Annotated in this window: 107 protein-coding genes, 12 tRNA genes, 1 pseudogene, 1 riboswitch and 2 other annotated features; of the genes and pseudogenes, 106 read left to right on the plus strand and 14 right to left on the minus strand. The window is 30.3% G+C overall.

Translation table 11 applies throughout. The features are described from left to right. Positions 1-137: 137 nt before the first annotated feature. The 3 genes from DW911_RS02605 to DW911_RS02615 form a co-directional block, all read right to left on the minus strand. Positions 138-214, minus strand: a tRNA-Arg gene (locus DW911_RS02605). A gap of 60 nt (positions 215-274) precedes the next feature. Next, positions 275-739: a metallophosphoesterase family protein gene (locus tag DW911_RS02610; protein ID WP_118432036.1), complete on the minus strand. Its 465-nt coding sequence runs from the start codon at positions 737-739 to the stop codon at positions 275-277. A 45-nt stretch (positions 740-784) separates the two neighbouring features. Continuing rightward, entirely contained in the window at positions 785-1,702 is a 918-nt protein-coding gene (locus DW911_RS02615; protein WP_118607430.1) for a GerMN domain-containing protein, read from the minus strand. A gap of 89 nt (positions 1,703-1,791) precedes the next feature. Here DW911_RS02615 and DW911_RS02620 point away from each other — a divergent pair, with 89 nt between their 5' ends. The 36 genes from DW911_RS02620 (at position 1,792) to DW911_RS02785 (ending at position 34,979) form a co-directional block, all read left to right on the plus strand. After that, on the plus strand, positions 1,792-2,793 hold the full coding sequence (locus DW911_RS02620; protein ID WP_118432033.1) for an asparaginase: 1,002 nt from the start codon (positions 1,792-1,794) through the stop codon (positions 2,791-2,793). Positions 2,794-2,806: 13 nt separating this feature from the next. Further along, positions 2,807-2,947: a hypothetical protein gene (locus DW911_RS10955; protein ID WP_199589050.1), complete on the plus strand. Its 141-nt coding sequence runs from the start codon at positions 2,807-2,809 to the stop codon at positions 2,945-2,947. Continuing rightward, positions 2,944-3,867: a hypothetical protein gene (locus DW911_RS02625; RefSeq protein ID WP_118432031.1), complete on the plus strand. Its 924-nt coding sequence runs from the start codon at positions 2,944-2,946 to the stop codon at positions 3,865-3,867. The genes DW911_RS10955 and DW911_RS02625 overlap by 4 nt, the downstream gene beginning before the upstream one ends. Before the next feature lie 73 nt (positions 3,868-3,940). After that, positions 3,941-5,221: a trigger factor gene (gene tig, locus DW911_RS02630; RefSeq protein WP_118607431.1), complete on the plus strand. Its 1,281-nt coding sequence runs from the start codon at positions 3,941-3,943 to the stop codon at positions 5,219-5,221. A 46-nt stretch (positions 5,222-5,267) separates the two neighbouring features. Beyond that, complete coding sequence (gene lon, locus DW911_RS02635) at positions 5,268-7,589, plus strand: endopeptidase La (protein ID WP_118432040.1); 2,322 nt, start codon at positions 5,268-5,270, stop codon at positions 7,587-7,589. A gap of 52 nt (positions 7,590-7,641) precedes the next feature. Further along, positions 7,642-8,250 (plus strand): ribosome biogenesis GTP-binding protein YihA/YsxC, encoded by a 609-nt coding sequence (yihA, locus tag DW911_RS02640; protein ID WP_118432027.1) that lies wholly within the window; start codon positions 7,642-7,644, stop codon positions 8,248-8,250. Positions 8,251-8,305: 55 nt separating this feature from the next. Beyond that, positions 8,306-8,998, plus strand: a complete 693-nt coding sequence (locus tag DW911_RS02645; RefSeq protein WP_118432025.1) for a LysM peptidoglycan-binding domain-containing protein — start codon at positions 8,306-8,308, stop codon at positions 8,996-8,998. Further along, positions 8,973-9,899, plus strand: coding sequence for a hypothetical protein (locus DW911_RS02650; RefSeq protein WP_118432023.1), 927 nt, complete (start codon positions 8,973-8,975; stop codon positions 9,897-9,899). Before DW911_RS02645 ends, DW911_RS02650 begins: the two co-directional genes overlap by 26 nt. Before the next feature lie 16 nt (positions 9,900-9,915). Next, positions 9,916-10,117, plus strand: a binding site (T-box leader). Between the two features lie 28 nt (positions 10,118-10,145). Next, a complete protein-coding gene (locus DW911_RS02655; protein WP_118432021.1) occupies positions 10,146-10,826 on the plus strand; it encodes a hypothetical protein in 681 nt (226 codons plus the stop codon). Beyond that, complete coding sequence (locus tag DW911_RS02660) at positions 10,804-13,425, plus strand: valine--tRNA ligase (RefSeq protein WP_118607432.1); 2,622 nt, start codon at positions 10,804-10,806, stop codon at positions 13,423-13,425. The genes DW911_RS02655 and DW911_RS02660 overlap by 23 nt, the downstream gene beginning before the upstream one ends. 144 nt (positions 13,426-13,569) lie before the next feature. Further along, entirely contained in the window at positions 13,570-13,728 is a 159-nt protein-coding gene (locus DW911_RS10960) for a hypothetical protein (RefSeq protein WP_199589048.1), read from the plus strand. A 198-nt stretch (positions 13,729-13,926) separates the two neighbouring features. Continuing rightward, complete coding sequence (locus tag DW911_RS02665; RefSeq protein WP_158568173.1) at positions 13,927-14,310, plus strand: SPOR domain-containing protein; 384 nt, start codon at positions 13,927-13,929, stop codon at positions 14,308-14,310. Then, positions 14,304-14,978 carry a RadC family protein gene (gene radC / locus DW911_RS02670; protein ID WP_118432016.1) on the plus strand — a complete coding sequence of 225 codons (675 nt, stop codon included), beginning with the start codon at positions 14,304-14,306 and terminating at the stop codon, positions 14,976-14,978. Before DW911_RS02665 ends, radC begins: the two co-directional genes overlap by 7 nt. 52 nt (positions 14,979-15,030) lie before the next feature. Further along, positions 15,031-15,885, plus strand: a complete 855-nt coding sequence (gene mreC / locus DW911_RS02675; protein WP_118432014.1) for a rod shape-determining protein MreC — start codon at positions 15,031-15,033, stop codon at positions 15,883-15,885. Next, positions 15,878-16,411 carry a hypothetical protein gene (locus tag DW911_RS02680; RefSeq protein WP_118432012.1) on the plus strand — a complete coding sequence of 178 codons (534 nt, stop codon included), beginning with the start codon at positions 15,878-15,880 and terminating at the stop codon, positions 16,409-16,411. Before mreC ends, DW911_RS02680 begins: the two co-directional genes overlap by 8 nt. Continuing rightward, entirely contained in the window at positions 16,386-16,967 is a 582-nt protein-coding gene (locus DW911_RS02685) for a hypothetical protein (protein ID WP_118432011.1), read from the plus strand. The genes DW911_RS02680 and DW911_RS02685 overlap by 26 nt, the downstream gene beginning before the upstream one ends. Beyond that, positions 16,955-17,740, plus strand: coding sequence for a septum site-determining protein MinD (gene minD, locus DW911_RS02690; RefSeq protein ID WP_118432009.1), 786 nt, complete (start codon positions 16,955-16,957; stop codon positions 17,738-17,740). Before DW911_RS02685 ends, minD begins: the two co-directional genes overlap by 13 nt. Before the next feature lie 40 nt (positions 17,741-17,780). Beyond that, positions 17,781-18,338, plus strand: a complete 558-nt coding sequence (locus DW911_RS02695; RefSeq protein WP_118432007.1) for a peptidoglycan DD-metalloendopeptidase family protein — start codon at positions 17,781-17,783, stop codon at positions 18,336-18,338. After that, a complete protein-coding gene (locus DW911_RS02700; RefSeq protein WP_118432005.1) occupies positions 18,313-19,047 on the plus strand; it encodes a site-2 protease family protein in 735 nt (244 codons plus the stop codon). The genes DW911_RS02695 and DW911_RS02700 overlap by 26 nt, the downstream gene beginning before the upstream one ends. Before the next feature lie 41 nt (positions 19,048-19,088). Further along, positions 19,089-19,160, plus strand: a sequence feature (ribosomal protein L21 leader region). A 15-nt stretch (positions 19,161-19,175) separates the two neighbouring features. Beyond that, positions 19,176-19,484, plus strand: coding sequence for a 50S ribosomal protein L21 (rplU, locus tag DW911_RS02705; RefSeq protein ID WP_118432003.1), 309 nt, complete (start codon positions 19,176-19,178; stop codon positions 19,482-19,484). Positions 19,485-19,486: 2 nt separating this feature from the next. Next, positions 19,487-19,810: a ribosomal-processing cysteine protease Prp gene (locus tag DW911_RS02710; RefSeq protein WP_118432001.1), complete on the plus strand. Its 324-nt coding sequence runs from the start codon at positions 19,487-19,489 to the stop codon at positions 19,808-19,810. A 4-nt stretch (positions 19,811-19,814) separates the two neighbouring features. Beyond that, positions 19,815-20,099, plus strand: a complete 285-nt coding sequence (gene rpmA / locus DW911_RS02715) for a 50S ribosomal protein L27 (protein ID WP_118431999.1) — start codon at positions 19,815-19,817, stop codon at positions 20,097-20,099. Between the two features lie 46 nt (positions 20,100-20,145). Continuing rightward, entirely contained in the window at positions 20,146-21,426 is a 1,281-nt protein-coding gene (gene obgE, locus DW911_RS02720; RefSeq protein WP_118607433.1) for a GTPase ObgE, read from the plus strand. A gap of 129 nt (positions 21,427-21,555) precedes the next feature. Beyond that, positions 21,556-22,110: a Holliday junction branch migration protein RuvA gene (ruvA, locus tag DW911_RS02725; protein WP_118431995.1), complete on the plus strand. Its 555-nt coding sequence runs from the start codon at positions 21,556-21,558 to the stop codon at positions 22,108-22,110. 11 nt (positions 22,111-22,121) lie between these two features. Further along, entirely contained in the window at positions 22,122-23,114 is a 993-nt protein-coding gene (gene ruvB / locus DW911_RS02730) for a Holliday junction branch migration DNA helicase RuvB (RefSeq protein WP_118607434.1), read from the plus strand. A gap of 14 nt (positions 23,115-23,128) precedes the next feature. Beyond that, the gene (locus DW911_RS02735; RefSeq protein ID WP_118431991.1) at positions 23,129-23,587 is read left to right on the plus strand and encodes a ComEA family DNA-binding protein; all 459 of its coding nucleotides are present in this window, start codon (positions 23,129-23,131) and stop codon (positions 23,585-23,587) included. 149 nt (positions 23,588-23,736) lie between these two features. Then, positions 23,737-25,572, plus strand: a complete 1,836-nt coding sequence (locus DW911_RS02740) for a DNA internalization-related competence protein ComEC/Rec2 (RefSeq protein WP_158568171.1) — start codon at positions 23,737-23,739, stop codon at positions 25,570-25,572. Between the two features lie 41 nt (positions 25,573-25,613). Further along, positions 25,614-26,564, plus strand: a complete 951-nt coding sequence (holA, locus tag DW911_RS02745) for a DNA polymerase III subunit delta (RefSeq protein WP_118431987.1) — start codon at positions 25,614-25,616, stop codon at positions 26,562-26,564. A gap of 9 nt (positions 26,565-26,573) precedes the next feature. Further along, positions 26,574-27,785, plus strand: a complete 1,212-nt coding sequence (locus tag DW911_RS02750; protein ID WP_118431985.1) for an L-serine ammonia-lyase, iron-sulfur-dependent, subunit alpha — start codon at positions 26,574-26,576, stop codon at positions 27,783-27,785. Next, the gene (hemW, locus tag DW911_RS02755) at positions 27,763-28,863 is read left to right on the plus strand and encodes a radical SAM family heme chaperone HemW (RefSeq protein ID WP_233541823.1); all 1,101 of its coding nucleotides are present in this window, start codon (positions 27,763-27,765) and stop codon (positions 28,861-28,863) included. Before DW911_RS02750 ends, hemW begins: the two co-directional genes overlap by 23 nt. 143 nt (positions 28,864-29,006) lie before the next feature. Beyond that, entirely contained in the window at positions 29,007-30,074 is a 1,068-nt protein-coding gene (gene hrcA, locus DW911_RS02760) for a heat-inducible transcriptional repressor HrcA (protein WP_118607435.1), read from the plus strand. Continuing rightward, a complete protein-coding gene (grpE, locus tag DW911_RS02765; protein WP_233541822.1) occupies positions 30,055-30,603 on the plus strand; it encodes a nucleotide exchange factor GrpE in 549 nt (182 codons plus the stop codon). Before hrcA ends, grpE begins: the two co-directional genes overlap by 20 nt. Positions 30,604-30,619: 16 nt before the next feature. Further along, positions 30,620-32,431 (plus strand): molecular chaperone DnaK, encoded by a 1,812-nt coding sequence (gene dnaK, locus DW911_RS02770; RefSeq protein ID WP_118431978.1) that lies wholly within the window; start codon positions 30,620-30,622, stop codon positions 32,429-32,431. A gap of 56 nt (positions 32,432-32,487) precedes the next feature. After that, entirely contained in the window at positions 32,488-33,606 is a 1,119-nt protein-coding gene (dnaJ, locus tag DW911_RS02775; protein ID WP_118431976.1) for a molecular chaperone DnaJ, read from the plus strand. A gap of 69 nt (positions 33,607-33,675) precedes the next feature. After that, positions 33,676-33,791, plus strand: a riboswitch (FMN riboswitch). A gap of 77 nt (positions 33,792-33,868) precedes the next feature. Beyond that, positions 33,869-34,510 (plus strand): ECF transporter S component, encoded by a 642-nt coding sequence (locus DW911_RS02780; RefSeq protein WP_118431974.1) that lies wholly within the window; start codon positions 33,869-33,871, stop codon positions 34,508-34,510. A 13-nt stretch (positions 34,511-34,523) separates the two neighbouring features. Continuing rightward, the gene (locus DW911_RS02785; protein ID WP_118431972.1) at positions 34,524-34,979 is read left to right on the plus strand and encodes a pyridoxamine 5'-phosphate oxidase family protein; all 456 of its coding nucleotides are present in this window, start codon (positions 34,524-34,526) and stop codon (positions 34,977-34,979) included. A gap of 72 nt (positions 34,980-35,051) precedes the next feature. Here DW911_RS02785 and rpmB read toward each other — a convergent pair whose 3' ends face one another. Continuing rightward, a complete protein-coding gene (gene rpmB, locus DW911_RS02790; protein ID WP_118431970.1) occupies positions 35,052-35,237 on the minus strand; it encodes a 50S ribosomal protein L28 in 186 nt (61 codons plus the stop codon). Between the two features lie 219 nt (positions 35,238-35,456). Between rpmB and DW911_RS02795 the strand changes: the two genes are divergently transcribed. Both DW911_RS02795 and DW911_RS02800 read left to right on the plus strand, forming a co-directional pair. Further along, a complete protein-coding gene (locus DW911_RS02795) occupies positions 35,457-35,813 on the plus strand; it encodes an Asp23/Gls24 family envelope stress response protein (RefSeq protein ID WP_118431968.1) in 357 nt (118 codons plus the stop codon). An 11-nt stretch (positions 35,814-35,824) separates the two neighbouring features. Further along, a complete protein-coding gene (locus tag DW911_RS02800; protein ID WP_118607436.1) occupies positions 35,825-37,477 on the plus strand; it encodes a DAK2 domain-containing protein in 1,653 nt (550 codons plus the stop codon). 152 nt (positions 37,478-37,629) lie between these two features. Here DW911_RS02800 and DW911_RS11320 read toward each other — a convergent pair. Next, positions 37,630-37,833 (minus strand): annotated as a pseudogene (locus DW911_RS11320) (D-alanyl-D-alanine carboxypeptidase family protein); the annotation flags it as partial. A gap of 389 nt (positions 37,834-38,222) precedes the next feature. On the opposite strand from DW911_RS11320, the gene DW911_RS02810 reads away from it, so the two are divergent. From DW911_RS02810 to DW911_RS02820, 3 genes are read left to right on the plus strand one after another with little or no spacing between them, the layout of a single operon-like run. Continuing rightward, positions 38,223-39,287 (plus strand): GGDEF domain-containing protein, encoded by a 1,065-nt coding sequence (locus tag DW911_RS02810; RefSeq protein ID WP_118607437.1) that lies wholly within the window; start codon positions 38,223-38,225, stop codon positions 39,285-39,287. A gap of 1 nt (position 39,288) precedes the next feature. Then, positions 39,289-40,680: an ROK family protein gene (locus DW911_RS02815; RefSeq protein WP_118607438.1), complete on the plus strand. Its 1,392-nt coding sequence runs from the start codon at positions 39,289-39,291 to the stop codon at positions 40,678-40,680. A gap of 1 nt (position 40,681) precedes the next feature. Continuing rightward, positions 40,682-41,446: a Cof-type HAD-IIB family hydrolase gene (locus DW911_RS02820; RefSeq protein ID WP_158575433.1), complete on the plus strand. Its 765-nt coding sequence runs from the start codon at positions 40,682-40,684 to the stop codon at positions 41,444-41,446. A gap of 38 nt (positions 41,447-41,484) precedes the next feature. Here DW911_RS02820 and DW911_RS02825 read toward each other — a convergent pair whose 3' ends face one another. After that, positions 41,485-42,240 carry a tRNA threonylcarbamoyladenosine dehydratase gene (locus DW911_RS02825; protein WP_118607440.1) on the minus strand — a complete coding sequence of 252 codons (756 nt, stop codon included), beginning with the start codon at positions 42,238-42,240 and terminating at the stop codon, positions 41,485-41,487. Between the two features lie 181 nt (positions 42,241-42,421). Between DW911_RS02825 and DW911_RS02830 the strand changes: the two genes are divergently transcribed. The 10 genes from DW911_RS02830 to DW911_RS02875 all read left to right on the plus strand — a co-directional run bounded on the left by DW911_RS02830 (position 42,422) and on the right by DW911_RS02875 (position 50,787). After that, on the plus strand, positions 42,422-43,252 hold the full coding sequence (locus DW911_RS02830; protein ID WP_118607441.1) for an SDR family oxidoreductase: 831 nt from the start codon (positions 42,422-42,424) through the stop codon (positions 43,250-43,252). 18 nt (positions 43,253-43,270) lie between these two features. Next, positions 43,271-44,020: a carboxymuconolactone decarboxylase family protein gene (locus tag DW911_RS02835; RefSeq protein ID WP_118607442.1), complete on the plus strand. Its 750-nt coding sequence runs from the start codon at positions 43,271-43,273 to the stop codon at positions 44,018-44,020. A gap of 9 nt (positions 44,021-44,029) precedes the next feature. Further along, a complete protein-coding gene (locus tag DW911_RS02840) occupies positions 44,030-45,121 on the plus strand; it encodes an aldo/keto reductase (RefSeq protein ID WP_118607443.1) in 1,092 nt (363 codons plus the stop codon). A 61-nt stretch (positions 45,122-45,182) separates the two neighbouring features. After that, on the plus strand, positions 45,183-46,079 hold the full coding sequence (locus DW911_RS02845; RefSeq protein ID WP_118431952.1) for a LysR family transcriptional regulator: 897 nt from the start codon (positions 45,183-45,185) through the stop codon (positions 46,077-46,079). 89 nt (positions 46,080-46,168) lie between these two features. Next, the gene (locus tag DW911_RS02850; protein ID WP_118607444.1) at positions 46,169-46,687 is read left to right on the plus strand and encodes a flavodoxin; all 519 of its coding nucleotides are present in this window, start codon (positions 46,169-46,171) and stop codon (positions 46,685-46,687) included. Positions 46,688-46,836: 149 nt separating this feature from the next. Beyond that, positions 46,837-47,289: a heme-binding protein gene (locus DW911_RS02855; protein WP_158568167.1), complete on the plus strand. Its 453-nt coding sequence runs from the start codon at positions 46,837-46,839 to the stop codon at positions 47,287-47,289. Next, positions 47,270-48,001, plus strand: coding sequence for an HAD-IIB family hydrolase (locus DW911_RS02860; protein ID WP_118431946.1), 732 nt, complete (start codon positions 47,270-47,272; stop codon positions 47,999-48,001). The genes DW911_RS02855 and DW911_RS02860 overlap by 20 nt, the downstream gene beginning before the upstream one ends. Next, positions 48,001-48,792: a Cof-type HAD-IIB family hydrolase gene (locus DW911_RS02865; RefSeq protein ID WP_118607445.1), complete on the plus strand. Its 792-nt coding sequence runs from the start codon at positions 48,001-48,003 to the stop codon at positions 48,790-48,792. The genes DW911_RS02860 and DW911_RS02865 overlap by 1 nt, the downstream gene beginning before the upstream one ends. Then, positions 48,789-49,766, plus strand: a complete 978-nt coding sequence (locus DW911_RS02870; RefSeq protein ID WP_118431942.1) for a Gfo/Idh/MocA family protein — start codon at positions 48,789-48,791, stop codon at positions 49,764-49,766. Before DW911_RS02865 ends, DW911_RS02870 begins: the two co-directional genes overlap by 4 nt. Beyond that, positions 49,756-50,787 (plus strand): Gfo/Idh/MocA family oxidoreductase, encoded by a 1,032-nt coding sequence (locus DW911_RS02875; RefSeq protein WP_118431940.1) that lies wholly within the window; start codon positions 49,756-49,758, stop codon positions 50,785-50,787. Before DW911_RS02870 ends, DW911_RS02875 begins: the two co-directional genes overlap by 11 nt. Here the strand turns inward: DW911_RS02875 and DW911_RS02880 are convergent, their stop codons facing one another. Both DW911_RS02880 and DW911_RS02885 read right to left on the minus strand, forming a co-directional pair. After that, positions 50,788-51,579, minus strand: coding sequence for a MurR/RpiR family transcriptional regulator (locus DW911_RS02880; protein ID WP_118607446.1), 792 nt, complete (start codon positions 51,577-51,579; stop codon positions 50,788-50,790). It abuts the gene before it with no gap. Positions 51,580-51,593: 14 nt separating this feature from the next. Beyond that, positions 51,594-52,451 (minus strand): EamA family transporter, encoded by an 858-nt coding sequence (locus tag DW911_RS02885; RefSeq protein ID WP_118431936.1) that lies wholly within the window; start codon positions 52,449-52,451, stop codon positions 51,594-51,596. 99 nt (positions 52,452-52,550) lie between these two features. Between DW911_RS02885 and DW911_RS02890 the strand changes: the two genes are divergently transcribed. From DW911_RS02890 to DW911_RS02900, 3 genes are all read left to right on the plus strand, one after another. After that, positions 52,551-53,513 (plus strand): P1 family peptidase, encoded by a 963-nt coding sequence (locus DW911_RS02890; RefSeq protein ID WP_118431934.1) that lies wholly within the window; start codon positions 52,551-52,553, stop codon positions 53,511-53,513. 29 nt (positions 53,514-53,542) lie between these two features. Further along, positions 53,543-53,824: a Dabb family protein gene (locus DW911_RS02895; protein WP_118431932.1), complete on the plus strand. Its 282-nt coding sequence runs from the start codon at positions 53,543-53,545 to the stop codon at positions 53,822-53,824. A 145-nt stretch (positions 53,825-53,969) separates the two neighbouring features. Next, positions 53,970-54,584 carry an ECF transporter S component gene (locus DW911_RS02900; protein ID WP_118431930.1) on the plus strand — a complete coding sequence of 205 codons (615 nt, stop codon included), beginning with the start codon at positions 53,970-53,972 and terminating at the stop codon, positions 54,582-54,584. Between the two features lie 370 nt (positions 54,585-54,954). Here the strand turns inward: DW911_RS02900 and DW911_RS02905 are convergent, their stop codons facing one another. Continuing rightward, positions 54,955-55,209: a hypothetical protein gene (locus DW911_RS02905; RefSeq protein ID WP_118431928.1), complete on the minus strand. Its 255-nt coding sequence runs from the start codon at positions 55,207-55,209 to the stop codon at positions 54,955-54,957. A gap of 258 nt (positions 55,210-55,467) precedes the next feature. Here DW911_RS02905 and DW911_RS02910 point away from each other — a divergent pair, with 258 nt between their 5' ends. The 27 genes from DW911_RS02910 to DW911_RS03040 all read left to right on the plus strand — a co-directional run bounded on the left by DW911_RS02910 (position 55,468) and on the right by DW911_RS03040 (position 71,496). Continuing rightward, the gene (locus DW911_RS02910; protein ID WP_118431926.1) at positions 55,468-55,776 is read left to right on the plus strand and encodes a PTS sugar transporter subunit IIB; all 309 of its coding nucleotides are present in this window, start codon (positions 55,468-55,470) and stop codon (positions 55,774-55,776) included. Between the two features lie 39 nt (positions 55,777-55,815). Then, positions 55,816-56,721 carry an AEC family transporter gene (locus DW911_RS02915; RefSeq protein ID WP_118431924.1) on the plus strand — a complete coding sequence of 302 codons (906 nt, stop codon included), beginning with the start codon at positions 55,816-55,818 and terminating at the stop codon, positions 56,719-56,721. A gap of 34 nt (positions 56,722-56,755) precedes the next feature. Then, a complete protein-coding gene (gene recG, locus DW911_RS02920; protein ID WP_233542988.1) occupies positions 56,756-58,768 on the plus strand; it encodes an ATP-dependent DNA helicase RecG in 2,013 nt (670 codons plus the stop codon). Between the two features lie 28 nt (positions 58,769-58,796). Further along, positions 58,797-59,783 carry a phosphate acyltransferase PlsX gene (gene plsX, locus DW911_RS02925; RefSeq protein WP_118431920.1) on the plus strand — a complete coding sequence of 329 codons (987 nt, stop codon included), beginning with the start codon at positions 58,797-58,799 and terminating at the stop codon, positions 59,781-59,783. Next, positions 59,773-60,450: a ribonuclease III gene (gene rnc, locus DW911_RS02930; RefSeq protein ID WP_118431918.1), complete on the plus strand. Its 678-nt coding sequence runs from the start codon at positions 59,773-59,775 to the stop codon at positions 60,448-60,450. Before plsX ends, rnc begins: the two co-directional genes overlap by 11 nt. A gap of 98 nt (positions 60,451-60,548) precedes the next feature. After that, the gene (locus DW911_RS02935) at positions 60,549-61,109 is read left to right on the plus strand and encodes a chromate transporter (protein ID WP_118607448.1); all 561 of its coding nucleotides are present in this window, start codon (positions 60,549-60,551) and stop codon (positions 61,107-61,109) included. Then, the gene (locus DW911_RS02940; RefSeq protein WP_118431914.1) at positions 61,106-61,660 is read left to right on the plus strand and encodes a chromate transporter; all 555 of its coding nucleotides are present in this window, start codon (positions 61,106-61,108) and stop codon (positions 61,658-61,660) included. Before DW911_RS02935 ends, DW911_RS02940 begins: the two co-directional genes overlap by 4 nt. A 73-nt stretch (positions 61,661-61,733) precedes the next feature. After that, a complete protein-coding gene (locus tag DW911_RS02945; protein ID WP_118431912.1) occupies positions 61,734-62,012 on the plus strand; it encodes a LysM peptidoglycan-binding domain-containing protein in 279 nt (92 codons plus the stop codon). A 64-nt stretch (positions 62,013-62,076) separates the two neighbouring features. Continuing rightward, positions 62,077-63,537, plus strand: a complete 1,461-nt coding sequence (locus DW911_RS02950) for a nicotinate phosphoribosyltransferase (RefSeq protein ID WP_118607449.1) — start codon at positions 62,077-62,079, stop codon at positions 63,535-63,537. A 1-nt stretch (position 63,538) separates the two neighbouring features. Then, positions 63,539-63,922 carry a hypothetical protein gene (locus DW911_RS02955; RefSeq protein ID WP_118431908.1) on the plus strand — a complete coding sequence of 128 codons (384 nt, stop codon included), beginning with the start codon at positions 63,539-63,541 and terminating at the stop codon, positions 63,920-63,922. Positions 63,923-63,933: 11 nt separating this feature from the next. Continuing rightward, positions 63,934-64,761, plus strand: coding sequence for a prephenate dehydrogenase (locus DW911_RS02960; RefSeq protein ID WP_118431906.1), 828 nt, complete (start codon positions 63,934-63,936; stop codon positions 64,759-64,761). 154 nt (positions 64,762-64,915) lie between these two features. Next, positions 64,916-65,449 carry a helix-turn-helix domain-containing protein gene (locus DW911_RS02965; protein WP_118431904.1) on the plus strand — a complete coding sequence of 178 codons (534 nt, stop codon included), beginning with the start codon at positions 64,916-64,918 and terminating at the stop codon, positions 65,447-65,449. A gap of 14 nt (positions 65,450-65,463) precedes the next feature. Beyond that, on the plus strand, positions 65,464-67,041 hold the full coding sequence (locus tag DW911_RS02970; protein ID WP_118431903.1) for an ABC transporter ATP-binding protein: 1,578 nt from the start codon (positions 65,464-65,466) through the stop codon (positions 67,039-67,041). Next, positions 67,041-67,880 carry an ABC transporter permease gene (locus DW911_RS02975; protein ID WP_118431901.1) on the plus strand — a complete coding sequence of 280 codons (840 nt, stop codon included), beginning with the start codon at positions 67,041-67,043 and terminating at the stop codon, positions 67,878-67,880. The genes DW911_RS02970 and DW911_RS02975 overlap by 1 nt, the downstream gene beginning before the upstream one ends. Continuing rightward, positions 67,877-69,766, plus strand: a complete 1,890-nt coding sequence (locus DW911_RS02980) for an extracellular solute-binding protein (protein ID WP_118431899.1) — start codon at positions 67,877-67,879, stop codon at positions 69,764-69,766. Before DW911_RS02975 ends, DW911_RS02980 begins: the two co-directional genes overlap by 4 nt. Positions 69,767-69,996: 230 nt before the next feature. Beyond that, positions 69,997-70,071 (plus strand) — tRNA-Cys (locus DW911_RS02985). Between the two features lie 6 nt (positions 70,072-70,077). Then, positions 70,078-70,167, plus strand: a tRNA-Leu gene (locus tag DW911_RS02990). A gap of 59 nt (positions 70,168-70,226) precedes the next feature. Then, positions 70,227-70,303 (plus strand) — tRNA-Arg (locus DW911_RS02995). Between the two features lie 5 nt (positions 70,304-70,308). Then, positions 70,309-70,385: transfer RNA gene (locus tag DW911_RS03000), tRNA-Pro, on the plus strand. 12 nt (positions 70,386-70,397) lie between these two features. After that, positions 70,398-70,473: transfer RNA gene (locus DW911_RS03005), tRNA-Ala, on the plus strand. 20 nt (positions 70,474-70,493) lie between these two features. Beyond that, positions 70,494-70,570, plus strand: a tRNA-Met gene (locus DW911_RS03010). Between the two features lie 32 nt (positions 70,571-70,602). Next, positions 70,603-70,679 (plus strand) — tRNA-Ile (locus tag DW911_RS03015). 13 nt (positions 70,680-70,692) lie between these two features. After that, positions 70,693-70,785: transfer RNA gene (locus tag DW911_RS03020), tRNA-Ser, on the plus strand. Positions 70,786-70,801: 16 nt separating this feature from the next. Continuing rightward, a tRNA-Met gene (locus DW911_RS03025) sits at positions 70,802-70,878 on the plus strand. 3 nt (positions 70,879-70,881) lie between these two features. Then, a tRNA-Asp gene (locus DW911_RS03030) sits at positions 70,882-70,958 on the plus strand. A gap of 3 nt (positions 70,959-70,961) precedes the next feature. Continuing rightward, positions 70,962-71,037 (plus strand) — tRNA-Phe (locus DW911_RS03035). A gap of 54 nt (positions 71,038-71,091) precedes the next feature. Then, positions 71,092-71,496: a hypothetical protein gene (locus DW911_RS03040; RefSeq protein WP_118607450.1), complete on the plus strand. Its 405-nt coding sequence runs from the start codon at positions 71,092-71,094 to the stop codon at positions 71,494-71,496. Between the two features lie 33 nt (positions 71,497-71,529). Here the strand turns inward: DW911_RS03040 and gdhA are convergent, their stop codons facing one another. After that, the gene (gene gdhA / locus DW911_RS03045) at positions 71,530-72,873 is read right to left on the minus strand and encodes an NADP-specific glutamate dehydrogenase (RefSeq protein WP_118431895.1); all 1,344 of its coding nucleotides are present in this window, start codon (positions 72,871-72,873) and stop codon (positions 71,530-71,532) included. A 344-nt stretch (positions 72,874-73,217) separates the two neighbouring features. On the opposite strand from gdhA, the gene DW911_RS03050 reads away from it, so the two are divergent. From DW911_RS03050 to DW911_RS03115, 14 genes are all read left to right on the plus strand, one after another. Then, positions 73,218-74,192 (plus strand): ATP phosphoribosyltransferase regulatory subunit, encoded by a 975-nt coding sequence (locus tag DW911_RS03050; protein ID WP_233541820.1) that lies wholly within the window; start codon positions 73,218-73,220, stop codon positions 74,190-74,192. Further along, positions 74,185-74,811, plus strand: a complete 627-nt coding sequence (hisG, locus tag DW911_RS03055) for an ATP phosphoribosyltransferase (RefSeq protein WP_118431891.1) — start codon at positions 74,185-74,187, stop codon at positions 74,809-74,811. Before DW911_RS03050 ends, hisG begins: the two co-directional genes overlap by 8 nt. A gap of 3 nt (positions 74,812-74,814) precedes the next feature. Next, positions 74,815-76,113 (plus strand): histidinol dehydrogenase, encoded by a 1,299-nt coding sequence (gene hisD / locus DW911_RS03060; protein WP_118431890.1) that lies wholly within the window; start codon positions 74,815-74,817, stop codon positions 76,111-76,113. Position 76,114: 1 nt separating this feature from the next. Continuing rightward, positions 76,115-76,705, plus strand: coding sequence for an imidazoleglycerol-phosphate dehydratase HisB (gene hisB / locus DW911_RS03065; protein WP_118431888.1), 591 nt, complete (start codon positions 76,115-76,117; stop codon positions 76,703-76,705). A gap of 19 nt (positions 76,706-76,724) precedes the next feature. Next, positions 76,725-77,333 (plus strand): imidazole glycerol phosphate synthase subunit HisH, encoded by a 609-nt coding sequence (gene hisH / locus DW911_RS03070; RefSeq protein ID WP_118431887.1) that lies wholly within the window; start codon positions 76,725-76,727, stop codon positions 77,331-77,333. Continuing rightward, positions 77,327-78,052, plus strand: a complete 726-nt coding sequence (gene hisA, locus DW911_RS03075; RefSeq protein ID WP_118431885.1) for a 1-(5-phosphoribosyl)-5-[(5-phosphoribosylamino)methylideneamino]imidazole-4-carboxamide isomerase — start codon at positions 77,327-77,329, stop codon at positions 78,050-78,052. Before hisH ends, hisA begins: the two co-directional genes overlap by 7 nt. Continuing rightward, a complete protein-coding gene (gene hisF, locus DW911_RS03080) occupies positions 78,034-78,801 on the plus strand; it encodes an imidazole glycerol phosphate synthase subunit HisF (protein ID WP_118431883.1) in 768 nt (255 codons plus the stop codon). Before hisA ends, hisF begins: the two co-directional genes overlap by 19 nt. Next, on the plus strand, positions 78,798-79,436 hold the full coding sequence (hisIE, locus tag DW911_RS03085; protein WP_118607451.1) for a bifunctional phosphoribosyl-AMP cyclohydrolase/phosphoribosyl-ATP diphosphatase HisIE: 639 nt from the start codon (positions 78,798-78,800) through the stop codon (positions 79,434-79,436). Before hisF ends, hisIE begins: the two co-directional genes overlap by 4 nt. Positions 79,437-79,465: 29 nt before the next feature. Next, entirely contained in the window at positions 79,466-80,266 is an 801-nt protein-coding gene (locus DW911_RS03090) for a histidinol-phosphatase HisJ family protein (RefSeq protein ID WP_118607452.1), read from the plus strand. Between the two features lie 22 nt (positions 80,267-80,288). Continuing rightward, positions 80,289-81,182, plus strand: a complete 894-nt coding sequence (locus DW911_RS03095) for an alpha/beta hydrolase (RefSeq protein ID WP_118431877.1) — start codon at positions 80,289-80,291, stop codon at positions 81,180-81,182. Positions 81,183-81,280: 98 nt separating this feature from the next. Continuing rightward, on the plus strand, positions 81,281-81,628 hold the full coding sequence (locus DW911_RS03100) for a hypothetical protein (protein ID WP_118431875.1): 348 nt from the start codon (positions 81,281-81,283) through the stop codon (positions 81,626-81,628). Then, on the plus strand, positions 81,628-82,794 hold the full coding sequence (locus DW911_RS03105; protein WP_118431873.1) for a cation diffusion facilitator family transporter: 1,167 nt from the start codon (positions 81,628-81,630) through the stop codon (positions 82,792-82,794). The genes DW911_RS03100 and DW911_RS03105 overlap by 1 nt, the downstream gene beginning before the upstream one ends. A gap of 94 nt (positions 82,795-82,888) precedes the next feature. After that, complete coding sequence (locus DW911_RS03110) at positions 82,889-83,665, plus strand: HAD-IIB family hydrolase (protein WP_118431871.1); 777 nt, start codon at positions 82,889-82,891, stop codon at positions 83,663-83,665. 58 nt (positions 83,666-83,723) lie between these two features. Further along, a complete protein-coding gene (locus DW911_RS03115) occupies positions 83,724-84,827 on the plus strand; it encodes a metallophosphoesterase (protein WP_118431869.1) in 1,104 nt (367 codons plus the stop codon). 17 nt (positions 84,828-84,844) lie between these two features. On the opposite strand, the gene DW911_RS03120 is transcribed toward DW911_RS03115, so the two are convergent. Then, complete coding sequence (locus tag DW911_RS03120; RefSeq protein ID WP_118431867.1) at positions 84,845-85,096, minus strand: hypothetical protein; 252 nt, start codon at positions 85,094-85,096, stop codon at positions 84,845-84,847. 145 nt (positions 85,097-85,241) lie between these two features. Here DW911_RS03120 and DW911_RS03125 point away from each other — a divergent pair, with 145 nt between their 5' ends. Beyond that, positions 85,242-86,672, plus strand: a complete 1,431-nt coding sequence (locus tag DW911_RS03125; protein ID WP_118431865.1) for a 6-phospho-beta-glucosidase — start codon at positions 85,242-85,244, stop codon at positions 86,670-86,672. Between the two features lie 421 nt (positions 86,673-87,093). Here DW911_RS03125 and DW911_RS03130 read toward each other — a convergent pair whose 3' ends face one another. After that, entirely contained in the window at positions 87,094-87,297 is a 204-nt protein-coding gene (locus DW911_RS03130) for a hypothetical protein (protein WP_118431863.1), read from the minus strand. Positions 87,298-88,007: 710 nt separating this feature from the next. Then, positions 88,008-89,696 (minus strand): Na/Pi cotransporter family protein, encoded by a 1,689-nt coding sequence (locus tag DW911_RS03135; RefSeq protein WP_118607453.1) that lies wholly within the window; start codon positions 89,694-89,696, stop codon positions 88,008-88,010. A gap of 410 nt (positions 89,697-90,106) precedes the next feature. Between DW911_RS03135 and DW911_RS03140 the strand changes: the two genes are divergently transcribed. From DW911_RS03140 to DW911_RS03175, 8 genes are all read left to right on the plus strand, one after another. Beyond that, complete coding sequence (locus tag DW911_RS03140; RefSeq protein ID WP_118434148.1) at positions 90,107-90,535, plus strand: MarR family winged helix-turn-helix transcriptional regulator; 429 nt, start codon at positions 90,107-90,109, stop codon at positions 90,533-90,535. 10 nt (positions 90,536-90,545) lie between these two features. Further along, a complete protein-coding gene (locus DW911_RS03145) occupies positions 90,546-92,270 on the plus strand; it encodes an ABC transporter ATP-binding protein (protein WP_118434147.1) in 1,725 nt (574 codons plus the stop codon). After that, positions 92,270-94,129 (plus strand): ABC transporter ATP-binding protein, encoded by a 1,860-nt coding sequence (locus DW911_RS03150; protein ID WP_118434146.1) that lies wholly within the window; start codon positions 92,270-92,272, stop codon positions 94,127-94,129. The genes DW911_RS03145 and DW911_RS03150 overlap by 1 nt, the downstream gene beginning before the upstream one ends. Positions 94,130-94,256: 127 nt before the next feature. Then, entirely contained in the window at positions 94,257-95,744 is a 1,488-nt protein-coding gene (gene galT, locus DW911_RS03155; RefSeq protein ID WP_118434145.1) for a UDP-glucose--hexose-1-phosphate uridylyltransferase, read from the plus strand. 12 nt (positions 95,745-95,756) lie between these two features. Next, complete coding sequence (locus DW911_RS03160) at positions 95,757-96,770, plus strand: aldose epimerase family protein (RefSeq protein WP_118434144.1); 1,014 nt, start codon at positions 95,757-95,759, stop codon at positions 96,768-96,770. Then, the gene (locus tag DW911_RS03165) at positions 96,770-98,050 is read left to right on the plus strand and encodes a galactokinase (RefSeq protein ID WP_118434143.1); all 1,281 of its coding nucleotides are present in this window, start codon (positions 96,770-96,772) and stop codon (positions 98,048-98,050) included. The genes DW911_RS03160 and DW911_RS03165 overlap by 1 nt, the downstream gene beginning before the upstream one ends. A gap of 30 nt (positions 98,051-98,080) precedes the next feature. After that, positions 98,081-98,965: a PHP domain-containing protein gene (locus DW911_RS03170; RefSeq protein WP_118434142.1), complete on the plus strand. Its 885-nt coding sequence runs from the start codon at positions 98,081-98,083 to the stop codon at positions 98,963-98,965. A gap of 70 nt (positions 98,966-99,035) precedes the next feature. Continuing rightward, the gene (locus tag DW911_RS03175) at positions 99,036-100,790 is read left to right on the plus strand and encodes a 1-deoxy-D-xylulose-5-phosphate synthase (RefSeq protein WP_118607454.1); all 1,755 of its coding nucleotides are present in this window, start codon (positions 99,036-99,038) and stop codon (positions 100,788-100,790) included. A 37-nt stretch (positions 100,791-100,827) separates the two neighbouring features. On the opposite strand, the gene DW911_RS03180 is transcribed toward DW911_RS03175, so the two are convergent. Further along, complete coding sequence (locus DW911_RS03180) at positions 100,828-101,811, minus strand: LacI family DNA-binding transcriptional regulator (RefSeq protein ID WP_118434140.1); 984 nt, start codon at positions 101,809-101,811, stop codon at positions 100,828-100,830. A gap of 161 nt (positions 101,812-101,972) precedes the next feature. On the opposite strand from DW911_RS03180, the gene DW911_RS03185 reads away from it, so the two are divergent. Further along, positions 101,973-103,094 (plus strand): aldo/keto reductase, encoded by a 1,122-nt coding sequence (locus DW911_RS03185; protein WP_118607455.1) that lies wholly within the window; start codon positions 101,973-101,975, stop codon positions 103,092-103,094. A gap of 90 nt (positions 103,095-103,184) precedes the next feature. Beyond that, positions 103,185-103,931 (plus strand): DeoR/GlpR family DNA-binding transcription regulator, encoded by a 747-nt coding sequence (locus tag DW911_RS03190; protein ID WP_118434138.1) that lies wholly within the window; start codon positions 103,185-103,187, stop codon positions 103,929-103,931. Positions 103,932-103,983: the final 52 nt, after the last annotated feature.

A 103,983-nucleotide genomic window follows, 5' to 3' on the forward strand; every position in this document is an offset into this window, starting at 1 on the left:
TCAAGCCTTATAATCGATTTAAAATTTAAGTCCAACTTTTGGGGTTCACAATATTTGTTATCAGTTTTTATTTATATAAATTTGTATGATCTTTATAAAATAAAAAAGTCTTGAATAATCAAGACTTAACTTACAAATGGCGTCCACGAAGGGATTCGAACCCCTGACCGCACGCTTAGAAGGCGTGTGCTCTATCCAGCTGAGCTACGTAGACACTTGCTTATCAACTGCTTTAATAGAATAGCATATTATTAAAGAAGTATCAAGCATTTTTTTAATTTAATGTTTTAAACGTGACATCAATTTGATCTCCATCAACCATAATAACACAATAACTACGTTCGCTGCCACCTCTAGGTAGCGTTGTAGAACCAGGATTAATGAAATAGAAATGATTGACTTCATCACATTGAGGAACATGTGTGTGTCCTGATAGTAAAACATCACAATTATTTTCTTTCAATGTTTGTAACATAGCGTTACCACGATTAAAGTAGCCAAAACGATGACCATGACATACATAAAATCTTAATTTTTCTGCCTGAAAGATGATATGTTCAGGGAAATGACTATACCAATCATTATTTCCTCTTACACATAGCCATCCTTTCATTCGTTCATCTTCAGCTTCGCTATCACCACAATGAACGTAAAAATCAGCATCTTTTTCTCGTTTTTTAACTTCATCTATCATTTGATGAAATCCATGGCTGTCTGACATAACAACGATTTTCTTCATTTTTATCACCAGCCATATTATAACAAATATTTTTTTGCTTGTAAGTTATAATTTAATACGATTATCAATTAAATGATCGACTTTTTTATTTTCTTCAATGAGTTGATCATGAATATAGAGGTCAACTTGTTTAACACCTGGAAGACTTTGAAGTGATTTAGTGAGTTGTAAATAGAGATGTTGGTCAATAGTTTCACTATCTTGTAAGACACTATCATCTAAATGAACAGAAAGAATGCCTTGATCAAATGAACATGGTTCATTAGTTTTTATTTTGGTTGAATAGTTAATTTGATCTAGCAATAAAGAGACTTCTTGTGATATATCGTTATGACTGTTTTGAATACGAGTAGATGTAGGAACGTAATAGGTATGACCGGCAATGGTTTTTGGATTGTAGACTAAAACAGAAGATGTTTGATAAAGATGATTTGATGATGATTGAAAATTATTAATACCTAAATTTTGTGTGATACAGTTCGTATTGATAGTACTGTTTTTTAAATAAGAAATAGGTTTGCCATCTATTTTAAGGTTAATTTTATTAATCGTATTATGACAAAAAGTATAACTTAAGGCTTCAAAGATATCTAAAGCTTCTTGATTGTTAGATACTTTTAAATGATTAGAAAAGTCAAATGTAAGTGCTGTTTTTTCGATGATGAGATTGCGTAATTCTAGTTGTGATGAAAGAATAGGGTATAAGCCTAAATGTTGATAATCTGATGATTTCATGGTTTCAATCATTTCTCGATAGTTGTTTTCGGGTTCGTTGGCACATTTTAAATTAACAGTGACAGGAATTAAAGTATCACTTTGGTCTTTAAAAACAATAGTATGATAATTTGAGGTAACTGATTTTTGTTTTGATTGTGTCTTTTGAAAATCAACTTGATAGTAAGCAAAAACAAAAAGTAAACATAAAGCAAGGGTTGCAATGTTTTTCATGTATTTATGATTCATAAGCTTCACCTATTAAATCATATGTACAGGCTTTACTTTTATGATTCATTTACTCTATAATAAAGTGAACTTATAAAGGATGGAAAGATATGAAAACATTTTTAGTAATGACAACAGGGGGAACAATCGCTTCAGTAGAAAATAAAGCTGGTTTAATTCCTCAAATGACAGGTGAAGAACTTTTATCGTATATTCCTGATATTGCAGGATTATGTCATGTAGATATTTTAAGTATATGTCAAATTGATAGTACAAATATGAATGTGGAGATTTATAAAAAACTTGTTTCAACAATACAGGAAAATTATGATAAGTACGATGGATTTTTAATTCTTCATGGTACGGATACTATGGCTTATACTTCGGCTGCATTAAGCTATATGATTCAAAATGCTAATAAACCTATTGTTTTAACAGGGGCACAAAAGCCAATATCATATGATTCAACAGATGCTTTAATTAATTTAAGAGATAGTTTTTATTATATGATGCATGAAGGGACAAGAGGGATTAAGGTTGTTTTTGGTGGTAAAGTTATCACTGGGACAAGAGCTAAAAAAGTGAATTCACTTTCATACCAAGCATTTACAAGTGTGAATTATCCTTATGTTGCTACTGTACGAAACAATCAAGTTATTGAATACATACAACATGCTCCTTATCAAGAATCTTTAAAGATGACAACAAAGATGTCTGATCGTGTTTTTTTATTAAAATTAACACCATGCAGTCATCCTGATATTTTTGATTTTATTTATGATCATTATGATGTTATTGTTATTGAAGGTTTTGGTGTAGGAGGAATTCCTAAACATTTATTTGATGCTTTAGTAACAAAACAAAACAGTTACCCTGAAGGAGAAAAATTACTTATTCTTTCAACTCAAGTTATGTCTGAAGGATCCCATGTTTCAATTTATGAAGTAGGTAAGTCATTAATGGGTCAATGCGATTATTTAGAAGCAAGAGATATGAATTTAGAAGCAGTGGTCGCAAAAGGAATGTGGATTAAAGGTCAAAACTTAAAATCATTCAAACAAATTAAAAAACTATTTTATCAAGATATAGCGCATGATATATTAGGTAAATAAAAGAGGTGATAATATGCCATTAAAAGATGATGATTTTGCTAAGGTAGGTAAACCTGAAGCTTATACAAAAATTATTGAAGAATTACAAAGTCAAGAAGAAAAACAACCTGAAATGAATTATGATTTTACATTAGAAGAAGAGGATGAAAAATGATTGAAGAATTAATACAAGCTGGTCAATATCAAGAAGCACTCACTTATCTTAATAATCTAGATGATGAACAAGTACGTTATCTTCGTCTTGTTTGTTTATATGGTATGCAAGAATTAAAACAAGCTCAAAGGGAAGCCATGAAGGCAAAGGCGTTAGCTAGTGAGACTTATTATGATGTTGTAGCTATCTATGTTTCTATATTAAAAGATTTAGAAGAATATGAAGAAGCCATTAATATGATTGTTGAAGAATTATCTATGCCTTATATTCCTTATCAATATGAAACGGTATTTAATACAGCTTATGATGAATTGTTGTTAGCTAAACAAGAAGCTAATCAAGGAATGGGTATTAAAAATACAAGTTTTTCTGAAGAAGAGATAGAAAACATCTTAATTAAAGAAGATATAAGTGAAGATTTATTATATATGGCTATTGAACAACTTGAAGCCATGAATGTAAGAAGAATGCTTCCTGCCATTCGTCAGTTTATAAAAAATAATGATAAGCCTGATTTTGCTAAAAGTTTATTAGTAGAAATCATGATTGATCAAGAAATCGATGAAGATATGGAACTGGTTAAAAATCATGTTAGTTATGATGTCAATCCAAGTTTTGCTCCTCATGTTTTAGGACAAGAAGCAAGTTATACAATAAGTGAGTTGTTATCACAAGTATTAGAAGATGAAAATCCATCACTTTTTCAATTATGTTTACAATTTTTAGACTTCTATTTATATCAAGTTTATCCTCAATATATAGATGAACAAGATTATCGACCTATTGCTGGAGCAATCCATTATCATTTAGCTTTATTACAATATATAGATGTTGAAATAGAAGATATTGAATTCGCCTATAATTGCGATAAAGAGGACGTTTATCGTATTTTAAAAGTAATTCAAGGAATTGAATATTAAAATTTATGAATATAGTTGAATTTAAAAAAATGTTAGTATATAATGCTAGTTGACACGAAATAAGGAGAATATTATGAGAACAAGTACTAAAAGATTAGAAAATGCTGTTACAGAAATTAAAGTAACATTTAATAAAAAAGAATGGGATGAAGCAAAAGAAGCTGCAACAAATAAATTAGCTAAAAGCGTTAAAGTTGATGGTTTCAGACCAGGTAAAGCACCTGCTGCTTTAGTAAAAGCAAGAATTTCTAAAGCAAGTATTTTACAAGAAGCAACTGATCAAATTTTACAAAAAAATTATGTTGCTATTCTTACAAAAGCAGAAGTTGTACCTGTAGCTCAACCTCAATTATCAATTGAAGAAGTAAATGAAGAAACATTAAAAGTAAAAATTAGTTGTCCAGTTAAACCTGAAGTAGAATTAGGAGAATACAAAGGTTTAGAAGTTAAAAAAGGACGTGCAACAGTAGCTAAAAAAGATATTGAAGCACAAGTAGAAAACTATCGTCAACAATTTGCTGAATTATCTGTAAAAGAAGGTAATGTAGCAAAAGGTGATACTGCTGTTATTGATTTTGAAGGTTTTGTAGATGGAAAACCATTTGAAGGTGGAAAAGGTGAAAACTATCCATTAGAAATCGGTTCAGGAGCATTCATTCCTGGATTTGAAGATCAATTAATCGGTATGGGTGTTGATAAAGAAAAAGAAATTCAAGTTACTTTCCCAGAAGATTATCAAGCTAAAGATTTATCTGGTAAAGAAGCAACATTCAAAGTTGTTGTTCATGAAATTAAAGAAAAAACATTACCTGAAGCTGATGATGAATTAGCTAAAGACGTTAATATTGATGGTGTTGAAACATTAGAACAATTAAAAGAACATATCAAAAAACAATTAAAAGAACAAAAACAACAAGATGTTGAAAATAAATTCAATGAAGATTTATTCAAAGCAATTATTGATTCATCTAAAGTAGAAGAAAGCGATGCTTTAGTTGAACAAGAATGTGAAGCAATGCTTCGTGAAATTGAACAAAACTTACAAAGACAAGGAATGACATTTGATTTATATCAACAATTTACTGGAAAAAGTAAAGAAGATGTTAAAGAAGATGTTAAAGATCAAGCTAGAGATCGTGTTAAATTAAATGCAATTCTTGGTGCAATTATTGAAGCTGAAAAAATTGAAGTTTCAAATGAAGAATTAGAAAAAGAATTAGAAGAAATTGCTAAATATTATCAAAGAGAATTAGATGACGTTAAAAAAATCTTCGAAAATAATATGACAAGCATTGAAAATGATTTACTTACAAGAAAAGCATTAAACGTAGTAAAAGATAACTTAAAAAAATAATTAAAGACGCTTAAGCGTCTTTTTGTAAAAAAGGAGGTTTTTTATGATGAATGAAAATACAATATTAAATCTTCCTGTCGTATGTACAAGAGGGATGATTGTCTTTCCTGGAAATCGTTTGACTTTAGATGTTGGACGTCCTTTAAGTTTAAAAGCTTTAGAGCTAGCAGGAAGTGAATATGATAATAATATTGTTTTTGTTTCACAAATCAATCCAGTTGAAGACCACCCAGGTTTTAATGATGTTTACCATATTGGAACATTATGTAAAATTGATAAAAAAGTACGACGCGATAGTGCAGGTACAATTAAATTAACTGTTATTGGTGAAAAAAGAGTAAAACTATTAAGTTTTGAAAATACTAATAATACTATTATGTCTCAAGTGGAAGTTATGGAAGACGTAGTAGGAGATGCTAATGAGGAAGTCGCTCTAGTAAGAAGTACAATGTCTTACTTTGAACAAGCTAAACGTAACATGCCTCATATTCCAGCTGAAAGTCTAGCTCTTGTATCTAATGGTACATCAGCAAGTTTATTAGCTGATACAATTGGTCAATATTTACCAATTGACTTAGATAAAAAACAAAAGATTTTAGAAGAAAATCGTATTAATGAAAGATTGTTATTAGTTTTAAATTCGATTGAATCTGAAAAAGTCATTAACCAAATTGAAGAATCAATTAATCGTAAAGTAAGAGAAAGTATTGATGAAAATCAACGTGAATATTACTTAAGAGAAAAATTAAGAGCAATCAAAGAAGAATTAGGTGATACAGTACCTAAAGAAGATGATGCTGATGGTATTCGTGAAAAATTAGAAAATAATCCTTATCCTCAATACATCAAAGATAAAATTGAAGAAGAATTAAGAAGATTTGAAACAATGCCTGCTGCTTCATCAGAAGCAAATGTTGTGAGAACTTATATTGATTGGGTAATGAAAACACCTTGGTATCAAACAACAAAAGATCGTGAAGATATCAAAGAAATAGAAGCTATTTTAGAAGCTGATCATTATGGATTAAAGAAAGTTAAAGAAAGAATTGTTGAACATTTAGCTGTAAAACAAATGACACAGTCACTTAAGGCACCGATTATTTGTTTAGCCGGTCCTCCAGGGGTTGGTAAAACAAGTATCGCTAAAAGTATTGCGCGTGCTTTAGACCGTAAATTTGTTAAGGCATCACTTGGTGGTGTCAAAGATGAATCAGAAGTTCGTGGTCATCGTCGTACTTATTTAGGTAGTATGCCAGGACGTATTATTCAAGGAATGAAAAAAGCTGGGGTTATTAATCCTGTATTCTTACTTGATGAAATTGATAAAATGTCTAGTGATTATAAAGGGGATCCTACAAGTGCAATGCTTGAAGTTTTAGACCCAGAACAAAATAGTCAATTCTCAGATAATTATTTAGAAGAACCATATGATTTATCACATGTCTTATTTATCGCGACAGCAAATGATTTAGGTTCTATTCCTGCACCTCTTAGAGATCGTATGGAAATTATTGAAGTGTCAAGTTATACTGAACAAGAAAAACTTATCATTGCTAAAGAACATTTACTTAAAAAACAACTTGAACAACACGCTTTAAAACTAGAACAACTTACAATCAGTGATGATGTTATCATGGAAGTGATTCAACATTATACACGTGAAGCGGGTGTTCGTGAATTAGAAAGATATATAGCTAAAATTTGTCGTAAAACTGTTCTTGCTATTTTAAGAGATAAACAAGAATCAGTAACGGTAGATCGTGATAAATTAGTTGAATTTTTAGGTAAAGCACCTTTTGATCATACTAAGAAACTACAATCACCACAAGTTGGTGTTGTTACTGGTATGGCTTATACTCAATTTGGTGGAGATATTTTACCAATTGAAGTTAATCATTTTGCAGGTAGTGGTAAATTTATTATTACTGGACAATTAGGTGATGTTATGAAAGAATCAGCATCTATTGCTCTTGACTATATGAAAGCCAATAAGGAAAAATATGGATTATGTGATGTTCCATTTGATAAGGAAGATATTCATATCCATGTACCTGAAGGAGCAATCAAGAAAGATGGTCCATCTGCTGGGGTTACTTTAACAACAGCCATCTATTCAGCGTTTACGAATAAACCAGTAAGAGATGATGTAGCCATGACTGGTGAAATTACTTTACGTGGTCAAGTGCTTCCAATCGGTGGTTTAAAGGAAAAATCTATTTCAGCTCATCGTTCGGGAATTAAGAAAATTATTATTCCAAAAGATAATGAAAAAGATATTGATGAAATTCCTGAATCAGTTCAAAAAGATTTAGAAATTGTTTTAGCTGATAATATTGATACAGTATTAGAACATGCAATGGTAAAATAACGAGAATATTGGATTCTCGTTTTTTACTGTTATAATAAGGTTGGTGAGAAAAATGGCAAAAATAAAAAAAGCAGAATACGTTTTATCAGCAGCTTGGAAAAGTCAATGGCCAAGTGAAGATTTTCCTGAAATGTGCTTAGCAGGTAGATCAAATGTTGGTAAGAGTAGTTTTATTAATACAATGTTAAATCGTAAAGCACTAGCAAAAGTATCTGGAACACCAGGGAAAACAAAGACATTAAATTTCTTTAATGTCAATGATGCCCTTTATTTTGTAGACGTTCCTGGTTATGGCTATGCTAAAGTTAATAACAATGTAACTAAACAATTTGGTAAAACGATGGATGAATATATTACGCATCGTTCTACTCTTAAAGGATTTATTTTATTGGTAGATTATCGTCATAAACCAACAAAGGATGATGTGATGATGTATGAATTTGTTAAACATTACGATGTGCCGGTTATTGTTGTTGCTACCAAAGAAGATAAGTTAAAACGTAATGATTTAAAGAAAAATGAAAAGATAATCAAGGATACATTAAATTTTGATCCTCAAGATCAATTTATTCGTTTTTCAAGTTTAAAGAAAAAAGGTATTAATGAAGCTTGGCAAGCTATATATAAATTATGTGATATTAATTTTGACGAGGTGATTTAATCACCTTTTTTCATATCTTTCTATTTTATTCATACAATAAAATAGGAGGGTAAATATGCAAAAAATTATTTATGAAAAGTGGATTGATTTATCACATCGATTAAAAGAATTAAAGAGTTTAACAGTAGATGAATCTATTAATTATAAAATAGAAAATGCTGGAGTACGTGCTTTAGGACAACTCATGATTAAAGGTGATTATTTAAGTGATCAGGAAAAAACTTTTGTTGAAAGTGTAGAATTAGATATTATGGCTCCTTATGATAAGATCATTGATCAACAAGACTTTCAACTAAAAGTAGAAGATTTTCAGTATACCATTGATAAGGGAAATATATTGGTCAAAATTGAAGTAGGTGTCCATGGTGTTAAACAAGGGGAAGATCGTTACATTGTTGATCAAAATCAAGAAACATTAGATGAAATCGAAGCATTATCAAGATCGATTAAAGAACAAGAAACAAAAGAGGTGTTACCTCAAGAGGCGGAATCTGTAGAAGATATCAAAAAAGAAGATGAACCCGTTCAAACAACTTATGAAACTAAAAAAAGAGATGAAAAAAAAGAAAATCATGAAGATATGGGGATTTATTATTTATATGTAGCAAGAGATAATGATAGCTATAGTCAAATTGCAACAAAATATCAAGTAGATGAAGAAATGATTAGAACTTACAATCAAGGAGTGTTACCTGAACCTGGGCAGGTTATCATCGTACCTTATGTTATTACAAAAGACCATTCATGATTATTATTCTATTCATGTTATTGGTTTTATCAAAATTAATGATGGCGTATTAAAATTAAAAACGGACCAGGGAAAGTATTATTTAAAATTTGTTGATAATCAAAATTTGGAAAAACATTATCATTCATTGTGTGCGTTACGTTTGCCACAGTTTGTAAGTGTTATCATCAATCATCAACATCATTATTTAACAGTTTACAAAGAACGCTATTTTTATGTAATGAAAGCTTTGGAAGAAGATAGTGGGATTGTTGATGATATGAAATTAAAGTTTTATTTTGAATGTCTTGCCCACCTACATCAACATTCTTTTTTTTATCATCAAGTATCTGATTGTTTTTTTAAAGAGCAATATCAACATTTAAAGCAGACCATCCAAGAAAGAATGATTTATTATCAAGACTTAATGAAGCGGTTTGAAACATTAAAGTTTCGTTCTCCTTCAGGATGGATGCTTGTATTGAATTATTATCGGATTGATGAAACATTAAAAAATGCTTGTTTTTATCTCGATCAATACTGTAAACTAATCGAAAATAAAAAAGAAATAAGACTTGCTTTGACTTATAATCATTTTGATTTTGATCATGTTTATTTTAAAGAAAGAAAGCTTATCTCAATAGATCATTTAAAAATTGATTTTTGTGTTTATGATTTGTATCACTTATATCAAAATCATCCTCAATTATTATATTATCAAGATTGCCTTTGTGATCATTATTTAAAACATGTTGAGTTATGTGACAGTGAAATAAGACTGCTTCAATGTTTATTATCTATTGTTCCAATAGTGGTATTAAGTCAAGATGAGGTTTATAATGTTATTCAAATGTCTTACTTCTTAGATTATTTAAATGCTGTTAAAGAAATAAATAAAAAGATTAGAATTGACGATAAGTAAGCAATTTGGTAAAATGATACATGCAATGACGAGGAGGAGTAATTTCTTATAAGTCTAATAGAGACCCTTGATGGTGGAAATAGGGAGATGGCAGAAATGAAGGTAGCCTTTGAGCATGTTAGATGAACGATAGTAGTTTAACACGTATAACTGCGTTAAAGTTTTGAGGGCATACGTATGTATGAACTAAGGTGGTATCGCGATAAGTCGTCCTTAGATGGACGGCTTTTTTATTAGGAGGAAATTATGGAATTCGCAAAAAGTTTAATTTGGTTTTTATTTGTTGGGGCATGTGTGGTTTTAGCTTATTTTTTCTTAAAAAGATTTAGAGAATTAAAGAAAAAACAAATTGCTCAACAAGCACTTTATGATGAAAAGAAAGAAAAATATAGTCATATTACAAGCGAAATGTTTGATGATATCCCATTGGATGAATTAACTCATGCTGTTATTTTTCAAATTATGGCTAAAGAAGATGAATATTATGATCAAGAAGAATTAGTAGGTCAATTTGTTGATAATTTAACACACGGAGAAAAATTGATTTATACGATTTATCAAGTAGAAAATTCACTTCAAGGAGGTAAAGGTTCTATTCACTCATTCTTTATTACAGAACCTTATTGCCAATGTCGTCCTTACTATAAAGAAGCTTATGAAACAATTCATTGTCATGAAATATCTACTTTATTACAAGCAGCAGAACATTTAGCTATTTTAATTGAAAATGATCAAGAAGATCAAATTGATGAAGATAGTGATTATGCAACTTATAATTTTTCTGACTTTACTAATGAACTTATCGCTATGATTCGTTCTGGGGGAGTTATGGAAAAATGTAACCAATACATCAAAGAACATAAAGATGATTTTATTAATTTGAATCAAGAGGGAGAAGAAAAAGATGAAGAAAGAATTAGCGAGTAAATATGATCATCAAAGTGTAGAAAAAGGAAAATATGCACATTGGATCGAAAAAAAATATTTTGAAGCAGGAGATATGTCTAAAAAACCATATGCTATTGTTATTCCACCACCTAATGTTACTGGGAAACTTCATTTAGGCCATGCTTGGGATACAACTTTACAAGATATGATTATTAGATATAAAAGAATGCAAGGCTACGATGCTTTATGGTTACCGGGAATGGACCATGCAGGAATTGCAACTCAAGCAAAAGTAGAAGCAAGAATGCGTGAAGAAGGTATTTCTCGTTATGATATTGGACGTGAAAAATTTTTAGAGAAAGCATGGTCTTGGAAAGAAGAATATGCTTCAATTATTCGTGCGCAATGGGAAAAACTAGGTTTATCGTTAGATTATTCTAAAGAAAGATTTACTTTGGATGAAGGATTAAGTGAAGCTGTTAAAGAAGTCTTTGTACGTCTTTATGAAAAGGGATATATTTATCAAGGGAAACGTATTATTAACTGGGATCCAGTTCAACGTACGGCTTTAAGTAATATTGAAGTTATTCATAAAGAAATTGAAGGTGCGATGTATTACTTTAAATATAAATTAGAAGATAGTGATCGTGAGTTAGTCATTGCAACAACAAGACCAGAAACAATGTTTGCCGATCAAGCTATTTTCGTTCATCCTGATGATGAACGTTATCAAGATATTATTGGTAAAAAAGCAATTAACCCAGCTAATGGAGAAGCTTTACCAATTATGGCTGATAGTTATATTGATCGTGAATTTGGTACAGCAGTCATGAAATGTACACCTGCACATGATCCTAATGACTTTGCGTTAGCAAAAAAGCATCATTTAGATATGCCTATTTGTATGAATGATGATGGAACAATGAATGAAATGTGTGGTAAATACCAAGGAATGGATCGTTTTGAATGTCGTAAAGCGTTAGTAGCAGACTTTGAAAAACAAGGTGTTGTTGATCATATTGAAAAAATTACTCACCAAGTTGGACACTCAGAACGTTCTGGGGCTATTGTTGAACCTTATTTATCAAAACAATGGTTTGTTAAGATGGAACCACTAGCAAAAGCTGCTTTAGAAAATCAAAAGAAAGATTCTAAAGTTAACTTCGTACCACCTCGTTATGAAAAAACTTTTAATCAATGGATGGAAAATATTGAAGATTGGTGTATTTCCCGTCAATTATGGTGGGGACATCAAGTACCGGCTTGGTATCATAATGAAACAGGTGAAGTTTATGTAGGAAAAGTTCCTCCTCAAGATGCTGAAAACTGGCATCAAGATGAAGATGTACTAGATACTTGGTTTTCAAGTGCTTTATGGCCATTTAGTACAATGGGATGGCCTAACACAGAAGATCCATTATTTAAAAGATATTTCCCTACAAATACATTAGTAACAGGTTATGATATTATCTTCTTCTGGGTAAGTCGTATGATTTTCCAATCATTAGAGTTTACAGGACAAAGACCATTTGAACATGTTTTAATCCATGGTTTAATTCGTGATGAACAAGGACGTAAAATGTCAAAATCACTAGGTAACGGTGTTGATCCAATGGATGTTATTGATCAATATGGGGCTGATACATTAAGATTCTTCTTAACTACGAATTCAGCACCTGGTATGGATTTACGTTATATTCCAGAAAAATTAGAAGCATCATGGAATTTCATTAATAAGATTTGGAATTCAGCAAGATTTGTTTTAATGAATACTGATGAAAATCTTGAATATAAAGATTTAAAATTTGATCATTTAAACTTATGCGATAAATGGATTTTAAATCGTTTAAATGAAGTGATTCGTGAAGTTGATGCAAACATGGATAAATTTGAGTTTGTTAATGTAGGTAGTGAACTTTATAAATTTATTTGGGATGATTTCTGTTCATGGTATATTGAACTTACAAAAGTTCATTTAAATAGTGATGATGAAACTGTAAAACAAGCAAGTGTTCATACTCTTGTTTATGTACTTAATGCAATTGTCAGAATGTTACATCCATTTATGCCTTTTGTCACTGAAGAAATTTATCAGGCTATTCCTCATTTAGAAGAATCTATCTGTATTTCAAAATATCCTCAAGCTAATCCTGAATTTGATGATGATCAAATTAATGATCAATTTACTTATTTAATGGATATTGTTAAAGGAATTCGTGAAATTAGAGCACATTATACAATTAAAAACGCTATTGAAGTAGCTTACTCAATTGAAACAAAAGACAATAATTTAGAATCATTATTAGATCAATGTGTTCCTTATATTCAAAAATTATGTCATGCATCTTGTGCGGGTTATAATATTGAAACAAGTGATGATGTCGCAACAGCAACAATTCAAGGAGGAAGTAACCTTGTTGTAGAATTAGGTGCATATGTTGATAAAGAAGCTGAAAAAGAAAAATTAATGAGTGAATTGAAACATTTAGAAGGCGAAATAAAACGTTGTACTAATATGTTAAATAATGAAAAATTTGTTTCTAAAGCGCCTCAAGAAAAGGTAGATTTAGAAAGAAAGAAATTAGCTGATTATACTTCTAAATATGAAGCAGTTAAAGAAAAAATTTCAAAGAATTAAAGATAAGAAGTATTCCTATCCTTGCTGATAGGAATATTTTTTTATTTATTTTTAATTTTTAGAAGAAATTTAACTCATAATTTTATATATAAATAGTGAGAATGATAGTGGTTGGTCTGGTTCTTAAAAGAAAGGAGCTTAATGATGAATGAACTAACAGTGAATGAACAAATGGAATTAACTGGTGGAGCAGTAGGGACATGGATTGTATGTGTTGTTATGGGTGCTGCGGTCTATAAGATACTCTTTTCTAAAGGGGGAAGAGTTTCTATTCCAAGATTGATTTCTATTGAGTGGCGCTAAAATGAAAGAATTATCAACAAATGAACTTTATGAAATACAAGGTGGAAGTCTTTTTATCATCCCAATTTGTTGTATTTCATGGAATGTAATTTATCAAGTTTTCAAGTTATATCCCTCTGTTTTAAGAAAATATCGATGAAAGGCTTTATGCCTTTCATATTTTTATCTTAAGTGCATATGTTTTATGGGGTGAAAAAGATGAATCGCAAAGCAATTGTATTATTTACGATAATGATGATGGTGATGAACAGCATCGTATTTATTTATGGAGATCGTTTATTAAAGGTAGAAATGTCAGTGTATGTACTACAACTTGGAAGATATCAAAAAAAGCAAAATAGTGATCAAATGATAAAACAATTAAAAGAAAAAGGGTATACAGGTTATACATACAAGGACAAGCAGTATGTTGTTATAGAAGGTGTTTATTTAAGTAATAAAGAAGCTAATCAAAAGGCAAAACAAATTAGCCAAAAAGGTATAACTTGTGTTGTAAAGGAACATTTGGTTAATGAGAGATGGAAAAATGAGATTGAAAATAAAAAATATGAACATGTATATAAGGAGTTAAAGAAATGTTAAATTATCCTATAAATGAAAGACCAAGAGAAAAGGCTATTAAAAATGGAATTAATTCATTATCTAATCAAGAATTATTAGCTTTGGTTTTAAGAACAGGGAATAAACAGATGTCAGTGTTAGAGTTATCACAACATTTATTAAATGAAATAGGTGGTTTCAATCAACTAAAAACGATTGATTATTATCAGCTCATTAAGATAAATGGAATTAAAAGTGCTAAAGCCATAGAAATACTAGCAAGTGTTGAGATTGCTAAAAGACTCTCATCATTTAAAGAAACAAGACAATATATTAAAGAACCGATGGATGGCTATTGTGTAGTTAAAGATCAATTGTTATTTGAAAAACAAGAAAAAGTGATTTTATTATGTATGAATCATCGTTTGGAATTGATTAAAGAAAAATTACTGTTTATAGGAAGTGATCAAGCATCTTTGCTTACGGGCAAAGAAGTTTTTAAAGAAGCTTTACTTTGTGGAGCAAGTCAAATCATGCTTATTCATAATCATCCAAGTGGTCATCCGGAGCCATCTATTCAAGATCAACAAATGACCAAACATTTGATGAATATGGCTAAAAAACTAGAAATAGAAATGGTGGATCATTTAATTATTGGTGATCATTGTTTTTACAGTTTTGCAAGTGATAGAATATACCATTTAAACTAGATTGATTTTTTTACTTCTAGGCTTTATAATGATTAAGACTAGGGGTGATATTTTGAATAATCGTAGAAAAAAAAGAAATAAAAGAATTCTTATATCATGTATTGTCGCAGTCTTTGTGTTTTCATTTTTTTCTTTGTTTATTAGTCGTAATCAAACTAAGATAGAAAAAATGTTTAGTAATTCGATTGCTGTTGTTGAATATTATTTAATAAAGAAACCAATATCCTTTGTTGGTGATTTATTTTCAGAATATAATGCTTTAAAAGATGTTTACCAAGAAAACAAAATTTTAAAAGAAAAATTAAATTCTTATGCAAGTGTGGAAGCAAACACCGATGTGCTTTCTAGCGAAATAAAAAAATTAAAAGATTTAACAAAAATCAATTATTTACCAAGTGAGTATAAGACGAAAACAGCAGGCGTTGTGACTCGTGATGCGAGTAATTGGAATAATGAAATATTGCTTGATGTGGGTAGTATGGGTAATGTGGAAGAAGGAATGGTTGTTTGTGATTCTCAAGGAATGATTGGTACAATTAGTTCTGTAACTGAAATTTCGGCTACAGTTTCCTTGCTTACAACTCAAAATCCAACAAAACAAGTTCCAGTTATGATTTTAAATGGCAATGATACATTATATGGTTTAATGGATGGCTATGATGTTAATCGTGGTTATTTATCGATTACTTTATTAAGCGATGTGGAAAAATTGGAAAAGAATGCTAAAGTTTACACCTCAGGGTTAGGTGGCGATGGCATGAGTCCTAAGGGTATTTATATTGGTACAAGTAAAAAACTAAGTGTTAAATCTGATGGAACAACGACAAAATTGTATGTAAAACCAGCGGCTAATTTTAATGATTTATCATATGTGGCAGTGGTAAAGAAGGTAAATAGTCATGAATAAACGCCTGGTGAGATATTTATTAATTATCTTGGTTTGTTTTATTTGTGATGACCTTTTGAAATACTATTTACCACAATCGTTTTTAAATAAAGGAATTACTATTATTCCTTATTTAGGATTAATTATGTTCACTTTGTTAAATAATACAATAGATGAAGATATGCGCTATCCTTTTGCTTTGATATGTGGTGGATTTTATAGTTTGATTTATGGTAACTCATTATTAATGTATATGTTATTATTTGTTGTTTTTGCCTTTGTTGGGCGACTTTATACAAAGAAATCAAAATTTACATATTTTGAAGCTTTATTATTTGTTGTTTTGACAATTTTCACCCAAGAAGTAGTGATATATTGGTTAATGTGGATGACAAAAGTAACAAAATTATTTATTGTTACTTATATGCTTAACCGATTATTACCAACGGTAATCTTTAATATTGTCGGTTATAATTTAGTTTATTACATCCATGACAAATTAAAGATAGAGGGTGATAATAATGTATATTTTGGTAAAAGGTCTTAATGGTCGTTTGGTTTTTATGATGGATGACGAAGTTGATTTTCATATTTTGATGAAGGAATTAAAAAGTCTTTTGAAAGAATCTTTATTTGTTAGTAAAGATTATTTTCCAAAGGCTTTTTTTGATTTTAAAAGTCGAATTTTGAATGAAAGTCAAATGAAAACTTTTTTACATATCATTTTAGAAAGTCAGGCTGTTATTTTTGATGGTATAGCTATAGAAAAAGCAAAACCAGTTCAACATATGAAGTTGATTGATCGAACAATTCACGCTGGTGAAATCATTACAGTGTATGAAGATACTTTAATTACAGGACAAATTAATCCAGGGGCAATCGTTTATTTTAAATCTAGACTTTATGTTTTAAAAGGAATTATGGGAACGGTTGAAGGGATAAATGAAAATGCAATTGTATCAAGTAGCTGTTATAAAAATGCAAATATAAGATATTTTGGGAATGTACGACAAGATTTTACAAGTTTAGAAATGACGCTGTTTTATTATAAGGATAAGCAAATATACTTGAACAAGGGGGATGAATTGATATGTCAAGAATAATTGTTGTCACTTCTGGAAAAGGAGGCGTAGGGAAAAGCAGTGTTTCTGTTAATCTTGCTATGGCACTTGCTGATCATCAACTTAAGGTTTGTTTGATTGATGGTGATTTTGGTTTAAAAAATTTAGATGTCATGATGGGATTAGAAAATAGAGTTGTTTATGATTTAAATGATGTAGTGGAGGGACGTTGTGATATTAGACAGGTTTTAGTGAAGGATAAAAGAATGCACACGCTCCATTTGCTTCCAGCATGTAAATCATTATCATTTGATCAATTAGATACAAAGATTATGGAATCATTAATTCATCATTTGGAAAAAGAATACGACTTTATTATTATTGATAGTCCTGCAGGTGTAGAACAAGGATTTAATTATGCAACGAGTATCGCTCATGAGGCAATTGTCGTTGTTAACTTAGACTTAGCCTCGTTGCGTGATAGCGACAGGGTTGTTGGATTGTTGATGAAAAAAGGAATTCATCAAATATCAATGGTTATTAATAAAATGAATCAAGATGATATTGAAAGTGGTAAATCATTAATGGTGAGTGATGCCATTGATATTTTATCTTTACCTGTTTTAGGAATTGTATATGACCATCATGATATGATTGAAGCCAATAATAAAGGAATGCCTGTTTATTTAAAAAAAGATCATTTATTACATAAATGTTTTCATCATATTGCATTAAGAGTCTTGGGTCATAAGGTAGACTATGTTCAGTGTAAAAAAAGAGGATGGTTTAGTCGTATTATTTTAGGGATTGAATAATATTTGTCCATTTTTTTCATATGATATATTAGGTGATGTTATGTCAGAACTTGATGAAGTGAGAAAAAGAATGAATAGACGGAAAGGGAATCAACCACTCACGGATTATCATTTTAAGAAGTTATATAATGGAATGATACGGTTTATGGTTATGATTGTTGTTATTTTATCTTCGTTGATTATTGTGAAAAATCATGATTTAGAGGGAACGATTTTAAATAATAAAATGTTAAACCAAACAATTACAAAAATGTCACAAGTGATACTAGATTACTTACCTCAAGATCATAAAGTCAGTCATGAAGTAACTTATCAACAAATCAAAGATAATTATTATTATAATAATAGTAATGAAGTTTTATCGTTAAGTAATGGTCAAATTACAAATATTACAAAAAAGAATCATCATTATATTATTACAGTGATGAGTGATCAACATGTTCAAATTAAATATGGAAGAATAAAAAACGTTGTTGTTAAAGAAAATCAAAAAATAAAAAAAGGGATGAGTATTGGAAGCTATCAAAATGAATTAACACTTGATTTTAGTTTATCAGGGAAAAAGCTTGATTATGAAACTTATCAAGGGATGGAATAAAGGGATTATCCATCCCTTAACTTTTATTTATTTAGGTTTATCTTATTTTACATGTTGTACCCATGAATATATAGCGACACTTATTTTTGTTTTGTTGCATGAAATGGGTCATTTATTTATGGCTTGTTGTTTCCATTATCAAATTAATCAAGTCAAAGTATTACCATTTGGTGCTTTTTTGTCGTTAGATGATTATGGATATCATTTTGTATATGAGGATATAATGGTTGTTTGTGGTGGTTTATTTGTCAGTTTATTGATGATGCTTATTTGTTATTTTACAGGCTATGAATTTTTTTATACGATTAATCGCGCCATTTTTATTTTTAATTTATTACCTATTTATCCTTTAGATGGCGCAAAGTTAGCTTTGTTGTTAATGAGTTACTTTCTTGATTATTTAAGCTGTCTAAAAATGCAAATTAAATTTTCTCTTTTAACATTATGTATCTGTTTTGTTTTAACGCATGAATTAGGAAAGATGGTTGTACTGAGTTATTTATTAATTCAAAATATAGACTATTTAAAAAATTATCGCTATGTATATATTCAAACAATTTTACATGATAAGATGAAAAAACGAAAATATAAAATTAATAGAAAAGTAACTTATTATCGACCTTATCAAAATTTTTATCTATTTGAAACAAAATCATATTCATTCGATGAAATGAAGTTTTATTTGATAAAATCAATGAAAAAGCGTTGACTTTGGCTGAAATATTGGATATAATGCAAATGTTGTAGACCTCTAGACTACAACCGCACATAAAAGGTATTAAATGCAATAAGCTGCCTTGGTTGGCGAGTCTTAGAAAAATTTATAGGAGGTGCGATATGTACGCAATTATTGAAACAGGTGGAAAACAATTAAAAGTTGAAGCTGGAGATACTATTTTTGTAGAAAAATTAGAAGTTGAAGCAGGAGAAAAAGTGACTTTTGATAAAGTTTTATTAGTAGGAGATGAATCAGTGAAAATTGGTGCTCCTTATGTAGAAGGTGCTACAGTTGAAGCAACTGTTGAAAAACAAGGTAAAGAAAAGAAAGTAACAATCTACAAATATAATGCTAAAAAACATTATCATAAAAAACAAGGTCATAGACAACCTTATACAAAATTAGTTATTGATGCTATCAATGCTTAATCATGATTAAGATTAAGATAATAAAGAAAAAACAAGAAATCAGTTCTATAAAGATTTCTGGTCACGCACAAAGTGACGAATATGGAAAAGATTTAGTGTGTGCAGGTGTGAGTGCAATCGCTGTTGGTGTTTGCAATACTATTGCACAAAAGGGATATCTTGATAAAAAAATGTGTTTTATTAAGATGAAAAATGGTAATATAAGTATAGATATTGTTAAAAGTGATCAAACTTTACAAGTGATTCTAGAGACTCTTGTTATAAGTTTAGAAACGATTAAGGATAGCTATGGTCAATATATTCAGATAATCAATGAGGAGGAATAACATCATGATGTTCAAATTAGATTTACAATTATTCGCTTCTAAAAAAGGTGTAGGGTCAACTAAAAACGGTCGTGATTCTAAAGCAAAAAGATTAGGAGCTAAATTAGCAGATGGTCAATTCGCTACAGCAGGTTCTATTATTTATAGACAAAGAGGAACTAAAATCCATCCAGGTACTAATGTAGGTAAAGGTGGAGATGATACTTTATTTGCTAAAGTTGATGGTGTAGTAAAATTTGAAAGATGGGGAAAAGATAGAAAGAAAGTTTCAGTTTACCCAGCTGCATAATTTAAATCCCTTTCGAGGGATTTTTTTTTAGAAAAGAGGTGGAAATGTGCAATTTATAGATAAAGCTAAAATTTATATCGAAGCAGGTAAAGGTGGAGATGGAACTGTTGCATTCCGTCGTGAAGCCCATGTACCTAAAGGAGGACCTGCAGGTGGAGATGGAGGTAAAGGTGGTAGCGTCATTTTTGAAGCGACAACATCTTTATCAACATTATTAGATTTAAAATATAAACGTGTGTATAAAGCACGTGCTGGTGGTAATGGTATGCCTAAAAAAATGCATGGGGCAGACGCTGGTGATTGTGTTATTAAAGTTCCCGTTGGAACTCAGATTACTGAGGCTGAAACAGGAAAAATTATGGCGGATTTAACTGAGGATAAACAGCACGTTGTACTTGCAAAAGGTGGACGTGGTGGTCGTGGTAATGCGCGATTTGCTACTTCTAGAAATCCAGCGCCACAAATTTGTGAACGAGGAGAACCCGGTGAAAAATTTGATGTTGTTTGCGAATTAAAATTACTTGCTGATGTAGGGTTAGTCGGCTTTCCATCAGTTGGAAAATCAACACTTTTATCAGTTGTTTCACGTGCTCGTCCAGAAATTGCTGATTATCATTTTACAACAATTGTACCTAACTTAGGAGTTGTTCAAGTTAAAGATGGTCGTAGCTTTGTTATGGCAGATTTACCAGGTTTGATTGAAGGCGCTAGTCAAGGGAAAGGATTAGGTCATCAATTTTTACGTCATATTGAAAGATGTCGTGTAATTGTTCATGTTATTGATATGGGGGCAGTAGACGGAAGAGATCCATATGAAGATTACTGTACAATCAACGAAGAGCTTGGACAATACCAGTATCGCTTATTAGAAAGACCACAAATTGTTGTTGCTAATAAGATTGATGAAGAAGGTGCTGAGGAAAACTTAAAACGCTTTAAAGAAAAAGTAGGGGATGATGTTAAAGTTTATCCAATCTCTGCTATTATTCATGAAGGTGTGGATCAAGTTTTATATGCTGTTGCTGATGCACTAGAGAATGCACCTAAATTTGATCAAGAAGAAATTCAAGAAAATACTGTTGTTTATACAATGAAAGAAGAGGAAGCACCATTTGTTGTTCATAATTTAGGAAATGGTCAATGGAATATCACTGGTAAGAAGATTGAACGCTTAGTTTCTATGACGTCCTTAGTTAGTGATGATGCGATTAAACGTTTATCAATTAAAATGAGAAATATGGGAATTGATGAAGCTTTAAGACAAGCTGGTGCTCAAGATGGAGATATTGTTTCTATTCTTGACTTCGAATTTGAATTCTATGATTAACCTTGATTTTGTATCAAGGTTTTTTATTTATCGCTTAATAAAATTATGTTATAATTGTTGAGACAAATTAAACACATATAGGGGATTTTTTGTGTTAAAAATAGTTTATAATATGTATAGGAGTCAAGTATGTATAGTTATATAAAAGGAATCGTTGTTGATTTACAAAGTGATCATATTGTTGTGGAAAATAATGGTATTGGCTATTTGATTTATGTAAGCAATCCCTATGCTTATACAAAAGGCAAAGAAGCCATAGTTTATTTGTATCAACAAGTTAAAGAAGATGGTATTTTTTTGTTTGGTTTTCAAACAGTTGAACAAAAAGAATTATTTTTAAAATTAATTATGGTTAAAGGGATTGGCTGTAAGACAGCCAATACAATGTTAGCGAGTGGTGATGTAAGTAGTATTGTGACTGCAATTGAGACAGCTAATGTTGCGTACCTAAAGAAAATACCAGGTATTGGTCCTAAAGCTGCACAACAAATTATTTTAGATTTACAAGGTAAAATAGTAGGAAGTAAACAAGTTTCTAATCAGGAATTAGAAGAAGCGGGAGAAGTTTTAATTGCTTTAGGGTATAAAAAAGGTGAAGTTGATCGCGCACTTGCTAAATTAATGAATGAGAAGTTGGATACCAATGGTTATGTAAAAAAAGCATTAAGTTTATTAGTAAAATAAAGGAGTAAGTTATGTCAAGAAATGATGTATTAGATCCCAATATTGAAGAAGATGAAGAGAGTTCTTTACGACCAGATAACTTTGATGAATATATTGGTCAAGATAATTTGAAAGATAATTTAAAGGTTTTTGTTGGTGCAGCTAAAATGCGTAATGAGTCATTAGATCACGTTTTACTGTATGGTCCACCAGGATTAGGTAAAACAACAATGTCAATGATTATTGCTAATGAAATGGGTTCTCATATCAAAATAACAACTGGACCAAGCATTGAAAAAACAGGAGATTTGGTAGCTATTTTAACGTCACTAGAACCTGGAGATTTTTTATTTATTGATGAAATTCATCGTTTAAACAAAGTAGTTGAAGAAATATTATATCCAGCTATGGAAGATTTTTGTGTTGATGTTGTTATTGGTAAAGAAGCGTCGACACGTTCTGTACGTATAGATTTGCCACCTTTTACTTTGGTAGGGGCAACAACACGTGCCGGTGATTTATCGGCACCACTTCGTGATCGTTTTGGTATTATTTCGCAACTTCAATATTATAGCGAAGATGATTTAAAAAGAATTATTGATCGTACGAGTCAGGTTTATGGAATGGTTATGGATGATGATGCTAAAGGAGAACTTGCCAGAAGAAGTCGTGGTACACCACGTATTGCTAATAGATTGTTTAGAAGAGTCCGAGATTTTGCTCAGTTTTATGGTGATGAAACCATTACTAAAGAACGTACAATTGAAGCTTTAGAAAGATTAAGAGTTGATAATTTAGGGTTAGATGATGTTGATCATAAGTATTTATTAGGGATTATTCATCGTTTTAAAGGTGGTCCTGTTGGCTTAGAAGCAATTGCAGCTTCTATTGGTGAAGAACCACAAACATTAGAAGATGTTAATGAACCTTATTTATTACAAATAGGATTGATAAAAAGGACACCAAGGGGAAGAATTGTCACGGAAGCAGCATATCGACATTTTAATATTGAACAGGAGTTTTAACTCTTGTTTTTTTTATGAAAAAAATAGAAATTAGTTTACTCCTATTTTTGTTTGTTGTATCTGTTGCTTATCATTATATTCAACCCCAGGAAACAATAGAAAAGATCAACACAAGTCAATCTATTACAGTACAAGTAGTAGGACAAGTGAATCAATTACTGCACTTTGACCATAGTCCAACGATTGGTGAAATTTTTGACCAATTGCACCTTAATAATGATTATCATTTTTCTTTAAATTATGTTTTAGATGATCAACAAATTTTATATTTGCCTCAAGGCGATTACCTTATTTCTCTAAATGAAGCTTCTTTACAAGAATTGATACAAATAAAAGGAATTGGTGAAAAAACAGCACAAAAAATTATTGATTATAGAAATCAAAAAAGATTTGAAACAATTGAAGATATAATGAAAATAAGTGGAATTGGACAAAAAACATATGAAAGAATAAGAGAATATTTTTGCTTATGAAAGGAAAATTATTTTACTGGCTATTGCCTTTTTTGATTCTCTTTTTTATGAAAATGTATCACTGGTGTTTTGTCTTTTTTTTAATCCCTTATTTTTTGTTTTTTAAACGTTATTTTAAAGCTTCTATGATGATTTTGATAGGTATCTTCATGATTGGACTATTTTTTTTCATATCATTACCTAAGCCACTCAATCAAACAGTTATTTCAGGAACAATAGTCAATCAAGATGATAAAAGTATTGTGGTAAAAATGGGTTATCATAAAGTAAAGGTCTATGGTGAATTTGATGATTTTAGAATTTATGATCAAGTGAGATTGAAAATATACAATATGCCTTTAGAAGCGCCAACTAATGATTATGCCTTTAATTATCAACATTATTTGTATAGTATGAATATTTTTAATCAGGCAAAGTGTATTCAGGTTTTAAATCATCATCAAGTTGAACATCCTTATCATTTATTGGAAAAGCGAGTCAATCAAAATAAGCAGACTAAAAGTTTTGTTTCATTATTTGTATTAGGAATTAAAGATGAAACGATGAAGGAAGTTTATCAAAAAATGACTCAATTATCGATTGTTCACATGTTTGCCTTGTCAGGAATGCATTTAACATTATTGAATAAATGGTTAACGAAACTAGGACAAATGTTTTTTCCTCAATCTTTTTTAGAGTATTTGGTTTTAATTATTATGGGGATTTATGTTTATTGGATTCCTTATAATATATCTTTTTTAAGAGCGTATTTGATGATGTTAGGACAGGTATTATTTAAAAAATATTTGAACCAACTTGATATTTTATCGATACTTACTATAAGTATGTTATTTTATAATCCTTATCTTCTCTATAATTTGTCGTTTATTTTTTCATATTTTATGTATTTTATTGTGCTGTTACTTAATCGACATCGTTGGAGTGAATATTATATGATGCTAGGGAGTTTACCGATTTTAATGTGTGTTAATCATCGCATTCCATTATTATCATTTGTTTTATCCGTTGTTTGTGTTCCCTATATAGAACTTTTATATCAGTTTATTTTAAGCTATATGTTATTGGGCCAAATCATGGTACCTCTGTTGTCTTTGAGTATTTGTTTATTAAATTATTTGATTGAGTTTTGTTATGGTATATCTTATAGCCTTCATTTTAGTCATCCTACATTGATGTTTGTAATGGTTTATTACCTTTATTATTTTAAGGGAATAATACGATTAAATAGTCAAAGAACAATAAGAAAAGAATTGATGATGATTTTGGCTTGTCTTGTTGCTTTTTATTTTTATCCTTATTATCGTATGGAAGGTCAAGTTGTGATGATTGATGTAGGTCAAGGAGATTGTTTTTTTATTCAACAGCCATTTAATTTAGGTAATGTTTTAATTGACACAGGTGGACTTAAAAATCGTGATCTAGCAACTGATACCATTATTCCTTATCTTGAAAGTCAAGGTGCAAAATATTTAGATGCTGTATTTATATCTCATGATGACTATGATCATGCAGGAGCATTAGAGAGTTTGTTAGAGCACTTTACGGTAAAGAAAGTTATTAACGATTTTAAAGAGATAAAAATAGGAAAAGTGTTATTTAAACGCCTTTTATTGAATCAACAATATAGTGATGCTAATGATCGGTCTCAAATCATTTATGCAAAAATTCAAGATTTAAAATATTTATTCACTGGTGATATTTCATCTCATGTAGAACAAGATCTTATAGAACGTTATCCTCATTTAAAAGTGGATGTTTTAAAAGTTTCCCATCATGGTAGTCATAGTGCAACCTCTGCTGCTTTTTTAAGAACGATTCAACCTAAAATTGCTTTGATTAGTGTAGGAAAACATAATTTATATCACCACCCTCACTATGAGGTGATACAGCGATTAAAACATTATGGAATACATGTTTATCGAAGTGATGAAATGGGAATGGTTAAAATTATCAGTTATGGTTTCAATCATTATATTTATTCATGACTTTGTTATGTATTTAGTTTATAATGTGATATGGTGATAAAATGATTTTTGTAATATATGGTGAGGAAAGATTGTTGATGGATCAACGTCTTGAAAAGTTAAAAAAAGAATATCAATGTCATGAAGAAATGATGAATTATACTGTTTATGAAGTTGACCGGGATGGTATGGAAGCTGTTTATGAAGATGTGATGACACCTCCATTTTTAAATGAAACAAAAATGGTAGTCATTAAAAAAGCTGATTTTCTTACAACAAAGAAATTGAAGAAAGATAATCAAGATGTTGAGATATTTAAAAAATGTATGGACCAAATTGATGACCATGTTCATCTTGTTATTTTTCATGATAAAAAGAATTTTGATGAAAGAAAGAAAGTCGTCAAGGAATTAAGAAAAAAAGCAAAGTTTTTTGAAGTCAATACATTAAATTATTATAAGGTATCTGATACGACTCGCCAAGCAATCAAAAAAAGGAATGCTACTATTGATGATGATGCATTAGAATTATTAATTGCGCGTACGGGATTAAATCTTTTGAATGTTTCTAATGAGGTTGAAAAACTATGTTTATATACATCACATATTGATTATCATGCAGTCGATATGTTGGTAAGTAAACCGTTAGATGAAAATGTATTTGATTTAACCAGTGCGATTTTAGATAAGAATCGAAAGAAAATATTTGAAGTGTATCATGATTTAATGGTTCTTGAAGAAGAACCAATTATGCTGATTGTATTGATAGCAAATTCAATGCGTCTTATTTATCAAGTCAAATTATTAGATAGAAAAGGATATAATGATCGTGAAATAGCAAAGATATTATCAGTTAATCCTTACCGATTGAAATATGTTCGAAAAGAAGGTACAAAATATGATTTACAAGAGTTATTATCTTATTTGAATGAACTATCGAAATTGGATGTTTCAATCAAAACTGGGAAAATAGATAAGAAAAAAGGATTAGAGTTATTTTTATTAAGAATTTAGGAGTAAAGTATGGAATCATTAAGAGAGTTATTTAAAATTGGATTTGGCCCATCATCTTCGCATACTATGGGCCCTCAAATTGCAGCAAGTCAAGTGAAAACACGATATCCACAAGCATCGAAATATGTTGTTGATTTGTATGGATCATTGGCATTGACTGGAAAAGGACATTTGACGGATTATATTATAAAAAAGACATTAGGTGATCGTACTGAGATACATTTTAAAAGTGAGACTTTACCTTATCATCCTAATGGTATGCGTTTTTATATTTATCGTGAAGATCAATTAATAGATACATTAACAGCCTATTCTATTGGTGGGGGATCGGTTGAATTTGAAAATAGTAAATTGAGTCAAGCTAAACAAGTTTATCCCCATCAAACATTAAAAGAAATCGAAAAGCATATTGAAACAGAAGGTATATCTTTTTATGATTATGTTATGAATTATGAAGATGATAATTTTAAAGCGTATTTGTTTGAGGTTTTAGATACAATGTTTGCATGTGTTCAATCCGGACTATCAGCAGAAGGAACAATACCCGGTAAATTACAATTAAAAAGAGTAGCTAAATCAATGTACCAACAAGCACTGAATACACGCAGAGAAAGTGAAAGAGAACGTTTATTGGTAAGTAGTTATGCTTATGCGGTTTCTGAAGAAAATGCATGTGGACATAAAGTGGTAACGGCACCTACTTGTGGAGCAAGTGGTGTTTTACCGGCAGTTTTGTATTATTGTTATAAACAATTAAATATCCCGCGAAAAGAATTGATTAAAGCCTTAGCAGTTGCAGGATTGTTTGGTAATGTTGTTAAGACAAATGCAACGATTTCTGGCGCTGATGGAGGTTGTCAAGCTGAAGTAGGTACAGCTTGTTCGATGGCTGCTGCAGCTTACGGATGGATTTTAGAATTAAATAATAGTTTAATAGAGTATGCAGGGGAAATGGGACTAGAACATAACTTAGGACTTACCTGTGATCCGGTTGGTGGTTATGTACAAATTCCATGTATTGAGCGTAATGGTTTTGGTGCTTTACGGGCAATAGATGCAGCTTTATATGCGAAACAATTAGGCTATTTAAGAAAAAATAAAGTTTCTTATGATGCTATTGTAAGAGTTATGAAAGAGACAGGAAAAGACTTAAATAGTGCTTATAAAGAAACTTCATTAGGTGGTTTAGCAAAGGAGTTTGGTATTAAAGATGGCGGTTAAGGCATTATATGTACATATTCCCTTTTGTAATCATATTTGCCATTATTGTGATTTTTGTAAAGTCTTTTATGATGAAAAAGTAGCAAATCAATATTTAGATTGTTTGGAAAATGAATTTAAACAACTTTCGATAAATGAATTTGAAACAATTTATATTGGTGGTGGAACACCAAGCAGTCTAAATGAAAAGCAGTTAGTACGTCTGATGAATATCTTTAAACCATATTTAAATTCAGTTAAAGAATATTCAATTGAACTTAATCCAGAAACCATGAATATAAAGAAATTAAGTATCTTAAAAGACGGTGGTATCACAAGGCTAAGCATAGGGGTGCAAACATTTAATGATCAGCTTCTACCTTATATTGGTCGAGTTCATTGTTGTCAAGATGTCTATGATTTAATTAATCAAGCAAAACAATTGGGATTTAAAAACATTTCATTAGATCTGATGTATGGTTTACCTCATCAAACAATAGATGATGTAAAAAATGATTTGTTAACTATTAAATCATTAGATATTCAACACTTATCATATTATTCTTTGATTTTAGAAGATCATACTGTTTTAAAAATTAAAGATTTTGAACCTATTGACGAAGAAATAGAATACCAAATGAATCAACTCATAGATCAAACATTAAAAGAAATGAACTTTAAAAAATATGAAGTATCTAATTATGCTAAAGATGGCTATCAATGCCTTCATAATTTGAAATATTGGCGTTATGAAAATTATGAAGGACTAGGTATTGGAGCATGTGGTAAAGTTGATAATCAAATGAAAGAACATAGTCGCTCTTTAAGTCACTATTTAAAAGGACAATCAATTTTAAAAATTGAAACTTTATCAAAAGAGGATCATATGTTTAATCATCTTATGATGTCTTTAAGACTGGTAGAAGGATTAAATATTGATGTTTTTAATCAATGTTATCAAGTAAACTTTATAGAATATTATCAAGAACCTTTAAATAAACATATTAAGATGAAACATTTGTTTTTGAATCATCATTATTTGAAAGTTAATCCTGATTATTTTTATTTGCTCAATGCAATCTTAGTTGATTTTATTTAGAATAGAAAGGCAGTGGAAATTGCCTTTTTTTGTCTTAAAAAATAAATTTTTAAAAATTAGCACAAGTTGCTTGACAGTGCTAATAAATCATGTATAATGTATTTAGCACAAAGGAAAAAGGAGTGCTAAAGGTGGTGAACTTGATGTTAACAGCAAGACAGTTATTGATATTTAAATGTATTGTTGATGAGTTTATTGAAACTGCTGAACCGGTGGGATCTAAAACTTTAATGACCAAATATCAATTGCCTTATTCTAGTGCCACGATTCGTAATGAAATGAGTTTTCTTGAAGACTATGGATATCTTGAAAAGACACATACTTCATCAGGAAGAATTCCTTCAAAAGAAGGATATCGTTTCTATGTGCACAATTTAGGCAAAGTTGATCTTGATGAAACAACAAAAAATCAAGTTGCGACAATTTTTAATAAGCGTAGAGGTAATCTGACAGATATTGTTCACGAAAGTTGTAATATGTTGAGTGAATTAACGCATCTTACCAGTGTTGCATTAGGAAATTCAGCTAGTGATGATACACTACAAAGAATTACAGTTGTTCCTCTTGAATACGGTAAAGTTACAGCTATTATTATTACAAGTCAGGGACATGTTGAAAACAAGATTTTCCAATTTTCATCTGATGTGGAAATGGAAGATTTAATGAGTTGTGTTAATGTTATGAATGATTTACTTGTAGGTACGCCTATTAATCAGGTTGCGTTTCATTTAGAAAGAGATGTAAGGCCAGTTCTTTCCACGAGTGTTAGACAACATGAAGAATTGTTGAATGCATTTCTAGAAGCTTTTGTTAAATTTGCTTCAAGTAATGTTTATTTCTCTGGAAAAGAAAATATGCTTTATCAACCTGAATACAACGATGTAGATAAGTTAAGAAAAATTGTAAGCGCATTTGAGAATTCGCAAGCTTGGAAAACATTCCAATCACTATCAATAGAAGATGGTGTACAAGTTAAGATTGGTGTTGATTCACCAATTGATGAAATTGGTGATGTTTCAGTTATATCAGCATCATTTAAAACTGGGGAAACGTCAAAAGGATCTATTTCAGTTATAGGACCAACCCGTATGCCTTATGAAAAAGTGGTAGCATTGGTTGAATATATTTCAGCACATATTGAAAAAGCATTTTTAGACGAATTACCAAATGACATTGGAAATAGAGGTGAACATGGTGGCAGAAAAAGATAATGAAACTGTAGTTGAAGAAACAAAAGAAGTTGAAGAAGAAAATACAGTTGAAGAAAATGATAATCAAGAAGCTTCTTTAGAAGATGAAATGAAAGCTCTTCAAGAAGAAGTTGATAAATGGAAAAATGATTATTATAAAGTCTTTGCAGATATGGAAAACTTAAAAAGACGTATGCAAAATGAACATGCAAATAATTTAAAGTTTATGATGCAAGGATTCATCGAACAATTACTTCCTGTAATTGATAACTTTGAAAGATCTTTAGCAGTACAAAATCCAAGTGAAGAAATAAGTAATTTCTTAAAAGGATATGAAATGATTTATAAACAAATTATGACATTGTTAGAAAATCAAGGTGTTAAGGTTATTGAAACCGAAGGTAAGGAATTTGATCCAAATTATCATCAAGCAGTGATGACTGTTAAAGAAGATGGTGTTGAACCAGGAATGATTGTTGAAGAATTACAAAAAGGATATATGTTAAAAGATCGCGTTATTCGTGCATCTTTAGTTAAAGTAAGTGAATAAATAGGAGGAAATGAATATGTCTAAAATTATTGGTATTGACTTAGGAACAACAAACTCATGTGTAAGTGTTTTAGAAAATGGAGATGTTAAAGTAATTGCAAATCCAGAAGGAAATCGTACAACTCCTTCAGTTGTCTCTTTCAAAAATGGAGAAATTATTGTAGGTGAAGCTGCAAAAAGACAAGCAGTAACTAACCCTGATACAGTTATGTCTGTAAAACGTCATATGGGTACAGATTATAAAGAAAAAGTAAATGGTAAAGAATATACACCACAAGAAATTTCAGCTATGATTTTACAAAACTTAAAAGCTACTGCTGAAGCTTATTTAGGTGAAAAAGTAACAAAAGCAGTTATTACAGTACCTGCATACTTCAATGATGCTCAACGTCAAGCAACAAAAGATGCTGGTAAAATTGCTGGTTTAGATGTAGAACGTATTATCAATGAACCAACTGCTGCAGCATTAGCATTCGGTCTTGATAAATTAGATCAAGAACAAAAAGTATTAGTTTATGACTTAGGTGGTGGTACTTTCGACGTATCCATTCTTGATTTAGCTGATGGTACATTTGAAGTATTAGCTACTGCTGGTAATAATAAATTAGGTGGGGACGATTTTGATAATAAAGTTATGGAATGGATCGTTTCTGAATTCAAAAAAGATCAAGGTGTTGATTTATCACAAGATAAAATGGCAATGCAACGTATTAAAGAAGCTGCAGAAAAAGCTAAAAAAGATTTATCAGGTGTAATGCAAACTCAAATTTCATTACCATTCATCTCAGCTGGTGCTGCCGGACCATTACATCTTGAATTAACATTAACAAGAGCTAAATTTGATGAAATTACTCGTGACTTAGTACAAGCAACTGAAGGACCAGTTAGACAAGCATTAAGTGATGCTGGAATGCAACCAAGTGAAATTGATCAAGTGTTATTAGTTGGTGGATCTACTCGTATTCCTGCAGTACAAGAATCAGTTAAGAGATTATTATCAAAAGAACCTAATAAATCAGTAAACCCTGATGAAGTTGTATCAATGGGTGCAGCAATTCAAGGTGGAGTTATTGCTGGTGATGTTAAAGATGTCTTATTATTAGACGTAACACCATTATCATTAGGTATTGAAACAATGGGTGGAGTTATGACTGTATTAATCGAACGTAATACAACAATTCCAACTACAAAATCACAAATCTTCTCTACAGCTGCTGATAACCAACCTGCAGTAGACATCAATGTCTTACAAGGTGAAAGATCAATGGCTAAAGATAATAAACAATTAGGTTTATTTAAATTAGACGGTATTGAACCAGCACCTAGAGGTGTTCCTCAAATTGAAGTTACATTCTCAATTGATGTTAATGGTATCGTTAATGTAAAAGCTAAAGATTTAAAAACTCAAAAAGAACAATCAATTGTTATTCAAAATTCTACTGGATTATCTGATGAAGAAATTGACCGTATGGTTAAAGAAGCAGAAGCTAATAAAGCAGAAGATGATAAAAAACGTAAAGATATTGAAACAAGAAATAAAGCTGAACAAATGATTAATGAAATTGATAAAGCATTAGCTGAACAAGGTGATAAAATTGATGCAACTCAAAAAGAATCAGCTGAAAAATTAAAAACAGAATTAAAGACTGCTTTAGATAACAATGATATGGCAACATTAGAAGCTAAAATGAGTGAATTAGAACAAATGGCTCAACAAATGGCATCATATGCATATCAACAACAAAATCAACAAGGACCAACTGGTGAAACTACATCTAATAACAATGATGACAATGTTGTAGATGCTGATTTTGAAGAAAAGAACTAGAAGTTTAAAACCAAGGTTCCACCTTGGTTTTAAAACTGTTATGAAAGGGTGAAATTATGGCAAATAAAAGAGATTATTATGAAGTCTTAGGTATTAATAAAGGGGCTTCTGCTGATGAAATCAAACGTGCTTATCGTAAAAAAGCAAAACAATATCATCCTGATGTCAATAAAGAACCTGATGCTGAAGAAAAATTCAAAGAAGTACAAGAAGCTTATGATGTATTGTCTGATGATAATAAAAAAGCTGCTTATGATCGATATGGTCATGCAGCATTTGAACAAGGAGCTGGCGGTGCAGGTGGTTTCGGTGGCTTCGGTGGTTTCGAAGACGTTGATTTAGGTGATATATTTGGTTCATTCTTTGGTGGGGGATCACGTCGTCAAAGATCAAATGGTCCTCGTCGTGGTGATGACCACTTAATGAGAGTAAATATTGGTTTTATGGAAGCTGTTAATGGTGTTAAAAAAGACATTAAAGTCACATATGATGCACCATGTAGTCATTGTCATGGAACGGGAGCTAAGAATCCTAATGATGTAACAACTTGTCCACATTGTCATGGTACAGGTACTATTTCACAACAACAATCTTCTCCATTTGGAACTTTTGTTACACAAACAACATGTCCAGATTGTAATGGTACTGGTAAAATTGTTAAAGAAAAATGTCCACATTGTCATGGTAAGGGATATAATAATAAAACAGTGACTGTTTCTTTAGATATTCCTGCTGGTATTAACGATGGTCAACAATTAAGAGTATCTGGAAAAGGTGGTCGTGGAGCAAACGGCGGACCTAATGGTGACTTATTTGTAGAAGTACATGTACAAAGTCATCCACATTTTGTTAGAAATGGTCGTAATATTCATATTACTGTACCTATTTCAAGTGTTGATGCAACTTTAGGATGTGAAGTCGATGTGCCAACAGTGCAAGGTGATGTCACATTAAAAATTCCTGCAGGAACTCAATCTGGTACTGTTTTACGATTAAAAGGTAAAGGAGTTAAAGATTTACGTGGTTCAAGTTATGGAGATCAAATGGTGACTATTGAAGTTAAGATTCCAACAAAATTATCAAGTAAAGAAAAAGAATTGTACGAACAATTAGCTAAACATGCTAAGAAAAAAGAATCAATTTTTGAAACATTTAAAAATCAATTTAAACGATAAGAGTGGATTCACTCTTTCGTTTTTGTTTACAAATAAATAAAATAAGTATACAATGAATATGCAAATAAAATAATACTTCGGGGCAGAGTGAAATTCTCTACTGGCGGTAAACTCCGCGAGCCATAAAGGCCGAACTGGTGAAATTCCAGTAGCAACAGTTATAGTCTGGATGGAAGAAGTCTTTTTTTGTTATACTTCATAAGCAAAAAACGTACCTAGAAGATTATTTTAGGTGCGTTTTTCTTTGAAGGAGGTATTGAAAATGGAAACAAAGAAAATTACAACAGTAGGTATGCTTTGTGCGATGGCAATGATTGTTAATCTAATCATATCATTTCCAATTGTGCCTATGGTGTCTTTTCTAAGGTATGATCCTAAAGACATTTTAATTATTATCGGTGGATTTATTTATGGTCCAATGACATCTTTAATCATGAGTTTTATTTGTTCAATATTTGAACTTTTAGTTAGGGGTGGAAACATTCTAGATGTCATTATGAATATGGTTTCAACATGTTCATTTGCTTGTATGGCTGCTTTTATTTATAAGCGTCATCACCATCAAAAAGGAGCAAACATAGGTCTTATTTGTGGCGTTATTCTTACAACAGTGAGTATGTTAATATGGAACTACATTGTGACACCTATTTATTATGGGATGCCAAGAAGTGCTGTCGTTGCTATTCTTTTACCTGGTATATTACCATTTAATTTAATCAAAGCAACAATGAATGCTGTGGTAACATGGTTTTTATATAAACCACTTATGAATATTTTAAGAAGAACAAATTTGGTGGAATCTTCTTTACATCAACAAAAAGTGTATAAAGGATACATTATTGTTGCAGGAATGATCTTTATTACAGCTATTTTATTTATTTTAGGTTATCAAGGAATAATATAGGAGGAATTTTGAAATGGAATTTTTAGAAGCAAAAAGTATAATGGATAAAAAATTAGGTGATTGGAAAATTATGGCTCTTGCAAGTTGCGTGGACAATTATCCAATGGTAAGAAATGTAAGTTGTGTTTTTTATAATGATAAGATTTATTTTAAAACTGATAAGAATTTTAGAAAAACACAGCAGTTATTTAAAAATAATCGTGTAGCAATGTGCTTTAATGGTGTTCAAGTAGAAGGAATAGCACTAAATAAAGGATTGGTTATTGATGAACCCGGACGTATTTTTGAAAAGAAATACAAACAATATTTATGGCAAAGTTATAATGCTTATAGTCATGAAGATACTGAAATATTAATTGAAGTAACACCTGAGTTTGTTGAAATTTGGGATGAAGATGAAAATCGTCAAGCCTTTCAATTATTTATTGATTTTAAAAAGCAATCAGTAGAATATAAACCATATGACTAAAAAAGGAACGGTTTATTAAACCGTTCCTTTTAAAGAAAATAAAAACAGCATTAATGCTGTTATTTATATTCCTTAAGCTGATTTTCTTAAAGTTCTTAATTCTTTAGCAGAGATTCTAACTTTTGTAGGTTTACCATCTACTAAAATAGTAGCTTTTTGTAAATTCACGTTCCATCTTCTTCTAGTTGAGTTTAATGCATGTGAACGTCTGTTCCCAGTCATAGGTCCTCTACCGCTGATTTGGCATTTTCTTGACATGTCGTAATCCTCCTTTTTTAGTAGTTGCTTTACGTACTGGACTATAATATCATTTATTTATACAAAATGCAATTGTTTTTTTTGAAAATTATGTTATTATTTGCTAGGACTTTTCTTTGGCAGATGAAGTCTAGTTATATAAATTGTAAATGATTGATAATTAAGGTATAATAATTAAGTAAATATATCATAAAATCATTTAGAAGGAGGAATTTTTGGATGATTGAAAAGAATACAAGTTTAGGCGATATCAATATTTCTTTAGATGTTGTTGCTACTGTTGCCGGTGGTGCCGCTACAGAATGTTATGGTGTTGTTGGTATGGCTAGTCAAAAGAAACTTAAAGATGGTTTTTTTGAATTATTAAAAAAGGAAAATTATTCAAAAGGAATTATTGCTCGTGATGGAGAAACAGGGCTTATTTTAGATTTATATGTTATTTTAGGCTATGGTATTAAAATTAACGAAATTTTAGTTGAAGTTCAAAAGAAAGTAAAATATGTTGTTGAATCAACTTTAGATGTAAAAATTGAAGCAGTAAATGTATACGTACAAGGGCTTCGTAATATTGAATAATGGAGGATCATATGAAAGTCATTACAGGTGAATTATTAAAAGAAATGATTTTATGCGGAGCAAATACGTTACATAATAATCATTTAGAAATTGATGCTTTAAATGTTTTCCCCGTACCTGATGGGGACACTGGTACAAATATGTCAATGACATTTAATGCTGGTGCTAAAGAAGTAAAAGATTTAAAAAGCAATGATGTTTATGAAATTGCAAAAAAATTATCTAAAGGTTTATTGATGGGAGCACGTGGAAATTCAGGAGTTATTCTATCACAAATTTTTAGAGGGTTTGCGATGGCATTAGAAGGTCATCAAGAAATAGATGCTCTTTTACTTGCAAAAGCATGGCAAAGTGGTGCTAAAGTTGCTTATAAAGCCGTTATGCGTCCAGTAGAAGGAACAATTTTAACTGTTATCCGTGAATCTAGTGAAAAAGTTGTTGAATATGCTAGAGAAGGTATGGAAGTAGAAGATGTGTTATCTTACTTTGTTAAAGAAGCAGAAGCATCATTAGAAAGAACACCAGAATTATTACCAGTTTTAAAAGAAGTAGGTGTTGTAGATAGTGGTGGTGCTGGTCTATTACTTGTATTAACTGGATTTATGGCTGGATTACAAGGAGATCGTGTTGAATTTGTTGATGTAACAGGTGGAGCACAAACTAATGCTGGAACTAATTTAGAAGGTAAAGAAGAAGGATTTGGATATTGTACAGAATTTATTATCCGTTTAAATCCATCATTAATTGAAAAGTTTTCAGAAGATCAACTTAAAAAGGAATTATCATTAATTCCTGGAGAAAGTATTGTTGTTGTACAAGATGAAGATATTGTAAAAGTACATGTTCATACTTTAAAACCAGGTAATGCTTTAAATATTGCCCAAAGATTTGGAGAATTTGTTAAATTAAAAATCGAAAATATGCAAGAACAAGCTGATACTCTTCAAGCTAATGCGGGAAGTATTGTTGGTGTTGATGATAATGATGCCGGTGTTCAAGAAGCTAAAGAAACAGCAGTCATTGCTGTTTGTGCAGGAAAAGGAATTGAAAATGCATTTTTAGAATTACATTGTGATTATATTGTAAGTGGTGGTCAAACAATGAATCCATCTACTGAAGATATGGTTGCAGCAGTAAAAAAAGTAAATGCTAAAAACGTTATTATTTTACCTAATAACTCTAATATTGTGATGACAGCACAACAAACTGCAACAATTTTAGAGGGAGAAGTAAATGTTATTGTTATTCCAACAAAAACAATTCCTCAAGGATTATCAGCATGTATCATGTTTAATCCAGATGCTTCACTAGACGAAAATATTGATGAAATGAAAGAAGCAATGAGTAATGTTAAAACTGGTCAAGTAACATTTGCGATTAAAGATACAAATATTGATGGTGTAGAAATTAAAGCAAATGATTATATGGCATTAGTTGAAAAAGATATTGTTGCTTGTGTGGATAATAAATTAGATGCTTTAAAAGTATGCTTAGATAAATTAATTGATGAAGATTCAGAGTTAGTTACTTTAATTGTTGGTGAAGATGTTAATGATGAAGAAGTTGAAGAAATTGAAAGTTATATCGAAGATAACTTTGAAGCTGAATTAGAACTTATTGAAGGTAAACAACCTGTATACTCATTTATTATTGGTGTAGAATAATATATTAAAAAAACGTTGATATAATCAACGTTTTTTTAATGTTGTTAGAATTTAAATTTAAATATCTAACAGAATTTAAACTTATGAAAGGAAATATTGATTCAAATATTCTTCTAAACATAAGTTTTTTTATGATTTTAGTTGCTTTTTTCCTACATATCTATAATGCTATGGTTCATTGTTAATACCAGTGATATTTTTTTGCATTCAGGATAATGTCTAATAAAGTCGTATGTATAAGCATGTTGTTCAAGCCAGTGATAAACGGTGTCTTTTGAACAGACAGTAGTATCAGCATTAATATCAACGGCTATATTATGTTCGTGCTCACTTATGCGAGGTATGACAACACATTGAAGAGCGAGTTTTCTAACTGTTAGATGATGTTTCTAATGGCATTTTATAATCATTAGGTATGTAATTTTACTATTTACGGGTACCAGATTTCAAGTAACTGTATCTGTTTGATAATGAGATGTGTATAAATGATTAACAATACGAATATCAGTTACAATTAGTATTTGAAATTTAATCAAAAAGAAAATAACAGCAATGAATAATCTTTTAAAATTTTTTATTTTTGTCATCGTGAAAACTATAACAAAGAGATATTAAAAAAACAGAATAAAAATTTCTTAGATTTTTTAAAGATGATCTCATTTTTTTATATAGGATTTTTATTTTTGAGAATTTAATAGATTTTTATATTTGATATAATAGGTTTAGATGAAAAGGAAATGGTATTGTGTTTAAAAGAAGTAAAAAAAGAATTATAGAAAAATTTATACAAGGATGGGTTTTAGTACTCCTCGTTATTTTGACAGTGAGTATGATGTTTAATGTTAATTCAATTCAGGGGAATGCTCGTGTTATTAACTATGCCGGTATTATCAGGGGTGCTACTCAAAGGGTGATTAAACTAGAAATTGCAGGTCAAAGTAACGATGATTTAATTGTATATTTAGATGATATTTTTGATGGATTAATGCATGGTGGAGGAAAGTATGATCTTACGATTTTACCAGATAAGTCATATCAAAATAAATTAAAGCATTTGTATACTTCTTGGAATAATATAAAAAAAGAAATTAATGAAAATAGAAGTACACATTATGCTAATTCTCATATTATTTCTATGAGTGAGGATTATTTTCAACAGGCAGATCAAACTGTAAGTGCGGCAGAAGACTATTCTCAAAGATGTGCAACAAAATTAAGAAAGATAGAAGATGGATTGATTATTGTTATTACGATTATGATAGCTATATTAATTAAAGAATCAATTTCACCCTTTATTTTAGTAAAAAATAATAGTAAACTTAATAAAAAAGCTTATTTAGATTTAGCTACAGGATTGCCTAATCGTAGTTCTATCGAAGAATTAATTCGTCAATATCAATATTACTATAAAGGTTGTTTTGCTATCGTTATTTTTGATTTAAATGATTTAAAGGAAACAAATGATTCTTTAGGACATATCTCAGGAGATAAATTAATCAGTAGCTTTGCTCATATTATTCGTAAAGTGATTCCTAAAAAACACTTTGTAGGAAGATATGGTGGTGATGAATTTATTGCAATTTTAGAAAATGTAAATTCACAAGATTTAAAAAAGATGATTAAAAATATCCAAGAAGAAGTAGCAAAACAAAATAAAAAAGATTCGACAGTCTATATTGATTTTGCCTGTGGGTATGCTCTTTCTAATCAATATCCTCAAGAAGATATAAGGTATATTCTAAGTCGAGCAGATAAAAATATGTATATTACAAAGGAAAAAATGAAAGAAGAAAGAAAGGAGAAAATGTGATATGAAAGATGACTTTATAGCATGGATAAAAAATCATCAAAATGATGAATATCAAGTTGAACAAGTTGATCAAGATGTTATTCAATTAAATTCTGATTATGGTAAGTCTACAATTCGTTTTACCGATATTGAAGAAAGTACAGTTGTTGAATTTACAATTGTTTCTAATAAAGATGAAACTGTGAAGTTTTATCTTCATTTTGAATTAAAAGATGAAGGTCATGCAAAGCAATTATATGATGAAATGGTAGAAACACTTGTAGCTTTAAAGAACCATAAAACAATTGAAGTCTTGCTTTCTTGTTCGGCAGATTTAACAACTTCTATGTTTGCTCAAATGCTAAATGAGACAGCACAATCATTACATCTTGATTATCATTTTAATGCAGTATCTTATTTGAATATTTATGAAGAAATAGAAAAATATGATGCAGTGATGATTGCCCCACAAATAGGTTATATGTTAAAAAAATTACAAGATACTTTACCTGATAAATTAGTATTACAAATTCCTACAGCGCTATTTGCTGCATATGATGCTTTTCAAACAATTCAGTTTATTCAAGATGAATTAACAAATTTTAATAAATTAAGAAAAAAACAAAAAGAAGAACGATGTGTTCATTGTATGCAACATAAAAAACGTATTTTATCTATTGCTATTTTGAGAAATCAAACACAAACAAGAATTTATTATCGTTTATATGATAAGTCAAAGATAATAGATGAAAATTTAATAATTAAGCAAATAATGAATATATATGATTTATATGATATTATTGATACTATTTTATTAAAACATCAATATATTGATTTGATTGGTATTGCATCTCCAGGAATAGTAAGTGATGATAAACAACTAAAAGATCCTACAACAGAAAAATATATTGATATGAAACAAGATTTTGAAGAGAAATATCATACGCCAGTCTTTGTTTATAATAACGCTAATGCAGCAGCCGTTGGATTTTCTTTGGAACATCAAGAATATAAAAACATCATTTTTCATTCACAACCATTTGGTTTTGGAGTAGGTGGTCAAGGTATTATTGCTAATGGAAGAATCATTACTGGGAAAAATGGATTGGCCGGTGAAGTTAAATATTTTCTTGAAAGAATGCAGCTATCTGATGATTGTCATAAATTGATTTTAAATGAACAAGGAGCAATTGAAGTTGTAACGAAAGCATTACTTCCAGCCATTGCTTTAGTAGGACCAGATGCAGTTGCTATTCGTTCACCAATGACACCTGACATGAATGAAATTAAATGTCATTTAGCTTCTTTTATTCCAAAAGAATTTTTGCCTGAATTTTTCTATATTAAAGAGGTAAGTTCATATATGTTAGATGGACTTACAAAATTATGTCTTGATTGTATTGGGGAAAAATAATATGGATAAAATTATATTTTTTGATATTGATGGAACACTAGCAGTTCGTGGGGAAATACCGGAGTCTAATTTAAAAGCATTAAAATTATTAAAAGATAAATCACATAAGACTTTTATATGTACCGGTAGAGCGCCATTTTATGCAAAAAAACTATTTGGTCATTTAGTTGACGGAATTGTTTGTTGTAATGGTAGGTATATTTTGTATCAAAATAAAAAACTTCATGGTGAAGCTTTTAGCCGGGATGAATTACGAACATATCTAGATTTACTTGATAAAAATAATTTGGGTGCTTTACTTGTTAGTGATGATTGTTCTATGGCTTATCATTTAAGTGATGAAGAAATAGAACAAGCTAAAAAAGAATATGGGAAAATAAGAATTCAACCTTATGATGACAAAATTACGGTTTATACACTTGATATTTATTATCGAGATAGAGAACGCTATTTAAATATGGTGAACGTATTTAAAGAGAATTTGGTTATTAATGATCATGGTGGTATTGGAAACTGTGATTGTTCAACCATTGGATTTGATAAAGGAGATGGCATTGCTTATATTTTAAAATATTTTAAAATATCTAAAAATGATGCTTATGCATTTGGTGATGGTGAAAATGATCGTGCTATGTTTAGAGAAGTCAATCACGGAATAGCTATGGGTAATGCTGTTGATTCATTAAAAAACGTAGCAACTTATATTACCGATAATGTTGATCAAGAAGGTATTACAAAAGCATTAAAACATGAAAAACTCATATAAAAAACTTAGGTTTAAATTGAATTTAACCTAAGTTTTTTTTACGCATTGATTAAATCTTTAACAACTTCACCAGCAACAATCAGTCCTGCTACAGATGGAACAAAAGCGATGCTTCCTGGTATGTCGCGACGATCTAAACAGTTTCTTGTTACACCAGGAGGGCATATACAGTGATTACGACAACTAATAGACATATCCTCAAGTGGTCTAATTGGTTTTTCTTTAGAATAGACAACTTTTAATTTTTTTATATGACGTTTTTTTAATTCTCTTCTCATTACCCTTGCTAGAGGACAGATACTTGTTTTATAAATATCACTCACTTCAAATTGAGATGGATCAAGTTTATTACCAGCCCCCATACAACTAATAATGGGAATTTGTTTTTCTTGAGCCAAAACAGCAAGTTCAATTTTTGCTGTTACTGTATCTAAGGCATCAATGATATAGTCATATTCTTCAAATGGGAAAGTATCTTTATTTTCTGGTAAAAAGAATGTTTTATAGGTATTGATACGGCATAAAGGAAAAATGTCTTTAATATGTTCTTCCATTACATCAACTTTATATTTTCCAACGGTTTTTCTAGTTGCAATAAGTTGGCGATTAATATTAGTTAGGCATATGCGATCATCATCAATCAAATCAAAATGTTGGACACCACTACGAGCAAGTGCGTCAACAACATACCCACCAACACCACCAATGCCAAAAATAGCAACATGTGCTTTCTTTAATTTTTCAATTCCATCTTGTCCTATAAGTAATTGCGTTCTTGAATATTGATTTGTCATTTTAATCTCCTCTAATTTACTTTATTAGTATAGATAAAAAAGATGAAATTGTAAATACATACTTTGCCTATCTACATACTATGATATACTTTATAAGTAATTCTTATGTATATGATTAGTAATGGAAATTGTTTGTCAATTATCAAATTAATATAATAATGAATGTAAAAGGAGTGATTATATGAAAGACGTTATGTTAGTAACTGGCGCTGGTCAAATTAGTATGGCTATTGCCAGAAGAATTGGTTATGGAAAAAAGATTGTTTTAGGAGATAAAAATATTCATAACGCAAGGACAATTGCTGAGACAATGAATAATGCAGGATTTGATGTGGAGCCGTTTGAAATGGATTTATCATCAAGAAGTTCAATATTGGAAATGATTGAATTTGCTAGAAGCTTTGGAGATATTGCTTACTTAATTAATGGTGCTGGTGTTTCACCATCACAGGCACCAATTGAAGCTATTTTAAAAGTAGATTTATATGGAACAGCAGTTTTGTTAGAAGAAGTTGGTAAAGTAATAAAAGAAGGTGGTGTGGGTGTAACCATCTCTAGTCAATCAGGACATCGTATGAAACAACTGACATCACAAGAAGATGAGTTGCTTGCTACAACACCAACCGAAGAATTGCTAAATCTTGATATGTTACAAGTAGAAAATATCCATGATACTTTACATGCATACCAATTAGCAAAACGTTGTAATGAAAAAAGAGTGATGTTTGAATCAGTGAGATGGGGACAAAAAGGGGCTAGAATTAATTCTATTTCTCCAGGTATCATTGTTACACCTTTAGCTGTTGATGAGTTCAACGGTCCACGAGGAGATTTTTATAAAAATATGTTTGCTAAATGTCCGGCTGGAAGACCAGGAACTGCAGATGAAGTGGCTAATGTGGCTGAACTAATTATGTCAGATAAAGGAGCATTTATTACTGGTTCAGATTTCTTGATAGATGGTGGTGCAACAGCATCTTATTTCTATGGACCATTAAAACCAGAAAAATAATAGAAAGAAGGTAAAAATATGGCTATTAGTGAAAATGCAAAAAAATATCATGAAAGAATGTTTCCGGGATATGAATCTCAATTATTAAAAACTGATCCTGAATTTATAGAATTATTTGATAACTTTGCTTTTGATGAAGTTGTTAATCAAGATGATTTAGACGATAAAGTAAGAATGAAAGCGATTCTTGCTACTTTAATTGGATGTCAAGGTATTGATGAGTTTAAGGCAATGTTAAAAGCTGCTTATCAATTTGGAGTAACTCCTGTAGAAATGAAAGAAATTGTATATCAAGGAGTTGCATATTTAGGAATTGGTAGAGTCTTTCCTTTTTTACATGCAGTTAATGATTTTTGTAAAGCACAAAATATTGCTTTACCTTTAGAAGGACAATCAACAACAACGCCACAAAATCGCTTAGAAAAAGGTATTCAAGCGCAGGTTGATATTTTTGGTGAAGGGATGAGAGAATTTTATAAATCTGGTCCTGAAGAATCAAGACATATTAATCACTGGTTGGCTGATAATTGTTTTGGAGATTATTATACACGTCATGGTTTAGATTATAATGAAAGAGAAATGATCACATTTTGTTTTTTAGCAGCTCAAGGTGGATGTGAACCACAATTAACATCTCATGCAGCAGCAAATATGAAAATAGGTAATGATAAAGCTTTTCTTATTAAAATTATTTCTCAATGCTTGCCATTTATTGGATATCCTAGAAGTTTAAACGCATTACGTTGTGTAAATGAAGCATGTAAGTAGGAAATAAAAATGAAAAAATTAGGATTTGGCTGTATGCGTCTGCCGATGAAAGGTGAAGACGTGGATTATGAAGAATTTAATAAAATGATTGATTTGTATATGGCTGAGGGATTTTCATATTTTGATACAGCGCATGGTTATTTACAAGGAAAAAGTGAAACAGCATTAAGAGATTGTCTGGATGCTCGTTATCCTAGAGAAAGTTATACTTTAACAAATAAGTTATCTGTTCATTTTTTTAATAAAGAGGAAGATATACGCCCATTATTTAAGGAACAATTAGAAAAAACAGGTTTTGATTACTTTGATTATTATTTAATGCATGCGCAAGATCAACAAATTTATCAACATTTCCAAAAATGTCATGCTTATGATGTGGTTAAACAGTTAAAAAAAGAAGGAAAGATTAAACATATCGGTATTTCTTTTCATGATCGTAGTGAAGTATTAGAACAAATACTGACAGAACATCCTGAAATCGAAGTTGTCCAAATTCAACTTAATTACGTTGATTATCATGATGCTGGTGTTCAAAGCAAAAAAGTATATGATGTATGTCGTCAATTTAATAAACCAGTATTAATTATGGAACCTGTCAAGGGTGGTGGTTTAATTCGTTTACCAGATGAAGCAAAAAAGGTACTAGATCAGTTAAATGGAGACAGTTATGCTAGTTATGCTATTCGTTTTGCGGCTTCATTTGATGGTGTATTCCAGGTCTTATCAGGAATGAGCACTTTTGAACAAATGAAAGATAATCTTAGTTATATGAAAGATTTTGTTCCTTTTTCAAAAGATGAATATGCCGCTGTGTTTAAAGTAAGCCATATATTAAAATCCATGGGTGGTATTGCTTGTACAGGTTGTCGTTATTGTGAAGATGGTTGTCCAAAGAAAATCAAGATACCCGATTTATTTGCTTGTTTTAATGCTAAAAAGCAATTTAATGATTGGAATAGTGATTACTATTATGGTGTCCATACTAAATCTAATGGAAAGGCCAGTGAATGTTTACAATGTGGACAATGTCAAAGAATATGTCCACAACATTTACCTATTATTGAGTATCTTAAAGACGTAGCTATAACATTTGAAAAATAAAATGATGAAGTTTATTCATCATTTTATTTTATCAGTTATAATATTTTTAGGAGATGATTAAATGTATAAACAAATGCAATACTTTATTTCGGTAGTCAATACAAAAAGTTTTACTAAAGCAGCTGAAGAATGCTTTATTTCACAATCTGCTATATCTCAACAAATTAAATCTTTAGAAGAAGAATTAGATGTTAAACTTCTAGTAAGAAATAAAAAAGCAATTTCTTTAACACCGGCAGGAGAATATTTTTATCATCATTGTAAGGATATTGTACAAGAAGTATATGAGTTATGTAAAAAGACAAAAGAAATAGAGGAAGATGAAAATGTATTAAAAATAGGTTATCTAAGAGACTATCATGGTAAGGAGATAAGAGAGTCAATTATAGAGTTTTCTAATCTTTATCCTCATGTTTCCATTGAGTTGAAAATAGGTAATCATGAAGAATTATATAATTATTTAGTTAATGATGATTTAAATTTAATTATTAGTGATCAAAGAAGGACTTTTCATGATGATTATATTAATTATCATCTTTTACATATGGATTGTTATGTAGAAATTTCTAATCAACATCCTTTAAGCAATCAAACAAAACTTGACGTACAAGATTTAAAAAAAGAAACGTGCATACTTGTAGCATCTAAAGAACAACAAGAAATAGAACAAGAGTTTTATAAAAATATCATCGGTTTAAAAGGAAAATATATTTTTGTAGATGGAATAGAAGAAGCTAGATTATTGGTTACAATCAATAAAGGCTTTATGCCAATTGAATACGCAAATAAACCTCAACTTGCTTCAAAACAAATTAAAGCTATTCCTTTGTATCGTCATCAAAAACCAATTCAAAGAAATTATTGTGCTTTTTGGAAAAAAGAGAATTCTCAATACTATGTAGAAGAATTTGCTGAATTATTAAGAAATAAACTTAGAGAAAAACATCAAGAATCATAATGATTAGAAAAACTTATTTATTTCATTAGTAATGAAAATTGTTTATATTAAGCAATCTTTTATAATGATAATGAAAGAGGTGGAATGTAATGAGTAAAAATTTAATTGTTTATTTTTCTAGAAAAGGCGAAAATTATGTAGCAGGTAATATTGTTGATTTACCTCAAGGAAATTGCGAAGTTCTTGCTAAAATGATACATGAATTAATTGATAGTACGTTATTTCAAGTAAAAACAGTACATAGTTATCCTCAAGATTATCATCAATGTACTGCTCAGGCAAAAAAAGAATTACTAAATCAAGAAAGACCTAAAATACTAGATTATGTTCATCGGTTCAATCAATATGATCATATTATCTTATGTTATCCTAACTGGTGGTCTACAATGCCGATGGCTATGTTTACTTTTTTACAAACACATGATACAACTGGTAAGCATATTTATCCATTATGCAGCCATGAAGGCAGTGGTATGGGCGTAAGTGAAAATGATATAAAAAAATTATGTCCTCAAGCTATCGTTCATCAAGGACTTGCAATTAGAGGTAGCCAAGTACATGATAGTTTACAAGAGGTTAAGGATTGGTTAAATGCTAATCATTTATAAGCGTTCACATAAGTGAGCGCTTTTTTGAACTTTTAATTCTTGTTTTGAAAAATATAATAAAAGAATGATGAACTTTTTTTCCTACTTATTGTATAAAACTATGGATTGTATATCTAGTGTGATATAAAAAGAGTGAAAGGAAGATGTATATGAATCAAGAAGAACTTTTGCAATTAGAAAATGAATTATCTTTTGAGTCATTTTGCCATAAAGATGCTTTTTATGTTGGTCAAATGATAATAAAAAAAATAACCCAAGAACGATTAAAACCTGTTAGAATAAGAGTAGTGATGAATCACGATATTGTTTTTCAATACTTGATGGATGGTAAAACAGGAACAAAGTGGTTAGATTATAAACAAAATACATTAGAAAAATATCAACATAGTACTTATTATGTGTACAAACAACATCAAGATGATCAGTTGTTTCAAGATGAAGAATTAAAAAAAGGATATGTGATATGTGGTGGTGGTTTTCCACTTATTGTTAAGCATCAAATAATCGGCGGCATCTACGTTTCCGGTCTTGAACATGATCAAGATCATCAAGTAATTGTAGATGTTTTAAAGGAGTATAAAAATGAAAGCATTAGTAAGTGATATAGATCATACTTTAGTCTTTGATGGACGAATTAAAGAAGATGATGAAAAGGCAATAAAAAAATATCAAAAAAATCATTTATTTGGCGTGTGTACAGGCAGACCGTTATGTGCTTTAGATGATGTAAAAAAATTAGATTTAGATTTTTATATTTTATCTACTGGAGCTTTAATTCTCGACAAAAGAATGAATATAATCCAACATACCCCTATGAATAAAGAAACAGCAAAAAATATCTTTTTAGATTATTTTAATCAAGCAGATATGATTATTCAAACAGGGAATAGAGATATCTTTTATGCAACGTTTAATGAAGAAAATCATTCATATTGTCAAATTGTACATCATTTTAAAGAAGTAGAACACGAAGTTATTTATAGCGTTTCTTTGATTTTTAAAGATGAGATGACAACAAAAAAAGAATTAGATTCAATTTATCGTTATGGCGACGTTATGCCTTTTCAAAATAAAAATTCTATTGATATAGTTAGTAAAGATTGTTCTAAAGGACAAGGTATTAAAGAAATTAAAAAGGCATTACAAATAGAACATATCAGTGGTATAGGGGATTCATACAATGATCTTCCGTTATTTGAGGCAAGTGATTATTGTTTTACATTTCATAGTTCACCATCTGATTTAAAGGATAAAGTTGATGTATGTGTTAATAACATTGAAGAAGCGATTGGATTGTTAGAAGGTGTGGAATAATGGAAAAGAAATGTTTTTTCTTTGATATTGATGGAACTTTAACGATAAAAGAAACAGGGGAAGTACCCTTATCAGTGAAAGAAACAATAAAGAAACTAAAAGAAAAGGGACATTTTGTTTGTATTGCGAGTGGCAGAGCTTATTATAAAGTTAAGGATTTTGCCCGTGAAATGGGGATTGATTATGTTGTGGCTAATGGTGGGGCAGCTTTGGCTGATCATGGAAAATTAGTTGAAAATGAACCATTAAATCGTGAAAAAGCATTAGCATTATGCAAACAAGCTAAAGAGTTAGGTTGTGGTGTATTGGTTGCTTTCGACGACAGTATTAAAGTTATGATGAATGATCATCAATTTATTGAACAGGTAGGTAAGCGGCAAGAACCTACAGAATACATTTACGATCCAAAATTATCTTTTGATAAGTTGGAAAACATTTACAAAGTTTATGTGGCTATTAGTCAAGAGGATGAACCTTTACTTACAACAAGAAAAGAATTAGGCTATTTAAGATTTGTTCCTTCTTATTTGACTTTTCAACATGATAAAAAAGATCAAGGTATTAAAAAAATGATAGACTATATTGGTGGTAGAGATGATCAAGTTGTCGTCTTTGGTGATGATACTAATGATATAATTATGTTTAAAGATGAATGGACAAAAATAGCCATGGGCAATGCGTGTTCGAGTTTAAAAGATAAAGCGGATTTTATTACAAAAGAAAATAAAGATGATGGCATAGCGTATGCTTGTCAATATTTTGGATGGATAGACAAGGAGGAAGAAATATGAAATTAGGAATATTAGGTACAGGAATGATTGTCAAAGATTTAATGACAACTTATGATGAATTAAACATTGAAAAGACTGTTATTTTGTCGACAGAAAATACATTGGAAGAAACTGAAAAAATGATTAAGGAACATCATTTTGATGGATATTATTTAGATTATGATGAACTTTTAGATAGTGATATTGATACTATTTATGTAGCTTTACCTAATCATTTGCATTATAGTTTTGCTAAAAAAGCATTAGAAAAGGGAAAGCATGTTATTATTGAAAAACCAATTACTGCAAATAGTCAGGAATTGAAGGAATTAATTGATATTGCCCAAAAGAGCCATTGTATGATTTTTGAGGCAATGAATTTACACTATACACCAGCATTTCTTTCTTTAAAAGCAGATTTAAAAAAATTAGGAGATATAAAAATTGTTTCATTTAACTATTCTCAATATTCTTCACGTTATAATGCATTTAAAGAAGGAACGATTTTACCAGCGTTTGATTATCATAAAGCCGGAGGGGCTTTGATGGATTTAAATGTTTATAATATTCATGCTTTAATTGATTTATTTGGTAAACCAGTTTCACATCGTTACATGGCTAATATTGAAAATAAGATTGATACCAGTGGGATGATGACTTTTGATTATGGTAACTTTAAAGCATTATGCATTGGTGCTAAAGATTGTAAAGCACCTTTAATGAATACTATTCAAGGTAATCAGGCGGCTATTGTTGTTAAAGCACCACTAAGTCAGATGACAGAATATGAAATATGCTATAATGATGGAACAAGTGAAATAAAAACATTCGAGAAAAAACATCGTTTAATCTATGAATTTAAAGAATTTATAAAAATGATTGAAGAAAATAACCATACGAAGCAACAAGAAATGTTAGAACTTTCATTATTAATTTCAAAATTAATGGAAGAAGGTAGAAAACAAGAAGGGATCGTGTTTGATAATGATAGATAATAAAATTGTATTAGGATATATTGGCAATGGTAAAAGTACAAATAGATATCATTTACCTTTTGTCATGCAAAGAAAAGATAAATTTATTGTTAAGACTATTTATAATCCGCATATTCATCATGATATATGGGAACAAATTGAAGGAGTTCATTATACTGAAAATCAAGATGATATCTTTTTAGATGATGAAATTGATATGGTTGTTGTATGTACCGGACATCATTTTCATTATGAATATAGTAAAAAAGCTTTAGAAGCAGGTAAACATGTTCTATGTGAAAAGCCATTTATGGAAAATAGCCAACAGGCAAAAGAAATTTTTGAATTAGCTAAAGAAAAAGGATTATACTGTTCAGCTTATCAAAACAGAAGATATGATAGTGACTTTTTAACTGTTCAAAAAGTAATTGAATCAGGGAAATTAGGAGATTTATTAGAGTTAGAAATGCATTTTGATTATTATCGACCTGAAATACCTGAAAGTGTTCATCAGTTTGATCCAGCAATGTCTTATTTATATGGGCATGGTTGTCATACATTAGATCAAGTCATTTCTTATTTTGGTATGCCTGATTATGTTCATTATGATGTAAGACAACTACTTGGTGCAGGTAGAATGAATGATTATTTTGACTTAGATTTATATTATGGTAAATTAAAAGTATCAGTTAAATCTTCTTATTTTAGGGTTAAATCACGTCCTTCTTTTATTGTTTATGGTAAAAAAGGAATGTTTGTAAAAGAAACAAAAGATCGTCAAGAAGAACACTTAAAATTATTTTATATGCCTGATCATCAAGATTTTGGTAAAGATTTACCAGAACATTTTGGAATTTTGACATATTATGATGATCAAGGAGGCTATCATGAAGAAAAAGTCCCATCAGTAGATGGGGACTATGGGCGTGTTTATGATGGAATTTATGAAAGTATTGTTCATGGTAAAGAACAAGTCATTCAACCTTGGCAAACATTATTACAAATGGAAATGCTTGAACAAGGTGTTAGTAAACTTAAATAATTATTGATGATTATAAATAATGGCAAAGATGATATTAAGAATATATTGTATAGCAAACTGAGAATAAAAAGTGGCTATCTTATATTCTTTTTCTTCATTTGGAATCATAATTTTGTGTAGGCATTGACGAATGATAGGGTTAGATTGATTAGCAGTAATGATGATTGTTTCTATATTTTTTTGATGACATATTTGAATACATTGGTTTAATACATCATTTTTACCACCGTAGCTAACAAATAAAGCACAATCTCCTTTTTTTAAAGATTGCGAAATAAAAAGTTCTTCATGATCAGCAGTAGCAAGAATTGGATAATAATTAATTTTAATCATTTTATTAATAAAAGCTTTGGTTGTAAATTTAGTATCACCGATAGCATAAATGAAAATTCTATTAGCGTTCATTAATACTTCTGCAACTTGAATTAATTCTTCTTTATTTATTTGTGATTGGATGAGTTTAATACTCTCGTTATATAAAGAATACATGTTATCTATGATTTCATATGATGTTTGGTTAAACTGAAAAGGAATACTATAACTTACTTTTTTTGATATGTATTTATTTGATTCAATTTCTTTTACTAATTGAACTTTTAATTGTTTAAAACCTGAAAAAGATAATTTTTTACATAATCTAATAATGGATGCATTAGAAGAAAAGGTTTGTTTAGATAATTCATTTATTGTTAGGGTGTCAATCTGATCTAAATGTTCTAAAAGATAGTTTATAATATGATATTCTGTTTCTGTAAAGAAATCTTTTTGTTTTAATTGTTGTAATAGTGTCATTTTATCACCTCATATTAAAATAGCATCAGCATTGTTCCAACAACAATAACAATGAGTCCTACTAATGCTTTAAAAGATAATTTTTCATGAAAAACCAAATAAGAAAATAGAACAGTGACCAATATGCTTAATTTGTCGATAGGGACAACGACACTAGCTAATCCATCTTGTAATGCCTTATAATAACATAACCAACTTGCACCAGTAGCAAGGCCAGATAAACAAATAAAAACAAGCTCTTTTTTATTGATTGACGAAACTTCATTTTGTTTACCACTGACAAAAACCATCATCCAAGACATGATTAATACGATAACAGTACGAATAGCTGTTCCTAGATTTGATTCAATATGAGTAATACCGATTTTGCCTAAAATGGCTGTAAGACTTGCAAAAACAGCAGAACCTATAGCGTACAATAACCATTTGTTACCTGTTGTTTGATGTGTATTTTGTTTTTTTTCAATCATTAAAAATGTACCTGTTAAAATCAAAATCATGCCGATCACTTTAAATAAAGAAACTTGTTCTTGAAGAATGATAAAGGCTAAAAGAGTTGTTAAAACAGTGCTTGTTTTATCGATGGGAACAACTTTGTTAATGTCACCTAATTGTAGGGCACGATAATAACATAACCAGCTTGCTCCAGTAGCAAGTCCTGATAAAATAAGAAAAAATAAAGTTTTTGTGTCAATTTGATAAATTTCATTTTGACTATGAACAATAAATACCATAATCCATGAAAAAATTAATACAACGATTGTACGAATGGCAGTAGCTAAGGTAGAATCTGTTTTTTTGATACCACATTTAGCTAAAATAGATGTAAGACCTGCAAAAGCAGCAGAACCTACTGCGAATAAAATCCACATAAAATCCCTTCTTTCAAAATAATATATACACCTTTTATAATGAAATGCAATCCTAAATATGTTATTTTTATTATTAGAAAAGATATTGAGGTAATAAAAATGAAGGAAATTAAATTAACTGATATTAAAGGTGTTAGAGTAGGACAAGCACAAAATGAAAAAGCAGGTACAGGATGTAGTGTTGTCATTGTTGAACAAGGGGCATCAGCTGGTGTGGATGTTCGTGGTGGTGGACCAGCAACAAGAGAAACAGATCTACTTAATCCTATCAATATGGTACAAAAAATACATGCTGTTATGTTGAGTGGGGGAAGTGCATTTGGCTTAGATGCAGCTAGTGGAGCAATGCAATATTTAGAAGAACATGAAATCGGTTTTGATATGTCAGTTGCAAGAGTTCCTATTGTATGTGGAGCTTCTTTATTTGATTTGTCTGTCGGTGATCCTCATGTAAGACCAGATAAACAAATGGGATATCTTGCTTGTTTAGATAGTGAAAGCAATGAAATAAAAGAAGGAAACTATGGTGCTGGTTGTGGTGCCAGTATCGGTAAAATTGCTGGATTTGATTATGCTATGAAAGGTGGCGTAGGTAGTTATGGGATGCAAGTTGGTCATGTACAGGTAGCAGGATTGGTGGCTGTTAATGCATGTGGTAACATTATTGATAGTCAAACTCAAGAAATGTTAGCGGGTATTTATAAGGATGGTAAAATGCTTGATGCCCGTCAGGTTGTTTTTGAACAAATGGATCAGTTAAGAAAATTACCTGAGGGTAATACAACGATTGGCTGTATTGTAACAAATGTTAAACTTAATAAGGCACAATGTACTAAGATTGCTGGTATTGCGCATAATGGCTATGCTAAAGCCATTGTTCCAGCACATACAATGAGTGATGGGGATACTATTTTTGTGTTAAGCACTAATGAAGTAGAAGGTATGGTTGATGCAGTAGGTATTATTGCTACTGAAGTCATAGAAATGTGTGTTAAAAGAGCTATTACTCATGCTAAAGGAGCTTATGGTTTAAAATCTTATTCTGATTTTAAAAAGAAATAATATGAGATTAAGGAAAGAAGGATAGAATAATGAAACATATTATCATGGTTAAATTTAAAGATGATATTGATAATATTGATGAAATCATAGATGAAATTGAAGTATTATTTAATAAATCAGTTTCTATTCAAGGTGTTAGCAAAGTAGAGATTCATCAAAACATTATTCATTTACCAAAAAGATACGATTTGATGATTGTAATTAATATGGAAAAGAATTCACTATTATATTTTGATAACAGTGATATTCATCATATTTGGAAAGAAAAGTATGGAAAATATTTGAGTTCAAAAGTTATATTTGATTATTGATTGTAAAAAATATCATTTTATCATATAATAAATTCGTTCTTTTATTTTAAAGTTAAAAGTGATCGTTAGACACTTATTAATGCAATTAAAATAAAGGAATACCAAAAAAACATCGCATCTTAATGAGCGATAGTAGGAGGATTATATGAAATCGAAAAAAACGCAGTACATGACGACAATGGCTTTATTTCTAGCTATTGAAATCATTCTTGTTGTGACACCTCTTGGATATATTCCAATTGGACCGCTTAATGCCACAACAATGCATATTCCAGTTATTATTGCAGGAATTATGCTAGGAAAAAAAGCAGGAGCAGAATTAGGGTTTGTTTTTGGATTGACAAGTTTAATTAAAGCAACCATTCAACCTGGAGTAACATCGTTTTGTTTTTCTCCATTTGTGACAATTGGAACAATGAGTGGTAATTACAAAAGTTTACTTATTGCTTTTATCCCACGTATTTTGCTAGGTTATTTAGCTGGTTTAACTTTTGAAATTTTAAAAAAGAAAAATCATGAAAATATTGGTGTTGTTGTAGGTGCACTAGTAGGAGCCTTGACAAATACTGTTCTTGTATTAGGTGGAATTTATGTATTTTTTGGAGAAGCCTATGCTCATGCGGTAGGTGTTAGCTATTCAACATTGGTTACAGTTTTATTGGGAGTTGTAACAACAAATGGAATTATTGAAGCTATTTTAGGGGCTGTTGTCGCTTTAGCAGCTTACAAAGCTTTAAAACCAATGATAAAAAATAAATAATAATAAAGAGTTGAAAAGATTTCTAGCATATAATGCTGATTTCTTTACAACTCTTTTTTGCTTAGACAAATAAATACAATAATAGCCATATTTTAATGGTCTTTTACTAAAAGTAATAAAAATTGTTTTGCAACTATTCTTTTGAGATTATATAAAATCCTAGAATCATTAATGACATGCCTATGAACCAATAATTTTTGAATAAAGTGAGGATAATACCTAAAAACAGAATAATTATCTTTATTTCTTTTTTCATATTCTTGCCTTCTTTTTATTTATTGTTTTGTTTTTTATTGTTTTTTGTTTAATGTCAAGAAACTGACAGACTTTTTGAAATCATTAATGGTTTATGATGTTTGTATTCCCTTTATTAAACACGGTTATTGTGTATACCTTTTCTGTATAAGATATAAATAATAATCATGGCAACATAACAAATCCATTTTATAATATCAAATGTTGTAGGATTATTGAATTCGCCATTAATTCCATCAACAAGAAGTAACAAACTTAGTGTAATAACAATAATATCTAGTAGTTTCATTGAATGATTTGGATGAATGTGACAGTATTTTGTTAGAAACTGAAATTTTTCATTGATTTTTTTAATTGTTGATATGTCCATTCATCTAACTATCTCCTTCCTAAAGTGATGATACCGTAGCTATATAATGAATGACAATATAGATATTGAGTAGTTGCTTTCTATATGTTTCATATGAGTGCGATAAATAGTGTCTAGATGTACCTGTTTAATAATAAGCCTTTCAAAAAGCGCATTTTAGAGCTAATTTGATTTTCTAATTATGAAAATAGTAGTAATTTGTTTCTTATTGTGATAAAATGCTTGCAGATTTAAAAAGTACTTATAGGGGGTGTAAAAATGTATAAAATCTTATTATGTTGTACTTCTGGTATTACTACAAGTAGATTAGTAGAATCTATTAAAAAAGAAGGTGTATCGAGAGGTGCCAAAGTATTATGTTGGGCTGTTGCTGAATCGGCAGTTGATTTATCATGGGCTGATGCTGACTGCGTTTTAGTTGCACCTCAGGCAAAGGGTGATTTAGAAAAAGTAAAATCAATGATAAATGGGGCAATCCCTTGTGCTGCAATTGACGAAAATGCTTTTTCAAACATGGATGGTAAGGCTACGTTAGATCAAGCTATTTCATTAATTGATAAAAATTAAAAACATCATATGATGTTTTTTTATTTATGGAGGGAAAATATGTTTAATGTCTTTGTTAAGGCAACAGGATTTGTCCTTGTTGTGATTTTAGGCTTTATTTTAAAGAAAATAAAAGTGTTAGAAAAAAAGGATGGTAATACGCTTGCTACAATTATTATGAATATTACACTTCCATGCGCTTTGCTTTCTAACGCTAATGGAATGGTAGTGAATGCAGCTATGATCGGACTTATTTTAATAGGTGTTTTTTCTAATGTTTTTATTGTTATTGTTGGTTATTTTTTAGATCAGGATGCTTTGAAAAAAGGAATGTTTATGATTAACTGCTCAGGATATAATATTGGTAATTTTGTCTTACCTTTTGTAGAGACTTTTTTTCCGGGTATGGGTGTTGCCTATTTATGTATGTTTGATATTGGTAATGCATTAATGGGTCTTGGTGGAACTTATGCCATCGCTGGTAGTGTAGCTAATTCACAAGATAAACTTACATTTAAAAGCGTATGTAAAAAACTCTTTTCTTCTATTCCTTTTGATGTTTATATTATTTTATTTATTTTAGCTTTATTTCAAATTAAAGTACCGGCACCGGTTTTATCTATTTCAACATTTATAGGTTCAGGAAATGGCTTTCTTGCGATGTTGATGATTGGTTTAATGTTAGAAATCAAAGTTAGCGCCAGTGAAATAAAGGATGTATTAAAAATATTAATAACCCGTATTGGATTTAACAGTTTATTTATGCTGGTTTGTTATTTTTTATTACCTTTTCCATTACTTGCCAGAAAGATTTTAGTATTGGCTTTAGCAGCACCTCTTAGTACAGTATCAGCGGTATTTTCTAAAAAGATTGGTTATTATCGTGATGCGCCAGCCATTGCTAATTCAATGAGTATTATTATCAGTATCGTTGAACTTACAGTATTAATCATGTTGTTTGTTTAATTTATATAAGATAGAATAGATGTTGGTGATAGAAGTGGAACATAGTTTAAAAGAATTAAAAATCAAGGATAATAGAATAACGTTATTAGAAAATATGGGAATTCATAATATTAAAGATCTTGTTTTGTATTTTCCTTATCGTTATGAAGTGATAGAACCAACAGAACTTATTAATCAAGAAAAAGTTATCATAGAAGCAACTTTAATTGATCAACCTAAAGTATTTTTTAAAGGAAGATTATCACGATTAACATTTACTGTTTTATATAAAGATTTGCCATTAAAAGTGGCTATCTTTAATCGACATTTTTTAAAAGCACATATGCATGAAGGCATGACTTTGACTTTAATCGGTAAGTATACCCAAAAGAATCATTCTTTAGTAGCAAGCGAGATGAAATTGCAACCACTAGATCAATTAGAAGGCATTACTCCTGTCTATACAGTTAAAGGAAAAATGACTCAAAAGAGTTTAAGAGGTTATATTAACAAAGCTTTGCACTTTTATCAAAATCATATTTTAGATATTTTACCTGACTATCTAATACAACAATATCATCTTATTTCTAGACAAGAGGCTTATTTTAAAATTCATCAACCTCATCAAAATAGTGATGTGATTCAAGCAATTAGATATTTAAAATATGAAGAATTTTTTAAATTTCAATTGACTATGAATTATATTAAACAATATCATCATGAACATGTAGGAATGATTAAAGAAATTGATGATAAAAAATTACAACAATTTATTAATCAACTGCCTTTTTCTCTAACAAAAGATCAAAGTACTGCAGTAGAAGAAATTATTACTGATTTAAAAAGTGATAAGTTAATGTATCGTTTTGTTCAAGGTGATGTAGGAAGTGGAAAAACAGTTGTTGGAGCCATAGGTTTATATGCAAACTATTTAGCAGGTTATCAAGGAGCAATGATGGCACCTACAGAAATTCTTGCTTTACAACATTATCAATCTTTAACACATTTATTTAAAAATACTGATGTTAAAATTGGTTTATTAACGGGACATTTATCACAAAAAGAAAAAAATGAATTATATCTGCAAATAGCACAAGGTGATATTGATTTAATTGTGGGAACACATGCTTTATTTCAAGAAAAAGTACAGTATCAAAATTTGGGTTTAGTCATTACAGATGAACAGCATCGCTTTGGAGTTGAACAAAGAAAAGCATTAAAAGACAAGGGACAAAAGGTTGATTTTCTGGTTATGTCAGCAACTCCGATTCCTAGAACATTAGCTATGTCTTTGTATGGAGATATGGATGTTTCAACCATTCAAAGTATGCCTCGAGGAAGAAAAAAGGTAATCACTGAATATGTTCCTTCTATAAGTATGAAACCATTTTTACCTCATTTAAAACAATATCTAGCAAGTGGGGGACAATGTTATGTAGTCTGTCCTCTTGTAAATGAAAGTGAGTCTTTAAATTGCCGTGATGCCAATCAAATTTATGATGCTATGTCACGATATTTTAAAGGTCAATATAAAGTAGGGTTGGTTCATGGTAAATTAAGTGATGAACAAAAAAATGAAATGATGAAACAATTTAGTGATAATCAAATTCAAATTCTTGTTTCTACTACAGTTATTGAAGTGGGGGTTGATGTGTCTAATGCCAACATGATTGTCATTTATAATGCGGATCGTTTTGGATTATCACAATTGCATCAATTAAGAGGAAGAGTCGGAAGAGGAAGCCAACAAGGTTATTGTTATTTGTTATCTGATTCTAAGATAAAGGAAGCTAAAGAGCGACTTATGTTTTTGGCTAATCATAATGATGGATTTGAAATATCGAAATATGATTTGCAAATACGAGGACCAGGAGATTTGCTTGGTCAAAAGCAAAGCGGGGTTCCTACTTTTATGATAGGTGATGTTATGAAGGATTTTAATATTTTAGAAATTGCAAGAAAAGATGCTATCGATGCTTTAAATAATCATGCATCAGATGAAAAAATAAAACAATTATTATTAGAAATAAAAAACAATTTGCTAAAGAATAACGAATATGTAGATTAATATGATATAATGCTGGAGAGGTGATTTGATGAAATTAGCAATAGATGCCATGAGTGGTGATTTGGGAAGTCAAATTGTGGTAGATGCCTGTTTATCATTTTTACAAAAAAATAAAACAGATGAACTCTATGTAGTCGGGAAAATAGAAGAATTACAAGCACTAAAAGACTATCGACAAGTAACACTTGTTGATGCAAGAGAAATTTTAGAAATGACGGAAAATATTCTTGCGATTCGTAGAAAAAAAGAATCAAGTATGGTTAAAGCAATGATGTTAGCCCGCAAAGGTGAAGTGGATGCAGTTTTATCTTGTGGTAATACCGGTGCTTATTATGCTAGTGCAATGTTATTTTTAAAGCGTATTGAAGGGGTAGAAAAATCATGTCTAATGGCGATTTTACCAACTTATAATGGTAAAGGTGTAGCTATGCTTGATGTTGGTGCCAATGCTGAAAATACAGCTGAACAATTAAAATCGTTTGCAGTTATGGGAAATGTTTACGCTAAGAATGTTCGTCACATTGATAATCCTAAAGTAGCTTTATTGAATATTGGAAGTGAAGATCATAAAGGTGATGAGGTACATAAAGAAACTTATCAAATGTTAAAAGAAATGAAAGATATTCATTTTGTTGGTAATATTGAAGGTAAAGAGTTATTGAATGGTGATGTTGATGTAATTGTCACTGATGGTTTTACAGGTAATGTTGCTTTAAAAACAGTAGAAGGAGTTGCTGGTATTTTAATGAAATCACTAAAAGATGCCTATTTATCATCGTCACGAACAAAATTAGGTGCCATGATTTCCAAGCCAGCATTAAGTCAATTAAAACATCGTTTTGATGCTTCAAGTGTAGGTGGTGCTTTAATGATGGGATTTATTAAACCGGTTATTAAGGCTCATGGTGCCAGTGATGCAAAATCGTTTGAAAGTGCAATGGATTTAGCTTTTGAAATGGTCAAAACAAATGTAGTAGAAAAAATGAAAGTAGGTTTAGTTCATCATGAAGATTAATGAATTTTTGGATCAATTAGAAATTCCTTATAAAAATATTGATTTATTTATTGAGGCTTTTACACATCCATCCTTTTCTAATGAAAAAAATGGGCGAAAAAATTATGAACGATTAGAATTTTTAGGCGATGCTGTTTTACAGTATCATGTTTCTAATTTTATTTTTGATTTATATCAAGATATTCCCGAAGGTCAGCTTACGACTTTAAGATCAAAACTAGTAAGAGAAGAATCTTTAGCTCGTTTTGCTAGAGAATTAAAATTAGGTCGTTTTATTTATTTAGGATCAGGTGAAGAACATAATGGTGGAAGAGATCGTAATAGTGTTCTTGCAGATATATTTGAGGCATTTATCGGGGCTGTATGTCATGATTGTGGACATGATTATGTAGATAAAATTTTAAAGATGACGATTTATAAACATGTTGAAGATATCCATTATGATGATATTACGGATTATAAAACAACTTTACAGGAATTAATTCAAGCGGATCAAAGAAAGACAGTAACATATCAAACTATATCGACTGAAGGTCCTTCTAATGCTCCCATTTTTGAAGTTGAAGTATTAATGGATAATATGATTTTAGGTAAAGGTAAAGGGTCAAGTAAAAAAAGAGCAGAACAACAAGCGGCTAAAGCAGCCTTACAAAAATTAGCTAAGTAAAAGGATGTTTCATCCTTTTTTAATTATAAGATAGTTACTTAAAAGTACCTACTTTATGAATATCCAATTTTTTTTATAATAGTCGTGAGGTGAAAATAATGAAGGAAAAAGGAAATTTACTTAAAGAATTATTCTTTTCAACGCTTTATTTGTCTACATTTACCTTTGGTGGAGGTTATGTTATTGTTTCTTTATTAAAGGATCGTTTTGTAGATCAATTGCATTATATTGATGAAAAGGAAATGCTTGATTTAGTGGCGATTGCTCAAGTTGCTCCTGGAGCAATTGCTGTCAATGGTGCTATTGTTTTAGGATATAAAATGGCAGGTATATTAGGAATCATTGTTTGTGTTTTAGGTACAATTATACCACCACTCGTTATTATTAGTATCATTGCGTATTTCTATCAAATTTTTATTACTAATAAAATAGTAAGTGCTATGCTTCTAGGAATGCGTGCAGGAATTTGTGCGATTATTGTCAGTGTTGTTTATGATATGTTTTTAAGTGTGATGGACCAAAATAAAATCAGAAATATTATTATTGTGGGAGTTTCTTTTATTCTTAATTATTTTTTTCAAATCAATATTATGTATATCATTATAGCTTGCTTGATTTTTGCTCTGTTAGAGTTTTTTGTTAGGGGGCGAAAGATATGATTTATTTGAAATTATTTATTGCCTTTGTTCAAATTGGCATGTTTAGTTTTGGTGGTGGCTATGCGTCTTTGCCTCTTATTTTTCAACAAGTTGTAAGTCAATATCATTGGATTGATCAGAATATTTTTACTGATTTGATTACAATATCACAAATGACTCCAGGTCCTATTGCGGTAAATTGTTCAACTTTTATAGGTCAATATGTAGCACATTTACCTGGTGCTTTGATTGCTACATTTGGTTGCATTTTACCTTCATGTATTTTGGTTTCTTTACTTGCATATTTTTATGTTAAGTATAAGAATATGAAGCTTATGCAGATGGTTTTATCTTATTTAAGACCGGCTGTAGTAGCTATGATTGCTATTAGTGGGATTTCAATTTTGATTTCTTCATTTTTTAAAAATTCAATTGTGTGCATAGGCTATATTCGTTATCATGCTTTCGTTGTTTTTATCATTTGTTTGATTTTACTTAGAAAATATAAAATGAATCCGGTACTCGTGATGATTCTTGCTGGATTAAGTGAAGTTATTATTCAGATACTTTGATGAATAATAACTTTTTTTATGCCCATATCATATTTGCAAGTAAACATAAGATACAATGAAGGAGGAATAAAATATGTATGATGAATTATATGAAGGGGATTGTCAAAGAAATCAACCACCAAGACCACCACGTCCTAGAAAGGTAGGGGATATCTTTTTATATCAAGTAAGACCTGGTGATAATGTTTTTAGAATAGCAAGAATGTTTAATTCTACAGTTGATTTTATTCGCTGTATGAATAATTTGAATAATCAAATGATGATTTTCCCTGGGCAAAATTTATTAGTTCCTGTCATTAATCAACAAGTGATGCCACGTAGTGAACAAGAATCCTATGAATTATATTTTTAATTAACTGGATTTTTAATACAAATCAGTTTATTATTATGATAAAACAAGAATAAGGAGTGGCAAAATGACACAACATGCAGGCAATAAAAGAAATCTTACATTAGTTATGGATTTATATGAAATGACAATGGCTTATAATTATTTTAAACAAGGCAAAAAAGATCAATATGTCTATTTTGATATGTTTTATCGTAAAAATCCCGATCATGGTGGTTTTGCTATTTATGCTGGTTTACAACAATTAATAGAATGTATCAAAGATTTACATTTTAGTGAAGGAGATATTGAATATCTCCGTTCCTTACATAAATTTGATGAAGAGTTTTTTGATTATTTGAGAGAATTCCATTTTACTGGATCTATTTATTCCATGAGGGAAGGAACACCAGTTTTTCCTAATGAACCATTAATTACAGTAAAAGCTAAAATAATTGAGGCTCAAATTAGCGAAACTGTTTTACTTGTTACGATTAATCATCAATCATTAATCGCAACGAAAGCTCATCGCGTTGTTCAAGAAGCAAAAGGCCGTCCTGTTTTTGAATTTGGTGCAAGAAGAGGGCAAGGTTATGATAGTGCAACTTATGGTGCCAGAGCAGCTTATATTGGTGGTGTAGCGGGAACTGCAACTGTATCAGCAGGGATGATGTTTGATATTCCGGTAGTAGGAACAATGGCACATTCTTTTATTCAATCATTTGATAATGAATATGAAGCATTCAAAACTTATGCTTTAACTTATCCGGATGATTGTATTTTATTGGTTGATACGTATGATACTTTAAAAAGTGGGGTTCCTCATGCAATTGAGGTGGCTAAAGAAGTCTTAGAACCAATGGGTAAAAAATTAAAGGGAATTCGTTTAGATAGCGGAGATATTGCTTATTTATCTAAAAAAGCAAGACAAATGTTAGATGTAGCAGGATTAAGTTATGTTCAAATTACTGCTTCAAATTCATTGGATGAATATTTAATTCGTTCAATTTTAGATCAAGGAGCTAAAATTGATTCATTTGGTGTGGGTGAAAACTTAATTGTATCTAAATCGTCACCAGTATTTGGTGGTGTATATAAATTGGTAGCTATTGAAAAAGATGGACAGATTGTTCCTAAAATCAAAATTTCTGAAAATGTTGAAAAAATAACCAATCCGGGTTATAAAAAAGTATATCGTTTATTTGAAAATGAGACAGGTAAAGCTATTGGTGATGTGATTGCTTTTTATGATGAAGAATTAGATAATCAAAAAGATTTAACAATTTATCATCAATCAAATAGCTGGAAATGTAAAACAATAGAAGCTAATACGTATACAATAGAGCCTTTACAAATTCCTATTTTTGAAGAGGGTCAATTTGTTTATGAAGAATTATCGGTTAAAGAAATTAGAGATTATTCAATAAAAGAAAAAGCAAGATTATGGGATGAAATCTTTAGGTTAGAATATCCTCATGATTATTATGTGGATCTTACTAAAAGATTATTAGATTATAAAATGATGATGTTGGAGGAAAAAAGAAAATAAGATGGCTAATTTTGATCGTAAATTAAAACGTGATAAAAAAGAATATCAATTTACAACAAAACCAATTGAAAAAAAGAAAAAATCAAGTGAGTTTAGAGAAAATTTTAATTTAAAATGGATTCCTTTAAATTGGAAATCAATTTTATTTATTATTATTGATTATATGGCGGTAAGTTTTATTTTTATACCGATGCTTGTTCAAAAGTATAATATGCTTACGGCATTAACTTTAGGACACGGTGTATTGACAAGTTTGTTACTTGTTTTAACATTTTACTTTATTAATGAAGAAAAACCACCATTGTCTGCATTATTTATTCGTTATTGCTTTTTAGCGTTAGTTTTAGGTTTAGCGTCATTTGTTACAGGTAAATTTATATTATAAAGGGGAAGAAAATGATAATTACAGTTGTTGGTTTAGGCGTCGTTGGGGGAAGCTTCGTTAAGGCTTTAAAAGGGCTTGGTCATGAGGTTTATGGCATCGATACAAATTTAGAAACATTAAAACAGGCAAAAGAAGAAGGCTGCATTATAGAAGGCTATAAAGATGGAAAAGAAATAATTGAAAAGACTGACTTAACAATTATTTGTTTATATCCTTCGTTGGTCTTAGATTTTATTAAAAATAACCATTTTAAAAAAGGAAGTATTATTAGTGATGCAGTAGGAGTAAAATCATATTTTTTAGATCAAGCAATGGAAATGATTGATCCTGAAGTTGAATTTATTAGTGGTCATCCTATGGCTGGACGTGAAAAAAGAGGATACAGTTATGCAAGTAAAGAAGTATTTAAAAATGCTAATTATATTTTAATAGAACATCCTACTAATAAAAAAGAAACAATCGAGATGATGGAGAAATTTGTTGGGACTTTAGGGTTTAAAAGCGTTAAGATTATGTCGCCACAGGCTCATGATGAAATCATTTCATTTACTTCGCAGTTGCCTCATGCTATTGCAGTGTCTTTAATCAATAGTGACCGTCAAAAATATGATACAGGTAAATATATTGGGGATTCATATCGTGATTTAACACGTATTGCTAACATTAATGAAGACTTATGGTGTGAATTGTTTTTTAAGAATAAAGACAATCTATTACAAAGTATTGATTGTTTTAAAGAACAATTAGACCGTGTTGAAACAGCTATTAAAAATGAAGATGAACAAGCACTAAAGGAAGCTTTTATTGAATCATCAAAAAGAAGAGAACATTTAGAGTAAGTCCTGGGACTTACTTTTTTTGTGCATATGTTTAGTAATATTAAACCCAAAATTAAAAATATAAAATTTATGATTGCTTTTGACAAATAATCATGTATAATGATTTTGTTCGATTTTTTAAATTATAAGTTTAATATACTGACATGGAGGGAATATGGATATTGGTAAGAGGTTAAAAGATTTGAGAATAAAAAATGATTTGACTTTAGAAGAATTAGCTTCACGTAGTGAATTAACTAAAGGTTTTCTTTCTCAAGTTGAAAGGAATTTAACCAGTCCTAGTATTTCTACACTTGAAGATCTATTAGAGGCACTGGGGACTAATTTAGCTGAGTTCTTTCAAGGTGACAAAGATGAAAAAATTGTTTTTCATACTCAAGATTTTTTTGTGAATGAAAAAGATGAATATACTATCGAATGGGTCATTCCTAATGCTCAAAAAAATGAAATGGAACCTATTTTGATGACATTACATTCTCATCAAAAAAGTATGGAAATGGCATGTCATAATGGTCAAGAATTTGGCTATGTTTTAAAGGGTCAAGTTATGCTTGTGTGTGGGCATAAAAAATATCGTTTAAAGGCTAAAGAAACCTTTTATTTAGATGGTAAACAAAGTCATTATTTGATGAATACAGGAAGTAATGACGCTAAGATATTATGGATTACCACACCGCCAATGTTTTAGAGAGGGAGAGTTTTATGGAAAAAAAGAAATTAATACAATTTAGAAATATTGTTAAAGATTTTGATGGAACGGTTGTTTTAAAAGGAATTAATTTAGATATTTATGAAAATGAATTTGTGACATTATTAGGACCTAGTGGTTGTGGGAAAACAACATTACTCAGAATACTAGGTGGCTTTTTAGATGCAAATGAAGGTCAAGTTATTTTTGATGGAGAAGACATTAGTCATGTTCCTCCACATAAAAGAGAACTCAATACAGTGTTTCAAAAATATGCATTATTTCCTCATATGACAGTTTATCAAAATATTGCTTTTGGATTAAAAATAAAAAAAATGAGTTCAGATGTCATTGAACAAATGGTTATGAAAATGTTGAAATTAATTGGTTTAGAGGGTTATGAAAATAAAAATGTAACATTACTTTCTGGTGGTCAACAACAACGTGTAGCTATTGCTAGGGCATTGGTTAATGAACCTAAAGTTTTATTATTGGATGAACCATTAGGCGCTTTAGATTTAAAATTAAGAAAAGAAATGCAATACGAATTAAAAAGAATTCAACAAGAAGTAGGAATTACTTTTATTTTTGTTACTCATGATCAAGAAGAAGCGTTAACGATGTCTGATAAAATTGTGGTAATGAAAGATGGTATGATTCAACAAATCGGTTCACCGGAAGATATTTATAATGAACCAGAAAATCAATATGTCGCTAAATTTATAGGTGAAAGCAATTTGATTTCAGGAGTTATGTTAGAAGATTATAAAGTTAAATTTGATGATCATGTTTTTGATTGCGTTGATTTCGGTTTTAAAGAAAAAGAACCAGTTGATATTGTTATCCGCCCTGAAGATATTGATATTGTAGAAGAAAATCAAGGAAAAATGACAGGAGAAGTATTGAGCGTTTTATTTAAAGGGGTACACTATGAAATTATGGTAGAAACTGTACCAGGAACAACAGTGATTGTTCAAATGCAAGTAACTCAAAGCCATGATGTTACTTCTGAAAATGGTAAAGAAAAAATGAGTGCTAATGATTTCTATGTTGATATTGAAGATTTACATCTTCTAGATGATGCTGAAATTATTGCTCGTGCTGATGCAAAAGCATGGGATCCAGAAACTGATGAATATATTTCGATTAATAAGATTGAATATGATTTAAAAAATGAATTAGGAGAATATCCAGTTGTTTTCTCTACTTCAAATGGAACAGAAGTAAGGAGAAAAATTATTGTTGTCAATCAACCGTTTGTTAAAAACTTAAAAGCCAATGAAGGGGTTATGGCATTTAATTTCTTTAAAACAATTGATGAAATTAAAGAATCAGTAGCTTTAGATACCGATTTAAAAACTTGGGCTAATGCACAAGGATGGAAATTAAATGATGAAGATGAATCAGTTGACATTTATGTTGATTATGATTTTGATCCTGAAACAATTAAAGAAGGCATTTATCAAGTACGTTTTTCTACAGAAGGTAGAGAATTTAAAATACATACAACGGATTATGTAGAAGAAGGTAAAAAGGTCGGATTAACTTTCTTCCCAGAAGATATTCATGTTATGAAGAAGATGGTGTTCTAATGAAAAAACTATCTCAATTAGCTATACCATATATGATATGGGCTGCATTAATGATATTGTTACCAATGATTTTAATTGCTTTATATGCTTTTACAACACAAGGTAACAGTATTGTTAGTTTTTCGTTTACATTAGCTCATTTTAAGAAGTTTTTTACCGACCCAGACTTTTTACTTGTTTTATGGCGTTCAATCAGTATCGCTATTAAAACGACGATTATATGCGTACTTTTAGGATATCCTATTGCTTATTTTATTGCGCGTAGTAGTGATCGTTTAAGAAATATTTTAGTTTTAGTGATTACTCTTCCTATGTGGATCAATATGCTTGTAAGAACTTATGCATGGATTGGTCTTTTATCTGATGGCGGAATCATTCAGACTATTTTGAAATGGACAGGACTTTATCATGGACAATTGCTTTATAGTGAAGGTGCTGTTTTATTAGGAATGGTTTATAACTTTATTCCTTTTATGATTTTACAAATTAACACTGCTTTATGTAAAATGGATAAATCTTTATTGGAAGCAAGTGCTGATCTTGGAGCAAATAAGATTCAAACATTTATTAAAGTAACTTTCCCATTGTCTTTATCAGGAGTAGTAAGTGGCATTGCTTTGGTTTTTTTACCAGCAGTAAGTTCATTTTTCATTCCAAAATTATTAGGTGGAGGTCAATATTTCTTAATAGGAAATGTTATTGAAAATCAATTTATTACAGTTGGTGAATGGAATTTTGGTAGTGCTATCTCTTTGATTATTGCTGCTATTATGATGGTATGTATGTATGCTATTAGAAAAATAGATGAAAGAAATAGTGGAGGTAGTCAAAAATTATGAAAAAGAACAAAAGAATAGTAGGAAAAATATTAATGGCGTTGGTTGTTATCTTTTTCTATCTCCCAATCTTATTTATGATTGTCTTTTCATTTAATTCTGGTAAATCTTTAACAAGTTTTAGTGGATTTAGTACGATATGGTATCAAAAAATGTTTGCTAGTAGAGATATGATGCAATCATTATATACGACAATTTCTGTTGCAGTCATTGCAACAATTGTTTCTACAATTGTTGGAACGATTACAGCAATTGGTTTATCTAAATCAAAGAAAATTATACAAAAAGTTGTTTCCCAACTTAATGATTTTCCGATTATGAATCCTGAAATTGTTACAGCAATTGGTTTAATGCTTTTATTTATTACGTTTCATATAGAAAAAGGCTATATGACAATGTTGCTTGCACATATTGCTTTTTGTATTCCTTATGTCATATTAAGCGTTATGCCTAAAATTCGATCTCTAGATCCTAATTTAGCTGATGCAGCAATGGATTTAGGGGCTACACCTTGGCAGGCTTTGACAAAGGTCTTAGTGCCTCAAATCATGCCGGGAATTATATCGGGAGCGCTTATTGCCTTTACAATGTCGTTTGATGATTTTATTATTTCATATTTTGTTACCGGTGGTGGTGTGAAGAATTTAAGCATTATGGTTTATACGATGTCAAAACGTGTAAATCCAAGCATTAACGCTATATCGACACTGGTTGTTGTTTTAATTACGATTGTTCTCATTGTTATTAATGTTTTACCAATGATTAAACAAAAAAGAGTGGAAACAAATAAAGCACCATTATCAAAGAAATGGATTGCTGTTTTAGTAAGTATCACTGTTGCAGTTGCAGGGCTTGGTGTGGGCTTATCTAAAGGTGGTTTTAACTCAAAAAAATATGCCGGGCAAACATTACATGTTTATAACTGGGGAGAATATACTGGAGAAAATTTAATTAGCAATTTTGAAGAAAAAACAGGTGCTAAAGTTGTTATGGATATATTTGATTCTAATGAACAGATGTATATCAAAATTGCTAATGGTGAGTCTTATGATGTTATTGTGCCTAGTGATTACATGATTGAAAGATTAATTAATGAAAAATTAATTCAAAAATTAGATCGTTCAAAATTAGATTGTTTAGACTTGCTAGCAAAAGGGGTAAAAGGACTTCCTTATGATCCACACAATGAGTATTCAGTACCTTATTTTTGGGGAACTGTAGGTATTACTTATGATAAAACAAAAGTGAGTCAGGAAGATTTGGATAAAGAAGGATATAATATTTTCTTGGATCAAAAATATAAAGGAAATATTTATTTGTATGATTCTGAGCGAGATTCTTTTATGATGGCTTTAAAAGCTTTGGGATATTCAATGAATACAACTAATCAAAACGAATTGAATGAAGCATATCAATGGCTAATTAATTGTGTCAACACAATGCAACCAGAGATAGTTACTGATGAAATTATTGATAATATGGCTCAAGGAAGAAAAGCACTGGGATTAATGTATTCTGGTGATGCAGCTTATGTTATGTCAGAAAATAAAAATATGGGATTCTATATGCCAAAAGAAGGAACAAACTTATGGTCTGATGCCATGGTTATTCCTAAGAATGCAAAAAACGTGCCATTAGCACATGAATTTATTAATTATGTTACAAGTTATGAAGGAGCATATGATAATTCTAGTTATGTAGGATATACGTCTTCAAATAAAGAGGTATTAAAGGAATTAGCATCAACAGATTATAAGGGAATCAATGCGTATAAACCACGTTCAGGTTATAAAAAAGATGAAGTATTTGCTTATGATGAAAATACAAGAAAAGTTATTTCTAGTTTATTTAGTAAAGTGAAAATTGCAGCTTCAAATGCATCAAAATAAGGATGAAATTTTTCATCCTTATTTTTGTTGATATAATCAAAACTTTTTGAAAAAATAGAGTCATCCACAAAAAATAAGTGTGGAATTTTATTGACAAACAAGGGTGTCAAATTATATAATAGTCATTGTCTTGAAAGAGACATGCTTAAATCGAAAAAATTAAAAAGAAAAAAACTGTTGCAATTTGTGTGATAATATCATATAATAATTAAGCGACATAAATAAGAAATGGTTCCATGGCCAAGTTGGTAAGGCAACAGACTGCAACTCTGTTATCATCGGTTCGAGTCCGGTTGGAACCTCCATTTTATGCCCAGGTGGCGAAACTGGTAGACGCACAGGACTTAAAATCCTGCGGACCTTTAAAATCCGTGCCGGTTCGATTCCGGCCCTGGGCACCATTTAAAAAATGCTTGACTTATCTTAATGAATTTGATAAAATAATCAAGCGTTATGAATTGCGCTAGTAGCTCAACTGGATAGAGTGCTTGACTACGGATCAAGAGGTTGTGGGTTCGATTCCTGCCTAGCGCGCCATTTATCGGGAAGTAGCACAGCTTGGTAGTGCACCTGGTTTGGGACCAGGGGGTCGCAGGTTCAAATCCTGTCTTCCCGACCATTTAAAATAATTGGGGCCATAGCTCAGCTGGGAGAGCACCTGCCTTGCACGCAGGGGGTCAGCGGTTCGATCCCGCTTGGCTCCACCAATTTAATTAAAACATAACATGGCGGGATAGCTCAGCTGGCTAGAGCATTCGGTTCATACCCGGAGGGTCGAGGGTTCGAATCCCCCTCCCGCTACCATGTTAGAGTTGGTGCCCTTAAGGCAAAGACACGGACCCTTAGCTCAGTTGGTTAGAGCTATCGGCTCATAACCGATCGGTCGTTGGTTCGAGTCCAACAGGGTCCACCATTATTATTGAAGCGGAGATTTACCCAAGTCTGGCTGAAGGGACTGGTCTTGAAAACCAGCAGAGGATTAACGTCCTGCGGGGGTTCGAATCCCTCAATCTCCGCCATTTAAAAAATTCATATCGCGGGATGGAGCAGTCTGGTAGCTCGTCGGGCTCATAACCCGAAGGTCGTTGGTTCAAATCCTTCTCCCGCAACCAAAAGGTCTGGTAGTTCAGCTGGTTAGAATGCCGCCCTGTCACGGCGGAGGTCGCGGGTTCGAGTCCCGTCCAGACCGCCAAATGGTTCCGTAGCTCAGTCGGTAGAGCAGAGGACTGAAAATCCTCGTGTCGGTGGTTCGATTCCGCCCGGAACCACCATTTGATAATTTAGGAACTCATTAGAGTTCCTTTTTTGTATAAAAGGAGATATATATGAAATACAAAGATATGAGAATGACTATGATTGCATTTATACTTAATATTATTATCTTGTTTATGATGATCTATTTTTTAACTATTCATCAGATATTTAAGTTTTGTATTGCAGGACTTTTGTTTATGATGACTTTGTCAATGGCGCTTATGAAATTTAAATGTTATGTTTTTGATGATTCGGTCATTGTTTATTCTTTTAAAGGAATAGGTGTCTTTCCTCAAGTAGTCAAATATGATAACGTGCAATCATATGAGTTGATTTCTAAACATAAATTAATTATTAATTTGAACAATCATAAAAGAGTAAAGTTATGCATTTTTGATGCTCATTCTTATTATCTTGATCTAGATCAACAATATCATCAATTTTTAAATAAAAAAAATAATACATCTAATAAGTAGATGTATTATTTTTATTTACATGTTTATTGTATTTTAATAAATTCCTTGTGAAATCATAGCCGCAACAACTTTTTCAAATCCAGCGATATTTGCACCTTTGATTAAGTCGTATCCTAAACCATATTTTTCACTAGCAGCTACAGAAGAATGATAAATATCTTTCATGATATTATGAAGTTTTTCATCAACTTCTTCTCTTGTCCAATTATAACGCATAGAGTTTTGTGACATTTCTAATGCAGATACAGCAACACCACCGGCATTAGCAGCTTTGGCTGGTCCTAATGTTCCACCTTGACTTAAGAAGTAATGAACAGCTTCAGCAGTAGTAGGCATGTTAGCACCTTCAATGATATATTTAACTCCGTTAGCGACTAATTGTTTTGCTTCTTCTTCACCGATTTCATTTTGTGTAGCACAAGGGAATGCCATGTCTACTTTTAATCCCCATGGTTTTTCACCAGCGTGGAATTCACAACCAAATTTTTCAGCGTAATCTTTTAATTTAACATCATTTGATTCTCTGATTTTTAATAAGAAATCAATTTTTTCATCTGTAGTGATTCCTTCTGGATCATATACGTAACCGTCACGTCCTGAAATAGAAACAACTTTTGCTCCATATTCTCTTGCTTTTAAACATACACCCCAAGCAACGTTTCCGTATCCTGATACAGCGATTGTTTTACCTTCATATGTTTCCCCGAAGTGAGCTAATACTTCTTTTCCGTAGTATACAGCACCGAATCCAGTTGCTTCTGGACGAATTAATGATCCACCATATGGCATAGGTTTACCAGTTAGTACACCATTTTCAAAGGCACTCTTAATTCTCTTATATTGTCCAAATAAATATCCGATTTCACGTCCACCAACACCGATGTCACCAGCAGGTACATCAACGCTAGGTCCAATGTGACGATATAATTCAGTCATAAATGATTGACAGAATCTCATGATTTCTGCATCTGATTTTCCTTGTGGGTCGAAATCAGATCCACCTTTACCACCACCGATAGGTAGAGTAGTTAATGAGTTTTTGAAAATTTGTTCAAATCCTAAGAATTTGATAATTCCTAAGTTAACTGATGGGTGGAATCTTAAACCACCTTTATATGGTCCAATGGCACTTGAGAATTGGACACGGTATCCTCTGTTAACTTGAACTTGTCCTTGATCATCCATCCAAGGTACTTTGAACATTAATGTTCTTTCTGGTTCTACTAATCTTTCTAAGATAGCCATTTTTTCATATTCAGGATGAGCAGCGATTACAGGTTCTAAGCTTTCAAGAACTTCTTCTACTGCTTGAATGAATTCTGGCTGATCAGCATTTTTTTCTTTAACGCTTTTTAATACTTTTTCAATATAATTCATTTTAATTGTCCTCCTGGTTATTATTGTAAACCCTCTTTAATAATAAATAAATATATTGAGAAATAATTATTGTAAGAATAAGTTATTAATATAATAAAAGATAATTTAATGAAATAGTACTTTATTTTGTATACAATTTATGCTAATATAGTACCAACAAGAGGTGATCAATATGAAAAAACTTATTTTTGTACAATTAAATCACCATCACCATTGGAATACATAGGGTTATATCATTTGATGATACAGCCCATTTTCACTATATATTAAGGGCGTATCTAATGGCACAATAAAGAACAACGAGTCATTAGTCAATGACTCGTTTTTTAGTAGGGGGACATAGAATGGAAGAGTTTCAGTATTTAATACCAGAAGAAAGCATTGATGCAATTATTACAAATGTATCAAAATTAAGAGAAATAGAGAATAATTTAAGGGGGATTTTTTCTAGTCATGGGTACAATGAGGTTTTAATGCCATCGTTTGAATATGTTGACTTGTATACCAAGTTAGATTGCGGCTTTGAATTAGATAAAATGTTTCAATATATTAATCATGAGGGTAAAAATGTAGCAATGAGGTTGGATTTTACAATTCCACTAGCTCGTCTTTATGCTAACAGTCATAATCAGGATGTTGCACGTTATTGTTATTTTGGTAAAGTATACCGTAAAGAAACGATGCATAAAGGTAGAAGTAGCGAATTTTTTCAAGGTGGGGTCGAATTGATGAATCTGCCTGGTCTTCAAGGTGATTTGGAATGCATGAATATGATTCAACAATCATTAAAATATTTAGCTTTAAAAAACATTTTAATTGAATTAGGTTCTGCTAAATTTTACAATCGATTATTAGAATTAGTAGAAGATAAAAAGGATGATTTGACACATATTTTAAGATTAAGAGACATCAGTGGTATGAAAAAGTTTGTTGAAGAAAATTATTTTTATGATGGACTTAATCAATTATTATTAAAATTACCTACGGCCTTTGGAAATATTGATTTATTAGAAGAAGCTATTGATACCATTAAAGATCAGGAATTAAAAGATGCATTAATTGAATTAAGAGATTTATATAATTCACTTGAAAATAAAGAACATATTATTTTTGATTTGGGAATGGTTCCGACAATGAAATATTATACTGGTTTAATGATTAAGGGTTATAGCGATCAATCAGCTTCACCTATTATCTCAGGGGGAAGATATGATGATTTATTACCACGTTTTAATCGTCAGGCAAGTGCGATAGGATTTTGTTATCACATGAATCATATTTTAAAAGCGATTGAAAGAGAAGGTGAAATCAATGATTAAGATTGCAATTACAAAAGGGCGAATAGAAAAACAGGTTTGTAAATTATTACAACAGGCAGGATTTGATATGGATCCTATTATTAATAAGGATAGAGAATTATTAATTGAAACTAAAGATGGATTTTCGGTTATTTTTGGTAAGCCTAATGACGTGGTTACTTTTTTGGAACATGGAATTGTTGATATAGGTTTTGTTGGTAAAGATACATTGGATGATGTTGATTTTGATGATTATGATGAATTGCTTGATTTAAATATTGGTAAATGCTTTTTTGCAGTGGCTGCTTATCCAGAGTATCGCACGAAAGATTTTAAAAGAAGAAAGAAAATCGCTAGTAAATATACGAATGTGGCTAAAAAATATTTTGCTTCAAAACAGGAAGATGTTGAAATTATTAAATTAGAAGGATCAGTTGAATTAGGACCGGTAACAGGCATTTCTGATGCAATTGTAGACATTGTTGAAACGGGGTCAACATTAAAAGCAAACGGTTTAGAAGTGATTGAAAAAGTAAGTGATATTTCAACACGTTTGATTGTCAATAAAGTAAGTTTTAAATTTAAAAAAGCTGAAATTATGAATGTTGTTAATAAATTAGAAAATGTTATAGGGGGATAAAACATGTTAAAAACGATTAATTATAACGGGGATTTAAAAGAAATAGCTAATAAATTAAATAATCGTAAAGAAGAAATTAGCGAAGAAGTAAACAATGCAGTAAATGGCATTATTCAAGATATACGAAAAAATGGGAATCAAGCACTGTTTGATTACTGTAAAAAATTTGATGGCTATGAAATAAAAGATGAACAAGATTTGATAGTAAGTGATGCTGAAAAAGAAGCGGCTTTAAAAGAAGTAGACGAGGATTATATTCGTATTTTAGAAAGAACAAAAAAACAAATTACAGAATTTCATAAGAATCAAATTGATAAATCATGGTCTTTATATAAAGACAATGGTGTTATTATGGGACAAATGGTAAGACCGATTGAAAGAGTAGCTTTATATGTACCAGGAGGTACAGCAAGTTATCCTTCAACAGTTTTAATGAATGCTGTTCCGGCTAAGCTTGCTGGAGTGAAAGATTTAGTTATTATTACACCAGTTAAAGCAGATGGTAAAGTCAATCCGGTCATCGTTGCAGCAGCTAAAGTCAGTGGTGTTAATACCATTTATAAATTTGGGGGAGCACAAGGGGTGGCTGCAATAGCAAATGGAACAGAAACAATAAAAAAAGCAGATAAAATTGTTGGACCAGGTAACATCTATGTTGCTACAGCAAAGAAATTGAGTTATGGGGTTGTCGATATTGACATGGTAGCAGGACCAAGTGAGGTCTTAATTATTGCTGATGAAAAAGCTAATCCAAAGTATATTGCTGCTGATTTAATGTCACAGGCAGAACATGATAAGCTTGCTAGTGCTATGCTTGTAACAACAAGCCAATCATTAGTTGAAGAAGTTAACAAAGAACTAAAAAGACAAATAGCATATTTATCAAGAAAAGAAATTATTGAAGAATCATTGAAAAACTATGGAGGTGCTATTATTGTAGATAATTTAGATGAAGCTTTTGAAGTTTCTAATTATCTTGCACCGGAACATTTAGAAATATTAGTTGAAAATCCTGTTAATACATTACCAAAAATAAAAAATGCTGGTTCAATCTTTTTAGGAGAATATACTCCAGAACCATTAGGAGATTATATGTCAGGAACAAACCATGTTTTACCTACAGGTGGAACAGCAAAATTCTATTCTGCTTTAGGTGTTTATGATTACGTTAAATATTCATCTTATAGCTATTATCCTAAAAACGTTTTAGAAACATTCAAAGATGACGTCCAAACATTTGCTAAAAGTGAAGGATTAGATGCTCATGCTAATTCAATTGCAGTAAGATTCGAGGATCAATAATATGAGAACAGCGACAATAAAAAGAGAAACTAAAGAAACAAAAATTAACCTTACTTTAAATTTGGATGGAGAAGGACAATCATCTATTAATACAGGGGTTGGCTTTTTAGATCATATGTTGACTTTGCTTGCGTTTCATGGTCAATTTGATTTGAATTTAACATGTGATGGTGATTTGCAAGTTGACAGTCATCATACAGTGGAAGATATAGGCATTGCTTTGGGAGATGCATTAACTGAATGTTTAGGTGATAAACGAGGTATTTATCGTTATGGTAGTTTTACAATTCCAATGGATGAAGCATTGGTAACGGTTGATTTAGATATCAGTGGTCGTGCTTTCTTGGTCTATCATGTTCCAGATTTACCAACAGTAATTTTAGGGAATTATGAAACTGAGATGACAGAAGAATTTTTTAGAGCATTAGCGACACATGGCAATTTGACTTTACATATTAATGAACACTATGGCAAAAATAGTCATCATATTATTGAGGCTTGTTTTAAAGCCTTAGGACGTGCTTTAAAACAAGCAGTTAAAATTGATCCTGAAAATGCGGATAAAGTAAGTTCTTCAAAGGGTGTTTTATAAATCTTTTAGGGGGGATATCATGTTAGCTATTATTGATTATAACTTGGGGAATTTAAAAAGTGTTTATGGCGCTTTGAAAAGAATTGGTCTTGATCCTATTATTACAAGAGATCAAGATGTTATTAGACAAGCAGATGGAATTGTTTTACCGGGTGTTGGAGCATTTCCAGTAGCTATGGAAAATCTAAAAAAATATGATTTAATTGATGTATTAAATGAAAAAAAGGAACAAGGGACACCTATATTAGGTATTTGTTTAGGTATGCAAATATTGTTTGATTGGGGTTATGAGGTAGAAAAAACAGCAGGGTTAGGATTTATTCCAGGAACTGTTGAATTTATGGATATAGATGAAAAGATTCCACACATGGGATGGAATCAGCTTCATTTCAATCAAAAACATCCATTATTAAAATATATTAATGAAAATGAAGATGTTTATTTTGTTCATTCTTATTATGCAAAATGTGATCCACAATATTTAGTGGCTTACAGTGATTATGGAAAAGCTAATATCACAGCAATTGTGGCTAATAAAAATGTAATGGGATGTCAGTTCCATCCTGAAAAAAGTGGAACGGTCGGACAAAATTTATTAAAGGCATTTAAGGAGATGATATCATGTTAGTTATACCAGCGATAGATTTAAAAGATGGACAAGCAGTAAGATTGTTTAAGGGAGATTACAATCAAAAAACAGTTTATAGTCATCATCCTGAACAGTTAGCGCAACATTTTGAACAGTTAGGTGCCAAGATTCTTCATGTTGTTGATTTGGATGGAGCTAAAGATGGACAATGCATCAATTTAGAAACGATTAAAAAAATTAGAAATGCGACTTCAATGAATTTAGAATTAGGTGGCGGAATCCGTAATATGGAAACTGTTGATTTATATTTAAATGAAGTAGGTATTGATCGTGTTATTTTAGGAACAGCAGCTATTGAAAATCCAAAATTTTTAAAAGAAGCCCTTGATAAATATGGACCTCAAAGAATTGTTGTTGGTGTTGATGTAAAAAATGGTTTTGTTTCAACATCAGGCTGGCTACAAACAAGTCAAGTAGCTTATCTTGATTTTATTAAACAATTAGAAAACTTAGGGGTAAAATATATTGTTGCGACGGATATTTCAAAAGATGGAACTTTAACAGGACCTAACTTTGATATGTATGATCAAATTTATCAACATAGTTCAATTCAATTTGTTGTTTCTGGTGGTATTAAAGATTTTGATAACATTAAAGCTGTAGCTGATAAGGGCTATTATGCTTGTATCGTCGGAAAGGCTTATTATGAAAATAAAGTTGACTTAAAGGAGGCGATTACATGCTTACAAAAAGGATAATTCCTTGTTTAGATATTAAGGATGGTAAGGTTGTTAAGGGCATCAATTTTGTTGGTTTAAAAGATGTGGGTGATCCTATTGAACTAGCCAAAAAATATGACTTACAATGTGCTGATGAAGTTGTTTTTTTAGATATAACCGCTTCATATGAAAAAAGAGATATTATTAAAGATTTAATAGCACGTGGAGCCAGTGAGCTTACAATTCCTTTAGCTGTAGGAGGGGGAATTCGTACTCTTGATGATTTTAGAACGATTTTAGCAAGTGGTGCTGACAAAGTGTCCGTTAATTCAGCAGCTATAGCAAATCCACAATTAATTGAAGATGCTGCCAAAGAATTTGGTGTTCAATGCGTTGTTGTGGCCATTGATGCTAAAAAAAGAGATGATGGTAGTGGTTATGATGTTTATGTCAAAGGTGGCAGAGAAAATACTGGCATTGATTTAATTGACTGGGTAACGAAATGTCAATCATTAGGTGCTGGAGAGATTTTATTAACTTCTATGGATGCTGATGGAACAAAAGCAGGATATGACATTGACATGATTAATGCAGTCTGTCAAGTTGTAGATATACCGGTTATTGCCAGTGGTGGTTGTGGAAGTATTCAAGATATTATTGATGTATTTGAAAAAACAAATTGTGATGCTGCACTTGTTGCTTCTTTATTTCACTTTGATGAAGCAACAGTAGAAGATGTCAGAGAGGCATGTAGACAACATCATATAAATGTAAGGAGAGCAAAATGAGACCAGATTTTAAAAAAATGGAATTAATTCCAGCAATTGTACAAGATTATCAAACAAAAGAAGTATTAATGCTTGCTTATGTTAATGAAGAAGCTTATGATAAAATGCTTGAGATTGGTCAAACTGTATTTTATTCAAGAAGTCGAAAAAAACTATGGCACAAAGGAGAAGAATCAGGACATTTTCAAGATGTTAAAGGAATCTATTTAGATTGTGATCTAGATACTTTACTTATTTATGTTAAGCAAACAGGAGCTGCTTGCCACACTGGTGCTTATTCTTGTTTCTTTAATGAAGTGAAACCATATGACAGCGTAGATATCTTTAAAGAATTAGAAAATTTAATTGCTGATCGTAAAGTTCATCCAAAAGAAAAATCATATACTAATTATCTTTTAAATGAAGGTGTAGATAAGATTTGTAAAAAAGTTGGTGAAGAAGCAAGTGAAACAATTATTGCTGCTAAAAATGATAATAAAGATGAACTCGTAGGTGAGATTAGTGATTTATTGTATCATGTCTTTGTATTAATGAATGATCGTGGAGTGGCTTTATCTGATATTCAAAATAAACTTAAAGCGCGTCATCAAATTACAGGAAATAAAAAAGAATTTCATACGAGAGGAGAATATTAAGGAGAGCATTCTCCTTTTTTAATAAAACTATGAAAACAATAGATTATCATATGCATACATGTTTTTCTGGTGATAGTGAGGTCAATCCCAGAGAACATGTTTTACAAGCTATAAAGATGAATTTGGATGAAATTTGTTTTACAGATCATCGGGATTTTGATTATCCTATTGATTCTTTTGAATTAGACGTTGAAAACTATTATCAAACAATTCAGTCATTAAAAGAGGAATTTAAAGATAAAATTAAAATTAAATGGGGAATTGAAATAGGGTTGGATTTAGATCATAAGGAAGAAATTAATCAATTAATTGCTCAATACCCTTTTGATTTTGTAATTGGATCAATTCATGTTATCCATCATACAGAATTTTATTATGGTGAATTCTTTAAAAATAAATCTAAAGAACAAGCTCACCAAGAGTTTTTTGAGGAAACATTAAAATGTGTTCAAGAATTCGATTGTTTTAATGTGTTAGGTCATTTAGACTACATTGTTCGCTATGGCCCTTATCAAGATAAAAGTGTAGATCATCAAAAGTATCAAGATATTATTGATGAAATATTTAAAACATTAATAAAAAAAGGAAAAGGTATAGAAGTAAATACATCTGGATATCGAGATTTGAAAACATGTGGTTTTCCTAATTTTGAACAAGTACAAAGATATTATGATATAGGAGGACGCATTATTACAGTTGGAACTGATAGTCATACTAGTGATCGAGTAGGTGAAAACTGTTTAACAGTTGTAAAAAAATTAAAAGAAATAGGCTTTAATGATGTAAGTACTTTTACATTACAAGTGAAGGACTTGATGACTATTGATTAAATTATAAAAGGAAGTGTAAAAAATGACATATGAAGAAATGATAGAAGATGAAACAGTCATTGAGGGAATGAATACAAAAGTCATGAGCGACGAAGAGATGGATACAATATATATACCAGATGTTGAATATATGAATCTTGATGGTATAAGCCGTGTTTTACAGATACTTATGCCTCGAAAAAGAAATATGAATCATGAAAAATATCCATTAATTATTTATGTTCAAGGGTCAGCATGGCATCAACAAAATGTTTATCAACATGTAGGTCAACTTAATTATTTATGCAAACAGGGGTTTGTTGTTGCTATTGTACAATATCGTGAAAGCGACATAGCTCCCTTTCCAGCCCAGATTGAAGATACAAAAACAGCGATTCGTTTTTTAAAAAAACATAGTGAAGAATATTATATCGACAATAAAAATACTTTTTTATTTGGTGATTCTTCTGGTGGACATGTTGCTTTACTTACTGGACTTACATCTCATTTAAATATGCTGGATAGTCATTTATATGAAGAATATTCTTGTGATATAAAAGGAATTATTGATTTTTATGGTGTTGTTGATATTACCATGGAAGATGGTTTTCCTACAACAAAAAATCATCAGCAACCTGACAGTCCAGAAGGATATTTAATAGGAAGAAAAAATGTTTTAGACAATCTCGATATAGCTTATCAAACAAATCCTATTCATTACTTAGACGGTGATATTCCGCCGATATTGATTGCTCATGGAACTAAAGATCGTCTTGTTGCCTTTAAACAAAGTGTAAAACTATACCAAGCTTTATTAGATAAAAATAAAGAGGTTGTTTTTTATCGAATGAAAGGTGCTGACCATGGTGGACCGATGTTTTTTTGTGAAGAAATGTTAGATGAAGTTGTTAAATTTATTAAAAAACATTTATCTTAAAAAGATAGGATGTATTTATAAGGTTGCGCAATTAAAGTAAAGGATTAGACATCTTTTGATTAAACTATGATATAATAATATATATAGGAGGTTAAGTTATGGAATTATATACAAAAGAAAGTTTAAAAACAGTAATGAAAGGCAATGAAGGTCATGATTTTATTTTACCTAAACCATTATTTGAAACACATCAATATGCAACAATTCGTTTAGAAGCAAAGTTAGCTTATGCAGCTATTTTAGATATACTTATGTCAAAAGCACAATATACTAAAGAAAATCTAGCATTTATTAAGGTTGATAATCCTGAAATAAAAAATACTTTAGCTCGTTTAGCTAATAAAGAAGTTAATCAAGAAAAGATGTTAAAATACATTGAAGAATTAGATCAAGTAAACTTAATTAAGGTAGAAGGACAAAATCTTTTTGTCTATGATTTAGGGTAATGATACAATATTTAGCACATATTTTTATAAAAAATCATCAAGATTATGCCAATATTAAAGTAAGAGAGCAGTACGGTTCATTATGTTCAATACTATCTATTATTTGTAATATTACATTAGTGTGTTTTAAAATTACCATGGGTTTTATTACTCATAGTGTAGCCATTATGGCTGATGGGTTTAATAACTTGTCTGATGTAGGAAGTAACTTGGCTTCATTATTTGGTTTTAAATTATCTAATAAACATGCTGATAGTGAACATCCTTATGGGCATGGTCGTTATGAATATATTGCAGGTTTAGTTATTTCCTTTTTAATTTTATTGGTAGGAATACAATCATTAAAAGATTCTGTATTAAAGATTATTTATCCAGAAAAAGTATTATTCAGTTGGATTGCTGTTATTATTTTGATTGCTTCTATTTTTATTAAATTATGGATGTATCATTTTAATGCTTTCGTTGGTAAAAAGATAGATTCATCTACATTAAAAGCAGCAAGTCAAGATAGTTTGAATGATGTTATGACAACTTTTGCTACTTTATGTTCATTAGTTTTAACATTATTTACTACGTTACCTGTAGATGGTATTTTTGGTACAATCGTTTCAATTATCGTGTTAAAAGCAGGGGTTGAAGTTTTTAAAGATACGGTTAATCCACTGTTAGGTCTTGCTCCAGATAAAGAGTTTATTCAAGAAATTAAAGATTTTATTATGTCATTTGATAAACCGTTAGGAGTACATGATATTTTGTTACATGATTATGGTCCTGGACGTTTGTTTTTAACATTACATGTGGAAGTAAATTGTCATGATGATATGATGGTCGTACATGATCAAATTGATTTAATTGAAAGAGGCATACATGAAAAATTTCATATATTGACAACAATTCATATGGATCCAATTGATGTTGAAAACAAAGATATGATAAAGTATCGTGATTTAACTCAAAAAATAGTACATGATCTTAATCCTGAATATTCGATTCATGATTTTAGAATGGTTCCAGGGAAGACGCATACAAACTTGATTTTTGATGTTGTCGTACCACCATCAGATCAGATTAATCATCAAGAACTAAAAAATATGATTACTAAAAAGATTCAAGAACAATATCCATATTGCTTTACAGTCATTCAAATTGACCATAATTATATGTAAGAGTACATTTTCAAAGTGTGCTCTTTTTTTCTCATTTTGTAAATTATTAGTATAAAAAAATAATTATGCTATAGTTACAAGCGAGGTGAACAGAATGAATAAAAAATATTTCTTTTTTGATATAGATGGGACACTTGCGGTAGGTACACCGGGAAAACAATATATACCAGAATCAACAAAAAAAGCTATAGCATTATTAAAAGAAAAAGGACATTTTGTTGCTATAGCAACAGGAAGAAGCTATGCTATGGCAGTTGATCACATGCATGATTTAGGTTTTGAAAACATGGTAAGTGATGGTGGTAATGGAATTACCATTCATGATCAGTTGATTGATATTAAGCCTTTGGATTATCAAAAATGTATTAATTTGATTAATGAGTGTAAAGAAAAAGGATTTATTTGGGCTATTTCACCAGATAATAAAACGAGAAGATTAGCACCAGATCATCGCTTTTATGATTTTACGCATGATGTTTATATGAAAACAGAAGTGAAAGAAGGATTGAATCCTTTAGATTATGATAAAATTTACAAAGTGTATATAGCTTGTTATAGTCCTGAGGAACAACAATTAGAATCATTAAAAGAGCTTCCTTGGTGTCGTTTTCATAAAGAATATTTATTTGTGGAACCAGGTGATAAATCGGTAGGAATTAAAATGATTGTCGATCACTTTCAAGGTGATTATAAAGATGTTGTTGTTTTTGGCGATGAAAAGAATGATTTAAGCATGTTTAGAGATGAATGGACAAGTATTGCTATGGGAAATGCTATTGATGAACTTAAAGCTAAAGCAACTTATGTTACTGATGATTGTGATAAAGATGGTATTTATAATGCTTGTAAACATTTTGGTTGGATTGATTAAAGTCATATAAATGACTTTTTTTCGTTATGGAGTATAATAGATATGTGGAGGGAAACATGTGTTAAAAATAAATCATATTATAAAAAAAGTAAATCAGGATTATCGTCTAATTGCTATTAGTGATATTCATTCCCATCTAGATCGTTTTAAATCGCTGTTAGAACGCGTTCATTATCAAAAAGGTGATTATTTAGTTATTGTTGGAGATTTTGTTGAAAAGGGAACCCAAACATTACAAACTATAAGATATTTAAAACAGTTACAACAAGAATCAAATCGAGTATTTGTATTATTAGGTAATTGCGAGTATGCAATAGAAACACTCATCAATGATCAACGTTATGCTAGTCAAATGATGCATTATGTCAGTCATATTGGTAAAAGCGGGATGATAGATCAAGCATTAACTGCTTTAAAACTGGATAGAAAAGCTGATCCTCATTATTTACAAAAACAAGTTCAAACTTATTTAAAGCCTTATCTAGATTACTTACATACATTACCATTATCTTTACATTTTAATGAATTTTTATTCATTCATGCTGGCATAGAAAAAAGAACAGATTGGTATAATGGCTCTTTATCATCAATGATTGAAACAAAAACTTTTTATCAAGATGGACATTGTTTGAATGATTATGTTGTAGTTGGTCATTTGCCTACTTCAAATCAATATCAAAATAAAATAGACAATCATATTATTATTAATAATGAAAAAAGGATTATTTGTTTGGATGGTGGAACAGGTGTAAAGATGATTAGTCAAATGAATGCACTTGTTGTTGAATCAAAAAATCATAAATTGACATTAAAAAAAGAATATGTACAACCTTTCCCAATCTATGAAGTTACACATTCTGTAAGTATTAATTCTAAACATGTTCATAAGATAGCATGGCCTCATTTTGAAGTTGAAATATTAAAACAGGGGCAAGAGTTTTCGTTATGTAAACAAATTGATACACAAGCAATTTTTCCAATAAAAAATGAATTTTTATACTATAAAAATAATAAAGCATACTGTTTAGATGATTATATAGATTGTTTTTTATCAGTGAACAAGGGAGATAAAATAAGGATAGCAGGGATTTATGGACATTATGCATATGGAATTTGTCATAATGATGTAGGATGGATTCCATTTGAGTATATAAAAAAATAAGAGCATAGCTCTTATTTTTATTCTTTAAAATACTTTTTTAGTGATGATTCAGCTTGTTGATCAATACTTTTTTCAAGTTTTTCTTTTAAAGAATAAGCTTCTTTTAATTTCTTTTCACTGTCATCAATTTCTTTTAAGACAATATCTTTCATTTGTTCTTTAGTGTAGTCTTTAGATTGATGATGTTTTTTTTCTTGGATGTCGTAAGTAAAGTATTTATCAAACGCATCCTTTGCTTCATCTTCTAATTTTTTTTCTAAATCACTCATATTGTTGCCTTCTTTCTTTTTACACCTGCATTATAGTTCTCGCCTATGATAAATTCAATATATTATTTTAATTTTTTAAAAAAATATTTAAAACATAGTAATTTATAGTATACTATAATAAGTAATATAAATTGGAGGTAAAATAATGGGTTTTAGAGATGACTTTTTATGGGGTGGCGCTGTTGCAGCACACCAATGTGAAGGAGCTTGGCAAGAAGGAGGAAAAGGAATCAGTTGTACTGACGTTGAAACTGCAGGTGATAATGTAACAGGAGCACCAAGAAGATTAACAGATGGTGTTATTCCTGGTGAAGATTATCCTAACCATGTTGGTGTAGACTTCTATCATCATTATAAAGAAGACATTGCTTTAATGGCTGAAATGGGATTTAAAGCATTTAGAACTTCTATTGCATGGACTAGAATTTTTCCAAGAGGGGATGAAGATCAACCTAATGAAGAAGGTTTAAAATTTTATGATGATGTTTTTGATGAATTAATTAAACATGGAATTGAACCAGTTATTACTTTATCACATTTTGAAATGCCTTGGGCATTAGCTAAAGAATATGGTGGTTTTAGAAATCGTAAAGCCATTGATATGTTTGTTAAATTTGCTAAAGTATGTTTTGAAAGATACCAACATAAAGTAAAATACTGGATGACTTTTAATGAAATTAATAATCAAGCTGATGTTACACAACATAACTTGATTCAAGAAGGTGCCATTTTACTTAAAGAAGGTGATGATGCAGAATATTTAATGTATTTATCAGCTCACCATGAGTTAGTTGCTTCAGCATTAGCTGTAAAAGCAGCACATGAAATTAATCCTGATTTACAAGTAGGGTGTATGATAGGTATGAACGGTGTTTATCCAGCTTCACCAAAACCAGAAGATGTTATGAATGCATTAGGTGCAATGCATCAAAAATACTGGTATGTAGAAGTTCATGCAAGAGGACATTATCCTCGTCATATCTTAAAGAAATTTGAAAGAAAGGGATATGATTTTATTACTGAAGAAGATAAAGCTATTTTAGAAGCAGGCAAAGTAGATTACATTGGATTCTCTTATTACATGTCATTTGCTACAAAATATCAAGGACGTAATGAAAAGACTTTTGATTATGTACCAGAAGACTTTGTTAGAAATACATATTTAAAAGCTTCTGACTGGGGATGGCAAATTGATCCTTTAGGATTACGTTGGTGTCTAAACTGGTTTAATGATCGTTTTGAATTACCAATGATGATTGTAGAAAATGGTTTTGGTGCTTATGATAAAAAAGAGGCTGATGGTACAATAGATGATCAATATCGAATTGATTATTTAAAAGAACACATTCAAGCGATGAGAGATGCTGTAGATTATGATGGTGTAGATTTATTAGGTTATACAATGTGGTCACCATTTGATATTGTTTCTGCCTCTACTGGTGAATATGATAAACGTTATGGTTTTATCTATGTTAATTATAATAATAAACATGAAGGTGATTTCTCTAGAAGTAAAAAGAAATCATTTGATTGGTATAAACATGTTATCGAAACTAACGGAGAAGAGCTAGATTAAATTAAAAAAGCCTCGTTTTTATGAGGCTTTTTTGTTTTTGTGGACGACAAACCTATAATTTTTCTATATATTCAACAAAAGCAGTACGCCTTTTTTCATAAATATAAGCGTATGTGTTCTTTAGCATTCAATAGAATGTTCCATTCTTTGGCAACTAGACTTTTATTTATTGTAGGATTGGATAGAGGATAATTGGCATGGCTATGTCGAAACCCATAGATAGTAATATGTTTAACATTAACATTCTTTAAATCCTTATTGAACCTATAACGGAATGTACCTGGATATATTGGAATGATAGCATCAAAAACATAATACTAATCATTAAAACCATCTTGTTTTTTTCACGTTTTTATTTTGGTATACGTAATACAATTAAAAAACTTATAGTATCTACATTGAGAGTAGGCAATCTTTGATTTTATTCATTTATTAAATCTTGTAATTTATCTCCTAAATGCGCCAATTGTTTAGCTATTGGTTTTTCATAATTAAAAGATTCTTGATCGTAAATAGATTCAGACAAATCTAACAACTCATCCTCACTATAATCTTTATTTTCATCAATAAAAATATCAAATTTATTCAAAAGTTCAATTTCATTTTTTGTTAAACTTAATCGCATTTCAATCTTCCTTTCCGTCTAATAGTTTTTTAGCAATTTTAAAATGTGTTTTGTGTACTGTGGTTATGATACCAATATTAGGATCTATATAAATTGTAGCATTTATTCTATGATTTTAAATGATGTTTTGCATTGTGTGTCAGTTTTGACTTATTTGTTTTTAGAGGATTTCTAATAGCATCTACTACATCAGCTATGTCTACTTCTCTATCTTGTAATCTATCTTCAAAATGTTCTGAAAAAGAGATATTTTAGTTCTGATAATTTGCCTCATTTCAATTTTATTCTTATCAGATACTTTCTTACTGCTATTATTTGAATCGTAAATTGCAGTACATATTCATTTACTGTGATCATAGAAACCCGATACTGCTTAGGAGACCATTTGCACATTTCAAGGCAGGGAATCTTATCACTTATAATTTTCTAATATAGATAGTATTATAATTGCTAGAATATATATTTTTTCTATATATATTATATAAGAAGATTTTTATTATTGTGGACGACAAATGGACGAAGCAGATTAAAAAAATATGAGTGAATATATGGAGAAAAATGGCTATTTATAGCCAAATAAAAAAGTAATAAAAATAGATGATTAATGGTAAGAAATTATAAATAGTTATTAAAAATGATTGCAGTCTATAGTGATAGACGCAATCATTTTTTTATAATAAAAAGAACTAACTTATGTTAGTTCTCAATATTTAGGCTTCTTTAAGTGTTTCGGGTTCTGGTTTAATCATCTTCATGGTATTCATAATTTTTCTTATATGATATAAACTTTCAGCAATGTTTAAACCATGGTCACCAATTCGTTCAAAGTCAGTTAGAATTTTTGTATAAATAATACTGTTTTCTGTTGTACATTGTTTTTCTTTTAAACGATGTAATTGGTTAACTGTAAATTGATGTTGTGTTTTATCAATATTGTCTTCCATCACATCAACTTTATCAACAAGATTTTTAAATTCATCATAGTCTAAGATAACTAATTCATCAAGAATATTATTACATAGACTTTCCATGATACTGATTTCTTTAATAGCATCAATAGAGAAGTGAGTATCATCTTCAGATAAAGCTTTTGCTCTATTGGCTATATTGATTGCATGATCACCAATTCTTTCTAAATCTGAAGCCACTTTTAAGAATAAGACAATTGTTTGAGATCCTTCGGTAGGAAATTCATTTGAAATAACAGCTGTTGTAAAATCGATAATTTGTTGATTTAAGTAATTAATATATTCTTCATCTTTTAATAAACGTTCATATTTTTCTTGAGAAAAATGATCAAGTAATTCAAATGATCGTTTAACATTATGATTAGCTAAATTTAACATATGTTGACTTTCATTGAATAATTGTGTATTCGCAATAGCACTTGTACCAATATGATAATCATTGTTAAAGATACTAAAATCTAGATATTTAAGTGTCATATGTTCAGTTTCATCATGTTTTTCTGGTAAAACAAGATAAGTTAAATCAACTAATTTAGTACCTATAGGAAGAAGTAAAAGAGTAGTTGTTACGTTAAATATTGTATGAACATTAGCAATCTGTGCTGCTACATTATGTGGTGTAATACTTTCAACTAAATGAGCAAATGGGAATAACATGCTAATTGTAACAAAGATGATGGTTCCAATAATATTGAATGATAAATGAATAATGGTTGTTCGTTTAGCATTTTTACTTGTTCCAATTGAAGCAAGTACTGATGTAATACATGTTCCGATATTTTGTCCAAATAAAACATAAATAGCAGATGGTAATGTCATTACGCCACTACGAGCCAATGCTTGTAGTATTCCGACTGAAGCAGATGAAGATTGAATAATAGCTGTAAATCCAGCTCCAACTAGAATACCAATAAATGGATTTTGGAATTTAGATATTAATCCTACAAATTCTGGCATTGTTCTTAAAGGAATCATCGCATTAGACATTGTTTCCATTCCGATAAATAAAATACCAAGACCACCAATAACAGTTCCTAATGCATCCAGTTTTTTACTTTTGAAAAAGACAATCATGGCTACACCAATAAAAGCAATTAAAGGGGCAATAGCTGTAATATCAATAGCGATTAACTGACCGGTAATCGTAGTACCAATATTTGCTCCCATAATGACCCATACCGCACTTGTTAGTGACATTAATCCAGAATTAACGAATCCTACAACCATCACTGTTGTTGCAGATGATGATTGAATAATGGCAGTGACTAATGCACCTACTAAAACGCCAAGAAAACAATTGGATGTTAATTTTTCAAGAATTGTTTTCATTTTGTTTCCAGCTGCGAGTTCTAGTCCATTAGACATCATATTCATTCCATATAAAAATAGGGCTAAACCACCTAGCATAGAAAATATATTTGCTAATTTCATACAAAACCTCCTATATCCTTACGTAGATTAACATTTTCTTAACGTAATGTAAATAAACTTTACATTTTCTTAACATTAAATTTATCTTTAGATTAGAATAGACGGTTTTATGCGGGTTTAGGTGAGTTAGATTAAGTTAGAATGAGTTGTTTATCATTTACAAGTAACAAACAAGTAACAAACAAGTAACAAACAAGTAACAAAGACTTTTTAAATAAAATGGATTAGAAGTAAATCTTCTCCATTTCTTTTGACAAATATTCAATTATTTTAAGAATATATCTATAATCGTTATAGTATGGTAAATAACAAATTTGATAATAAAAATTGTTTTTTAATTGACAATAAGTTCAATCAGTTATAAAGTTAGGCTGCTAATAGTTAGGATGCTAATGTAAAGAGGAGAGCTTATGAAAATACCATTTTATTTAATGCTTTTTAAAACACAACATGCACAAAGACAAAAAAATTGGAATGTGATGGAAACTTATAATCTATCACCAGGACAACCGAAAGTATTACGATATATAAATCAACATGAAAATTGTAAATTAAAAGACATTGCATTAGAGTGCGATATAGAACCAGCAACAGTAAGCAAGATGATTGATAACTTAGAAAAAAAGAAAATGTTAACAAGGAAAATCAATCCTAGTAATAAAAGAGCTTATCAACTTAATATTACTGAATTAGGGAAAAATGCTTTAGATAAATGGAATGAACATTGTTTAGAGGTGGAACATGTTTCTTTACAAGGTTTTAGCCCTCAAGAAATAGATCAATTTAAGGATTATTTATCTAGGATGTATAAAAATTTAACTAATAAGGATTTAAAGTAGGAGGTTTTTTATGATGAGACGTTTTTTTTCTTATGCTAAAAGATATAAAAAACAATTTATTATTGCTTTTTTATGTGTTATTGGTGAAACAGTATTTGAATTAATTATCCCGGTATTGATGGCAAATATTATTGATTATGGGGTTATGCAAAATAATTCAATATACATTATTAAACAAGGAATCATGATGGCTATTTGTGCTGTTTTGGCGTTAATCTTAGGGGTTTTATATTCACGTTATGCAGCTGAGGCAGGTCAAGGATTTGGTAAGGAATTAAGAAAAGAAGAGTATGAAAGAGTTCAAAAATTTTCTTTTTCTAATAGTGATCATTTTTCTACTTCTTCTTTAATTACAAGATTAACCAGTGATGTGACTATTCTTCAAAACACGATATGTAATGGGTTTAGACCGTTAGTAAGAGCACCATTTATGTTTTTAATGGCATTGTTTTTAACAATTAAACTTAATGCAAAACTTGCATTAGTATTTATTATTGTTGCCCCTGTTTTAGGAATAGGACTTTATTATATTGTTAAAAACGTAGGTCCAATGTTTAGAAAAATGCAAGCCAATATTGATGAAGTTAATACAGTAGTCCAGGAAAACCTTATTGCGATAAGAACTATTAAAGCCTATGTTAGAGGTGATTATGAAAATAGTAAGTTTGCTCGTATTAATCAACAATTAAGGAATCATAGTGAAAAAGCTTTCCGTCTATCAGTAATGAATATGCCTTTATTTCAGTACATGATGTATACAACGATTGTTTGTTTATTATTTTTTGGTAGTCAAATGATTTTTGCTGGTGAAATGAAAATAGGGGAATTAACAGGTTTTTTAAGTTACGTATTACAAATATTAAATGCCTTAATGATGATTTCCAACGTCTTTTTAATGATAGCAAGATCAATTGCTAGTATGGAACGTATTTTAGAAGTGATGGATGAAGTACCAAGTATTAAAGATTGCCCTCAACCGCTCATGAACATTAATTCAGGAACAATTGATTTTAAACATGTTTATTTTAAATATAACCAAGAAGCCAAAGAAAATGTTTTAAGTGATATTAATTTACACATTGACTCTGGTTCTACTATTGGTATTTTAGGAGGAACTGGTTCGGCTAAAACAAGCTTAGTTCAGCTTATTGATCGTTTGTATGACGTAAGTCAAGGAGAAGTATGTATTGACTTACATAATGTCAAAGATTATTCATTAAAAGTGTTAAGAGACAATGTGGCTATGGTATTACAAAAGAATACTTTATTTTCAGGCACAATTAAAGAAAACTTATTATGGGGTAATAAAGATGCAAGTGAGCAGGAAATAAAATGGGCTTGTAAACAAGCCTGTGCTGATGAGTTTATTGAACGTTTTCCTGATGGTTATAATACTTACTTAGAACAGGGTGGAACAAATTTATCAGGAGGGCAAAAACAAAGATTATGTATCGCAAGGGCATTACTAAAACATCCTAAAATATTAATTTTAGATGATTCAACAAGTGCTGTTGATACTGCAACCGAAACATATATCAAAAATGCTTTAAATGCACTTCAAGATACAACTAAAATTATTATTGCTCAAAGAGTTTCGTCGCTACAACATGCCAGTCAAATTATTATTTTAGATAATGGTAGAATACATGCTGTAGGTAGTCATGATGATTTATTAAAAAATGACAGTATATATCAAGATATCTATTATTCTCAATTAAAAGGAGTTGATTTATAATGGCAAGACAAATAACAAGTGCTAAACCAAAAAATCTAAAAAAAACGTTAGCTTCTTTTAAAAAATATATCGGTTTACATAAAATATCATTTGTTTTAATTGCTTTATTAGTTATTATGAGTACTTCAATTAGTTTATGGGGAACTTATTCGATTAAAACAGTCGTTAATGAATATGTATTAAAAAATGATTTTCATGGTTTGATTCAATTTATTATTTTTATGGCTATTATTTATTTTATTGGGGCAACGAGTACGGCTATTTATAAACAACTCATGGTTCATACAGCGCAAAGTATTGTTCAAGAAATGAGAAATGATTTATTTTCTAAAATGCAAAAATTACCTATTACGTATTTTGATCAACATCCTCATGGAGAAATCATGAGTCGATTTACTAATGATTTAGACACGGTTCAAGATGCTTTAAATAATTGCTTTGATACATTGATTCAAAGTTTTATTATGATTACAGGAACTTTATTTTTAATTTTTGTTTTAAGTTGGCAATTATCTCTTATTGTATTTGCTTCAATGATTGTCATGTATTTTTTAATCCAATATCTTACTAAAAAAAGCAAAATATATTTTAAAAAACAACAAGCTTCTATGGGGATACTCAATGGTTTTATTGAAGAAATGATAGATGGGAGTAAAGTTGTTAAAGTATTCAATCATGAAGTAGAAAATTCAAAAGAATTTGATCAAAAAAATCAAGATTTATTTCATGAAGCAGTAGAAGCATTAACCTTCTCTGGAAGAACTATTCCTACTGTAGTGAGTATTTCATATTTTAATTATGCTTTAGTTGCAACTGTAGGTGGATTGTTTGCAATAAATGGTGTGATGGATATTGGTAGTTTATCGTCTTACTTGGTGTTTGTTAGACAAACAGCCATGCCAATTAATCAGTTTACACAACAACTTAACTTTATTTTAGCTGCGATGGCGGGGGCTGAAAGAATATTTGATTTGATGAATGAGATAGAAGAAATTGATGAAGGTCAAGTTACTTTATGCAGGGTCAATATTAATGAAAATGGTTTAATGGAAGAAACTAATGTAAATACTGGACATTGGGCATGGCGTCATCCTCGAAAAGATGGAACTGTTGAATTAGTTGAATTAAAAGGAGATGTACGTTTTCATCATGTTGATTTTGGATATCAAGAAAATCATATGATTTTAAAAAATATAGAATTGTTTGCTAAACCGGGTCAAAAAATTGCTTTTGTAGGAAGTACAGGTGCTGGAAAAACAACAATTATTAATTTGATTAATCGTTTTTATGATATCAATAAAGGAAGTATTACTTATGACGGTATTGATGTTAAATTAATTAAAAAAGATGATTTAAGACATTCTATATCTATTGTTTTACAAGATACACATTTATTTAGTGGTACTATTAGAGATAATATTCGTTATGGTAAGTTAGATGCGAGTGATAAGGAGGTAGAGGAGGCAGCCAAACTTGCTAATGCTGATGGTTTTATTAGAAGATTGCCTCAAGGATATGATACTTATTTAAGTGGTGATGGGGCAAACTTGTCTCAAGGACAACGACAATTATTAGCAATCGCAAGAGCAGCTATTGCTAATCCACCAGTTTTGATTCTTGATGAAGCGACAAGTTCTATTGATACGAGAACTGAAAAATTAATTGAAAAGGGAATGGATCGCTTAATGGAAAATCGAACAGTATTTGTAATAGCACATCGTCTTTCAACTGTTAAAGATGCAAATGCAATTATGGTCATGGATCATGGTAAAATTATTGAACGAGGAAATCATGACGATTTATTAAATAATAAGGGTCGTTATTATGAATTATATACAGGGAAAACAGAATTAGATTAAAGGCACTACATAACGAAGTGTCTTTTTTGTTTAGTAAAACTGATTATATTTACTTAAATGTTTAGTAAATATAATTGACTTTGTTTACTTAAATGATACAATTATAGTGTATGAATGGGGGATAAATATGAATCATCAAATAAATCGACTTATCCAATATGGATTACAACATCAACTTATAAGCAAATGGGATCAAGATTACAGCATTAACTTATTATTAGATTTGTTTCAACTAGAAGATTTTCAAAAAGAAACCATTTGCGAACCATTAGAAAGATGTGATGATATTTTAAATCATATGCTAGATTATGCATGTCTTCATGGTATTATTAACGATACTGTTACTGAACGTGACTTGTTTGACACGCGGATTATGAATTGTCTTATGCCACGACCTAGTGAAGTCATTAATCAGTTTAATCAGCTTTATTTACATTCACCAAGGGAAGCTACTCAGTATTTCTATCATCTGTCTTTAAGTTCTCATTATATTCGAAAAGAAAGAATTGAAAAAAATATCTCTTTTAAACGTTTTAGTCAATATAGCGAATTTGAAATTACAATTAACTTGTCTAAACCTGAAAAAGATCCTAAAGAAATTGCAAAAATGAAAAATGTAAAATCGAGAGGGTATCCAAAATGTTTATTATGTAAAGAAAATGTAGGTTATGCAGGAAGAATGAATCATCCAGCACGACAAAATCATCGTATTATCCCTGTAGAACTAGATCACAGTCAATACTATTTACAATATTCACCTTACGTTTACTACAATGAACATTGTATTGTTTTTAATGAATCGCATATACCGATGGTAATCAATAAAGAGACATTTAAAAAATTACTTTCTTTTGTTGAACAGTTTCCACACTACATGTTAGGAAGTAATGCTGATTTACCAATTGTCGGAGGTTCAATTTTAAGTCATGATCATTTTCAAGGTGGATGTCATCATTTTCCAATAGAAAAAGCAGAAATTATTAAAACAATACATCAAGATGCTTTTCCTCAATTAAAAATTGAAATTGTTAAATGGCCTTTATCAACAATTCGTTTGACTTCTAAAAATAAAGAGGATGTGATTGAATATAGTGATAAGATATTAAGTAATTGGATTCATTATAGTAATCCTTCTTTACAAATTTTAGCTTATAGTGATCAAACAAGACATAATACCGTCACGCCTATTGCAAGAATGGTAAATGGAGAATATCAAATGGATATTGTATTAAGAAATAATCGTACAAATGAACAATATCCTGACGGCATTTTCCATCCTCATCAAAATTTGCACCATATTAAAAAAGAAAATATTGGTTTAATTGAAGTAATGGGACTTGCTGTTTTACCAGCACGATTAAAAAATGAATTAACTTTATTGAAAGATTGTTTATTAGGTAATAAGAATATTGATGAAATCGATGAAATAAAAAAACATAAATCATGGTATGTACAATTAAAAAATCAATACCAAATGAGTAAAACAAATGTAGACGAAATATTAAGTCAAGAACTTACCAATAAATATGTTCAAGTATTAGAAGATGCTGGTGTTTTCAAAATGAATGATGAAGGCATCGGTGCCTTTGTTTCTTTTGTAGAAAATATAGAATAAGAGGAGATAAATATGATTACAGTAACAAAAAAAATAGATGATCAAATTGATTTACTTACAATGAAAAATGATGAATTAGAAATCGTTGTATCTAATTATGGATGTACAATTGTTAAAGTTTTAATGAAAGATAAAGAAGGAAATAGAGATGATGTTGTTTTAGGATATGATGATTTCAGTCAATATCAAACCTTAGATGCCTATCTTGGTGCTTTAGTTGGTAGAGTGGCTAATCGTATAAAAAAGGGAGAATTTACATTAAATGGTGAAACATATCATCTGCCTATTAATAATGGTCCTAATTCATTACATGGTGGGATTAAGGGCTTTTCATATCAAGTATTTGATTACCAAATTGTTAATGATTACACAATAGAATTTCATTATGTATCTAAAGATGGTGAAGAAGGTTATCCTGGAGAACTAGATTTTAAAGCAATCTATACTTTGAATCATGATACACTTACGATACGTTATCTTGCTTCTTCATCAAAAGACACACTGATCAATATTACTAATCATTCATATTTTAATTTATCAGGTAAAAGAGAAAATATTTATCGACATTTATTAAAAGTACATGCTCATCAATTTGCATGTGTAGACAAAGATGGTTTAACAACTGGCAAAATGAGAGATGTAACTGATACACCATTTGATTTTAATGAATTTTCTTATATTGGTGAAAGAGTAGAGATGGAAGATGAGCAGTTAAAATTGGGTAATGGTTTTGATCATCCATTTATTTTCAATAAAAAAGAAAATCAAGTGGAATTATTTCATCAAGGAACAGGTAGAAAATTAACAGTATCAACAACTTTACCAGGGGCTCAAATTTATACAGCCAATTATTTAGATGGTCGTTTAGGCAAAGAAGGACAACATTATTATCAAAGAGATGCTGTTTGTATTGAAACTCAAAATTTACCAGATGCGATTCATATTGAAAAAAATCCAAGTACAATTTTAAAGAAAGGAGATTTATATGATGAAACAACATCATATAAGTTTGAGGTGATTAAATAATGAAAAAAGCGAGTTTAATTATTGAAGATATTAAAAACAATCAACTTAATTCAACATTTGAAACAATTTATGTTGATACAAATCTTATTGAAGGACAAAAAGAAAGATATATTCAAGCACTTCACAAATATATTGAAGTATATGGTGATCAAGAAGTTGAAATCTATAGTACTCCTGGAAGAAGTGAAGTATGTGGTAATCATACTGATCATCAACATGGTGAAGTCCTTGCTGCAGCAATCAATCTTGATATGATTGCAGTTGTTTCTAAAAAAGATAAAGGAGTTAAAGTATTATCGGATGATTATGATATTCGTGAAATTCCTATATATGATTTAGAAATGAAAGAAAATGAGAAAGAAAGTTCAGAAGGACTTATTCGTGGCGTACTCGCAAAATATCAAGATTTAGGATATCAAATTGGTGGCTTTAATGCATATATGACAAGTGATGTTTTACAAGGATCAGGACTCTCTTCATCAGCTGCTTTTGAAGTAATGATTGGAACAATTTTATCAGGTTTATATAATGAAATGAAAATTGATCCTGTTGTCATTGGTCAAGTTGGCCAATATGCAGAAAATGTATATTTTGGCAAACCTTGTGGTCTAATGGATCAATGTGCTTGTTCGGTCGGAAGCTTAATTCATATTGATTTTAAAGATCCTCAGCAACCATTTGTTGAAAAAATAAATGTGGATTTTAAAGAATTTAAACATAGTTTATGTATTGTTGATGTACATGCGTCTCATGCCGATTTAACACAAGATTATGCTTCTATCCCTTATGAAATGAAAGAAGTCGCTCATTATTTTAATAAAGAATTTTTACGCGATGTAGATGAACAAGAATTTTATCAACATATTCCTCAAATAAGAGAAACTTTACAAAATGATCGAGCAGTTTTACGTGCTATTCACTTATTTGCAGAAAATAAGCGTGTTGAAAAAATTGTATCGGCATTAAACAATAAAGATTTCGAAACATTCAAAATGATTATTAGTGAATCAGGAAATAGTTCATTCCAATATTTACAAAATATCTATTCTAATCAATATACTACAAAACAAGCGGTTTCTTTAGCTTTGGCTTTATCTAAGGATATTTTAAAAAATCATGGTGTTTGTCGTGTACATGGTGGTGGTTTTGCAGGAACAATTCAAGCCTTTGTAGAAGATGATTATGTTGATACTTATAAACAACAAATTGAAAAGTATTTTGGTAAAGATTCTTGCCATGTTTTAAAGGTAAGAGGTGTTGGTGGAACGAAGGTTTATTAGCCCATACTTTGTAATATGAAGGAGAAAAATATGAACCAATTTATTGATTTGCATATGCATAGTTATTATAGTGATGATGGTGAATATACACCTTGTCAGTTAGTTGAAATGGCTCATCAAAAAGGCATAAAAATTATGGCTATTGCTGATCATAATTATGTAAAAGCTAATCAAGAAGCTTTGAAAGAAGCAAATAAATATAGTATGAGTTATATTCCAGCTATTGAAATTGATTGTACTTTTAAAGATATTGATTTGCATGTTTTAGGTTATGGTATTTCATCTAGCCAATTTAATGAATTAGGAGATGCTATATTAAATCAAGAGTTGCAAGCTAGTGAAAAGAAGATTCAACTTGTTGAACAATTAGGTTTTCAAGTTAATCGAGATAAACTTGCTGAGTTGACGAATACGGGTGTTTATACCGGTGAAATGTTTGGAGAGCTTTTATTAAATGACGAACGATATCATGATCATGAGTTATTAAAACCTTATCGTCAAGGAGGAAGTCGTAGTGATAATCCTTATGTTAACTTTTATTGGGATTATTTTTCACAAGGGAGACCTTGTTATGTACCGATTGTTTTTCCCTCTTTAAACAAAGTAATTGACCTAATTCATCATGATGGCGGGATTGCAGTTTTAGCACATCCTGGACAAAACTTAAAAGGAAGATTTGAAGTGTTTGATGATATGATTAAATTAGGTATTGATGGCGTAGAATCCTTTTCAAGTTATCATAATCAAGAAACTAATGATTATTTTTATCGTAAGGCTATTAAAAATCATTTGATGTATACTTGTGGTAGTGATTTTCATGGTAAAACGAAACCATCAATTAAACTTGGACAAATGGGATGTTTTATTGATGAACACGAAATAGAAGAACAACTAAAAAAATATAATTTAATTTAAAAAGCATATTGACTTGAAGTTAACTTTAAACTTTATAATAGCCTCATCTTAAAGAGATGGAGGCTATTTTATGTTAGAAAAGATTAATAACCCAAAAGATTTAAAACAATTAAATTTATCTGAATTAAATGAATTAGCTGATGATTTAAGATCAACTTTAATGAATCGTTTAAGTAAAAAAGGGGGTCATTTTGGACCTAACTTTGGAATGGTAGAAGCAACAATTGCTTTACATTATGTATTTAATTCTCCTATTGATAAATTTGTTTTTGATGTATCACATCAAAGCTATTGTCATAAAATGTTGACGGGAAGAAAAGATGCTTTTGTAGCTGATGAACATTTTGGTGATGTTTCAGGATATACAAATCCTGAAGAAAGTAATCATGATTTTTTTAATGTAGGACACACTTCTACATCTGTTAGTTTAGCATCAGGTCTTGCTAAGGGACGTGATTTGGCTGGCGGTCATGAAAATATTATTGCCATTATTGGTGATGGTTCTTTAAGTGGTGGAGAAGCATTAGAAGGATTAGATTTTGCTAGTGAATTACATAGTAATTTTATTATCGTTGTTAATGATAATGATATGTCAATTGCAGAGAACCATGGTGGTTTATATCACAATTTAAAAGAATTAAGAGAAACAAAAGGACAATGTGAAACTAATCTTTTTAAAGCGATGAATTTAGATTATATTTATTTAGATGAAGGTAATGATATAGGAAAACTTATTGAAACATTTAATCAAGTTAAAGATATCGACCATCCAATTGTTGTTCATATTCATACAATTAAAGGGAAAGGTTATCATGAAGCAGAAATTCATAAAGAAGATTGGCATTGGTGCATGCCTTTTAACCAAGAAAATGGACAACCATTAGATACAACATATCATCAAAATTATGGTGATTTAACATGTGATTATCTACTTGATAAAATGAAAAAAGATCCTCGTGTTGTTGCTGTGGTTGCAGGGGTACCGACTAATATTGGATTTACTGAAGATAAAAGAAAACAAGCAGGAAAGCAATTTGTTGATGTTGGAATTGCTGAAGAACATGGGATTGCTTTAGTTTCGGGTATTGCTAAAAATGGTGGTAAACCTATTTTTGCGACACATTCGAGTTTTATGCAACGTACTTATGATCAAATTAGTCAAGATTTATGTATTAATCAAAATTCAGCTACACTTATTGTAAATACGGCATCCATTTATGGTATGAATGACATTACTCATTTAGGTATTTACGATATTGCGATGATGTCTAATATTCCAAATCTTATTTATTTGGCACCTACAAGTAAAGCAGAATATTTTGCAATGCTTGATTGGTCAATTGAACAAAATCAGTATCCAGTAGCCATTCGTGTTCCTTGTAATGGTGTGATTGAAGATGACAGAGAAGTAGATCAAGATTATAGTCAGTTAAATCGTTATAAAATTGAAAAATTAGGTGAGAAAGTGGCTATTTTAGCCTTAGGTGACTTCTATCAAATTGGTGAAGAATTAGCCAGTGAAGTTGAAAAACAATGTGGATTTGTACCGACACTTATTAATCCTCGTTATATTACTGGCATCGATGAAACAGTTTTAACTTCATTAAAAGACTATCAATTAATTATTACTTTAGAAGATGGTATTCTAGATGGTGGCTTTGGTGAAAAAATCAGTCGTTATTTTGGATTAAGTGATGTAAAAGTAAAGAACTATGGTTTCAAAAAAGAATTCTTAGATCGTTATGATTTCCATGATATTTTAGAAAAAGAAGGTATTACAATTAACCAAATGCTGAATTTAATCAAAAATACAATTCAATCATAATACATGCTAAAAAATCCTACCTATTAAGGCAGGATTTTTATTTACATGATTCTCTTTCGATTAAAAAACATGGCATGAGTATTTTTATAGGAGATAAGTTTTCATGTCGATTATAGGCATCAAAAAGATGTCTTGCTCCCATATATCCCATATCAAATGTTGGTGCAAAAATGGTAGTAAGTGGGGGATCAGTATAATTCGTTGTTTCAATATTATCAAATCCCATTAATGAAATATCTTCAGGTACTTTTATATGATGTTCTTTTAATGCTCTTAAAGCTCCAATTGCAATTGGATCACTAGCAGCAAAGATAGCAGTTGGTAATTGATTGTTCATAATTAACTCATTGGTCATATTAAAACCAGCTTCAATGGAAAACTGTTCCTCTAAAATTGTATATTTTATATCATTTTCAAGACAGTATTTTTCAAAATATTGTTTTCTAGGATCAGGGTAAAGTTGTTCGTTAATATATTCTTTACCACCAAGATAAGCGATAGCAGTATGTTTAATAGTAAGGTAGTCCATTGCTTTTTTGATTGCATTTTTAAAATCTAAAATAATACAGCATTCATGAATAGGTTCGATATTCATATCTAAAAAAATAATATTAGGGCATATTCTTTTAAATTGTTCTATATCTTGTTGACTGTATTTACCAATGCATACAAGTCCTTGGATATGATCTAAATGATTTAAGTAATCAATATCGGTTTGAAAAACTCTTTTAATTCCAATTTTATTTTGAAAACAAAATTCTTCCACACCTTGACGGATACTTAAATAATAGGGATCTTCAGTTTCTTGAACAGGTGATAGCCATTGAATAATGCCGATTGTCATGACAGTTTCTATTATTTTCTTTTTTCTTTTTTTATTATAGCCAAGCTGGTTTGCTGCATCAATAACTCTTTGTCGAGTTTCTTGAGGCACATTTAATGTCAAATCATTGTTAAGAATTCTTGATACACTTGCACTTGATACACCAGCTAAATGCGCAATATCTTTAATTGTAGCCATAAATACCTCCAATCTAACTGTATTCTAGCATTTACTAAATTTAAAATCAATATTTACTAAAACTCAGTTGTTCACATAATTATTCACAATGTGAATAACTTCAAAAAATACTTGTCCTCAAGTTAAGTTTAAGGTTTATAATGAAATAGGAGGAAAAGGTTATGGAAAAGAAATTAGGATTTGGATTGATGAGATTACCATCATTAGATGCAAATGATCCATCAAAAATTGATATTGAAGAAACTAAAAAAATGGTTGATTCATTTATTGAACAAGGATTTACATATTTTGATACAGCTTGGATGTATTGTGGCTTTGCTAGTGAAAATGCTGCTAAAGAAGCATTGGTTTCACGTTATCCAAGAGATGCCTATACACTTGCTACAAAATTACATTCAGGTTTTATTAAAACAAAAGAAGATCGTGACAAAATCTTCAATGAACAATTAAGTAAAACAGGAGTAGATTTTTTTGATTATTATTTAATTCATGATATTAATTCACATAGCATTGAAACTTATAATAATTTAGAAGTTTTTGATTGGCTTCAAGAAAAGAAAAAACAAGGATTAGTCAAAACAATTGGTTTTTCATTTCATGATGGGCCAGAACTTCTTGATCAAGTTTTAACTGAACACCCAGAATTTGAATTTGTACAATTACAAATTAATTATCTTGATTGGGACAGCGCAGGTGTGCAATCACGTAAATGTTATGAAGTAGCTACAAAACATCATATTCCTGTATTTGTTATGGAACCAGTTAAGGGAGGAACACTTGCTAATGTACCTGAAAGTGTAGAAAAGATGTTTAAAGAATATCATCCGGATATGTCTATTCCATCTTGGGCTATTCGTTTTGTTGCCAGCTTAGATAATGTTAAAATTGTTTTAAGTGGTATGTCAAATATGGCACAATTAACAGATAATACAAGTTATATGAGTGATTTTAAACCTTTAAATGATGAAGAATATACTTTAATTAAAAAAGCAGTTAAAGAAATTAATTCATCTATTAAGATTCCTTGTACGGGATGTTCTTATTGTACAGATGGATGTCCAATGAATATTAATATTCCTAAATACTTCTCATTATATAATGCCGATTTACAAGAAGTAGAAAGTAAAGGATGGACACCACAAGGCGAATACTATAATAACCTTACTAAAAAATTTGGTAAAGCAAGTGAATGTATTGAATGTGGACAATGTGAAGGTGTTTGTCCACAACATCTTGAAATTATTAAAGGATTAAAAGAAGTAGCAGCTCATTTTGAAAAATAGAACTTTGTTCTATTTTTTCTTTTATATGAAAGAATGGTTAGTTGTATATGAAATTAAAATATGATATTCTTTTTTTAAAGGAAGGATCGTATGAATAAAAGACACAATCAAATATTAGAATTATTAACAAAAAACAAAAAAATAGAAGTAACAACACTTTCTGAAATGTTAAAAGTATCTCAAGTGACAATAAGAAAAGATTTAGCTTATTTAGAGGAATGTGGATTATTAATTAGAGAACATGGCTATGCTAGATTAAATAACAGTGATGATATGAATATTAGATTAGCCTATCATTATAAACAAAAATTGGAAGTAGCTAAAAAAGCAGCTGAATTGATTCATGATGGTGAAACACTGATGATTGAATCTGGTTCATGTTGTGCTTTGCTGGCTTTAGAGATTGCTAAAACAAAAAAAGATGTGACACTGATTACTAATTCTGCATTTATTGCTGATTATGTTCGTAAATATTTCCAAATAAAAATTATTTTATTGGGTGGTGAATACCAACACGAATCACAAGTGATGGTGGGACCAATGATGTCTAAGTGTGCTGCGACTTTTTTTGTAGATAAACTTTTTATTGGTACTGATGGTTTTAGTATAACAACTGGTTTTACGGGAAATGATTATATGCGTTGTGAGGCGGTTAAAGATATGGCAAAACAAGCTAATCAAGTTATTATAGTCACTGAGTCTGATAAATTTCATCAAACAGGGATGGCTAATTTGATATCACTTGATCAAGTGTCAAGTGTTTATACTGATTCGGGTATTCCTCAAGAAATAGAAGAGTACTTCAATGAAAAGAAGATTAAAATTGAAAAAGTATAGGCTATTCAAATAATTTAGGGGGTTCAACTTTGGGGGTCTACTTTAGGGGACA

It is taken from the genome of Erysipelatoclostridium sp. AM42-17 (assembly GCF_003480255.1).
GTDB lineage: Bacteria > Bacillota_I > Bacilli_A > Erysipelotrichales > Coprobacillaceae > Faecalibacillus.

Coding starts and splice junctions, on each gene's coding strand:
- DW911_RS02750 (WP_118431985.1), top strand. CDS start 26,574: ATGGAATCATTAAGAGAGTTATTTAAAATTGGATTTGGCCCATCATCT.
- DW911_RS03185 (WP_118607455.1), top strand. CDS start 101,973: ATGGAAAAGAAATTAGGATTTGGATTGATGAGATTACCATCATTAGAT.
- DW911_RS02615 (WP_118607430.1), bottom strand. CDS start 1,702: ATGAATCATAAATACATGAAAAACATTGCAACCCTTGCTTTATGTTTA.
- DW911_RS03100 (WP_118431875.1), top strand. CDS start 81,281: ATGGAATTATATACAAAAGAAAGTTTAAAAACAGTAATGAAAGGCAAT.
- DW911_RS03090 (WP_118607452.1), top strand. CDS start 79,466: ATGAAAACAATAGATTATCATATGCATACATGTTTTTCTGGTGATAGT.
- DW911_RS02890 (WP_118431934.1), top strand. CDS start 52,551: ATGAAGGAAATTAAATTAACTGATATTAAAGGTGTTAGAGTAGGACAA.
- DW911_RS02610 (WP_118432036.1), bottom strand. CDS start 739: ATGAAGAAAATCGTTGTTATGTCAGACAGCCATGGATTTCATCAAATG.
- DW911_RS10955 (WP_199589050.1), top strand. CDS start 2,807: ATGCCATTAAAAGATGATGATTTTGCTAAGGTAGGTAAACCTGAAGCT.
- DW911_RS03165 (WP_118434143.1), top strand. CDS start 96,770: ATGAAAAAAGCGAGTTTAATTATTGAAGATATTAAAAACAATCAACTT.
- hrcA (WP_118607435.1), top strand. CDS start 29,007: ATGTTAACAGCAAGACAGTTATTGATATTTAAATGTATTGTTGATGAG.
- DW911_RS03120 (WP_118431867.1), bottom strand. CDS start 85,096: ATGAGTGATTTAGAAAAAAAATTAGAAGATGAAGCAAAGGATGCGTTT.
- DW911_RS02860 (WP_118431946.1), top strand. CDS start 47,270: ATGAAAGCATTAGTAAGTGATATAGATCATACTTTAGTCTTTGATGGA.
- DW911_RS02840 (WP_118607443.1), top strand. CDS start 44,030: ATGAAAAAATTAGGATTTGGCTGTATGCGTCTGCCGATGAAAGGTGAA.
- DW911_RS02835 (WP_118607442.1), top strand. CDS start 43,271: ATGGCTATTAGTGAAAATGCAAAAAAATATCATGAAAGAATGTTTCCG.
- DW911_RS02870 (WP_118431942.1), top strand. CDS start 48,789: ATGAAATTAGGAATATTAGGTACAGGAATGATTGTCAAAGATTTAATG.
- DW911_RS02955 (WP_118431908.1), top strand. CDS start 63,539: ATGGCTAATTTTGATCGTAAATTAAAACGTGATAAAAAAGAATATCAA.
- DW911_RS10960 (WP_199589048.1), top strand. CDS start 13,570: ATGAATGAACTAACAGTGAATGAACAAATGGAATTAACTGGTGGAGCA.
- DW911_RS02960 (WP_118431906.1), top strand. CDS start 63,934: ATGATAATTACAGTTGTTGGTTTAGGCGTCGTTGGGGGAAGCTTCGTT.
- DW911_RS02880 (WP_118607446.1), bottom strand. CDS start 51,579: ATGACACTATTACAACAATTAAAACAAAAAGATTTCTTTACAGAAACA.
- DW911_RS02660 (WP_118607432.1), top strand. CDS start 10,804: ATGAAGAAAGAATTAGCGAGTAAATATGATCATCAAAGTGTAGAAAAA.
- galT (WP_118434145.1), top strand. CDS start 94,257: ATGAATCATCAAATAAATCGACTTATCCAATATGGATTACAACATCAA.
- DW911_RS02645 (WP_118432025.1), top strand. CDS start 8,306: ATGCAAAAAATTATTTATGAAAAGTGGATTGATTTATCACATCGATTA.
- DW911_RS02865 (WP_118607445.1), top strand. CDS start 48,001: ATGGAAAAGAAATGTTTTTTCTTTGATATTGATGGAACTTTAACGATA.
- DW911_RS02940 (WP_118431914.1), top strand. CDS start 61,106: ATGATTTATTTGAAATTATTTATTGCCTTTGTTCAAATTGGCATGTTT.
- rplU (WP_118432003.1), top strand. CDS start 19,176: ATGTACGCAATTATTGAAACAGGTGGAAAACAATTAAAAGTTGAAGCT.
- hisH (WP_118431887.1), top strand. CDS start 76,725: ATGTTAGCTATTATTGATTATAACTTGGGGAATTTAAAAAGTGTTTAT.
- ruvB (WP_118607434.1), top strand. CDS start 22,122: ATGTCAAGAAATGATGTATTAGATCCCAATATTGAAGAAGATGAAGAG.
- lon (WP_118432040.1), top strand. CDS start 5,268: ATGAATGAAAATACAATATTAAATCTTCCTGTCGTATGTACAAGAGGG.
- DW911_RS02800 (WP_118607436.1), top strand. CDS start 35,825: ATGAAAGTCATTACAGGTGAATTATTAAAAGAAATGATTTTATGCGGA.
- hisF (WP_118431883.1), top strand. CDS start 78,034: ATGCTTACAAAAAGGATAATTCCTTGTTTAGATATTAAGGATGGTAAG.
- hisD (WP_118431890.1), top strand. CDS start 74,815: ATGTTAAAAACGATTAATTATAACGGGGATTTAAAAGAAATAGCTAAT.
- DW911_RS03110 (WP_118431871.1), top strand. CDS start 82,889: ATGAATAAAAAATATTTCTTTTTTGATATAGATGGGACACTTGCGGTA.
- hisIE (WP_118607451.1), top strand. CDS start 78,798: ATGAGACCAGATTTTAAAAAAATGGAATTAATTCCAGCAATTGTACAA.
- ruvA (WP_118431995.1), top strand. CDS start 21,556: ATGTATAGTTATATAAAAGGAATCGTTGTTGATTTACAAAGTGATCAT.
- DW911_RS03170 (WP_118434142.1), top strand. CDS start 98,081: ATGAACCAATTTATTGATTTGCATATGCATAGTTATTATAGTGATGAT.
- DW911_RS03145 (WP_118434147.1), top strand. CDS start 90,546: ATGATGAGACGTTTTTTTTCTTATGCTAAAAGATATAAAAAACAATTT.
- plsX (WP_118431920.1), top strand. CDS start 58,797: ATGAAATTAGCAATAGATGCCATGAGTGGTGATTTGGGAAGTCAAATT.
- yihA (WP_118432027.1), top strand. CDS start 7,642: ATGGCAAAAATAAAAAAAGCAGAATACGTTTTATCAGCAGCTTGGAAA.
- DW911_RS02980 (WP_118431899.1), top strand. CDS start 67,877: ATGAAAAAGAACAAAAGAATAGTAGGAAAAATATTAATGGCGTTGGTT.
- DW911_RS02885 (WP_118431936.1), bottom strand. CDS start 52,451: ATGTGGATTTTATTCGCAGTAGGTTCTGCTGCTTTTGCAGGTCTTACA.
- DW911_RS03135 (WP_118607453.1), bottom strand. CDS start 89,696: ATGAAATTAGCAAATATATTTTCTATGCTAGGTGGTTTAGCCCTATTT.
- rpmA (WP_118431999.1), top strand. CDS start 19,815: ATGATGTTCAAATTAGATTTACAATTATTCGCTTCTAAAAAAGGTGTA.
- DW911_RS03040 (WP_118607450.1), top strand. CDS start 71,092: ATGAAATACAAAGATATGAGAATGACTATGATTGCATTTATACTTAAT.
- DW911_RS02780 (WP_118431974.1), top strand. CDS start 33,869: ATGGAAACAAAGAAAATTACAACAGTAGGTATGCTTTGTGCGATGGCA.
- DW911_RS02795 (WP_118431968.1), top strand. CDS start 35,457: ATGATTGAAAAGAATACAAGTTTAGGCGATATCAATATTTCTTTAGAT.
- DW911_RS02665 (WP_158568173.1), top strand. CDS start 13,927: ATGAATCGCAAAGCAATTGTATTATTTACGATAATGATGATGGTGATG.
- tig (WP_118607431.1), top strand. CDS start 3,941: ATGAGAACAAGTACTAAAAGATTAGAAAATGCTGTTACAGAAATTAAA.
- DW911_RS02815 (WP_118607438.1), top strand. CDS start 39,289: ATGAAAGATGACTTTATAGCATGGATAAAAAATCATCAAAATGATGAA.
- DW911_RS03175 (WP_118607454.1), top strand. CDS start 99,036: ATGTTAGAAAAGATTAATAACCCAAAAGATTTAAAACAATTAAATTTA.
- minD (WP_118432009.1), top strand. CDS start 16,955: ATGTCAAGAATAATTGTTGTCACTTCTGGAAAAGGAGGCGTAGGGAAA.
- DW911_RS02695 (WP_118432007.1), top strand. CDS start 17,781: ATGTCAGAACTTGATGAAGTGAGAAAAAGAATGAATAGACGGAAAGGG.
- DW911_RS03190 (WP_118434138.1), top strand. CDS start 103,185: ATGAATAAAAGACACAATCAAATATTAGAATTATTAACAAAAAACAAA.
- DW911_RS02900 (WP_118431930.1), top strand. CDS start 53,970: ATGAAATCGAAAAAAACGCAGTACATGACGACAATGGCTTTATTTCTA.
- DW911_RS03160 (WP_118434144.1), top strand. CDS start 95,757: ATGATTACAGTAACAAAAAAAATAGATGATCAAATTGATTTACTTACA.
- DW911_RS02915 (WP_118431924.1), top strand. CDS start 55,816: ATGTTTAATGTCTTTGTTAAGGCAACAGGATTTGTCCTTGTTGTGATT.
- DW911_RS02685 (WP_118432011.1), top strand. CDS start 16,386: ATGTATATTTTGGTAAAAGGTCTTAATGGTCGTTTGGTTTTTATGATG.
- DW911_RS02710 (WP_118432001.1), top strand. CDS start 19,487: ATGATTAAGATTAAGATAATAAAGAAAAAACAAGAAATCAGTTCTATA.
- holA (WP_118431987.1), top strand. CDS start 25,614: ATGATTTTTGTAATATATGGTGAGGAAAGATTGTTGATGGATCAACGT.
- DW911_RS02895 (WP_118431932.1), top strand. CDS start 53,543: ATGAAACATATTATCATGGTTAAATTTAAAGATGATATTGATAATATT.
- DW911_RS03125 (WP_118431865.1), top strand. CDS start 85,242: ATGGGTTTTAGAGATGACTTTTTATGGGGTGGCGCTGTTGCAGCACAC.
- dnaK (WP_118431978.1), top strand. CDS start 30,620: ATGTCTAAAATTATTGGTATTGACTTAGGAACAACAAACTCATGTGTA.
- DW911_RS02680 (WP_118432012.1), top strand. CDS start 15,878: ATGAATAAACGCCTGGTGAGATATTTATTAATTATCTTGGTTTGTTTT.
- DW911_RS02965 (WP_118431904.1), top strand. CDS start 64,916: ATGGATATTGGTAAGAGGTTAAAAGATTTGAGAATAAAAAATGATTTG.
- DW911_RS02655 (WP_118432021.1), top strand. CDS start 10,146: ATGGAATTCGCAAAAAGTTTAATTTGGTTTTTATTTGTTGGGGCATGT.
- DW911_RS02855 (WP_158568167.1), top strand. CDS start 46,837: ATGAATCAAGAAGAACTTTTGCAATTAGAAAATGAATTATCTTTTGAG.
- DW911_RS03180 (WP_118434140.1), bottom strand. CDS start 101,811: ATGGCTACAATTAAAGATATTGCGCATTTAGCTGGTGTATCAAGTGCA.
- rpmB (WP_118431970.1), bottom strand. CDS start 35,237: ATGTCAAGAAAATGCCAAATCAGCGGTAGAGGACCTATGACTGGGAAC.
- DW911_RS02650 (WP_118432023.1), top strand. CDS start 8,973: ATGTTATTACAAAAGACCATTCATGATTATTATTCTATTCATGTTATT.
- radC (WP_118432016.1), top strand. CDS start 14,304: ATGTTAAATTATCCTATAAATGAAAGACCAAGAGAAAAGGCTATTAAA.
- DW911_RS02820 (WP_158575433.1), top strand. CDS start 40,682: ATGGATAAAATTATATTTTTTGATATTGATGGAACACTAGCAGTTCGT.
- DW911_RS03150 (WP_118434146.1), top strand. CDS start 92,270: ATGGCAAGACAAATAACAAGTGCTAAACCAAAAAATCTAAAAAAAACG.
- DW911_RS03095 (WP_118431877.1), top strand. CDS start 80,289: ATGACATATGAAGAAATGATAGAAGATGAAACAGTCATTGAGGGAATG.
- DW911_RS02620 (WP_118432033.1), top strand. CDS start 1,792: ATGAAAACATTTTTAGTAATGACAACAGGGGGAACAATCGCTTCAGTA.
- DW911_RS02845 (WP_118431952.1), top strand. CDS start 45,183: ATGTATAAACAAATGCAATACTTTATTTCGGTAGTCAATACAAAAAGT.
- DW911_RS02700 (WP_118432005.1), top strand. CDS start 18,313: ATGAAACTTATCAAGGGATGGAATAAAGGGATTATCCATCCCTTAACT.
- DW911_RS02910 (WP_118431926.1), top strand. CDS start 55,468: ATGTATAAAATCTTATTATGTTGTACTTCTGGTATTACTACAAGTAGA.
- hisB (WP_118431888.1), top strand. CDS start 76,115: ATGAGAACAGCGACAATAAAAAGAGAAACTAAAGAAACAAAAATTAAC.
- DW911_RS03105 (WP_118431873.1), top strand. CDS start 81,628: ATGATACAATATTTAGCACATATTTTTATAAAAAATCATCAAGATTAT.
- DW911_RS02735 (WP_118431991.1), top strand. CDS start 23,129: ATGAAAAAAATAGAAATTAGTTTACTCCTATTTTTGTTTGTTGTATCT.
- DW911_RS03130 (WP_118431863.1), bottom strand. CDS start 87,297: ATGCGATTAAGTTTAACAAAAAATGAAATTGAACTTTTGAATAAATTT.
- grpE (WP_233541822.1), top strand. CDS start 30,055: ATGGTGGCAGAAAAAGATAATGAAACTGTAGTTGAAGAAACAAAAGAA.
- rnc (WP_118431918.1), top strand. CDS start 59,773: ATGAAGATTAATGAATTTTTGGATCAATTAGAAATTCCTTATAAAAAT.
- DW911_RS03140 (WP_118434148.1), top strand. CDS start 90,107: ATGAAAATACCATTTTATTTAATGCTTTTTAAAACACAACATGCACAA.
- DW911_RS02905 (WP_118431928.1), bottom strand. CDS start 55,209: ATGGACATATCAACAATTAAAAAAATCAATGAAAAATTTCAGTTTCTA.
- DW911_RS02785 (WP_118431972.1), top strand. CDS start 34,524: ATGGAATTTTTAGAAGCAAAAAGTATAATGGATAAAAAATTAGGTGAT.
- DW911_RS02970 (WP_118431903.1), top strand. CDS start 65,464: ATGGAAAAAAAGAAATTAATACAATTTAGAAATATTGTTAAAGATTTT.
- DW911_RS02935 (WP_118607448.1), top strand. CDS start 60,549: ATGAAGGAAAAAGGAAATTTACTTAAAGAATTATTCTTTTCAACGCTT.
- DW911_RS02830 (WP_118607441.1), top strand. CDS start 42,422: ATGAAAGACGTTATGTTAGTAACTGGCGCTGGTCAAATTAGTATGGCT.
- DW911_RS02825 (WP_118607440.1), bottom strand. CDS start 42,240: ATGACAAATCAATATTCAAGAACGCAATTACTTATAGGACAAGATGGA.
- hisG (WP_118431891.1), top strand. CDS start 74,185: ATGATTAAGATTGCAATTACAAAAGGGCGAATAGAAAAACAGGTTTGT.
- DW911_RS02625 (WP_118432031.1), top strand. CDS start 2,944: ATGATTGAAGAATTAATACAAGCTGGTCAATATCAAGAAGCACTCACT.
- DW911_RS02875 (WP_118431940.1), top strand. CDS start 49,756: ATGATAGATAATAAAATTGTATTAGGATATATTGGCAATGGTAAAAGT.
- DW911_RS02850 (WP_118607444.1), top strand. CDS start 46,169: ATGAGTAAAAATTTAATTGTTTATTTTTCTAGAAAAGGCGAAAATTAT.
- hisA (WP_118431885.1), top strand. CDS start 77,327: ATGTTAGTTATACCAGCGATAGATTTAAAAGATGGACAAGCAGTAAGA.
- DW911_RS02740 (WP_158568171.1), top strand. CDS start 23,737: ATGATTGGACTATTTTTTTTCATATCATTACCTAAGCCACTCAATCAA.
- DW911_RS03050 (WP_233541820.1), top strand. CDS start 73,218: ATGGAAGAGTTTCAGTATTTAATACCAGAAGAAAGCATTGATGCAATT.
- DW911_RS02950 (WP_118607449.1), top strand. CDS start 62,077: ATGACACAACATGCAGGCAATAAAAGAAATCTTACATTAGTTATGGAT.
- DW911_RS02945 (WP_118431912.1), top strand. CDS start 61,734: ATGTATGATGAATTATATGAAGGGGATTGTCAAAGAAATCAACCACCA.
- DW911_RS02975 (WP_118431901.1), top strand. CDS start 67,041: ATGAAAAAACTATCTCAATTAGCTATACCATATATGATATGGGCTGCA.
- gdhA (WP_118431895.1), bottom strand. CDS start 72,873: ATGAATTATATTGAAAAAGTATTAAAAAGCGTTAAAGAAAAAAATGCT.
- dnaJ (WP_118431976.1), top strand. CDS start 32,488: ATGGCAAATAAAAGAGATTATTATGAAGTCTTAGGTATTAATAAAGGG.